The 109,929-nt window shown below is 73.6% G+C and carries 112 protein-coding genes and 1 pseudogene (2 of these 113 running past the window's edge); 57 read left to right on the top strand and 56 right to left on the bottom strand.

Annotation, left to right across the window (positions count from 1 at the left end):
* Nucleotides 1–242: the 5' portion of a redox-sensitive transcriptional activator SoxR gene (gene soxR, locus G011_RS0104145; RefSeq protein WP_019607376.1), read on the bottom strand. 226 nt of this gene lie to the left of the window's left edge; only the first 242 of its 468 coding nucleotides appear in the window; the start codon lies at nt 240–242; its stop codon lies off the left edge, out of view.
* A gap of 4 nt (nt 243–246) precedes the next feature.
* Nucleotides 247–951 (bottom strand): ABC transporter ATP-binding protein/permease, encoded by a 705-nt coding sequence (locus G011_RS0104140; RefSeq protein WP_019607375.1) that lies wholly within the window; start codon nt 949–951, stop codon nt 247–249.
* Between the two features lie 255 nt (nt 952–1,206).
* Between G011_RS0104140 and G011_RS0104135 the strand changes: the two genes are divergently transcribed.
* Nucleotides 1,207–2,193, top strand: a complete 987-nt coding sequence (locus G011_RS0104135; RefSeq protein ID WP_019607374.1) for a DUF2332 domain-containing protein — start codon at nt 1,207–1,209, stop codon at nt 2,191–2,193.
* 72 nt (nt 2,194–2,265) lie between these two features.
* Here G011_RS0104135 and G011_RS0104130 read toward each other — a convergent pair whose 3' ends face one another.
* Both G011_RS0104130 and G011_RS0104125 read right to left on the bottom strand, forming a co-directional pair.
* Nucleotides 2,266–3,255 (bottom strand): adenosine deaminase, encoded by a 990-nt coding sequence (locus G011_RS0104130; RefSeq protein WP_019607373.1) that lies wholly within the window; start codon nt 3,253–3,255, stop codon nt 2,266–2,268.
* A 150-nt stretch (nt 3,256–3,405) separates the two neighbouring features.
* On the bottom strand, nt 3,406–3,720 hold the full coding sequence (locus G011_RS0104125) for a hypothetical protein (protein ID WP_026338004.1): 315 nt from the start codon (nt 3,718–3,720) through the stop codon (nt 3,406–3,408).
* 132 nt (nt 3,721–3,852) lie between these two features.
* Between G011_RS0104125 and G011_RS0104120 the strand changes: the two genes are divergently transcribed.
* The 5 genes from G011_RS0104120 to G011_RS0104100 all read left to right on the top strand — a co-directional run bounded on the left by G011_RS0104120 (nt 3,853) and on the right by G011_RS0104100 (nt 8,842).
* The gene (locus tag G011_RS0104120; RefSeq protein WP_231391371.1) at nt 3,853–5,061 is read left to right on the top strand and encodes a sensor histidine kinase; all 1,209 of its coding nucleotides are present in this window, start codon (nt 3,853–3,855) and stop codon (nt 5,059–5,061) included.
* A complete protein-coding gene (locus G011_RS0104115) occupies nt 5,058–5,711 on the top strand; it encodes a response regulator transcription factor (protein WP_013153006.1) in 654 nt (217 codons plus the stop codon). The genes G011_RS0104120 and G011_RS0104115 overlap by 4 nt, the downstream gene beginning before the upstream one ends.
* A gap of 60 nt (nt 5,712–5,771) precedes the next feature.
* Nucleotides 5,772–6,938, top strand: a complete 1,167-nt coding sequence (locus G011_RS0104110; RefSeq protein WP_019607370.1) for an aminotransferase class V-fold PLP-dependent enzyme — start codon at nt 5,772–5,774, stop codon at nt 6,936–6,938.
* A 162-nt stretch (nt 6,939–7,100) separates the two neighbouring features.
* Entirely contained in the window at nt 7,101–7,943 is an 843-nt protein-coding gene (locus tag G011_RS0104105; RefSeq protein ID WP_026338003.1) for a MerR family transcriptional regulator, read from the top strand.
* A 5-nt stretch (nt 7,944–7,948) separates the two neighbouring features.
* Nucleotides 7,949–8,842 (top strand): transglutaminase domain-containing protein, encoded by an 894-nt coding sequence (locus G011_RS0104100; RefSeq protein WP_019607368.1) that lies wholly within the window; start codon nt 7,949–7,951, stop codon nt 8,840–8,842.
* Nucleotides 8,843–8,877: 35 nt separating this feature from the next.
* Here the strand turns inward: G011_RS0104100 and G011_RS0104095 are convergent, their stop codons facing one another.
* The 8 genes from G011_RS0104095 to G011_RS0104060 form a co-directional block, all read right to left on the bottom strand.
* Nucleotides 8,878–9,117 (bottom strand): hypothetical protein, encoded by a 240-nt coding sequence (locus tag G011_RS0104095; protein ID WP_019607367.1) that lies wholly within the window; start codon nt 9,115–9,117, stop codon nt 8,878–8,880.
* A 319-nt stretch (nt 9,118–9,436) separates the two neighbouring features.
* Complete coding sequence (locus tag G011_RS0104090; RefSeq protein WP_019607366.1) at nt 9,437–10,618, bottom strand: FAD-dependent oxidoreductase; 1,182 nt, start codon at nt 10,616–10,618, stop codon at nt 9,437–9,439.
* Entirely contained in the window at nt 10,615–11,187 is a 573-nt protein-coding gene (locus tag G011_RS0104085; RefSeq protein ID WP_019607365.1) for a TetR/AcrR family transcriptional regulator, read from the bottom strand. The genes G011_RS0104090 and G011_RS0104085 overlap by 4 nt, the downstream gene beginning before the upstream one ends.
* Before the next feature lie 172 nt (nt 11,188–11,359).
* Complete coding sequence (locus G011_RS0104080) at nt 11,360–11,749, bottom strand: Hsp20/alpha crystallin family protein (RefSeq protein WP_019607364.1); 390 nt, start codon at nt 11,747–11,749, stop codon at nt 11,360–11,362.
* 145 nt (nt 11,750–11,894) lie between these two features.
* Nucleotides 11,895–12,632, bottom strand: coding sequence for a trans-aconitate 2-methyltransferase (locus G011_RS0104075; RefSeq protein WP_019607363.1), 738 nt, complete (start codon nt 12,630–12,632; stop codon nt 11,895–11,897).
* A 238-nt stretch (nt 12,633–12,870) separates the two neighbouring features.
* A complete protein-coding gene (locus G011_RS0104070) occupies nt 12,871–13,908 on the bottom strand; it encodes an aminotransferase class V-fold PLP-dependent enzyme (RefSeq protein ID WP_019607362.1) in 1,038 nt (345 codons plus the stop codon).
* Between the two features lie 14 nt (nt 13,909–13,922).
* Nucleotides 13,923–14,897: a phosphotransferase family protein gene (locus G011_RS0104065; RefSeq protein ID WP_019607361.1), complete on the bottom strand. Its 975-nt coding sequence runs from the start codon at nt 14,895–14,897 to the stop codon at nt 13,923–13,925.
* A 184-nt stretch (nt 14,898–15,081) separates the two neighbouring features.
* Nucleotides 15,082–15,567: a MarR family winged helix-turn-helix transcriptional regulator gene (locus G011_RS0104060; RefSeq protein WP_019607360.1), complete on the bottom strand. Its 486-nt coding sequence runs from the start codon at nt 15,565–15,567 to the stop codon at nt 15,082–15,084.
* A 127-nt stretch (nt 15,568–15,694) separates the two neighbouring features.
* Here G011_RS0104060 and G011_RS0104055 point away from each other — a divergent pair, with 127 nt between their 5' ends.
* Nucleotides 15,695–17,353 carry an FUSC family protein gene (locus tag G011_RS0104055; protein WP_026338002.1) on the top strand — a complete coding sequence of 553 codons (1,659 nt, stop codon included), beginning with the start codon at nt 15,695–15,697 and terminating at the stop codon, nt 17,351–17,353.
* 131 nt (nt 17,354–17,484) lie between these two features.
* On the opposite strand, the gene G011_RS0104050 is transcribed toward G011_RS0104055, so the two are convergent.
* The gene (locus G011_RS0104050; RefSeq protein ID WP_019607358.1) at nt 17,485–18,192 is read right to left on the bottom strand and encodes a helix-turn-helix transcriptional regulator; all 708 of its coding nucleotides are present in this window, start codon (nt 18,190–18,192) and stop codon (nt 17,485–17,487) included.
* Nucleotides 18,193–18,442: 250 nt separating this feature from the next.
* On the opposite strand from G011_RS0104050, the gene G011_RS0104045 reads away from it, so the two are divergent.
* Complete coding sequence (locus G011_RS0104045) at nt 18,443–18,691, top strand: hypothetical protein (protein ID WP_019607357.1); 249 nt, start codon at nt 18,443–18,445, stop codon at nt 18,689–18,691.
* 65 nt (nt 18,692–18,756) lie between these two features.
* Here G011_RS0104045 and G011_RS0104040 read toward each other — a convergent pair whose 3' ends face one another.
* The 4 genes from G011_RS0104040 to G011_RS0104025 form a co-directional block, all read right to left on the bottom strand.
* Nucleotides 18,757–19,533: a putative protein N(5)-glutamine methyltransferase gene (locus tag G011_RS0104040; RefSeq protein WP_019607356.1), complete on the bottom strand. Its 777-nt coding sequence runs from the start codon at nt 19,531–19,533 to the stop codon at nt 18,757–18,759.
* A gap of 151 nt (nt 19,534–19,684) precedes the next feature.
* Entirely contained in the window at nt 19,685–20,614 is a 930-nt protein-coding gene (locus G011_RS0104035) for a ribonuclease Z (RefSeq protein WP_019607355.1), read from the bottom strand.
* A gap of 209 nt (nt 20,615–20,823) precedes the next feature.
* Nucleotides 20,824–21,867, bottom strand: coding sequence for a zinc-dependent alcohol dehydrogenase family protein (locus G011_RS0104030; protein ID WP_019607354.1), 1,044 nt, complete (start codon nt 21,865–21,867; stop codon nt 20,824–20,826).
* Between the two features lie 64 nt (nt 21,868–21,931).
* Nucleotides 21,932–23,167: an MFS transporter gene (locus G011_RS0104025; RefSeq protein WP_019607353.1), complete on the bottom strand. Its 1,236-nt coding sequence runs from the start codon at nt 23,165–23,167 to the stop codon at nt 21,932–21,934.
* A gap of 133 nt (nt 23,168–23,300) precedes the next feature.
* On the opposite strand from G011_RS0104025, the gene G011_RS0104020 reads away from it, so the two are divergent.
* Nucleotides 23,301–24,224 (top strand): helix-turn-helix transcriptional regulator, encoded by a 924-nt coding sequence (locus G011_RS0104020; RefSeq protein ID WP_019607352.1) that lies wholly within the window; start codon nt 23,301–23,303, stop codon nt 24,222–24,224.
* A gap of 378 nt (nt 24,225–24,602) precedes the next feature.
* On the opposite strand, the gene G011_RS0104015 is transcribed toward G011_RS0104020, so the two are convergent.
* Entirely contained in the window at nt 24,603–25,460 is an 858-nt protein-coding gene (locus G011_RS0104015) for an inositol monophosphatase family protein (RefSeq protein WP_026338001.1), read from the bottom strand.
* A gap of 508 nt (nt 25,461–25,968) precedes the next feature.
* Between G011_RS0104015 and G011_RS0104010 the strand changes: the two genes are divergently transcribed.
* Nucleotides 25,969–26,394, top strand: coding sequence for a Tn3 family transposase (locus G011_RS0104010; protein WP_019607350.1), 426 nt, complete (start codon nt 25,969–25,971; stop codon nt 26,392–26,394).
* A gap of 89 nt (nt 26,395–26,483) precedes the next feature.
* On the opposite strand, the gene G011_RS0104005 is transcribed toward G011_RS0104010, so the two are convergent.
* Complete coding sequence (locus tag G011_RS0104005; protein WP_026337999.1) at nt 26,484–28,025, bottom strand: MFS transporter; 1,542 nt, start codon at nt 28,023–28,025, stop codon at nt 26,484–26,486.
* Nucleotides 28,022–28,594 carry a TetR/AcrR family transcriptional regulator gene (locus tag G011_RS0104000; RefSeq protein WP_026337998.1) on the bottom strand — a complete coding sequence of 191 codons (573 nt, stop codon included), beginning with the start codon at nt 28,592–28,594 and terminating at the stop codon, nt 28,022–28,024. Before G011_RS0104000 ends, G011_RS0104005 begins: the two co-directional genes overlap by 4 nt.
* Nucleotides 28,595–28,738: 144 nt before the next feature.
* Here G011_RS0104000 and G011_RS0103995 point away from each other — a divergent pair, with 144 nt between their 5' ends.
* Both G011_RS0103995 and G011_RS31595 read left to right on the top strand, forming a co-directional pair.
* Nucleotides 28,739–29,941: an NAD(P)/FAD-dependent oxidoreductase gene (locus tag G011_RS0103995; protein WP_155979708.1), complete on the top strand. Its 1,203-nt coding sequence runs from the start codon at nt 28,739–28,741 to the stop codon at nt 29,939–29,941.
* A 481-nt stretch (nt 29,942–30,422) separates the two neighbouring features.
* Nucleotides 30,423–30,788: a hypothetical protein gene (locus tag G011_RS31595; protein ID WP_019607345.1), complete on the top strand. Its 366-nt coding sequence runs from the start codon at nt 30,423–30,425 to the stop codon at nt 30,786–30,788.
* Nucleotides 30,789–30,875: 87 nt separating this feature from the next.
* Here the strand turns inward: G011_RS31595 and G011_RS0103980 are convergent, their stop codons facing one another.
* The 3 genes from G011_RS0103980 to G011_RS0103970 all read right to left on the bottom strand — a co-directional run bounded on the left by G011_RS0103980 (nt 30,876) and on the right by G011_RS0103970 (nt 32,442).
* The gene (locus G011_RS0103980) at nt 30,876–31,130 is read right to left on the bottom strand and encodes a transposase (protein WP_019607344.1); all 255 of its coding nucleotides are present in this window, start codon (nt 31,128–31,130) and stop codon (nt 30,876–30,878) included.
* A gap of 36 nt (nt 31,131–31,166) precedes the next feature.
* A complete protein-coding gene (locus G011_RS0103975; RefSeq protein WP_019607343.1) occupies nt 31,167–31,376 on the bottom strand; it encodes a 4-oxalocrotonate tautomerase family protein in 210 nt (69 codons plus the stop codon).
* A 301-nt stretch (nt 31,377–31,677) separates the two neighbouring features.
* Entirely contained in the window at nt 31,678–32,442 is a 765-nt protein-coding gene (locus G011_RS0103970; RefSeq protein WP_026337997.1) for an SDR family oxidoreductase, read from the bottom strand.
* A gap of 87 nt (nt 32,443–32,529) precedes the next feature.
* Between G011_RS0103970 and G011_RS0103965 the strand changes: the two genes are divergently transcribed.
* Together G011_RS0103965 and G011_RS0103960 are read left to right on the top strand one after the other, a co-directional pair.
* Nucleotides 32,530–33,390, top strand: coding sequence for a helix-turn-helix transcriptional regulator (locus G011_RS0103965; protein ID WP_231391370.1), 861 nt, complete (start codon nt 32,530–32,532; stop codon nt 33,388–33,390).
* Between the two features lie 438 nt (nt 33,391–33,828).
* Entirely contained in the window at nt 33,829–34,734 is a 906-nt protein-coding gene (locus G011_RS0103960; RefSeq protein ID WP_019607340.1) for an aminoglycoside phosphotransferase family protein, read from the top strand.
* Nucleotides 34,735–34,806: 72 nt separating this feature from the next.
* On the opposite strand, the gene G011_RS0103955 is transcribed toward G011_RS0103960, so the two are convergent.
* Nucleotides 34,807–35,229, bottom strand: a complete 423-nt coding sequence (locus tag G011_RS0103955; protein ID WP_019607339.1) for a VOC family protein — start codon at nt 35,227–35,229, stop codon at nt 34,807–34,809.
* Between the two features lie 265 nt (nt 35,230–35,494).
* Between G011_RS0103955 and G011_RS0103950 the strand changes: the two genes are divergently transcribed.
* The 4 genes from G011_RS0103950 (at nt 35,495) to G011_RS0103935 (ending at nt 39,633) form a co-directional block, all read left to right on the top strand.
* Complete coding sequence (locus tag G011_RS0103950) at nt 35,495–36,502, top strand: YafY family protein (protein ID WP_019607338.1); 1,008 nt, start codon at nt 35,495–35,497, stop codon at nt 36,500–36,502.
* A gap of 152 nt (nt 36,503–36,654) precedes the next feature.
* Complete coding sequence (gene corA, locus G011_RS0103945) at nt 36,655–37,629, top strand: magnesium/cobalt transporter CorA (RefSeq protein WP_019607337.1); 975 nt, start codon at nt 36,655–36,657, stop codon at nt 37,627–37,629.
* Nucleotides 37,630–37,792: 163 nt separating this feature from the next.
* Nucleotides 37,793–38,362: a TetR/AcrR family transcriptional regulator gene (locus G011_RS0103940; protein ID WP_019607336.1), complete on the top strand. Its 570-nt coding sequence runs from the start codon at nt 37,793–37,795 to the stop codon at nt 38,360–38,362.
* A gap of 86 nt (nt 38,363–38,448) precedes the next feature.
* Nucleotides 38,449–39,633: a GDSL-type esterase/lipase family protein gene (locus tag G011_RS0103935; protein WP_019607335.1), complete on the top strand. Its 1,185-nt coding sequence runs from the start codon at nt 38,449–38,451 to the stop codon at nt 39,631–39,633.
* Nucleotides 39,634–39,665: 32 nt separating this feature from the next.
* Here the strand turns inward: G011_RS0103935 and G011_RS0103930 are convergent, their stop codons facing one another.
* The 3 genes from G011_RS0103930 to G011_RS0103920 all read right to left on the bottom strand — a co-directional run bounded on the left by G011_RS0103930 (nt 39,666) and on the right by G011_RS0103920 (nt 41,939).
* Nucleotides 39,666–40,391 (bottom strand): Mut7-C RNAse domain-containing protein, encoded by a 726-nt coding sequence (locus G011_RS0103930; RefSeq protein WP_019607334.1) that lies wholly within the window; start codon nt 40,389–40,391, stop codon nt 39,666–39,668.
* 104 nt (nt 40,392–40,495) lie between these two features.
* Entirely contained in the window at nt 40,496–41,362 is an 867-nt protein-coding gene (locus G011_RS0103925) for an LLM class flavin-dependent oxidoreductase (RefSeq protein WP_019607333.1), read from the bottom strand.
* 109 nt (nt 41,363–41,471) lie between these two features.
* Nucleotides 41,472–41,939: a hypothetical protein gene (locus G011_RS0103920; protein WP_019607332.1), complete on the bottom strand. Its 468-nt coding sequence runs from the start codon at nt 41,937–41,939 to the stop codon at nt 41,472–41,474.
* 236 nt (nt 41,940–42,175) lie between these two features.
* On the opposite strand from G011_RS0103920, the gene G011_RS0103915 reads away from it, so the two are divergent.
* The gene (locus tag G011_RS0103915) at nt 42,176–42,718 is read left to right on the top strand and encodes an MOSC domain-containing protein (RefSeq protein ID WP_019607331.1); all 543 of its coding nucleotides are present in this window, start codon (nt 42,176–42,178) and stop codon (nt 42,716–42,718) included.
* A gap of 18 nt (nt 42,719–42,736) precedes the next feature.
* Here G011_RS0103915 and G011_RS0103910 read toward each other — a convergent pair whose 3' ends face one another.
* Nucleotides 42,737–43,600 carry a sigma-70 family RNA polymerase sigma factor gene (locus G011_RS0103910; RefSeq protein WP_019607330.1) on the bottom strand — a complete coding sequence of 288 codons (864 nt, stop codon included), beginning with the start codon at nt 43,598–43,600 and terminating at the stop codon, nt 42,737–42,739.
* A 95-nt stretch (nt 43,601–43,695) separates the two neighbouring features.
* On the opposite strand from G011_RS0103910, the gene G011_RS0103905 reads away from it, so the two are divergent.
* Nucleotides 43,696–45,006 (top strand): FAD-binding oxidoreductase, encoded by a 1,311-nt coding sequence (locus tag G011_RS0103905; RefSeq protein WP_019607329.1) that lies wholly within the window; start codon nt 43,696–43,698, stop codon nt 45,004–45,006.
* A 47-nt stretch (nt 45,007–45,053) separates the two neighbouring features.
* Here G011_RS0103905 and G011_RS0103900 read toward each other — a convergent pair whose 3' ends face one another.
* The gene (locus G011_RS0103900) at nt 45,054–45,479 is read right to left on the bottom strand and encodes a hypothetical protein (RefSeq protein WP_013153039.1); all 426 of its coding nucleotides are present in this window, start codon (nt 45,477–45,479) and stop codon (nt 45,054–45,056) included.
* A 58-nt stretch (nt 45,480–45,537) separates the two neighbouring features.
* Entirely contained in the window at nt 45,538–46,290 is a 753-nt protein-coding gene (locus G011_RS0103895) for an SDR family oxidoreductase (RefSeq protein ID WP_019607328.1), read from the bottom strand.
* Nucleotides 46,291–46,505: 215 nt separating this feature from the next.
* Here G011_RS0103895 and G011_RS0103890 point away from each other — a divergent pair, with 215 nt between their 5' ends.
* On the top strand, nt 46,506–47,888 hold the full coding sequence (locus G011_RS0103890) for an FAD-binding oxidoreductase (protein ID WP_019607327.1): 1,383 nt from the start codon (nt 46,506–46,508) through the stop codon (nt 47,886–47,888).
* A gap of 134 nt (nt 47,889–48,022) precedes the next feature.
* Nucleotides 48,023–48,727: a hypothetical protein gene (locus G011_RS0103885; protein ID WP_026337995.1), complete on the top strand. Its 705-nt coding sequence runs from the start codon at nt 48,023–48,025 to the stop codon at nt 48,725–48,727.
* A gap of 7 nt (nt 48,728–48,734) precedes the next feature.
* Here the strand turns inward: G011_RS0103885 and G011_RS0103880 are convergent, their stop codons facing one another.
* Nucleotides 48,735–50,186, bottom strand: a complete 1,452-nt coding sequence (locus G011_RS0103880; RefSeq protein ID WP_026337994.1) for a PLP-dependent aminotransferase family protein — start codon at nt 50,184–50,186, stop codon at nt 48,735–48,737.
* A 40-nt stretch (nt 50,187–50,226) separates the two neighbouring features.
* Between G011_RS0103880 and G011_RS0103875 the strand changes: the two genes are divergently transcribed.
* Together G011_RS0103875 and G011_RS0103870 are read left to right on the top strand one after the other, a co-directional pair.
* Nucleotides 50,227–51,081: a DMT family transporter gene (locus tag G011_RS0103875; RefSeq protein WP_019607324.1), complete on the top strand. Its 855-nt coding sequence runs from the start codon at nt 50,227–50,229 to the stop codon at nt 51,079–51,081.
* A 207-nt stretch (nt 51,082–51,288) separates the two neighbouring features.
* On the top strand, nt 51,289–51,834 hold the full coding sequence (locus G011_RS0103870) for a type 1 glutamine amidotransferase domain-containing protein (RefSeq protein WP_019607323.1): 546 nt from the start codon (nt 51,289–51,291) through the stop codon (nt 51,832–51,834).
* A gap of 83 nt (nt 51,835–51,917) precedes the next feature.
* Here the strand turns inward: G011_RS0103870 and G011_RS30895 are convergent, their stop codons facing one another.
* The 3 genes from G011_RS30895 to G011_RS0103855 all read right to left on the bottom strand — a co-directional run bounded on the left by G011_RS30895 (nt 51,918) and on the right by G011_RS0103855 (nt 54,959).
* Nucleotides 51,918–52,031: a methionine/alanine import family NSS transporter small subunit gene (locus G011_RS30895; protein WP_019607322.1), complete on the bottom strand. Its 114-nt coding sequence runs from the start codon at nt 52,029–52,031 to the stop codon at nt 51,918–51,920.
* Nucleotides 52,031–53,575, bottom strand: coding sequence for a sodium-dependent transporter (locus tag G011_RS0103860; RefSeq protein WP_019607321.1), 1,545 nt, complete (start codon nt 53,573–53,575; stop codon nt 52,031–52,033). Before G011_RS0103860 ends, G011_RS30895 begins: the two co-directional genes overlap by 1 nt.
* Nucleotides 53,576–53,927: 352 nt before the next feature.
* Nucleotides 53,928–54,959: a pirin family protein gene (locus tag G011_RS0103855; RefSeq protein WP_019607320.1), complete on the bottom strand. Its 1,032-nt coding sequence runs from the start codon at nt 54,957–54,959 to the stop codon at nt 53,928–53,930.
* A gap of 336 nt (nt 54,960–55,295) precedes the next feature.
* Here G011_RS0103855 and G011_RS0103850 point away from each other — a divergent pair, with 336 nt between their 5' ends.
* From G011_RS0103850 to G011_RS32930, 8 genes and pseudogenes are all read left to right on the top strand, one after another.
* Nucleotides 55,296–56,450, top strand: coding sequence for a Gfo/Idh/MocA family protein (locus G011_RS0103850; protein WP_019607319.1), 1,155 nt, complete (start codon nt 55,296–55,298; stop codon nt 56,448–56,450).
* On the top strand, nt 56,447–57,607 hold the full coding sequence (locus G011_RS0103845) for a dihydrodipicolinate synthase family protein (protein ID WP_019607318.1): 1,161 nt from the start codon (nt 56,447–56,449) through the stop codon (nt 57,605–57,607). The genes G011_RS0103850 and G011_RS0103845 overlap by 4 nt, the downstream gene beginning before the upstream one ends.
* Nucleotides 57,604–58,563: a sugar phosphate isomerase/epimerase gene (locus G011_RS0103840; protein ID WP_019607317.1), complete on the top strand. Its 960-nt coding sequence runs from the start codon at nt 57,604–57,606 to the stop codon at nt 58,561–58,563. Before G011_RS0103845 ends, G011_RS0103840 begins: the two co-directional genes overlap by 4 nt.
* A gap of 53 nt (nt 58,564–58,616) precedes the next feature.
* Nucleotides 58,617–59,522 carry a 5-dehydro-4-deoxyglucarate dehydratase gene (locus G011_RS0103835; RefSeq protein WP_019607316.1) on the top strand — a complete coding sequence of 302 codons (906 nt, stop codon included), beginning with the start codon at nt 58,617–58,619 and terminating at the stop codon, nt 59,520–59,522.
* A 2-nt stretch (nt 59,523–59,524) separates the two neighbouring features.
* Nucleotides 59,525–60,613 carry a mandelate racemase/muconate lactonizing enzyme family protein gene (locus G011_RS0103830; protein WP_019607315.1) on the top strand — a complete coding sequence of 363 codons (1,089 nt, stop codon included), beginning with the start codon at nt 59,525–59,527 and terminating at the stop codon, nt 60,611–60,613.
* Nucleotides 60,614–60,871: 258 nt separating this feature from the next.
* The gene (locus G011_RS0103825) at nt 60,872–61,249 is read left to right on the top strand and encodes a DUF2784 domain-containing protein (protein ID WP_019607314.1); all 378 of its coding nucleotides are present in this window, start codon (nt 60,872–60,874) and stop codon (nt 61,247–61,249) included.
* 111 nt (nt 61,250–61,360) lie between these two features.
* A complete protein-coding gene (locus G011_RS0103820; protein WP_026337992.1) occupies nt 61,361–62,248 on the top strand; it encodes a DUF2268 domain-containing protein in 888 nt (295 codons plus the stop codon).
* 79 nt (nt 62,249–62,327) lie between these two features.
* Nucleotides 62,328–63,416 (top strand): annotated as a pseudogene (locus G011_RS32930) (OmpA family protein); the annotation flags it as partial.
* 588 nt (nt 63,417–64,004) lie between these two features.
* On the opposite strand, the gene G011_RS0103810 reads toward G011_RS32930, so the two are convergent.
* Together G011_RS0103810 and G011_RS0103805 are read right to left on the bottom strand one after the other, a co-directional pair.
* Nucleotides 64,005–64,667 carry a response regulator transcription factor gene (locus tag G011_RS0103810; RefSeq protein ID WP_019607311.1) on the bottom strand — a complete coding sequence of 221 codons (663 nt, stop codon included), beginning with the start codon at nt 64,665–64,667 and terminating at the stop codon, nt 64,005–64,007.
* Nucleotides 64,655–65,839: a sensor histidine kinase gene (locus G011_RS0103805; protein ID WP_019607310.1), complete on the bottom strand. Its 1,185-nt coding sequence runs from the start codon at nt 65,837–65,839 to the stop codon at nt 64,655–64,657. Before G011_RS0103805 ends, G011_RS0103810 begins: the two co-directional genes overlap by 13 nt.
* Nucleotides 65,840–66,148: 309 nt before the next feature.
* On the opposite strand from G011_RS0103805, the gene G011_RS0103800 reads away from it, so the two are divergent.
* Nucleotides 66,149–66,562, top strand: coding sequence for a DUF6069 family protein (locus G011_RS0103800; protein WP_019607309.1), 414 nt, complete (start codon nt 66,149–66,151; stop codon nt 66,560–66,562).
* A gap of 157 nt (nt 66,563–66,719) precedes the next feature.
* Here the strand turns inward: G011_RS0103800 and G011_RS0103795 are convergent, their stop codons facing one another.
* Entirely contained in the window at nt 66,720–67,316 is a 597-nt protein-coding gene (locus tag G011_RS0103795; protein ID WP_019607308.1) for a bifunctional 2-polyprenyl-6-hydroxyphenol methylase/3-demethylubiquinol 3-O-methyltransferase UbiG, read from the bottom strand.
* A gap of 127 nt (nt 67,317–67,443) precedes the next feature.
* Here G011_RS0103795 and G011_RS0103790 point away from each other — a divergent pair, with 127 nt between their 5' ends.
* Complete coding sequence (locus tag G011_RS0103790) at nt 67,444–68,028, top strand: helix-turn-helix domain-containing protein (protein WP_019607307.1); 585 nt, start codon at nt 67,444–67,446, stop codon at nt 68,026–68,028.
* Between the two features lie 66 nt (nt 68,029–68,094).
* Here the strand turns inward: G011_RS0103790 and G011_RS0103785 are convergent, their stop codons facing one another.
* The 5 genes from G011_RS0103785 to G011_RS0103765 all read right to left on the bottom strand — a co-directional run bounded on the left by G011_RS0103785 (nt 68,095) and on the right by G011_RS0103765 (nt 74,045).
* A complete protein-coding gene (locus G011_RS0103785; RefSeq protein WP_013153062.1) occupies nt 68,095–69,126 on the bottom strand; it encodes a LacI family DNA-binding transcriptional regulator in 1,032 nt (343 codons plus the stop codon).
* 67 nt (nt 69,127–69,193) lie between these two features.
* Nucleotides 69,194–70,141, bottom strand: coding sequence for an NAD(P)-dependent oxidoreductase (locus G011_RS0103780; protein WP_019607306.1), 948 nt, complete (start codon nt 70,139–70,141; stop codon nt 69,194–69,196).
* Between the two features lie 486 nt (nt 70,142–70,627).
* Nucleotides 70,628–71,569 carry a PmoA family protein gene (locus tag G011_RS0103775; protein ID WP_019607305.1) on the bottom strand — a complete coding sequence of 314 codons (942 nt, stop codon included), beginning with the start codon at nt 71,567–71,569 and terminating at the stop codon, nt 70,628–70,630.
* Nucleotides 71,566–72,738 carry a Gfo/Idh/MocA family protein gene (locus G011_RS0103770; RefSeq protein ID WP_019607304.1) on the bottom strand — a complete coding sequence of 391 codons (1,173 nt, stop codon included), beginning with the start codon at nt 72,736–72,738 and terminating at the stop codon, nt 71,566–71,568. Before G011_RS0103770 ends, G011_RS0103775 begins: the two co-directional genes overlap by 4 nt.
* On the bottom strand, nt 72,738–74,045 hold the full coding sequence (locus tag G011_RS0103765; protein WP_019607303.1) for a Gfo/Idh/MocA family protein: 1,308 nt from the start codon (nt 74,043–74,045) through the stop codon (nt 72,738–72,740). Before G011_RS0103765 ends, G011_RS0103770 begins: the two co-directional genes overlap by 1 nt.
* Nucleotides 74,046–74,478: 433 nt before the next feature.
* Between G011_RS0103765 and G011_RS0103760 the strand changes: the two genes are divergently transcribed.
* From G011_RS0103760 to G011_RS0103750, 3 genes are read left to right on the top strand one after another with little or no spacing between them, the layout of a single operon-like run.
* Nucleotides 74,479–75,450, top strand: coding sequence for a carbohydrate ABC transporter permease (locus tag G011_RS0103760; protein ID WP_019607302.1), 972 nt, complete (start codon nt 74,479–74,481; stop codon nt 75,448–75,450).
* Nucleotides 75,440–76,315 carry a carbohydrate ABC transporter permease gene (locus G011_RS0103755; protein ID WP_026337991.1) on the top strand — a complete coding sequence of 292 codons (876 nt, stop codon included), beginning with the start codon at nt 75,440–75,442 and terminating at the stop codon, nt 76,313–76,315. The genes G011_RS0103760 and G011_RS0103755 overlap by 11 nt, the downstream gene beginning before the upstream one ends.
* Nucleotides 76,316–76,333: 18 nt before the next feature.
* The gene (locus G011_RS0103750) at nt 76,334–77,653 is read left to right on the top strand and encodes an ABC transporter substrate-binding protein (RefSeq protein ID WP_026337990.1); all 1,320 of its coding nucleotides are present in this window, start codon (nt 76,334–76,336) and stop codon (nt 77,651–77,653) included.
* A 130-nt stretch (nt 77,654–77,783) separates the two neighbouring features.
* On the opposite strand, the gene G011_RS0103745 is transcribed toward G011_RS0103750, so the two are convergent.
* Complete coding sequence (locus tag G011_RS0103745; protein ID WP_019607299.1) at nt 77,784–78,743, bottom strand: DMT family transporter; 960 nt, start codon at nt 78,741–78,743, stop codon at nt 77,784–77,786.
* A 207-nt stretch (nt 78,744–78,950) separates the two neighbouring features.
* Nucleotides 78,951–79,478 carry a GNAT family N-acetyltransferase gene (locus G011_RS0103740; protein WP_019607298.1) on the bottom strand — a complete coding sequence of 176 codons (528 nt, stop codon included), beginning with the start codon at nt 79,476–79,478 and terminating at the stop codon, nt 78,951–78,953.
* Nucleotides 79,479–79,510: 32 nt separating this feature from the next.
* Between G011_RS0103740 and G011_RS0103735 the strand changes: the two genes are divergently transcribed.
* Nucleotides 79,511–80,074 (top strand): XRE family transcriptional regulator, encoded by a 564-nt coding sequence (locus G011_RS0103735; RefSeq protein ID WP_019607297.1) that lies wholly within the window; start codon nt 79,511–79,513, stop codon nt 80,072–80,074.
* Between the two features lie 33 nt (nt 80,075–80,107).
* Here G011_RS0103735 and G011_RS0103730 read toward each other — a convergent pair whose 3' ends face one another.
* On the bottom strand, nt 80,108–80,941 hold the full coding sequence (locus G011_RS0103730) for a phosphotransferase (protein ID WP_019607296.1): 834 nt from the start codon (nt 80,939–80,941) through the stop codon (nt 80,108–80,110).
* Nucleotides 80,942–81,059: 118 nt separating this feature from the next.
* Nucleotides 81,060–82,106, bottom strand: coding sequence for a Gfo/Idh/MocA family protein (locus G011_RS0103725; RefSeq protein WP_019607295.1), 1,047 nt, complete (start codon nt 82,104–82,106; stop codon nt 81,060–81,062).
* 456 nt (nt 82,107–82,562) lie between these two features.
* Here G011_RS0103725 and gdhA point away from each other — a divergent pair, with 456 nt between their 5' ends.
* Complete coding sequence (gdhA, locus tag G011_RS0103720; RefSeq protein WP_019607294.1) at nt 82,563–83,933, top strand: NADP-specific glutamate dehydrogenase; 1,371 nt, start codon at nt 82,563–82,565, stop codon at nt 83,931–83,933.
* Nucleotides 83,934–84,002: 69 nt separating this feature from the next.
* On the top strand, nt 84,003–84,740 hold the full coding sequence (locus G011_RS0103715) for an alpha/beta fold hydrolase (protein WP_019607293.1): 738 nt from the start codon (nt 84,003–84,005) through the stop codon (nt 84,738–84,740).
* Between the two features lie 111 nt (nt 84,741–84,851).
* Here G011_RS0103715 and G011_RS0103710 read toward each other — a convergent pair whose 3' ends face one another.
* Complete coding sequence (locus tag G011_RS0103710; RefSeq protein WP_019607292.1) at nt 84,852–85,829, bottom strand: aldo/keto reductase; 978 nt, start codon at nt 85,827–85,829, stop codon at nt 84,852–84,854.
* 114 nt (nt 85,830–85,943) lie between these two features.
* On the opposite strand from G011_RS0103710, the gene G011_RS0103705 reads away from it, so the two are divergent.
* From G011_RS0103705 to G011_RS29500, 4 genes are all read left to right on the top strand, one after another.
* Entirely contained in the window at nt 85,944–86,855 is a 912-nt protein-coding gene (locus G011_RS0103705; protein WP_019607291.1) for an alpha/beta fold hydrolase, read from the top strand.
* Between the two features lie 18 nt (nt 86,856–86,873).
* Nucleotides 86,874–87,671, top strand: a complete 798-nt coding sequence (locus tag G011_RS0103700; RefSeq protein ID WP_019607290.1) for a MerR family transcriptional regulator — start codon at nt 86,874–86,876, stop codon at nt 87,669–87,671.
* 400 nt (nt 87,672–88,071) lie between these two features.
* Nucleotides 88,072–89,340: a metallophosphoesterase family protein gene (locus G011_RS0103695; RefSeq protein WP_019607289.1), complete on the top strand. Its 1,269-nt coding sequence runs from the start codon at nt 88,072–88,074 to the stop codon at nt 89,338–89,340.
* Between the two features lie 123 nt (nt 89,341–89,463).
* Nucleotides 89,464–90,768: an MFS transporter gene (locus tag G011_RS29500; protein ID WP_019607288.1), complete on the top strand. Its 1,305-nt coding sequence runs from the start codon at nt 89,464–89,466 to the stop codon at nt 90,766–90,768.
* Nucleotides 90,769–90,906: 138 nt separating this feature from the next.
* Here the strand turns inward: G011_RS29500 and G011_RS0103685 are convergent, their stop codons facing one another.
* Both G011_RS0103685 and G011_RS0103680 read right to left on the bottom strand, forming a co-directional pair.
* On the bottom strand, nt 90,907–91,347 hold the full coding sequence (locus G011_RS0103685; RefSeq protein WP_026337987.1) for a VOC family protein: 441 nt from the start codon (nt 91,345–91,347) through the stop codon (nt 90,907–90,909).
* The gene (locus G011_RS0103680) at nt 91,340–92,374 is read right to left on the bottom strand and encodes a helix-turn-helix domain-containing protein (RefSeq protein ID WP_026337986.1); all 1,035 of its coding nucleotides are present in this window, start codon (nt 92,372–92,374) and stop codon (nt 91,340–91,342) included. The genes G011_RS0103685 and G011_RS0103680 overlap by 8 nt, the downstream gene beginning before the upstream one ends.
* Nucleotides 92,375–92,426: 52 nt before the next feature.
* Between G011_RS0103680 and G011_RS0103675 the strand changes: the two genes are divergently transcribed.
* Complete coding sequence (locus G011_RS0103675) at nt 92,427–92,831, top strand: cupin domain-containing protein (protein WP_013153085.1); 405 nt, start codon at nt 92,427–92,429, stop codon at nt 92,829–92,831.
* Nucleotides 92,832–93,030: 199 nt separating this feature from the next.
* Here G011_RS0103675 and G011_RS0103670 read toward each other — a convergent pair whose 3' ends face one another.
* Entirely contained in the window at nt 93,031–93,654 is a 624-nt protein-coding gene (locus G011_RS0103670) for a DUF1349 domain-containing protein (RefSeq protein WP_019607285.1), read from the bottom strand.
* A 204-nt stretch (nt 93,655–93,858) separates the two neighbouring features.
* Nucleotides 93,859–94,488, bottom strand: a complete 630-nt coding sequence (locus G011_RS0103665) for a TetR/AcrR family transcriptional regulator (protein ID WP_019607284.1) — start codon at nt 94,486–94,488, stop codon at nt 93,859–93,861.
* A gap of 96 nt (nt 94,489–94,584) precedes the next feature.
* On the opposite strand from G011_RS0103665, the gene G011_RS0103660 reads away from it, so the two are divergent.
* Nucleotides 94,585–95,799, top strand: coding sequence for an FAD-dependent monooxygenase (locus tag G011_RS0103660; protein ID WP_019607283.1), 1,215 nt, complete (start codon nt 94,585–94,587; stop codon nt 95,797–95,799).
* A 77-nt stretch (nt 95,800–95,876) separates the two neighbouring features.
* Here the strand turns inward: G011_RS0103660 and G011_RS0103655 are convergent, their stop codons facing one another.
* Together G011_RS0103655 and G011_RS0103650 are read right to left on the bottom strand one after the other, a co-directional pair.
* Nucleotides 95,877–96,332 carry a pyridoxamine 5'-phosphate oxidase family protein gene (locus G011_RS0103655; protein WP_019607282.1) on the bottom strand — a complete coding sequence of 152 codons (456 nt, stop codon included), beginning with the start codon at nt 96,330–96,332 and terminating at the stop codon, nt 95,877–95,879.
* A 306-nt stretch (nt 96,333–96,638) separates the two neighbouring features.
* Nucleotides 96,639–97,070 carry a hypothetical protein gene (locus tag G011_RS0103650; protein ID WP_019607281.1) on the bottom strand — a complete coding sequence of 144 codons (432 nt, stop codon included), beginning with the start codon at nt 97,068–97,070 and terminating at the stop codon, nt 96,639–96,641.
* A 185-nt stretch (nt 97,071–97,255) separates the two neighbouring features.
* Here G011_RS0103650 and G011_RS0103645 point away from each other — a divergent pair, with 185 nt between their 5' ends.
* Entirely contained in the window at nt 97,256–97,681 is a 426-nt protein-coding gene (locus G011_RS0103645) for a GNAT family N-acetyltransferase (protein ID WP_231391369.1), read from the top strand.
* Nucleotides 97,682–97,729: 48 nt separating this feature from the next.
* On the opposite strand, the gene G011_RS0103640 is transcribed toward G011_RS0103645, so the two are convergent.
* Nucleotides 97,730–98,686 carry a GlxA family transcriptional regulator gene (locus G011_RS0103640; protein ID WP_019607279.1) on the bottom strand — a complete coding sequence of 319 codons (957 nt, stop codon included), beginning with the start codon at nt 98,684–98,686 and terminating at the stop codon, nt 97,730–97,732.
* 72 nt (nt 98,687–98,758) lie between these two features.
* On the opposite strand from G011_RS0103640, the gene G011_RS0103635 reads away from it, so the two are divergent.
* From G011_RS0103635 to G011_RS0103620, 4 genes are all read left to right on the top strand, one after another.
* Complete coding sequence (locus G011_RS0103635) at nt 98,759–99,844, top strand: trans-acting enoyl reductase family protein (protein ID WP_051104321.1); 1,086 nt, start codon at nt 98,759–98,761, stop codon at nt 99,842–99,844.
* Nucleotides 99,845–99,875: 31 nt separating this feature from the next.
* Nucleotides 99,876–100,616 carry a trans-aconitate 2-methyltransferase gene (locus tag G011_RS0103630; RefSeq protein WP_019607277.1) on the top strand — a complete coding sequence of 247 codons (741 nt, stop codon included), beginning with the start codon at nt 99,876–99,878 and terminating at the stop codon, nt 100,614–100,616.
* 73 nt (nt 100,617–100,689) lie between these two features.
* A complete protein-coding gene (locus G011_RS0103625; RefSeq protein ID WP_210746184.1) occupies nt 100,690–100,992 on the top strand; it encodes a molecular chaperone GrpE in 303 nt (100 codons plus the stop codon).
* Nucleotides 100,992–101,312, top strand: coding sequence for a type II toxin-antitoxin system PemK/MazF family toxin (locus tag G011_RS0103620; RefSeq protein WP_019607276.1), 321 nt, complete (start codon nt 100,992–100,994; stop codon nt 101,310–101,312). Before G011_RS0103625 ends, G011_RS0103620 begins: the two co-directional genes overlap by 1 nt.
* 129 nt (nt 101,313–101,441) lie before the next feature.
* Here the strand turns inward: G011_RS0103620 and G011_RS0103615 are convergent, their stop codons facing one another.
* Nucleotides 101,442–102,242, bottom strand: coding sequence for a TetR/AcrR family transcriptional regulator (locus tag G011_RS0103615; protein ID WP_019607275.1), 801 nt, complete (start codon nt 102,240–102,242; stop codon nt 101,442–101,444).
* Nucleotides 102,243–102,315: 73 nt separating this feature from the next.
* On the opposite strand from G011_RS0103615, the gene G011_RS0103610 reads away from it, so the two are divergent.
* The 3 genes from G011_RS0103610 to G011_RS0103600 all read left to right on the top strand — a co-directional run bounded on the left by G011_RS0103610 (nt 102,316) and on the right by G011_RS0103600 (nt 107,035).
* Entirely contained in the window at nt 102,316–104,586 is a 2,271-nt protein-coding gene (locus tag G011_RS0103610; RefSeq protein ID WP_019607274.1) for an excinuclease ABC subunit UvrA, read from the top strand.
* 329 nt (nt 104,587–104,915) lie between these two features.
* A complete protein-coding gene (locus tag G011_RS0103605) occupies nt 104,916–105,533 on the top strand; it encodes an ABC transporter ATP-binding protein (RefSeq protein WP_019607273.1) in 618 nt (205 codons plus the stop codon).
* 56 nt (nt 105,534–105,589) lie between these two features.
* The gene (locus G011_RS0103600; RefSeq protein ID WP_019607272.1) at nt 105,590–107,035 is read left to right on the top strand and encodes a DUF6297 family protein; all 1,446 of its coding nucleotides are present in this window, start codon (nt 105,590–105,592) and stop codon (nt 107,033–107,035) included.
* Between the two features lie 362 nt (nt 107,036–107,397).
* Here G011_RS0103600 and G011_RS0103595 read toward each other — a convergent pair whose 3' ends face one another.
* On the bottom strand, nt 107,398–108,411 hold the full coding sequence (locus tag G011_RS0103595; protein ID WP_026337984.1) for a YafY family protein: 1,014 nt from the start codon (nt 108,409–108,411) through the stop codon (nt 107,398–107,400).
* A 62-nt stretch (nt 108,412–108,473) separates the two neighbouring features.
* Between G011_RS0103595 and G011_RS0103590 the strand changes: the two genes are divergently transcribed.
* From G011_RS0103590 to G011_RS0103580, 3 genes are all read left to right on the top strand, one after another.
* Nucleotides 108,474–109,061 (top strand): DinB family protein, encoded by a 588-nt coding sequence (locus G011_RS0103590; RefSeq protein ID WP_019607270.1) that lies wholly within the window; start codon nt 108,474–108,476, stop codon nt 109,059–109,061.
* Entirely contained in the window at nt 109,058–109,519 is a 462-nt protein-coding gene (locus tag G011_RS0103585; RefSeq protein ID WP_019607269.1) for a VOC family protein, read from the top strand. The genes G011_RS0103590 and G011_RS0103585 overlap by 4 nt, the downstream gene beginning before the upstream one ends.
* A gap of 265 nt (nt 109,520–109,784) precedes the next feature.
* On the top strand, nt 109,785–109,929 hold the 5' end (the start) of the coding sequence (locus tag G011_RS0103580) for a TetR/AcrR family transcriptional regulator (protein WP_019607268.1). The gene runs 497 nt beyond the window's last position; only the first 145 of its 642 coding nucleotides appear in the window; its start codon is at nt 109,785–109,787; its stop codon lies off the right edge, out of view.

Genomic DNA, 109,929 nt, shown 5'->3' with positions numbered 1-109,929 from the left:
GTGCGGTCGCCGGGCAGGGTGTCCAGGGCCTGGCGGATGCGTGCCAGGGGCATGCCCACGCGTTGGGAGATGCGGATGAAGGAGACCCGGCGCAGGGTGTCGCGGCGGTAGCGGCGCTGGTTGCCGGCGGTGCGGCGGCTGTGGATCAGGCCCTGGCGTTCGTAGAAGTGCAGGGCGGAGACGGCGACTCCGGCGCGTTCGGCGACCTGGCCGACGGTGAGTTCCTTGACGATGGGTGCCACGTGCTCATCCTAGGGCGTGGCCAGTGGTGCGGTGGGTGCCGGTGAGGGCGTACAGGCGTGCGTAGGCGCCGCCGCGGACCAGGAGTTGGTGGTGGGTGCCGGTTTCGGTGACGCGTCCCTTGTACAGGAGCAGGATGCGGTCGGCGGTGCGGGCCAGGGTGGGTTGGCGGGTGAGGGTGAGCAGGCCGGTGTCGGGGGTGGCGGGTGGGTGGTTGTGGGCGGGCGGGTCGGTGAGTACGAGCAGGCGGGTGTTGGTGCGTTGGGCGTAGAGGGCGCGGGCCTGGTGGACGCGGGGGAGCAGGGCGGGGGGCAGGGCGTCCAGGGGTGTGTGCAGGCGGTGCGGTTCCAGGCGGGTGTGGGCCAGGGCGTGGGCCAGGTGGGGGTCGTCGGTTTCGGGGGTGCTCTGGCCGGTGATGGTGTGGGCCAGGGTGGGGTGGGGGGTGAGGATGTGGGCGCGGGTGTGGGTGGCCAGGCGTCCGTGGGTGGGGGTGGTCTGGCCGGTGAGCAGGCGGGTCAGCGCGGTGGTGGCCTCGTGGGTCAGGCCCACCAGGGCCACGTGTTCGCCGGGGTGCAGGGTCAGGTCGAGGTGGTCCAGGTGGCGGGTGCGGTTGTGGGTGAGGGACACGTCGTGGAACTCCACCAGGGGTGGCAGGGGGGTGGTGCTGGGGTGGGTGGTGCGGCTGAGCTTGCCTCGGTGGGAGATCCTCACGGGTGTCCGTTCGTGTGGTGTGGTCGTCACCAGCCTGGGATTGGCCTGCGCGGGTGAGAGTTCTCGTGATCTGTTCGTGTCCTTGGTCTCGCTGGGTGGAACGGCTGGTGGGGCTGGTTGGTTCCCGGTGGTGGCAGGAAGGGCGGGGGTGTGAGGGCTGTCTTCGGCGTGTGGGTGAGCGCGGTCACGGGGCGGCGGGTGCGGGGGCGGGGTAGGAACACCGCATCTGTTCCCCCGAGGTGAAGGAGTGCGGCCGTGGAGCATGTCGCCGCTGTGGACGCGTCCGTGGACGGCATCGTGAGGCAGTACCGGGGTTTCGCGGACGGCTACGCCCAGGGTGCGGCTCCGGCGTACGCGCGTATCGCCCGGGGCCTGGCCGGGGACGAACACGTGTTGGGGTTGGTCGCCTCCCTGCCCGCGGGCAACAAGCGCCAGCCCAACCTGTTGCTGGGTGCGGTGCGGTTCCTGGGCGGGCCGGTGGGGGAGTGGGCGGATTTTCGGGCCTGGCTCCTGGAGCACTGGGAGCAGGTGCGGGCGGTGGTGCTGGAGCGCTACACCCAGACCAACGAGGTGCGCCGGTGCGCCACCCTGCTTCCTGTGCTGGCCGGTCTGGAGGGGCCGTTGGCGCTGGTGGAGGTGGGGGCGTCGGCGGGGTTGTGCCTGTACCCGGACCGGTACCGCTACTCCTTCGACGGCGGGGCGCCGATCGGTCCGGCCCGCAGCCCGGTGCTGCTTGAGTGTGCGACCTCGGGTCCGGTTCCGGTGCCCGGGCGGATGCCGCGGGTGGTGTGGCGGGCGGGGATCGATCTGAACCCGTTGGACGTGCGCCGCGAGGAGGACGTGCGGTGGTTGGAGGCGCTGATCTGGCCGGGGCCGTATGAGGCCGAGCGGCGGGAGCGGTTGCGGGCGGCGGCGCGGGTGGTGGCGGCCGAGCCGCCCCTGTTGGTGGCCGGTGACCTGGTGCGGGAGTTGGAGGCGGTGGCGGCGCGGGTGCCCGCGGGGGCGCGGTTGGTGGTGATGCACAGCGCGGTGCTGGCCTATCTGGACGAGGCGTCGCGGGATGCGTTCGTGGAGGCCGTGCGGGGGGTGGAGGGGCACTGGGTGTCGAACGAGGGTGCGTCGGTGCTGCCCGCGTTGGAGGGTCCGCGTCCGCCGGTGGGCACCGATTTCGCGTTGGCGTTGGACGGGCGTGTGGTGGCCTTCGCCGGTGAGCACGGGCAGCGGTTGACCTGGGCGGGTTGAGGCGGCGGTGCGGGCGGAGGAGTGCTGGCGGGTGGCCCCGCCCCCGGGAGTCCGGGGGCGGGGCCGCGGTGGTTACCAGGGGTGGGGGTGGGCGTCGACCTCGGCGATGAGCTGGGCCTTGCGCTGGGGGGTGAGGAAGGAGGCGGTGAAGGAGTTGCGGGCCAGTTGGCGCAGCTGCTCGGCGCCCAGGCCCAGGTGGGTGTGCAGGGCCTGGTAGTTGTCGTGGACGTAGCCGCCGAAGTAGGAGGGGTCGTCGGAGTTGACGGTCACCAGCAGTCCGGCCTCCATCAGGGCGGGCAGGGGGTGCTGGGCCAGGTCGGGCACGGCGCGCAGGCGCACGTTGGACAGCGGGCACACGGTCAGCGGGGTCTGGGTGGCGGCCAGGTGGGTGACCAGGTCGGTGTCCTCCAGGCAGCGGATGCCGTGGTCGATGCGTTCGGCGCCCAGGAGGTTGAGGGCCTGCCAGATGTAGGAGGCGGGGCCCTCCTCCCCGGCGTGGGCGACGCGGCGCAGGCCCAGGTCGCGTGCGGCGGCGAAGACCTCGGTGAACTTCTCGGGCGGGTGGCCGACCTCGGCCGAGTCCAGGCCGACGGCGCCGATGTGTTCCAGGTGGGGGCGGGCCTGGTGGAGGGTGTCCAGGGCTTCGGCGGCGGGGCGGTCGCGCAGGAAGCACAGGATCAGGCTGGTGCTGATGTTGTGGGTGTGTTCGCTGGTGTTCAGGGCGGCCATGAGGCCGTTGACGACCGTGTCCAGGCTGATGCCGCGGCCGGTGTGGGCCTGGGGGTCGAAGAAGATCTCGGCGTGGCGTACGCCCTGGGCGGCGGCGCGGTCGAGGTAGGCGGTGGCCAGGTCGGTGAAGTCGGCCTCGGTGCGCAGGACGTCCATGAGGGCGTAGTACAGGTCCAGGAAGGACTGCAGGTCGGTGAAGGAGTAGGCGCGGCGCAGGGAGTCGACGTCGGGGTGGGGCGGGGTCAGGCCGTTGCGTCGGGCCAGGGCGAAGGCCAGTTCGGGTTCCAGGGTGCCTTCGATGTGGACGTGGAGTTCGGCCTTGGGGATGGGCATGGTGGTGCTCGTGCCTTCGCGGTCGGGGTTGTGTGTTGGCCATTGTGGCTGATGGGTGGGGGTGCCCCGGCCGGATCGGTGTGGGTTGTGGAGCACATGTGAGGGCCCGGCCGTGCGGGGTGCGCGGCCGGGCCGGGTGGGCGTGCGGGGTTACCTGCGGCCGGGGCGGTCGTTGTGGCCGGGGGTCCAGTTCAGGGCGCTGGCGCGTTCCATGAACTCCTCCACGGTCAGGTCGCCGCGGGCGAAGCGGTCGGCCAGGGTGCGGCGGGCCTCCTCCTCGGGTGAGGCGGGGCGCGGCGCCCAGGGCGGTCGGTGGCCGCGTCGGGCCAGGGCGAAGGCCAGTGCGCCGAGCAGGAGGAGGGTGAGCAGAAGGAACATCAGGGCTCCGGGAAAGACGAAGGCGGGCGGTCCCTGCCCCCAGTGGGGGTGGGCGGCCAGGGCGGTCGCTGCGGTGATGGTGTTCATGGGTTCACTGTCCGCGGGGCGGGGGGTCGCGGTCATCCCCCCGCGGGCGGCACCTGTGCTGCGCCCGGGTGCGTAGGGCGCCTACGCCTGTGGTGCCACGACAGGTGGGGGCGGGCGGCCTAGGGTCGTGGTGTGAGTGGTGACAGGCGGGTGCGCCGGGTGGTCGTGGACCTGGCGCTGGGTGTGGTGTTGGGCGCGGTGGCGGTGGGGTTCGTGCGCGGCCAGGCGGTGTGGCAGCGGCGCGGCGGGGGCGGGCACGGTCCCTGGCGGGGCGGGCCTCCCCCGGGGTGGGACGTGGACTGGGGTGCGGTGGTGGTGCCCTGGTCGGTGTGGGTGGGTGTGGGGGTGTTGGTGTGCGCGGTGGCGGTGCGTCGTGTGTGGCCGGTGGCGGCGTTGGTGGTGGCCGCGGTGGGTGCGGCGGTGTTCGTGGGGGCGGGTCACCCGGTGGGTCCGGTGCTGGTGTTGCCCGCGCTGGTGGTGTTCTCGGCCGCGATCCGGCTGGGCGCGGGGGTGTTCTTGGCGTGGACGGCGCCGTTGGTGGTGGGGGTGGGGTTGCTCTCGCGGGTGCGTGAGCCCTGGTGGGGGTTGGTTGACGGGGGCGCGCTGGTGGGGGTGGTGTTCGCGGTGGGGGTGATGGCCTTTCCCGCGGGCGGTGGGGTGTTCGTGCGTGCGCGGCGTGAGGCGCGTCGGCGCGAGCGCCAGGAGGAGGTGGACCGTCACCGCTACGAGGAGCGGTTGCGTATCGCCCGGGAGGTGCACGATCTGGTGGGGCACAGTCTGTCGGTGATCAGCATGCAGGCGTCGGTGGCCCTGCACGTGGTGGATCGTCGGCCCGAGCAGGCGTCGGTGGCGCTGGCGGCGATCCGGGACAGCAGCCGGTCGGCCCTGGAGGAGTTGCGGGGCACGCTGGCGGTGTTTCGGGGCGGGGCCGAGGTGGCGGGTCGGGGTCCGTTGCCGGGGTTGGGGCGTGTGGAGGCGTTGGTGGGGGAGTTGCGCGGGGCGGGACGCCGGGTGGAGGTGGTGTGGGAGGGGGAGGCGGTGCGGGTGCCCGCGGCGGTGGACCACGCGGCGTTTCGGATCGTGCAGGAGGCGTTGACGAACGTGGTGCGCCATGGCGGTGAGGGCGCGTCGGCGCGGGTGCGGGTGGTGTACGGGGAGCAGGAGGTGCGGGTGTGGGTGAGCGATGAGGGAGTGGGTGTGGTGGGGCCGGTGCGTGAGGGGTCGGGGATCGCGGGGATGCGTGAGCGCGCGCGGGCTGTGGGCGGGTCGGTGACGGTGGGGGCCGGTGAGGGCGGCGGGTTCGTGGTGGGGGCGTTTTTGCCGTTGGGGGGTGAGCGGTGAGCGTGCGGGTGGTGGTGGCCGATGACCAGGCGCTGGTGCGGATGGGGTTGCGGGTGCTGCTGGAGGGGGAGGCGGACCTGGAGTTGGTGGGTGAGGCCGGTGATGGTGGGCAGGCGGTGGAGCTGGTGCGTCGGCTGCGTCCGGATGTGGTGTTGATGGACGTGCGGATGCCGGTGGTGGACGGGTTGGAGGCGCTGCGGCGGATCGCGGGTGAGGAGGCGTTGGCGCACACCCGGGTGGTGGTGTTGACGACGTTCGAACTGGACGAGTACGTGTTCGAGGCGTTGCGTGCGGGGGCGTCGGGGTTCTTGATCAAGGACAGCGACCCGCAGGAGATGTTGGCTGCGGTGCGTGCGGCGGCGCGGGGTGAGGCGTTGTTGTCGCCGTCGGTGACGCGGCGGGTGGTGGCGGCGTTCGTCTCGCGTGAGCCGGGCGGGGGTCGGGTGCCGCGGTTGGAGGTGTTGACCGAGCGGGAGCGTGAGGTGGTGGGGCTGGTGGGTGAGGGGTTGAGCAACGAGGAGATCGCGGCCCGGTTGGTGGTCTCCCCGGCGACGGCGCGCACGCACGTGAGCCGGGCGATGGTCAAGCTCGGGGCGCGGGACCGGGCGCAGCTGGTGGTGTTCGCTTTTCGGGCCGGGCTGGTGCGCTGAAGGGGTTGGCCGGGTAGGTTCGGCGGCGACGGTGTGGGGTGCGTGGGAGGGGCGGGCTGGATGGGCGTGGATGTGGCTGCGGTGCGGGCGGACACCTCTGGGGTTGGGCAGGCGGCGCATCTGGACAACGCGGGGTCGTCTTTGCCGCCGGATGTGGTGGTGGAGGCGGTGGTGGATCACCTGCGTCTGGAGGCGCGGGTGGGGGGTTACGCGGCGGCCGAGCTGGCGCAGGCGCGGGTGGAGGGGTTCTACACCGCCGTGGCGCGGTTGGTGGGTGCGCGCCCGCAGGAGATCGCGTTCACCGAGAGTGCGACGCGGGCGTGGGAGTTGGCGTTCGGGTCGGTGGTCTTCGCCGAGGGGGACCGGGTGCTGACCACGGCCAGTGAGTACCCCAGTAACGCGTTGGGGATGGTCAAGGCGGCCCGTGAGCGGGGTGTGCGGGTGCAGGTGGTGCCCGACGACGCCGACGGGGTGATGGACGTGGGGGCGCTGGAGCGGGAGTTGGCGCGGGGCGGGGTGCGGGTGGTGGCGATCAACCACATGCCCACGCACAACGGGCTGGTCAACCCGGCCGAGCGGATCGGGGCGCTGTGCCGCAGGTTCGGGGTGTTGTTCGTGTTGGACGCGTGCCAGTCGGCGGGCCAGTGGGATCTGGACGTGGAGCGGCTGGGGTGTGACGTGTTGGCGGTGACGGGGCGCAAGTTCCTGCGCGGGCCGCGGGGGACGGGGTTCGTGTACGTGCGGTCGGGGGCGGATCTGGGGGAGCCTCCGGTGGTGGACGTGACGTCGGCGCACTGGGAGGGGCGCGGGTACCGGGTGCGTGAGGACGCGCGCCGGTTGGAGAGTTTCGAGCGCAGCGTGGCCGGTCAGATCGGGTTGGGTGTGGCCGTGGACTACGCGTTGGCGGTGGGGATGGAGCCGATCCGGGATCGGGTGGGGGCGCTGGCCGAGCAGGCCCGGGACCGGTTGGGGCGTCTGGCGGGGGTGCGGGTGCTGGACCGGGGGAGGGTGCGGTCGGGGATCGTGACGTTCGCGGTGGAGGGTGTGGCGGCCGAGGGGGTGCGTGCGGCGTTGGGGGAGGCCGGGGTGCGGGTGAGCGTGTCGCGGTTGTGGAACCAGGTGTGGGAGCCCGGTGTGGGGGTGGACGAGGCGGTGCGTGCCTCGGTGCACTACTTCAACACCGAGGCCGAGGTGGAGGCGTTGGCGGACGCGGTCAAGGGGTTGTAGGCGCGCCGGGGTCGCGTGCCGACCGCGTCCGGGGCCGCGGTCTTCGCCGCGCGCGGGTCGGTGTGGCGGGCCGGGTGGCGGATGGTCCGGTCGTGGGCGCCGGGCGCTCGGGACGCGGTGGGTGTTGACGGTGCCCTTGGGGCAGGGGCCACACTCGCGTCCATGAGCACCCCACCGCCCCGCGAGGGGCTTTCCCGGGGGGAGTTCGCCCGTGCGAGCGGGCTCTCCCCCAAGGCGTTGCGGTTGTACGAGCGCTCGCGTCTGCTGGTCCCCCACCGGGTGGGTGCGGGCGGGCACCGCGTCTACCTCGCCGCCCAGGTGGAGCGGGCCCGGAGCATCCGCCTGCTGCGTCAGATGGACATGCCCCTGGCGGTGGTGGCCGAGGTGATGGCCCAGGAGGGCGGGCAGGCCCTGGAGCGTGCCGAGGCGTGGTGGCGGGCCCAGGAGGAGGCGCTGCGTTCGCGGCGCGCGGCCCTGGCCGAGCTGCGCCTGTCCTGGGGCGGGGCGGCCGAGCGGGCCCCGGAGCCGGTGTGGCGGGTGCGTGGTGAACGCGTGGCGGCGGCCAAGGTGGCGGCGGTCCGGGCCCGCACCGACCAGCAGAACCTGGTGGCGACCCTGCACGGGCGGGCGCAGGCGCTGCGCCGCCTGCTGGTGGGGCAGGGCGCGCGCCCCGGCCCCGGGTTCTGGGTTGTCTACCACGGTGCGGTGACCCCGGACGGTCCCGCGCCGATCGAGGTGGCGGTGCCCTTCACCGGGCACGCCGAACCCGAGGGGGAGACGGTGATCCGGGTGGAGGCCGCCCACGTGCGCGCGGTGTGCGAGGTCAGGCGCGGCGACTGCTTCTATCCGCGGATCATGGGCGCCTACCGGGCGGTGGAGCGGTGGATGCTCCAGCGCGGCGCGCACGCGGCGGGGCCGCTGCGTGAGGTGTATGAGGCCTCCTGGGACGAGGTGGACCAGGACGCGGTGTTCGCGCTGGTGGCGCGGCCCATGAGGGAGGGGTGACGCGGATGAGCGCGGTGGACGTGGACCGGTGGGCGGCGCACACCCCCTACAGCGACCCGGGCCGGCACGCCGGCGTGCTGGCGGGCCTGCCGGGGGACGTGGCGGGGCTGGGTCGGGTGCTGCGCGGGGTGGTGACCCACTACCGCGGCGGCGGGCAGGAGTTCACCGGGGCGCGGTTGGCCGAGATCGACCACCGGTGGGTGGAGGCGATGCTGGCCACCGACCAGGCCCGCTGCCCGGGCCCCTGGACGCGGCCCCGGGCTCGGCCGTTGGTGGGGTGCTGTCGTGACTTCGCGCTGGTGACGGTGGCGGCGCTGCGGGAGCGGGGGGTGGCGGCGCGCACCCGGGTGGGGTTCGCCTCCTACCTGAACGAGGGGTTCGGGACCGACCACGTGGTGAGCGAGTACTGGGACGGCGGTCGGTGGGTGTGGGCGGACACCCAGCTGGACCCGGCGGGTTCGTGGCCGGTGGATGTCCTGGACCTTCCGCGCGCGCCCGCCGCGCGGGGCGCGGTCTTCGCCAGCGCGGCGCAGGTGTGGCTGGCCCACCGGGCGGGGGAGGTGGACGCCGACCGCTACGGGGTGCACCCGGACCTGCCGTGGCGGGGTGCGGGGTTCGTGCGTGCCTACGTGCTGTTGGAGTTGGCGCACCGCCAGGGCGAGGAGGTGCTGCTGTGGGACACCTGGGAGGCCATGGAGGCTGAGGACGACGGGGTGTTCGATGAGGTGGCGCGATTGCTGGTGGCCGCGGACGGCGGGGACGGGGCCGCCGAGCGGGAGTTGGCGTGCCGGTACGCCCCTGGGGGGCGGTTGAACCCGGGAGGGCGGGTGCTGTGCGCGTCGCCGTCGGGGTTCGTGGGGTGGGTGGACCTGGAGCGGCGGGTGGTCGAGCCCGGGTGAGCGGGTGCGGGCCGCCGGGGCGGGGGCGGCGCGGTTCACACCGGCAGGAGGATCAGCAGGGTCGGCAGTGCCAGGACGAGCATGAGGCATCCCCCGGCCGCGGGGGTGGTGGCTCGGGGTGCGGTGGCCTCCATGTCCGCGATCATGTGCTGTTGGGCCGGGCAGCCCGGGGTCACGACGTCCTCACGGCTGAACACACGACAGGGCAGCCCCGTCATGAACTCGGCGTCGTACTGGCGCCCGCACAGGGAACAGCGGGGGTCGTTCGGCTTCACGGTCGTGGTCCCTCCCGTCGGAGTCCGGTCCGTGCCGCGCGGCCCTGGCGCCGGCCCCTGGGCCTGGCGCCGGCCCCTGGGCCTGGTGGCGGGGTCGTGGCCGACCGGTGCGGCCGCACGGCGCGGCTTCACGTTCCTCTCGGACAGGAGGGTGCCGGGGCGGCCCCGGCGGTTCGTGTGATCGCGGCCCTCGTCGTCGGTGCGGCGGGTCCTGCCGGTCGCTTCGGGCTGGCCGCGGTTCTCCCCGGCCGGGGGCGGGGTCCGTCGCCGCGTCAGGGGCCGCGGTGGACACGGGCGAACGCGTGCCACGGGGGGTGTTTCAGCCGTGGGCGGTCACGGGGGTGTGCTCGCGTACGGCGGGGGTGGGTTTGCCGGTGAGCGCCCCCGCCAGCAGGCGGCTCACCCCGGGCAGGCCGGTCAGGCGCAGGGCCAGGCGGCGCAGGAGCAGTTGGGCGCGGGTGGGGGGCAGGAACCAGCGAGCGGTGCGGCGGGCGGCGCGCTGGCGCTGTTCGACCTCGGGGCGCCACTGGTGCTCGTAGCGGCTCAGCCCCTCCTCGACGGTGGGGGCCGAGGCCAGGTGTTCGGCCAGGACGAACGCGCCGCCCACCGCCAGGGAGGCGCCCTGGCCCGCGAGCAGGGAGACCGCGCCGCAGGCGTCGCCGAGCAGGACGGTGCGTCCCCGGCTCCAGTGGGGCACCACGCTCTGGGAGACCTGGTCGTAGTAGACGTGTTCGGGGTCGGGGCAGTGCTGGAGGGCGCGGGGCACCAGCCAGCCCAGGTCGGCGTGGGTGCGGCGCAGTTCGGCGCGCGGGTCGGCGGGCCGGTCGGGGGTGGGGCTGCGGTGCACGGTGAAGGCGGCCACGCGGCCGTCGCGCAGCCCGTACAGGCCCATCTGGGCGCCGGTGGTGTCGGTGAGGTAGAAGCCGCCGTCGATCCGGGCGTGGATGTCGGGGTCGGTGAAGACGAAGGCGGCGGTGTGGAAGCCCAGGTAGCGCAGGTGGTCGGTCGCGGAGCCGAAGACCTGGGCGCGCACGGTGGAGTGGATGCCGTCGGCGCCCACGAGCAGGTCGCCGGTCAGGGTGTGGCCGTCTGTGAGGGTGACCTCGACGGTGTGGCCGTGGTCCTGGACACGGTCCAGGGCCGCGTCGTAGCGCACCAGCACGTCGGGGGGCAGGGTTTCGCGCAGGGCGCGTTCGAGGTCGGGGCGCATGAGGGAGACCACGCCCAGGTGGGAGAACTGTTGGATGCCCAGCGTGGCGCGGGGGGCGCCGTCGCGGTCGACGAAGGTGGCGTGGTCGATGTCGTAGCCGAGTTCGCGCAGGCGGGGCAGCAGGCCCATGAGTTCGGCGGCCCGGTAGCCGGGGCCGAAGAAGTCGATCATGTAGCCCTGGGTGCGGGGGCCGGGGGCCTGTTCGAGGACGGTGACCTGCCAGCCGTGGGTGTGCAGGCGGTGGGCCGCGGCCAGTCCGGCGATTCCGGCTCCGCAGACGATCGCTCTCATGGGTGTGCTCCTGGGGTGTGGTGGGTGAGCAGGCGGCGCAGGACGGGTTCGATCTCGGTGGAGGTCAGGTCCGGGGTGAGGGCGCGGTGCAGCAGGACGCCGTCCAGGGTCGCGGCCAGGACGGTGGCGGTCTGGCGGGGTTGGGGGACGTCGGCGTGGGTGAGCCAGTCGGTCAGGTGGCGGCGCATCAGGTCCAGGACGCCGGTGACGGCCTGGCGCAGGTGGGGGTCGCGGGTGGCGGCCAGGTAGGTCTCGGTGACCAGGTGGGAGGCGGGGTCGTCGCCGGGGTAGCGGTCCAGTTCGCGCAGGATCAGCGCGAGTCCCTGGTGGGGTGTGGTGGTGGGGCCCAGCAGGTGGACGGCCTCCTCGACGATGGCGGTGATGGCCTGGGTGGCGGCCTGGGTGAGCAGGGCCTGGAGGGAGGGGAAGTGGTAGTGGACCAGGCCGGGGCCCACGCCCGCGCGGTCGGCGAGTGTGCGGGTGCTGACCGCTGACCAGCCGCGTTCGCTGATGAGTTCGGCCGCTGCCCGGAGCAGGCGGCCTTTGACGTCCTCGCCGCGTGGTGCCATGTGCGTCCCGCTTCTTGGTCGATCGCCTTGGGCGAACGTATTGGTCACTCGCCCAATTTCGAGAATGGCACAGCGCCCGCCCCCGGGGCAAGCCGCGGGGACGGGCGCGCACGAAAAAAGGGGGGTGTGAGGTCCCCCGTGGTCCTCACACCCCCCTGTGGGTCCTGCCGGGTCAGGCGGTGGCGCCGCCCTGGCCCAGGAGGATCTTGCGCGGCTGGGCCTTGGTGGCGACCGGGACGCGCAGGGTCAGGACGCCGTCGGTGTGGTCGGCCTCGATGTGCTCGGTGTCCAGGTCCTGCCCCAGGCGCAGGCGGCGGGTGACGGCGCCGGTGGGGCGCTCGCCGACCAGGACGCGGCCCTCCTCGGTCCGCGCGGGGCGCTGGGCGCGGACGGTGAGCACCGAGCCCTCCACCTCCAGGTCGATGCCGTCGGCGGGCACGCCCGGCAGGTCGATCCGGACCATGAGGGCGTCCTGGGTGCGCACCGCGTCCATGGCGGCGTTGCGCGCGGCGGGAGCGGTGGAGGCGGTGACGTCGAAGGGGATGGTGCGGGTGAGAAGCATGGAAGAACCCCCGAAAAACCTCGGCTTGATGCTGATGGACTCAAGTTTATTGATGACTTTGGGCGCGTCAAGGTGGTGTGGGGCACTCCACACGACGACGCCCCAGGCCCCGTGTGCGTCGGGGTCTGGGGCGTGGAACGGATGGTCAGCGGGTTCGGGTCAGGATGATGATCTCGGGGCTGGACGCGGTCAGGGGTGAGCGGTCCCAGTTCCCGAACCGCTCGACGGCCCGCAGCCCGGACCGCTCCAGCAGCAGGTCCAGGTGGTCGGCCTCCACGAAGCGCAGGGTGCTCACGGTGCGCAAGGGGAGGGAGGAGTCGGAGCGGGTGGTAGTGCTGGTGAAGGTCACCAGTCCTTCGGGTGTGGGCGCGGCGGCGTCGTGGACGTCGCTCACGCGCACACCGTCGGCGGTGGTGACCTGGTGCGGGTGGGCGGGGGTCCACCTCTGCCAGGCGCGCGCGGCCGGGTTGCGGGTCTCGAAGGCCACCAGGCCGCCCGGGGCCAGGGCACGGCGCATCGCCCGCAACGCGGCGCCGGTCTCCTCGTCGGCGCGCAGTTCCTGGAAGGCGTGGCCGGTCATGGTGACCAGGTCGAACTCCTCGTTCCAGGTGTGGGCGGCCAGGTCACCGCGCACCCAGGAGACGGCGTCGGTGCGCCCGCGGGCCACCTCCAGCATGGCCCGCGCCGGGTCCAGACCCACCAGGTGTCCGGTGTGGCCGCGGGTACGGGCGCGGTGGAGCAGACGGCCGGTGCCGCACCCCGCGTCCAGCACGCGCGGGGCGGCCATGACCAGGTCCAGGTAGAAGTCGTCGCCGGGTCCCCACGGGCTGAGGACGTCGTAGAGGGCGGCGACGTCGGGGGAGTCGTAGGGGTTGTGGCTCATCGCGCCAGTGTGGCAGCGGGTCCGAAGGGCGACCACCGCTTTCCCGCCCGCCCCGACCGGCGCGGGATGCGGTCCCGGAAGGCCGGGGCGCCCACCGTGGCACGCGCGTGCACGCGCCTGTCCGCGTGTGCGCCCCGGCCCGTCGGGGAAAGCGGCGGACCGCGATGGGGCCCACCATGCCGGTGGGGCGCCGGGGTCCGTACTGGAAGCGGCGCGCGCCGGTGGAACGCCCCCCGCGCTAGGGCTGGAGCAGGGCCTTGGCGGCGCGCTCGGCGTCGTCGAGGGTGTTGTACAGGTGGAAGGACAGGCGGGTGCGGCCCCCGCGTTCGGTGGTCACCACCCCGGCGCGGGCCAGGCGCTCGGAGGCGCCGGGCAGGTCGACGCTGGTGATGGCCGAGTGGGCGGGCTCCTGCCCCAGCATGGCGCGGAAGTGGTCGGTCAGGGCGGTGTTGTGGGCGCGCACCCTCTCCAGGCCCGCCTCCAGCAGGACCCGGCTGGAGGCGGCGGCCGCCACGGCCGCGAACCAGTTGGGCGAGGTGTCGAAGGCGCGCGCGGTCGGCGCCGGGTCCATCCGGGCGGCGTACATGGCCGAGGCGGTGTCGCGGGCGGCGGCCGGACCGGCGTTGTTGGGGCGCAGCCACGCGCGCAGGCCGGGGGACAGGTAGGCCAGGGCCAGACCGCGCGGTGCCATGAGCCACTTGTAGGCCGAGGCGATCAGGGCGTCGAAGACGGTGGCGTCCAGGGGCGTCCACCCGGCGGCCTGGGTGGCGTCGGCCACGACCAGGGCGCCGTGGGCGCGGGCGGCCGCGACGATGTCGCCGGTGGGGGCCAGGCGTCCGTTCGCCGAGTGCACCGTGCTGAAGGCGACCAGGTGCGTGCGCGCGTCCACGGCCTGGGCCAGGCGGTCCAGGGGGACGGCCTCCACGGTGACGCCGCGGTCGGCCTGGGCCTGCCAGGGGAAGACGATCGAGGCGAAGTCCCCCTCGGGAACCAGGACGCGGGCGCCGTCGGGCAGGCTGGCGGCGATGGTCCCGGCGATCTGGGCGGTGCTGGCGCCCAGGGTGAGGTCGTCGGCGGGCGCGCCCACCAGGGCGGCCAGGTTGACGCGGGCCTGTTCGAGCTCGCGCCCCCAGGCCGCGGGGTTTCCGGTGGCGGTGTGCCAGGAGCGCACGGCGTCGGCCAGGGCCTGGTGGGCGGGCCGGGGCGGGATGCCGTACTGGGCGGTGTTGAGCCAGACGGTGTCGGTGCTCCACAGGTCGGTGATGGTCTCGTCCATGGGCACCGAGTGTGTCAGGCGGTGGTGGCCAGCGCGACGTGGAGGCTGTGCTCGACGATGCCGAGCATGAGGGCGCGGTCGGGGTAGCCGCCGTCGAGCAGGCGCAGGGGACCGGCGACCAGGGACAGGTGCAGGGCCAGGTCGTACAGGGCGGTGCGGGCCGGGTCCAGGGGGCGGGTGGCCAGGCGCGGGTGGTGCTCGCCGAAGCGCAGGCGCAGGAAGGCGTGCTCCCACTCCACGTCGAAGAACATCAGTCCCTCGATGTCGATCAGGACGGGGGCGCCCTGGGAGTCGACCAGGACGTGGTCGGGACCGAGTTCGCCGTGGACGAGCGCGTGTTCGCGGCGGGGTTCCACGCGCGCGGCCAGGGTGCGCAGGGTGGCAGTGAGGCGTTCGCGGCCCCGGCGCATGCGCGGGTCGCGGTGGGCGGCCTCGTCCAGGTCGGTCAGGGCCCGCTCCAGGACCAGCTGGTGGCAGGAGGGGGCGCCGGCGGCGCCGCCCGCGTCCAGGTGGGCGACCTTGCCGAAGGCGGTGTCGGTGCTCGCGTGCATGGTGCGCAGGTCGCGGCCCAGGCGGTCCAGGACCGGGCGTGCGGCGCGGGGGTCGTGGTGCAGGAGTTCTTCGAGGGTGGGGCCGGGGACGTCCTCCAGCACGGCTAGGCAGCCGGGGTGGTGGGCGCCGCTGGTGTCCAGGGCGTACAGGCGGGGGACGCGCACGCCCAGGTCGGTCAGGGCGCGGTGGGCGGCGGTGAACAGGTCGGCGCCCGAGGCGTGGGAGAAGGGGTCGGCCGGGTCGGCGCCGTGCGCGGTGGCGGGCCAGTAGTCCTCGCTGTCGTGCCACAGGTAGGCGATGACGGTGGTCTGGTCCAGGGCCAGGCGGTAGACGCCCTTCTTGGAGCCGCCGCGCAGGCGTTGGGCGGCGCGGGCGGGGCCGGGGTGCCCGAGCAGGTCGGGGACGGCGCGGGCGAGGTCGACGGCGGGCGCGCTCATGGCACTCCTGAGGGGTGTGGTGGGGTGGGCGGCCATCCTCGCACGGCCCCGGCGGGGTGCGCCCGTGGTTTTGGCGCCGACCACTCGCGGCGGGCCGGAGCCGCGGGTCCGGCTCAGTCGACGTGGGCCGTCCCGGTCGGCGGCGGGTGGGGCCGCGCGCCTCCGGCCCTCGTCGGCGCGGGGTTCAGGCGCGGTCGATGGGGGCCAGGACGCGGGAGAGCAGGTCGGCCAGTTGGGCGCGTTCGTCGCCGGTCAGGGGGCGCAGGAGGTCGGCCTCGCGGTCGAGCTGCCCGGCGAAGAGGGTGTCGGCCAGGGCCTGGCCGCGTTCGGTGAGGCGGACCTGGACCTCGCGGCGGTCGCGTTCGAGGGGGGTGCGGGTGATGAGCCCGGCGGCCTCCAGGCGGGTGAGGCGTTTGGTGGTGGCGGCGCCCGAGGAGATGGTCTCGCGGGTGAGCTGGCGGGGGCGCAGTCCGTGGGGGGAGCGGCGCAGGGCGGCCAGGACCTCGAACTCGGGGCGTGTGACCTCGGCGTCGGCGAGTCCGTCCTCGGTGACGTTGTTCATCAGGGCGGCCAGGCGAAGGACGCGGCCCATGGCGGCCATGCTGGTCAGGTCCAGGTCGGGGCGCAGGCGCGACCAGCTGTCGAGGAAGCGGGAGACGGCGTCGCTCATAGTGTCCTTCACGTGTGCGGCGGGGCCGGTCGCCGGGTGCGGGCGGGCGGGGTGTCGGGCGGAAGTGGGCGGTCTCTCCCCCTGCGGGGTTTGTCCGGCCCGCAGAACATCCTAAGATAATTTACTTGTGAATTACTTTTATCGTCTGTGGGGTGCGCTACGCCGCACCCTCACCACCCGCGGGGCCTTCGCACCCAGACCCGTGCGCGGCAACGTCGCCGTCACCGCGCTGCGCGCCGGAGTGTGCGTGGCCCTGCCCCTGCTGGCGCTGCACGCCGCGGGGCGCATCGACCTGGCCCCCTACGCCGCCATGGGCTGCTTCACCGCCCTGTACGCGCGCGACGACACCTACGCCCGCCGCGCCCGGCTCCTGGCCGTGGTCGGCGCGACCCTGACCCTGGCCGTGGCCCTGGGCGCGCTGGTCTCGGCCGCGCTCCCCCACCCCCTGGCCGCCATCACGGTCGTTGCCCTGGTCGCCGGAGGAGCCAAGTACCTCTCCGACGCCCTGGAGTTCGGCGCCCCGGCCGGGCTGATGTTCGTCTTCGCCGCCGGGGTGGCCGCCTACAACCCCCAGCCCCTGACCGCGCTGCCGGTGGTGGTGGCCACCACCGCGGCCGCGGCCGCCCTGTGCTGGACCCTGGCCCTGGTCGGCACCCTGGTCCACCCCACCGCCCCCGAACGCCTGGCGGTCGCCCGCGCCCTGCACGCGCTCGCCCGCCACCTGCGCCACCCCGCACCCGCCGCCCGCACCGGGGCCGAGACCGCCCTCCACCACGCCTGGCACGTCCTGCTGTCCTCCCCCGGCCACACCCCGACCCGCCAGGCACTGGAGATCCTCACCGCCCGCGCCGAAACCCTGCTCACCGGAACCGGAGACCGCCTCACCGACGCCCGCGCCGCCGCCGAGATGAGCGAACTGGCCCGACGCCTGCGCACCGAACGCGCCGTCGAACCCCTGGTCGGTACCGACGAGCACGCCGCCCTGTCCCGGGCCGCCGCACACCTGCGCCGCCACCACACACCCCCGCCCGGGGCGGGCGAGCGCCTGCGCGCCGCACTGCGCGCGCCCTCGCCCACCCCGGTGTCGGTGGTGCGCATCGTCCTGGCCTGCCTGCTGGCCGGGGCCCTGGCCTGGGCGCTGGGCATGGGACACGGCTACTGGGCGGCCGTCTCGGCCGGATCGGTCCTCCAAGCCGTCAACGTCACCACCACCTGGCACCGCACCCTGCAACGCGGCGCGGGCACGGTCGTGGGCGTGGCGCTGGCCGCCGCGCTCTTCAGCCTGGACTACTCCCCGCTGGGCGTCATCGCGCTGGTGGTGGCGTGCCAGATGGCGGCCGAACTGGTGGTGACCACCAACTACTCCTACGCCATCGTGTTCGTCACCCCCCTCACCCTGGCCCTGTCGGGCCTGGCCGACGCCGACCCGGGCGCGGACGGACTGGCGGCCGAGCGGCTGTGGGCCACCGTGCTGGGCGCCGCGGTCGGACTCCTGGTGTGCGCGGCGGTCGCCAACCGCCGCGCCGGGGACCACCTGCGCCAGGCCCTGGCCGCGTGCGAGCACGAACTCGCCCGGGCACGGGAGTGCGCGGGCGCCGACCCGGCCGCGCGCCGGCGCCTGGCGCGCAGCCTGGTGGCGCTGCGCGCCTCCCACGCCCTGGCCGCGGGGGAACCGTGGCTGGGCGGGGCGTGGGCGCGGGAGGTCCAGGACGTGGAACGCCGCGCCCGCGCCCTGCTGGACGGAGCCGCCCTGCCCGGCCGGGCGGTCGGCGCCCTTCCGGAGTGAGGCGCGGGACGGAACCCACGGCAGGGCGAGGCCACCGGCGGCTGCCAGCGCGGGCCGGGAACGCCGTCGACGAACGCCGTCGATCACCGCGGTCCGTGCCGCGGACGCGGGACCACACGAGGTCGCGGTGCTCAGCCGAGCGCGGCGGCCCGCACCCCCAGGAGTTCACGCCAGGCCCGCTCACCCAGCTCGGTGATCCGCAACGCCCTCCCCGAACCCACGCGCGCGCACCACCCGGCGTCCAGAGCGTGGCGGCACAGCGCCGCCCCGGCCGTTCCGGCCAGGTGCGGCAGGCGTTCGGTCCAGTCCAGGCACGAGCGCACCAGCGGGCGCTTTCCCCCGCGCGCCAGCGGTATCCGCTGCTCGGCGAACCAGGCCACCCCGGCCTCGGTGAGCGCGAACCCGGTGTCCTGGGTCAGCAGGCCCCGCTCCGTCATGGCCCGGGTGACGGCGCAGCCCAGCCCTCCGGCCAGGTGGTCGTAGCAGGTGCGCGCCCGCGCCAGGGCCCGGTCGGCGTGCACGGTGCGCAGGGTGCGCGGGCGCTGGTGGGCCGGGCCCGGGTCGGCGTGCGCGGCCAGGGCCTCCACCAGGTGCGCCACCGCCTCGTCGGCCAGGCGCACGTAGCGGTGGCGGCCCTGGCGTTCCTGGGCGAGCAGACCGCCCTCGACCAGCCGGGTCAGGTGCTCGCTGACGGTGGAGGCGCCCACCCCGGTGTGGCGGGCCAGCTCCCCGGCGGTCCAGGCGCGCCCGTCCAGCAGCGCCAGGCACACCCCGGCGCGGGTGGGGTCGGCCAGCAGGGCGGCCAGGGCGGCCAGGCGGGTGGCATCGGGAGCGTGCATACCTCCAGGATGCGCCGTACACGGTGCGGCGGTGACCGAAACGTGGCGCGCGGCCGGTCCGCACGAACCGGCAGGCCGGGAGAGGGGCGGCGCCCCCACCCGCGGGTAGGTAAGGGGGGAGAGGTTACGCCCATGGACACCGGGCCCACGGGAGCGGCACATCCGACCCGGCCCCGCGACGAAGCCTCAGGAGCGGCAGCGCACCGCCGTACCCGAACGCAGCGATCCCGTCGCCTTCAGGAGGAACTCCGTGGGCACCACCTCGATCACCACCACCGTCAAGCTCTCCACAAGCCAGCCCAACGCCGAGGACGTCCAGGTGTTCTGGCGCCGGGACCACCCCGACCTCCTGGCCCCGGCCCTGGTCGACGCGGCGCCCGGAGTGGCCCTGCACCTGCATGACGACAGCGGGGACCGCCCCTACCTGGACAAGCTGTTCCAGACCCTGACCCAGGTACGCGACCGGATGTCCGAGAGGTCCGACGACCAGGACGCCTGACCGCCGTGCCCGGACGGGGAGCGGCGACGGTCCACCCGGGCACGGCGTACACGGGGTCCGGACGGTCAGCGGGTGCCCGTCACCACGGTGGCCTCCCACTCCGGGCAGGAGACCACCTCACAGGCCAGACCGCCTCGGACGAAGGCCTCCCGCGCCGACAGAACCTGCTCCTGACCCACCTCCACCAGCACCCGGCCGCCCGGCGCCAGCCACCGACCGGCCCCGGCGGCCACACGGCGCAGCAGGTCCAGCCCGTCCGGGCCCCCGTCCAGGGCCCGCCGGTCCTCGTGCACGCGCGCCTCGGCGGGCAGCAGCGCGATCCGGTCGGTGGGGACGTAGGGCACGTTGGCGACCAGTACCTGGACGTGGCCGCGCAGGTCCGGAGGCAGGGCGTCGTACAGGTCGCCCTGGTGCACCCGGTGCCCGGGCAGGTTGCGCCGGGCGCAGGCCACGCTGGCGGCGTCGATGTCGGCGGCGTGCAGGGTGATGTCGGCGCGGGTGTGCGCCAGGACCGCGCCCAGGGCCCCCGAACCGCAGCACAGGTCCACGGCCACGGCGCCGGGGGTGAGCAGGGCGCGGGCCTGGCGGGCCAGGAACTCGGTGCGGGGGCGGGGCACGAACACGCCCTCGTCCACGTGCACGCGCAGCCCGCAGAACAGGGCCCAGCCCAGGACGTGTTCGAGGGGCAGGCCGGCGCAGCGGCGCCGGACCATCCGATCCTGTTCGCCGGGGGTGCGCGCGGCGGAGGCGATCAGGTCCGCCTCCTGTTCGGCGAAGACGCAGCCCGCCCCGCGCAGACGGGCGACGAGGGCAGGGGAGACCGGGGATGGCGAAGATGCCACGAGAGCCTTTCGACGAACTGTCGGGCGCTCCGGCTACGACGCGGGTGCGTGACCTCGCGGTGGGAACGCCCCTCCTGCGACAGCGGAGATCGTCCTCACCCCCTCGGTTGTGCGGTTCGGTGCCCCGGAACTCTACCCGACCGGGCCCGGCTCAGGAGTCGCGGGGCGGCACCGGCAGGCGTTGCAGGTCCTGGGCCAGCGTGAGGGGCCCGTCGAACTCGGCGGCGGCCTCGGCGAGGAAGCGGGCGTCGTCGCGGTCCTCGTAGCGTTCGGAGATGTGGGTGAGCACCAGGGTGCGCGCCCCGGCGCGCGCGGCCACGCGCCCGGCCTGGCGGGCGGTCAGGTGGCCGTAGGCGCGGGCCAGGTGCTCCTCGGTGTCCAGGTAGGTCGACTCGATCACCAGCATGTCGGCTCCGCGCGCGAGTTCGACCGCCTCCTCGCACTCGGCGGTGTCCATCACGAACGCCATGACCTGGCCCCGGCGCGGCCGCGCGCAGTCGGCCAGCTCCACGCGGCGCCCCTGGGCGGTGGTGACCGACCCCCGCCGCTGGAGTTCGCCGACCATGGGGCCGCGCACGCCGTGGGCGGCCAGCCGCTCGGGCAGCATCCGCCAGCCGTCCGGTTCGGCCAGCCGGTAGCCGTAGGCGGTGGTCGAGTGGCGCAGCGGTAGCGCGGTGACGCGCAGGTCCGGCTCGCCCAGCAGACAGGAACCGGTGCCGCCGACCGGCTGGGGGAGTACGACGTCGGTGTCGTGGAAGGCGGTGGCGTGGCGCAGCCGCCGCCAGTAGTCCTGGCCGTCGGCGGGGTAGGCCACGCGCACGGTGTGGGGCACCCGGTCGCGGGCGATGCGCTGGATGGTGCCGGGCAGGCCCAGGCAGTGGTCGCCGTGGAAGTGGGTGACGCAGATGCGGGTGATGTCGGTGGCGGCCAGGCCCGCCAGGCGCATCTGGCGCTGGGTTCCCTCACCGGGGTCGAACAGGACGCCGTGGGTGTCCCACCGCAGGAAGTAGCCGTTGTGGTTGCGGCGGCGGGTGGGCACCGCGCTGGAGGTGCCCAGGACCACGAGTTCGCGTACGGACATGGGAGGGATCCTGCCACAGCGCGGGGCAGGGCCCCGCCAGGAGGCGGTCGGGCCCGCGTGGACCCGCGAGCGGGCGCCGGTTCTCGCCTCCGCCTCCCTGGAGACGGACCAGCGGAGCAGTCGGCGCCCTCCGCCCGAAGCGGTGCGAGGGCGGTCAGGGGCCGGGTCCGCCCCCGCCACTGTCGTGGGCGGACCCGGTGAGCCGCGCGTCAGGGCCTGATGAGGACCTTCAGGCTCCTGCGGTCGTCCATGTCCCGGTAGCCGTCGGGCACACCGCCCAGGTCGGTGGTGGCGTCGAAGACCCTGCCCGGTTCGATGGTCCCGTCGAGGATGTCGGGCAGCAGCTCCTCGATGTAGGCGCGCACCGGGGCGGGCCCGCCCGCCAGGCGGATATTGTGCCGGAACAGGCTGGCGAAGCCGATCGGCGCCTCCTCGTACTGCGGAACGCCCACGCGGCTGATCACCCCGCCGGGGCGCACGACGCCGATGGCCTGCTCGTAGGCGGGCATGTGCCCGACCGCTTCGAGGACGGCGTGTGAGCCGTGGCCTCCGGTGAGCTCGCGGACCCTGGCGATGCCCTCCTGGCCGCGCTCGGCGACCACGTCGGTGGCGCCGAACTCCCGGCCCAGGTCGGTGCGGTCGGTGTGGCGGCCCATGAGGACGATCCGCTCGGCCCCCAGACGCCTGGCCGAGAGCACCGCCATCAGGCCCACCGCGCCGTCACCGATCACGGTGACGTGCTGGCCGGGGGCCACGCCCGCGGCCCTGGCGGCGTGGTAGCCGGTGCCCAGCACGTCGGCCAGCGTCAGCAGCGAGGGAATCAGCGCTGAGTCGGGCGCGACCGGCAGCTTGACCAGGGTGCCGTCGGCCAGCGGTACGCGGACCGCCTCGGCCTGGCCGCCCTCGTCGGGGATGCCGTCCCAGAAGTTCGCCTCGTGGTGGGAGCAGGAGGTGTGCAGGTTCTCGCGGCAGAACGCGCACGCGTTGTCGGAGACCGCGAACGGTGAGACGACCAGGTCGCCCTTCCTGAGCGTGGTGACCTCCGCCCCGGTCTCCTCGACGACGCCGATCAGTTCGTGCCCCATCCGGGCGGGGCCCTGGTCGGCGTTCATGGAGTGGTAGGGGTGCAGGTCGCTGCCGCAGACGCAGGACGCGGTGACGCGGACCAGGGCGTCGGTGGGGTGCTTGATCCGGGAGTCGGGCACGTTCTCCACGCGGACGTCTCCGGCCTTGTACATGAGTGTGGCGCGCATGGTGTGTCTCTCTTTCGGTGGTGTTCGTCGTCGGGGACCGCCGGGTGCGGCGAAGGTGTGCGGGTCAGGGCAGGGCGTTCGCGGCCTCGGGGCTCACCTCCCTGTCACGGCGGTGCTGGAGCAGGGCCAGCGCGGTCGCGGGGATCAGCGTCAGGGCGGCGATGGCCGTTCCCACGACGAGGGGGCCGGTGACGCCCAGGCCGGTGGCCAGGGCGGCGCCGCCGGTCCAGGAGGCGGCCGCGGTGCCGAAGTTGAAGGCCGCGACGCTGAGCGAGGACCCCAGGGTGGGCGCGTGGGCGGCGTAGCGCACCGCCAACGTGATCAGCACCGGGTTCGCGCCGAGGCCGAACAGCCCGAGCAGGGCGAGCAGGATCGTCGTGGGGACCGGCGCGCTGGAGGCGAAGCAGAGCGCCAACAGGATCAGGGCGGTCGCCAGCGGCGCCAGGATCGTCGCCGTGTGCGGGCGGGTGTCGCCGAGCCGGCCGCCCAGGACGGAACCGACGAGCGAGCCGGCGCCGAAACCGGCGAGCACCAGCGGAACGAGGTGGGAGGCGATACCCGTGTGCTCGGTGAGCAGCGGAGCGACGTAGGAGTAGGCGGCCAGCACCCCGCCGGTCGTGGCCGCGCAGGCCGCCAACGCCAACCACAGCCGCCCGGAGCGCAGCGCGGCCAGCTCCGAGCGGACCGACGGCGACCGGTGTCCGGGGCCGCCGCGGGGAACGTGGCGGGCGATCACGGGCACCGCGACGACCGCGAGCACCGCCAGCGCCCAGAACGTGCCGCGCCATCCGACGAGCTGCGCGGCGAGCGCGCCGAGCGGAACACCCAGGACGGTCGCGAGCATCCCTCCGGCGTTGACGACGCCCACGGCGCGCGAGCCCGCCCCCGGGTCCGCGACGCGGGTGGCGACCACCGCGGCCACGGCCCAGAACGCGCCGGTCGCCAGCGCGGTGAGGAACCGTGCGGCGAGCAGCACCCCGAGGTCGGAGCCGACGGCGACGATCACGTGCCCCAGGGCGAACACGCCCAGGGCGAGCATGAGCGTGACCCGCTGCGGCATCCGCAGGGTCAGCATCGCCATGAGCGGTGCGCCCACGATCATGCCGACCGCGAAGACCGTGATGAGCATCCCCGCCCGGGCGAGGTCCACCCCCACGTCGGCGGCGATGCCGGGCAGGATCCCGGCCACGACGAACTCCGTCGTGAGCATCAGGAACGTGCCCAGCGCCAGAACGTAGACGACGAAGGGAAGGCGGGACGAACGATCCTTCCGGGAGACCCGGGTGGCTTCGTCGTGCATGGCGGACCTCGTGTGGTGGTGCTTTCGGTGTCAGCCCCACTCCACCGTCCGCCGCCGCCACGGAGAAGGTCGCGTTCGTGGGGGTACAACCTCAACCCCCCTGGCGCGCTCACCTGCGCCTATCGTGGACGGCATGGACAACCGCGCGGACATCAGGGGCTTTCTCGCCAGCCGACGAGCCAAGCTGTCCCCGCAGCAGGTCGGGCTTCCCCCGGGAGCCCGCCGCCGGGTGCCCGGGCTGCGCCGTGAGGAGGTCGCCACCCTGGCCGGTGTGAGCGTCGAGTGGTACACCCGCCTGGAGAAGGGCCACATCGCGGGCGTGTCCGAAGAGGTGCTCGACGCGGTCGCCCACGCGCTGCGCCTGGACGAGGAGGAGCGCACACACCTGTTCGACCTGGCCCGCGCCGCCCGCCCGGCCCACCGCAGGACGACCCGCCGCCGGGAGGCCGCCCTGGCGCCGCCCGTGCAGTGGATGCTGGACTCCATCACGATGTCGGCGGCGTTCGTGCGCAACGGCCGCCTGGACGTGGTGGCGACCAACGCCCTGGCCGAGGCCCTGCACGCGCCGATGTTCGCCAGCCGGACCACCGCCGACCACGGGCGGGCCAACTTCGCCCGCTACCACTTCCTGGACCCGGCCTCACGTGACTTCTTCGTGGACTGGCAGGAGGGGGCCGCGATGACCGTGGCGCTGCTGCGCGCCGAGGCCGGGCGCGAACCCCACGACCGGGGACTGCGTGAACTCATCGGTGAGCTGTCCACCCTCAGCGACGACTTCCGCACCCTGTGGGCCTCGCACGACGTGCGCATCCACCACCACGGAGCCAAACGCCTCCACCACCCCCAGGTGGGAGGTCTGGAGCTGACCTACCGGTCCCTGGACCTGCCGACCCCGCCGCGGGCCGTGCACGAGCTGTCGCTCTACACCGCCGAGCCGGGGACCCCGCACGAGGAACGGCTCACGCTCCTGGCGAGCTGGTCCGCGCCCACCACGGCTCGCGGGCGGCAGGAGCAGGATCCGCTGACCGCTCCCGAGACCGGCCCGGGCAGGGAGTAGCGCCCACCCGCCACCGCGCCCTGTTGCGCCGGTGCCGACGGGGCCCGCGTTCTGTACGCGCTCGCCGCCGACCGGTGGAGGAAGCGCCCACCTCCTGGGGCAGTCCTCCTCGCCCGGGGGGGGAGGACTGCCCCTACTTGATCTGCGCGACGGGCAAGGTCCTGAACAGCGAGTTCAGCAGGTTGATGGAGAATCCAACTGCAAGGAGTCACAAACAACCTGTCCACTGTTCGCATTTCTCTCAGCTGACCTGCTCAGAGAACTGTGTCCGTACACGACTGCCACAGGCGTGGTCCGGATGGAGCATCAGCCCCTCGCTGATGTTGGCAGTAGCCAGAAAGGTGGTCACGAACGTGTTCCTGCCTGTGAGTGTTCGAGTCAACAAGCGGACGCGACGATGTCCAGGAGCTGTTGGTGGAGGCCGGATCTTGCGAACAGAGCGACACCCGTGTCAATGCGCTGCTGGCCAGCGAGGTCACTGAAGACGCCGCCAGCCTCTTGGACGATGGGTACCAGCGCGGCAATGTCCCACGGGCCTGCTCCCATCAGAAGGAAGGCATCCAATTGACCGGTCGCGACAAGAAGGCCGCCATGACAGGTGCCAGATCCGGCGGACGGTTTCCGGGGCGCAGGCGTGGTGGGACCGGCCGTGGACCACTCGAGCAAGGGCCGGGTATGTGCGACGTGTTCGGCGAGTGTCGCTGCGATGGTGCGTTGGGATTCGCTCATCCTGGTGGAGGGCGGCCAGATCCCGAGAGTGGCATCGTGCACGTCACCACCATCAGCGATGGACAGACGATGCGGGGGTGTCGGTGACTGGGAGGAATACGGCCCCTCCCATGAGCCGGTGCCTGGAACCGCCCACCAGCGGCGACCCAGCGCTGGTGCGGAGACCATGCCCAAAGTGATGTCGTCGCCTTCCTCAATGGCAATCAGCGTGCTCCACTCCGGCTCACCAGCGATGAAACTCGCGGTTCCGTCGATGCCGTCGATGATCCAGCGGCGGTGGGCGGTACCAAAGGCGTCGGACTCCTCGCCGAGGAGTGCGTCGTTGGAGTAGCGCTGGCGGATCTGGGACCACAGGGTTTGTTCGATCTCCCGGTCAACGTCGGTGACCGGACTTCCGTCTCCCTTGGTGCGGACAGTGAGGCCATCCGCGGCCAAGTGGTGCTGTGCGATGGCTCCTGCTCGGTCGGCCAGGTGGTGCGCCAGCACCAGAACTGCTGGGTCTGTCATAGCGCTCCTTCTCGTTGGTACCCCATGCGACCACGTTCCCTACGTAGCCCAGCAGATACAGAGCACGGGAGCACTTCGGATGAGAGAGCTGAGCGGAGTGAGCACGTCAACCGCGAAGGGAACTGCCTGGCTGCGCAGACCGTCTGCGAATCTCACCAGACCGGAGCACTCCGGGTGAGAGTGGAGTAGGTCGCGTACGCCGGGACACGAGGGCCTCGGGGTCACGCGACGGTAGTACAGCCCTCGCTGTATCCGTCGCGTTTTCGATCCCTGCTCAGCGGCCCCTGGCGGCGGCGCCAACGAAACTCCGGGCTCCCCCAGCCTCTTTGTAGCAACACATGTAGTAACACCTTATAAGGTTCACTTATCGGAGGTGAGAATGCGGGGGTGCCTGGGCCTTCATTGCGTGTGCATATTGGCTTTACGTTAACTAATAACGTAACCAACGAAACGTTATTAGATCCACCGGGGAGCCGACCTGCCAGGGCCCTGCGGTCAGGTGCTTCCAGTGGCCGTCGGTGACAGCTCCGACCTGGGGAACGGCGCCCTGGTCGGGGTCCGGGGCCGGGCCCGCTTCTCCGAGCTGGAGTGGCTGCGCACCGAAGCCGACCGCGTCTCCGAGTCCCGCCACGCCCTGGCCCGCAAGATCTGCTTCGGCAACCGCGGCGAACTCCGGCAGCGCTACCGCCAAGGGCTGGAGGACCGGCTCGGAGCCCCGGGGCTGGTGCTCAACGCCGTGGTGGGGTGGAACTCGCTCTACATCGACGCCGCCGTCACCCGGTTGCGCTCCGGCGGGTTTCCCGCCACGGAGGAGATGTGCGCCCGCCTGTCCCCGCTGGGGTTCGACCACATCAACTTCCTGGGCTCCTCTACCTTCCCCACCGACCCCGCCGTCGAGGTCCTGCGCCCCCTGCGGGTTCTACACGTGGAGTAGACCGCGGACTGTGCAGCTGAGGTGCCGTTCGGACCCAGGAGCGCGGACGGCCGCTGCCGCGCTCGTCGCGGCAGCGGCCGTCGCCGGGGTCAGTGCGCGTGTTTGGACAGGTCCAGCGAGCGCGGCACCAGAAGCGTGACGGCGACCGCGGCCACGGTCATCACGGCAAAGCCCACGAGCCCGGTCTGTGCGAGGGACTCCACGAAGGACTGGTTGGCCAAGGCGATCAGCTCCTGCGAGCCGGTCTGCGCGGCGATTCCAGCGGCGCCGCCCAAGGATTCGCGGGCCGCGTCGGCCTGGGCCCCGTCCAGGCCGAAGCCGCTCAGCGCGGTCGAGGCGAGTCCCGCGCTGTAGACGGCCGCGGCGACGCTGCCCAGGATCGCCACGCCCAGAACGCTGCCGAGTTCGTAGCTGGTCTCCTCCAGGGCCGCGGCGTTGCCGGCCTTGTCCTGGGGGGTGCCCGACATGATGATGGCCGAGCCCACGGCCAGGGAGCTGCCCCCCGCCCCGAGCAGCATCATGGCCAGGACCATCCACCCGTAGGTCAGCGGGGCGGGTGCCAGGAAGACGACGAGGAAACCCACCCCGGCCACGGCCAGGCCCCCGCCGAGCACGGCACGGGCCCCGATGCGGGCGGCCAGCGCCGGGGCCAGCGGAGAGGCCACGCCCACGGCCAGCACGGCGGGCAGCATGGCCACACCGGCCTCCAACGGTGAGGCGCCCTGCACCAGTTGCAGCCACTGCGCCGCCAGGAGCAGCAGCGCCGACATGGCGAACATGAACGTCAGCGCCGCCACGATGCCCGCCGTGAACGGGGCGCTGCGGAACAGGCGCAGGTCCAGCATGGGGTCGGTCTGCGTCAGGCAGCGCCGCACGAACCACGTCAGGACCACCGCGGCCACGGCGAACGCCGCCCAGGCCTCGGGGGCGGTGAACCCCTCGCCGGCGAACTTCTTGATCGACCACACCAGGGCGACCATGCCGCCGATGGAGGCCAGCGCCGCCAGGCTGTCCCAGCGCGGCGGGATGGTGCTGCGAAACTCCGGCAGCAGGAACAGGCCCGCGACCAGGGCGATCGCCATGAGGGGGACGTTGATCAGGAACGCGGACTGCCAGGCGCCGAGTTCGAGCAGCAGCCCGCCCACGACCGGGCCCACGGCCATGCCGACCGAGGAGACCGCCGCCCAGATGCCCAGGGCGGTGGCGCGCTCTTGGGGATCGGTGAAGACCACGCGGATCATCGACAGAGTGGTGGGCATGATCATCGCCCCGCCCACGCCGAGCAGCGCCCGGATCGCGATCACCAGGGCGGGTGTGGTCGCGGCCAGCACGAGCAGTGAGGCGAGCGCGAACACGGCGAAGCCGGTGAGCAGCATGCGCTTGCGCCCGAAGCGGTCCGCCAGGGCGCTCATGGGCACGAGCAGGCCCGCCAGGACGAGCGCGTAGATGTCGATGATCCACAGCTGCTGGGCCGCGGTCGGGGTCAGGTCCGCGGTGATGTGCGGCAGCGCCACGTTCAGGATCGTCATGTCGATGGAGATGACGACCAGGCTCGCCGACAGCACGGCCAGAGCCGCCCATCTGCGGGCCCGGCTCAGTGTTGCCGGTGGTGACTGGTGGTGGGTGGTCATGCTTCCTCGTCCCGGGGGCGCAGCAGGGCCGTGAGGCCGCGGGTCAGGGTGGTCAGGTCCAAGGGCTCGTCGGCCAGGGTCGCGTGCAGGGTGACCCCGTCGATGTAGACACCGATGTTGTGGGCGGTGACGGGGTCGGTCCACGCCGAGGCCATCTGGACGAACCCGTCGAACCAGCGCAGCGCCAGGTGGCGCAGGGCGGGATCCTGGGCGGCGTTGCTGTACAGGGCCGCGTCGGCGCGCACCTGGTCGGTGTTGCTGAGGTAGGCGTGCAACAGGCCGGCGAGCACCCGGGGGTCCCCGTCGGCCTCGGCCACCTGTTGCGCGATCACGGCGAGTTCGTCGTTGATCTCGTCCGCCAGCTGTTCCAGGGCGGCCGCGCGCAGATCGCCCAGCGAGGAGAAGTAGTAGGTGGTGGAGCCCAGGGGCACCTTCGCACGCGCCGCGACCTGGCGGTGGGTCAGGTCGCCGGACTCCAGGATCAGTTCGGCCGCCGCCCGCACGAGCGCCCGGCGGCGCGCCTCGGGATCACGGGGGCTGCGCGTGGCTGCGCCGTTCGTTGCACTCATCCGCACTCCTTCTTCTCAACCGACCCTATTAATGTACCATCGTACATGTACGACCGTACATGTACCTGCGTACATTTATTGTGTGGCGCTCTCATCTGGACGAACGCCGAGTACGGCCACACCTAACGAGCAAGGAGACATTCCGTGGGTCCAAGAGCAGATTCTGTGGCGGGCGGGCGCCGAGCCCTGGTGGTCGGCGGGGGTATCGCCGGGAGCGCGGCGGCCTGGTGGCTGCACCACACGGGATGGGACGTGGTCCTGGTCGACGCCAGCTCGACACCCCACGTCGGCGGCTTCGTGCTGGACCTGGACACCACCGCCCAAGAGATCCTGCGCGCGATGGACGCCGAGGACATCATCACGCGCACGAGCGCCACCAGCCCGGCGACGGCCTTCCGGCTCACCCGCGGGCCCCGCCCCTGCAAGGTCACCTTCGTCGGCGGGAAAGCCCGCCTGTCCCACCGGGTGAAGCTGATCGAGGAGCTGCTCCAGCACGTGCCCGAAGAGGTCGACGTGCGCCTGGGGGTGCGGCTGGAGACGCTGGAGCACCGCGCCGAGGACGTGCAGGCCCGCTTCGACGACGGCTCGGCGGAGCCCTTCGACATCGTCGTCGGCGCCGACGGCCTCCACTCCACCGTGCGCAACCTGGCGCTCTCCCCCCAGGAGACGAGCCTGTACCGCAACGGCCTGTCACTGCTGTGGACGACGGTGAACCGCCCCCTGCCCGGTGCTGACGGCCTGGTCGTGAGCCGCAATCGCACCGTGGTCTTCGCCTACCCCTACCCCGACACCGACAAGACGCAGATCATCGCCGCCCTGCCGACCCCCCGCCCCGTCACCGACACCCGGCCGCTCGCCGAGCAGGTCGCCGCGGTCCTGCACGAGATGGGGGGCGACCTCACCCCCATAGCCGAAGGCGTACTGGAGGCCGAGGACACGCTGCTCACCCGCTTCACCCAGGTTCGCGCCCCCCGCTGGTCCTCGGGCCGCGTCGTCCTGCTCGGCGACGCCGCCCACTGCATCGACCCGCTCTCCGGACTGGGGGCCCACGGCGCACTCCTGGGGGCGGTGACCCTGGCCAAAGCACTCCAAAGGCACGGCGAGGACACCACGGCCGCGTTCGCCTCCTACGAGGCGCACGTGCGCCCCTTCGTGCAGGCGAGCCAGCACACCACCGCGCGAGCCGTGGAGTACGCCACACGGCCGGAGTCCAAGAGCCGGTGGGCGACCCTCCTCGGTGGAGCCGGTGAACTGGTCCGGACCCTGCCCCAGGCGCTCTCCGCACCCGGCCGCAGGGCGCTGAACGGCACCGTGGACCTGTCCACCGTCCACCGGGTCCGCTCTTGAGCAGGGGCCAGGGGCAAGCAAGGCCCGCGAGATCGGCGCCGTGGACGGCGCCCCTCTCACCGACCCGGCCGCGCGGGACTGGCGTCGGCATCTGAAGAACACCCGCACCGGCCGGGGCGCCCGTCTGGGCGCGGCCGCCATCAACAACCGGCTCGCAGCCGTGGACGCCTTCTTCGCCCTGCGCGGCTCGGGCCGGCCTCCGGTGGTGCGCGAACACCTGCCCCGCCCCCTGCACCCCGCACCCTGGACCAGCGCACGCTGTTGCGATTCCTGCGCACCGTGGCCCGCGACGCAGGACCGCGGGACCGGGCCATCTGCCACCTGGCCTACAAGGGCCGCGCACCGGGGTCAGGCACCCGCGCAGGCGAAGGCGGCCGCGTGTTCCCGGGTCCACTTCTCGAACGAGGTGACGTCGAGCCCCAGGGCCCTGGCGTGTTCGGGGCGTCCCACCCGGGGGACCGCGTTCATCCAGTCGTGGCCGGTGCCCGCCGGGTGCAGGCCTGCGGAACTCGCCGACACCGCCGATGCACGAGAGGCCCTGACGCGGTGGCTGGAGGCGTTCACCGACTACGCGTCCTCGTCGTGGGGGATGGCCGAGGTCCTGGTGGCGGAGGGGCTCGTGGGCACCGACGACACGGAGGCGTGTTCGGCCAGGCTCACGGCCGCCGTCGCCCCGCTGCTGCACCGCGCCGTGCGGGACGGCGCAGCAGCACCGGGGGCGACCCCGGCTGACCTGGTGACCCTGGTGAGCGGGATCGCCCTGGCGACCGAGGGGCGCGCGGACGCCGCCGGGGAGGCGCGGCGGCTGCTGCGGCTGACCCTGGCGGGGGTCCAGGCCCCGGCCTGACCGGATTCCGGCTCTCCGGAACCCGTCCGTTCCAGGACCTGGACCTGGGGCATACCTTGGGATCGTCGAGCAGGGGGTCGAACGCCCTCATGCCCGTGGCCGCCACGCCCTCTGGACGGGCCCGGGAGCCCACGCCCCGTCGTCGGCCTCCCTCAGCGGCCGAGGTCCGCCGACCATCTCCGGTAGGGAGAAGGAGTGGCTGTCCGGCATGGCGCTGCGGCGGCAGGTGAACGGCGACAGCCGCTCCACGTCGGCCTCACACACGTCGAACCCCTCGCCGCGCAGCTTGTCCACCGCGGCGTCCATGTAACTGGTGTTGAACAGGACCACGGAGTCGAGCACCGGGCCCAGCGCGCCGAGCCCCGCACGGCAGGCAGGTCAGGCGTCTCCGTTGAGCATGGCGGCGGTCAGGACGCCGCCGGCGACGCCCCAGCCGCCGTCGGCGACCTCGTCGACCAGCACGACGGTGGTGGGTCGGGCCCGCTCACCGTAGATCTCCACGTACAGCTCGGTGGTGCGCTCGACGAGTTTCTTCTTGTCCTCGGGGGTGATGGTGCCCGCGGGGACCTTGAAGTTGGCGAAAGGCATGGGTGTTCCTCCTTGGATGGGTTCTCCCGTGATGCGGAAGCGTGTGTCCGAGAACGTGTGGCCACGGTGCCGTTCTCGGTTGGTGTAGGCGTCGGCAGGTGCCGACGCGGGGGTCAGCGGCTCGTCGGTGCCGAGCCGTTGGCGGGACCGCGCCCGGATCCGGGCGCACATGAGCGACTCCACCTCGCAGCCGTCGCGGCTGGGGCCGGTGCGTGCGTCAACGGTTGTCGGCAGGGGGGAAGCGGTCGGTGCCGCCCGGCCTGGCGCCGGGGACGACGGGGTGCGGCGTCCGACCGCGGCGTCACACCAGGCCCCCGTTGGCCCGAATGACCTGGCCGTTCACCCAGTGCCCTGCCGGGCTGGCGAGGAAGGCGACCACCTGGGCGATGTCCTGGGGGGTGCCCAGCCGCTCCAGGGGCGCCGCCTTGGCGAGCTGGTCGATCTGCTCGGGCGTCTTGCCTTCGAGGAACATGTCCGTGGCCGTGGGGCCCGGGGCGACGGTGTTCACGGTGATGTCCTGCCCGCGCAGCTCGCGGGCGAGGATCAGCGTGATCGACTCGACGGCCGCCTTGCTCGCCGCGTACGCGCCGTAGGCGGGGAAGCTGGTGCCGACCACGGAGGTCGAGAAGCCCACGAACGAGCCGCCCGCGCGCAGTCGTCGGGCGGCCTGCTGGGCGACGACGAAAGCGCCGCGGATGTTGGTGCGGTGTACGGCGTCGAGCACCGCCAGGTCGAGGTCGGCGATGGGCGACAGAGCGAGCCGGCCGGCGCAGTTCACCACGACGTCCACCTCGCCGAACACCTGCTCGGCCCGGTCGAACAGCTCGGCGACCGCGTGCTCGTCCGCCACGTCCGCCCGCACCGAGACCGCCCGCCCGCCGGCGGCGGTGATCGCCGCCACCACCTCCTCGGCGGCGGCCGCGTCGCGGGCGTAGTTCACCACGACGGCGAGGCCGTCCTGGGCGAGTCCGAGGGAGACCGCTCGGCCGATGCCGCGTGACCCGCCGGTAACGACGGCGACACGCGTGTCCGGCGAAGGGGTGCTTGTGGTGTGCTCCGTAGTCATGTCCTCCACGGTGCACGCCGTTGACCGGCGGAACCAGGGGATCCCATCCCCTGTGTCGCCGGCCCGGCCGGACGCAGAATAGACGGCATGGGTTCTGTGAGATACACCGAGCTGGGAGCTTTCCTGCGCTCTCGGCGTGAACGCATCCGTCCGGCCGATGTGGGACTTCCCCACGGGCTCCGCCGCCGGGTGCCCGGGCTGCGCCGCGAGGAGGTCGCCCAGCTCGCAGGCGCATCGGTGGACTACTACAACGAACTCGAACGCGGTGCCGGATCCCAGCCCTCCGAGCAGATGGTCGCCGCGTTGGCGAGGGCCCTGCGCCTGACCGCCGACGAGCGCGACTACCTCTACCACCTGGCCGACCGCCCGGTGCCCGCGCACGGCGGACCGGCCTCGCACGTCCACCCCGGCATGCTCGACCTGCTCATCCGTCTGACGTCGACACCCGCACAGGTCATCACCGACCTGCACGTCACCCTCGTGCAGAACCCGCTGGCGATAGCGCTGCTCGGGGACCACTCCGGCCTCCGCGGCGCTCGGGCCAGCTTCGTCCACCGGTGGTTCACCGAGCCCGGCGCCCGGCAGATGTACCCCGAAGCCGACCACGAGGGCCAGTCCCGGGCCTTCGTCGCCGACCTGCGGGCAGCCGCTGCCAGACGAGACGCCAAGGACACCGAAGTCCGCTCGATGATCAGCTCGCTGACCGACGCCTCCCCCGAATTCGCCGCCCTGTGGGCCGAACACGACGTGGCGTTCCGGCGCGACGACCGCAAACGCCTCGACCACCCCACGCTCGGCCTGATCGAGGTCAACTGCCTCCACCTGTTCAGCGAGGACGGCCGGCAGCGGCTGCTCTGGTTCACCCCCGCGGTCGGCACCGACAGCGCCGACCTCCTTGACCTGCTCGCCGTTCTCGGTACCCAGGAAGTCACCGGACCGGCGCTCTGAGGACCTCCCGACCACGATCCCGGGCCGTGTAGCGCCCCTCACCGTCCGGGTTGGAAACGGGGGGTGCGCGCCGGGCGGGCACACGGCTCGGCGCACACCCCTCCACGGAAGGTCAGCCGTTGTACGGGGCCGCCGCGTCCAGGACCCGGACCACACCGAAGCGGTCCTTGAGTGTCTCGTGCCGGATTCTTCAAGGGCCCGGGGCCGACGCGTCCGGGGCCGTGCTGGTGCGCAGCGACCGCGACACCTACCAGCCCACCACGCGGCGTGAGAACACATCGATCACGAACGCGGCGCAGACCAACCCGGCGGCCGTTGCCCCTTTCGGGCTTGCTTGGTCCGCCCCCGCTGGGCCCCGTCCGGAGGCGACGGGGCCCAGCGGGGCGTACACATGCCGGCAGCGAACGCGACTGGATCGGTGAACTACTGTTGCTTGCCATGGCGCATCCCCCGATCGGCCTCACCGCGGAGTTGGTCCGAGGTCTGCTGCTCGAACAGCACCCCGACCTCGCCGACCGCCCCCTGCACTCGGGGACGCGGGGCTGGGGCAACCAGATGTGGCGGCTGGGCGATGACCTCGCGGTCCGGCTGCCCTGGTCATCGCTGTCCACCGACGCGCTGATGCGCGCAGAGCTCCCCTGGCTGCCCACACTCGCCCCGCGCCTTCCCCTGCCGGTTCCGGTCCCGGTGCGACTGGGCGTGCCCAGCCCCCGGTTCGAGCGGCCCTGGATCGTCACCACCTGGGTACCGGGCACACCCGCCGACCTGGCCCCCGCCACGAACGCCGAACGAGCGGCCGAGGACCTGGCCGCCTTCCTGACCGCTCTGCACCAGCCCGCCCCCGACAACGCCCCCGCCGGCCGCAAGGGCGGACCCCTCGCCGCCTGCGCCGAGCAGTTCCGCGAACAGTTCGCCTCGGCCACCGCGATGGGGCTGGTCGAGGATCCGGACGCCGTCCGCGCGATCTGGAGGAACGCCGTCGCCGCACCCGCGTGGCGGGGCCCCGCGCTGTGGCTGCACGGCGACCTGCACCCGGCCAACGTCCTGACCGCGGACGGCACCTTCTGCGGGGTGGTCGACTTCGGCGACCTGTCCACGGGCGACCCGGCCTGCGACCTGGCCGCCGCCTGGATCCTGCTGCCGGACGGCGCCGTCAGGCGCTTCTACCGCGCCTACCGGCCGACCCCGGACCCCGCGACCCTGCGCCGGGCCCGCGGGTGGGCCGTGCTGTGCGCCCTGGGCGGCCTCCTCGTCGGTGAGGCCGGGGTCCGCGGACGCGCGGGCGGCCACGCCAGCTGGGGGGCGCCCGCCCGCGCCGCGCTACGGCGCCTCACCAAGGGCTGAACAGGGCTCCGGCAGGGAGAAAGGTGTGCACCGGGCGGGTGCTCGGCCCGGCGCACACCCCTCCGCGCGGGGTCAGCCGTTGTAGGGGGCCGCGACGTCCAGGACCCAGACGACGCCGAAGCGGTCCTTGAGCATCCCGTAGAGCGGTGCCCACTGGGAGGGCTCCAGTGGCTGCACGATGGTCGAGCCCACGGACAGCTTCTCCCAGAAGCCGGTGATCTCGTCGGCGCTGTCACCGCGCACGGAGACGAAGACGGCGTTCTCGCCCTGGTCCCACGGCATCGCCGAGGGCACGTCGTAGGCCATGACGCGGAACCCGTTGTCCGCGACCACCTGGCCCCAGACCACCCAGTCCGCCTCGTCGGGGTTGGTCACGTTGCCCGCGTCCTTGTAGGTGACGGCGACGACGTTCCCGCCGAAGACGGAGTGGTAGAAGTCGAGCGCCGCGCGGGCGTCGCCGCGCAGGTTCAGGTGGGTCGTGGTCGTGATGGACATGCTGGCTCCCTGGTCGTGTGGGTGTGGACATGCGCCGAGCGGGTCCGTGTCACGGGCGGGCGGTCCGGCGTGACCGCGGCGTCCGCCCGGCCCGAGGCCGGGCGGACGCCGCCGCTCCCCTTGGCGGCGGGTACCTGGTGCCCGCCGCCAAGGGGCCGTGACCTGCGATGACCGCGCCTGTGTCGGTCCCCGTCGGCGTCTGCGGTCTCACATTGGCAGGGGTAGGGGCCAGGGTGTGTCCTCTACTTCCAGCAGGATGGATCCCATGGTGATGAAGACTTCCGCCCGCCTGCTGGCGCTGCTCTCCGTGCTCCAGACCCGCCGGGACTGGTCGGGTCAGGACCTGGCCGACCGTCTGGACGTCAGTGCGCGCACGGTCCGCCGTGACGTGGACCGTCTGCGTGGACTCGGCTACCCGATCACGACCTTCAAGGGGCCCGACGGCGGGTACCGGCTCGACGCGGGGTCGCGGATGCCCCCGCTGCTGTTCGACGACGAGCAGGCCGTCGCGCTGGCCGTCGCGCTCCAGGCGGCCACGGCCACCGGCGCCGGGATCGGGGAGGCCGCGGCGCGCGCCCTCAACACCGTTCGACAGGTCATGCCCGCCCGCCTGCGCCAACGGATCAACGCGGTCCGGGTCGCCGTGGTCGCGCCGCCCGCCGCCCCGCAGGCGCGGGCCGACGGCGGGCTGCTCACGGCGATCAGCGCCGCCGTGCACGCCCGCGAGGAACTGCGCCTGGACTACGCCCCCGCCCTTCCGGCGGCCTCGTCCCGGGAGGAGGCCGCCGTGAGCCCGCGCCGGGTCCAGCCCCACCACCTGGTCACCTGGGCGGGGCGCTGGTACCTCCTGGCCTGGGACGTCGAGTGCGAGGACTGGCGGACCCTGCGGGTGGACCGCGTCGCGCTGCGCAGTCCCAACGGCCCCCGGTTCACCCCTCGGGAGGTGCCCGGGGGTGATGTGGCGGCCTTCCTCATCGGCGGGTTCCGGGGCGCGGACGGAACGGTCGACTGGCCCTGCCGCGGTGAGGTGATCCTCGACCTGCCCGCCCGCGCCGTCGCTCCCTTCGCGCACGACGGGCTGGTTGAGGAGGTGGGTCCCGAGCGCTGCCGCCTGGTCCTCGGCTCCTGGTCGTGGGTCGGCCTGGCCTCGGCCGTCGGCCGCTTCGACGCCGACTTCGAGGTCGTCGGACCGCCCGAGCTCGAGGACGCCTTCGCGCGGCTGGCCCGCCGTTACGCGGGCGGCGGCCGTCAGGCCCGCGCCCCCGAGCGCTGACCGCGCCGGAGAGCGGATCGCGGCACTCCGGGGTGCGGGCGGCCCCGGCCTCGGAAGGGTGAGACCGGCGGGGGTGCGAAGCCCCGGTCGGAGGCCGCCGGTGCGCGGGATCGGGCGTACAGAAGGGGATGTGGCGCCCATAATGGTGGTTCGTGATCATAGACAAGGCGATTTACCACGATGGCAGGCGCCAGGAGATCGAGGGCGACATCAGCGACGCCTTCGACGAGGCCCGCCGCGAGCAGGGCGACTGCTTCGTGTGGATCGGGCTCCACGAACCCACCGCGGAGGAGTTCGGCCTCATCGAGGAGGAGCTCACCCTCCACCCCCTGGCCGTGGAGGACGCGCTCACCGCCCACCAGCGCCCCAAGCTGGAACACTACGACGACACCCTGTTCGCCGTGGTCAAGACGCTCGCCTACCACGAGGAGACCTCCGACGTCGAGGTCGGCGAGGCGATGCTGTTCATCGGCGAGGACTTCGTGGTCAGTGTCCGCCACGGCGCCGCCAACCCGCTCGACCGCGTCCGCAGGCGTCTGGAGGCCGATCCCACCCTGCTGGCCATGGGCCCCGCCGCCGTGCTCTACGGGGTGTGCGACGAGATCGTCGACCACTACGGCACGGTGGTGCACAAGATCGAGTCCGACATCATCGAGCTGGAGCGCGCGGTCTTCCGTCCCCGCGGCTCGGACGTGACCGAGGACATCTACCACCTCAAACGCGAGGTGCTGGAGTTCCGCAGCGCGGAGAGCCCGCTCATCCCGGTGCTGGAGGAGATCGCCAAGGGGCGCATCCAGCGGTTCGAGGAGACCCGGGAGTACTTCCGCGACGTCCTGGACCACCTGCTGCGGGTGGACGACCAGGTCGACGACCACAACGAGCTGCTCACCAGCGCGCTCACCGCCCACCTGGCCCTGCTGGGCAAGCAGCAGAACGAGGACGTCCGCAAGATCTCCTCCTGGGCGGCCGTCATCGCGATCCCCACCATGATCGCCGGGTTCTACGGCATGAACTTCGACCACATGCCCGAACTGCACTGGCTGTTCGGATATCCCCTCATCATGGGCGTGATGGTCGGCGCCTCCGGCCTGGCCTACCACCGGCTGCGCAAGAACGGCTGGTTGTAGACGCCCCGGGCCGGGAGGGCGCGGCTTCCTCTCCGGTCCGGGCACGGTCCACGAACACGGATTCCCTCCCCGTGCCGCACAGGCTTCTCCCTGATACACACAACCCCTTGCCTAAAGCCCTTAGGGAAAAGTACAGTGGTTTCTGGCAGATGGGGGAGAGGTTATGGCACACGCGGGACTGACCACCGAACGCCTCACCGAGGCGGGAGCAGAGCTGGCAGACGAGGTCGGCTTCGAGCGGGTGACCGTCTCGGAGCTGGCCCGGCGCTTCGACGTCAGGGTCGCCAGCCTGTACTCACACCTGCGCAACTCCCAGGACCTGAGAACACAGATCGCCCTGCTCGCCCTGGAGGAACTCGCCGACCGGGCCGCCGACGCCCTGGCCGGGCGGGCGGGCAAGGACGCCCTGACCGCCCTGGCCAACGTCTACCGCGACTACGCCCGCGAGCATCCGGGCCGCTACGCCGCGGCCCAGCTCAGACTCGACCCGCAGACGGCCGCCGCCAGCGCCGGTGTCCGGCACGCACAGATGACGCGGGCGATCCTGCGCGGCTACGACCTGACCGAGCCGGACCAGACCCACGCGGTCCGCCTGCTGGGCAGCGTCTTCCACGGCTACGTGACCCTGGAGCTGGGCGGAGGGTTCAGCCACAGCGCCCCCGACACCCAGGAGACCTGGACACGGACCCTGGACGCCCTCGACGCCCTGCTGCGCAACTGGCCCGCGCCCTGACCGCGGCCCGCGCCCTCCCGCCGACGCCGAGCCGCGCCCGCCGACCCACCAGACTTCACGACGGCCCCGACCACCAGGTTGACACCATGAACACCCGGCACCACTGGACCACCACACCCCTCACCGCGGACCTCCTGCGCGGCGCCCTCGACCTGGAGCGCACCGAGCGCGGCGTGCTGCCGCACCGGCTGCCCGCGCGGGCCCGCGCCCAGTGCGGGGACCCGCAGCTGCTCATGGCCGAGTCCCAGCCCTCCGGGGTACGGCTGGCCCTGCGGACCCGGGCCACCGCCGTCGAACTCGACACACTGCCCACCAAGCGCGCCTACACGGGAGCCCCGCCCCGCCCGGACGGCGTGTACGACCTGCTCGTGGACGGTCGCCTCGTCGACCAGGCCACTGCGACCGGCGGCGACACCCTGACCGTCGACATGGCCACCGGCTCGGTCGAGCACCGGCCCGGACCGGTGGCCACCGTGCGCTTCACCGGCCTGCCCGACCGCGTCAAGGACGTCGAGATCTGGCTGCCGCACAACGAGACCACCGAACTCGTCGCCCTGCGCACCGACGCGGCCGTCGAACCCGCACCCGACCGGGGGCGCAGGGTGTGGCTGCACCACGGCAGCTCCATCAGCCACGGCTCCAACGCCGCCAGCCCCACCACCGTCTGGCCCGCGCTGGCCGCCTCCCTCGGCGGTGTGGAACTGGTCAACCTCGGTCTGGGCGGCAGCGCCCTGCTCGACCCGTTCACGGCCCGCGCCATGCGCGACGCCCCCGCCGACCTGATCAGCCTCAAGATCGGCATCAACCTGGTCAACGCCGACCTGATGCGCCTGCGCGCCTTCGGTCCCGCGGTGCACGGCTTCCTGGACACCCTCCGGGAGGGGCACCCCAGTACACCGCTGCTGGTCGTCTCGCCGATCCTGTGCCCCATCCACGAGGACACGCCCGGCCCGTGCGCCTTCGACCCGGGCTCCCTGCGCGCCGGGGAACTGCGGTTCCGGGCCACCGGCGACCCCGGCGAGCGGGCCGCCGGAAAGCTGACACTCACCGTCATCCGCGAGGAGCTGTCACGTGTCGTGCGCCAACGCGCGGCCGAGGACCCGAACCTGCACTACCTCGACGGCCGCGAACTCTACGGTGAGGCGGACAACGCCGAGCTGCCGCTGCCCGACGACCTGCACCCGGACGCCGCCACACACCGGCGCATCGGTGAGCGCTTCGCCGAACGCGCCTTCGGCGCGGGCGGCCCGTTCCACGGCCACAGACCCTGAGAGGCCCGACAGGCCCGCCCTTCCCTCGCGGGTCAGGCCGGGCCGGAGCGCGCGGACACCAGCTCCTGGGCCTCGCGCACGATCTGGGCAAGCCGGGAGTGGTGGGCGCCGGGCCAGTACACCCGCTCGCACCCGGAGCAGCGCGCGAACACGTCGTAGGTGGCGCGGGTGCCCGCCTCCAGGTCCTCGCGTACCTCCTCCTTGGCGGCGTGCACCAGTTCGCCGTTGCACGCCGGACAGCGGGTCCAGGGCCGCAGAGGCGGGGCGAAGCGCTCCAGCACCTCGCGCAGCTGCCCGGCGGGCCGCTGCTCGCGCACGTAGCCGCCTGCCCGCAGGCCGCTGCGGCTCAACAGTCCGCGGTCGCGGGTGAGCAGCACCCTGTCCTCGGCGTTGGCCTGGCGGAACAGGGAGGGGTCGTCGCGGTCGTTGTCGTAGGCGGTGTCCAGACCCAGCAGGCGCAGGCGCCGGGCCAGGGTGCCCAGGTGCACGTCGAGCAGGAACCGCGGCTCGGCGAAGGGCAGGCGCTGCGGGTACTGCACGGGCAGGACCTCCACGGCCTCGTCCGGGGCGGGGATGTGGGAGGCGGGGGTGGTGCGGCCGTCGACGCGCAGCGCGCCGACCTCGGTCAGGGGTACGCCCAACGACTGGACGACGTGTCCGAGGGTGGAGGTGGAGTCGCCCTCCAGACGCACGGTTCCGCTCCGGTGCCGTGAGGGCAGGAAGAACCGCAGTTCGGGCGCGAAGCTCAGGTCCAGCATCGGTTCTCTTCCTTCCAGCGGTCCGTTCCCGCCCGCGGACCATGGGGCCGATCGGTCGCGGCGGGCCGCGGTGCGGCAGGTACCCGGCGCGGTCGGTGCGCGGTTCAGGACAGGAGCGGGCGGACCCGTTCGGCGGTGAAGCGCACGAAGCCCTCGGGGTCGGGCTCGTCGGCCGTGGGCTGCAACACCACGGTGTCGGCTCCGGCCTCGGCCATGTGCCGCGCCGCCTCGGCGATGCGGTCGGCGTCTCCGGCCACGCCGGTCTGCGGTGTCAGGCCCTCGGCGCGCAGTTCGGCGGCCATGCGCCGGTCGGCGTCGGGGCCGGTGGCGGCGAGCAGGTAGACGGTCACGGGGTGGTGGCCGGGACGCCCTGCGGCCTCGCGTCCCTGGTCGACCAGTCTCCGTGCCCGTCGCACGCCGTCCACTCCCGCCGCGGCGTCCAGGATGGTGCCGTCGGCGGCCTGTCCGCTCAGGTGCAGGGTCCGCGGTCCGCGGGCACCGGCCAGTACGGGGACGGGAGCGGTGGGCGGGTAGTCCAGGGCGACGTCGTCCAAGGTGACGTAGCGGCCCCGGGAGGTGACCCGCTCCCCGGCCAGCAGGGCGCGCAGCGCGTCCAGGTGTTCGCGCAGGAGGGCGAGCGGGGAGTCGGGGCGCGCGCCGACCTGGGCCATCCAGTCCTGCACGCCGTGGCCCACGCCGATGCGCACGCGGCCGGGGAAGAGCCGGTGCAGGGTGGCGGTCTCCATCGCGGTCAGGGCGACGTTGCGCAGGGGGACGGGGAGCAGGCCCACGCCCACGGTGAGGTTCTCGGTCCAGGCCAGGGCTGCGGAGGCGGCGGCCACGCCGCTCTCCAGGAAGCAGTCCTCCCACAGCCAGAGCTGGTCGAGTCCGGCCTCGTCGGCCGCGCGGGCCACGGAGCGCAGGCGCTCGGGGGGCAGTTGGGGGCGGAAGACGGCTCCGAGTTCGGTCATGGTGCCGTTCTACCGGGCGGGGGTGGGCGGGGACAACGACTTTTGCCCTCCCCGCCCCCGGTGGTGCGGACCGGGTCCTCCATCGACGGGGGAGGGCCCGGGCGGTCGCTCAGGGCGCGAGGCGCACCACGCCGCCGGAGTCCGTCACGGCGACCAGGGTGATCTCGAAGCCGTTCATGACGAACACGCCCCCGGGCCCCTCCTCGTCCGGGGGCGGGAGGTGGCCCGACAGGGTGGTGCCGGGGCCGTAGCCGCTGACGTCCAGCCCGTCCTCGCCCACGGCGTCGACCACGAACCGGTCCACGCCGTGGGAACCGTCCATGGCGAACTCGTCGCCGCTCTCCACCAGCACCTCGCAGTCGGCGTCGGCGCAGGCCTGCAGGTCGGTGCCGTCGGCGGCCTCGGGCGGCGCCGGGGCGGTGGGAGAGGGGGAGGCGTCCCCGGGAGGGGAGGCGTCGGCGGCCGAGGGGTCGGGGGTCGCCGCGTCCTGCTCCTGCGCTCCGGCGCAGCCGCCGAGCAGGGCGGTCGCGGCCCCGGCGGCGGCCAGGACGCGGATCCGGTGGAGGGTGGTGGTCATGGTGCCCCGTCCATGGGTCGGGCCGCGCACGTCCGGGGGTGAGGGGAGGCCGCGCGGCGGTGGCCTCGTCGCCGACGTTTGTGCCCCGCCTCCGTGGTGTCCATACCCCAGCCGGTGTGGTGCGCGTCACTCCAGGGCGGGTCGCGCCGACGGCGCCTCCGGTCACGGGGACGGCCCCCCGGGGGGCGGGCTCGTTAGGCTGGGGCCCAGTGCACCCGAGCGAAAAGGCGGCGCCCATGGGCCCGGTGGTGGAGTCGGTCAGCTGCGGTTCCGGACACACCTTCAGCAAGGAGGTCCTGCCACGGATCCGCCTTCTGGCAGGGCTGGGCGTGGAGGGGGACGCCCACCTGGGCGCCACCGTTCAGCACCTGTCCCGGATCGCGGTGAATCCCGACCAGCCCAACCTGCGCCAGGTCCACCTGGTGGCCGCCGAACTCCTGGAGGAGGTCGGCGAGGCCGGGTTCGCGGTCGCCCCTGGACAACTAGGCGAGAACATCACCACCCGCGGCTTGGACCTGCTGTCCCTGTCCGCGGGCACCGTCCTGTCCTTCGGTGACGGGGCCAGTGTGCGGGTCACCGGCCTGCGCAATCCCTGTGCGCAGATCGACGGCTTCTCCCGGGGGCTGCTCAAACAGGTTCTGCGTCGCGGGGAGGACGGCACCGTGGTGCGCAGGGCCGGAGTCATGGGCGTCGTGCTGACCAGCGGCATCGTCGAACCCGGTATGGCTGTGCGCGTGTGGACACCCCAGGGTGCCCACACACCTCTCGAACGGGTCTGAGGAGAGGCCCCGGGCCCCTCACACCAGTGAGGCCAGCAGCTCGGGGTCGGCGTGCACGCGGATGCCGACGACGCGGTCGCCCTCGACGGTGAACGCGAGCGCCGCGTAGGGCCGCCCCTGCGACAGGGACACCAGCCCGGGAAGGCCGTCCACGGTCACCACACGCGCGGCCTGGGCCAGGCGTGAGAAGGCGATGGCCTGGCCCGCCACCGCCTCGGCTCCGCTGGTGGCCGTGGGCACGCCCCGCATCGTCGCGATCTCGTCGGCGCTGACGGTCACGTCGGGGGCCAGCACCGCCATCAGCCCTTCGAAGTCGCCGCCGCGCGCCGCGGCCATGAACGCCTCCACCACCCGGTACCGCCGGGCCGGGTCGGGCGTGCCGTCGGCGTCCGCGCCGCGCACACGGCGCCGCGCGCGGCTGGCCAGCTGCCGGACGGCCGCCGGGGTGCGTTCCAGGATGGACGCGATCTGGTCGAAGGGCAGCGCGAACAGGTCGTGCAGTACGAACGCCAGCCGTTCGGCCGGGGTGAGCGTGTCCAGGACCACCAGCAGCGCCGTCCCCACCGAGTCGGCCAGGAGCGTCTGCTGCTCGGGGTCGGTCTGCGGGGCGGCCAGGAAGGGTTCGGGCGTGTCCTCGCCCACCGGGTCCTCGCGGCGCGAGGCGCGCGAGCGCAGCATGTCCAGGCACACCCGGCCCACGACGGTGGTCAGCCATCCGGCCAGGTTGTCGATGCTCTGGGCGTCGGAGCGGCTCAGTCTCAGCCACGTCTCCTGCACCGCGTCCTCGGCCTCGCTCGCCGATCCGAGCATCCGGTGGGCGATCGAGCGCAGCAGCGTTCGGTGCTCCTCGAAGAGCGCGGCCCACATCTCGTCCGTGTTCATCTGTCACATTCCTTCGTCGGCGTCCGTCGTGGTTTCGATTCATCGGGCTGACGTCTGAATGCGGCCCGATGTGACCGGTTTCGACGAGGAGATCCATGAACACCTGGAACGAACTGCGTTCGCTGCTGCGCGGACCTGTGCTCACCGGCGGCGAGGAGGGGTTCGACACGGCCCGGCGTCCCTGGAGCCTGTCCGTGGACCAGCCCGTGGCGGCGGTGGTGGAGGCCGCCGACGCCGACGACGTGGCCGCCCTGGTCCGCCACGCCCACCGGGAGGGGCTGGCGGTGGCCGCGCAGCCCACCGGGCACGGCGCCTCCGGTGACGTCAAGGGCGCGGTGCTGCTGCGCACCAAGGCACTGGACGAGGTGAGTGTGGACCCTGAGCGAAGGGTGGCCCGTGTGGGCGCGGGTGTGCCCTGGGGGCGTGTGCAGGAGGCGGCCGCCGCGCACGGCCTGACCGGTCTGCCGGGCAGTTCCCCGGTGGTCGGCGTGGCCGGGTACACCCTGGGCGGGGGTCTGAGCTGGTTCGGCCGCCGCCACGGGTGGGCGGCCGACGGCGTCGTCGCCCTGGAGGTGGTCGACGCCCGGGGGGAGCGGGTGCGGGTGACGGCGGAGTCCGACCCCGACCTGTTCTGGGCGCTGCGCGGCGGCGGGGGCGACTTCGCGGTGGTCACCGCCCTGGAGTTGGCCCTGCATCCCGCGCCGCGGCTGTACGGCGGGCGCGTGGTGTGGGCCGCCGATCGGGCGGAGCGGGTGCTGGCGGCCTACACCGAGGTCACCGCGCACGCGCCTCGGGAGCTGACGGTGTGGTTGAACCTGCACCACGTCCCGGGTCAGGAACCGACGGTGTCGGTGGACGCGACCTTCCTGGGCGGGCCGGAGCGGGCGCGTGAGCTGCTGCGTCCGCTGGAGGCGGCCGGGCGGCCGCTGCGCGACACCCGCGGGGTGCTGCCGCTGACCGGACTGGGGTCGATCACCGCCGAACCCACCGACCCCTCGCCGGGCCTGGCGCGCGCCGCGCTGCTGGCCGACCTGGGTCCGGATGCGGTCGGGGCGCTGCTGGCCGAGCCGATCGCCCCGCTTCTGGGCGTGCAGGTACGCCACCTGGGCGGCGCGTTCGCCGACGCCTCCGACACCCCGTTCGGTCCGATGGACGAGCGCTACTACCTCTACGCGATGGGCGTGCCGTTCAGCCCGCGGATGGCTCCGCAGATCCGGGCGCGTATGGAGGGGCTGGTGGCGTCGCTGGGGTCGCAGGTCAGCGTCCGCAAACCGTTGACCTCGCTGGTGCCGGGGGAGTCGGTCGCCGACGTGTTCTCCGCGCGGGCGCTGGAGCGGTTGCGGCGGATCAAGGCCGAGCGCGACCCGCAGAATGTGGTGCGGTCCAACTACCCGGTGCTGGGCTGACGCGGGCCCGGTCCGGGCGGTGTGCCGCCCGGACCGGGCCCGGCTCCTCAGCTCTCGCCGCGCCGCAGGAGGCGGTCGTGGCGCTGACGGGCGGCCTGGGCCGAGCCCAGCCCGAGGCCGAAGGCGATCTCCTGCCAGGTCATGCCGCGTCCCTTGGACATCTGCAGCAGTCCGGCCTCCAGCTGGTCGAACTCGGCGCGCGCCCAGGGCACCAGGGTCAGGGCGGCGGTGAGGTCGTCCTGGTCCACGGCCGGAGCGTCGGGGTCGGGCTGGGCGCCGCCCGCGGCCAGGTCGGCGACGCGCCGCAGGGCGTCCAGGGGCGCCATGGGCATGCGCGCCTCGTCCCAGCGCGTGCGGTGCTCGCCGGTGGCGTGGCGTTCGGTGATGCGCAGCAGCGCCTCGTGGGTGCGCATGCGGCGGGCGCTTCGCGGGTCGGGTCGGGTGAAGGCGCTCTCGTGCTGTTCCTCGCTCATGCCTCCAGAATGGGGACGTAAACCCTCTGTTGTCAACTAATAATTTTCAACAAATTGTTCACTCGGGGTTCTGGTCGGCCAGGAACTCCGCGAAGGTCACCTTGCCCACCGCCCGGTCCGGGGCCAGGTGGCCTCCGGCTCGGTAGGCGGCGAAGACGGCGCCCGGCAGACGTACGGGCACCGTCCGCAGGCCCGTCCCCGCCCAGCGCTGGTAGGCCGCGGCCAGGTCGCGGAAGGACTCCACGCGCGGGCCGCCCATGTCCGCCACGCGCCCCGCCGGAGGGCGGTCGGCCAGGTGGGCCAGGCGGGAGGCGACCTCCTCGACCGCCACGGGCTGCACGTCCACGTCGGGGACGGGCATGAGGGGCAGGCGGGCCGCGCCCGCGCACAGCCTGCGCACCAGGTCGTGGAACTGGGTGGCGCGCAGCACCGTCCACCCCAGGCCGGAGGCCGCCAGAGCGCTCTCCACGGTGTGCTTGGTCCTGTAGTAGCCCAGCGGAACCCGGTCCACACCGACGATGGAGACGTAGACCAGGTGCGCCACGCCCGCCTCGCGGACCGCGCGGATCAGGTGGGTGGCCGCCTCGATGTCGCCGCCCGCGGGGGTGCTGGCGCAGTGCACGACGGTGTCCACGCCCTGGACCGCGTCGGACAGCCCGGTGCCCCGGCGCAGGTCCACGGCGAAGGACGCGGGGTCCTCCGGATCGGGGTGGCGGCTCAGGCTGCGCACCTGGTGCCCGGCCCGGCGCAGGCGTTCCACGACGGGCCGTCCCAGAGTGCCGGTGCCGCCGGTGACGAGGACTGTCTTCATGGGCGCTCCTTCGCTTCCCGGAGGACCCATGCTAGGTCTCGGGGGGCCGGGCGCGTCGGTCCCCGCTGGGACGCCTCCGGGCGTGTCCGCGGCGGGGCGCGCCGCCGACCGCCCTGACCAGGGGGGCGGTGGTGTCTTCGGCGCCCGGTGTCCGGTTAGAGTGCTGGCGGCGTCGGCGCAGCGGAGCGGCCGAGCGAGCGGTGAGGGAGTGTGCCATGTCCGGGATCGCCGGGAGACTGACGGCAGCGGTCGGCGCGGAGCAGGTGGTCACCGACCCCGCCGTCCTTGAGGGCTACTCCCACGACGAGGCCGAGTGGGCTCCCCACGGCAGCCCGGCCGCGCTCGTGCGCCCCCGCCACACCCAGGACGTGGCGGCCGCGGTGGCCGTGTGCGCGGAACTGGGCGTCCCCGTGGTCGGGCGCGGAGCCGGGACGGGGCTGTCGGGGGCGGCCAACGCCGTGGACGGCTGGGTCGTGGTCTCCTTCGAGCGGATGAACCGTGTCCTGGAGGTCGACCCCGTACAGCAGACCGCCACCGTGCAACCGGGCGTGGTCAACAACGACCTGCGCGAACGGGTGGCCCGGGACGGCCTGTGGTACCCGCCGGACCCGGCCTCCGCGCCCTGGTCGACCATCGGCGGCAACGTGGCCACCAACGCGGGCGGCCTGTGCTGCGTCAAGTACGGGGTCACCCGCGACTACGTGCTGGGCATGGAGGCGGTCGTGGGCTCGGGCGAGGTGGTGCGGCTGGGCCGGACCACCGCCAAGGGCGTGACCGGCTACGACCTGTGCGGGCTCATGGTGGGCTCGGAGGGGACGCTGGGCCTGGTCACCGAGGTGACGCTGCGGATGCGGCCGCTGCGCACCGGCACCGAGCACACCGTGGTGGGCTACTTCGACTCCCTGGTGGAGGCCGGCAGGGCCGTCGCGGCGGTCTCGGCGGCCGGGGTGGTGCCCTCGGCGATGGAGCTGATCGACCGGTTCTGCCTCCAGGCGGTGGACGAGTGGAAGAACATGGGCCTGTCCGCCGAGGGCGAGGTGCTGCTGCTGGCGCGCAGCGACCAGCCCGGGGCGGCGGGCGAGGAGGAGGCCGACCGCATCCTGGCGTGCTTCGAGGCGGAGGGCGCGGTCTACGCGGTGCGCTCCACCGATGAGGAGGAGGCCGAGGCACTGTTCGAGGCCCGCCGCCTGGCCTACCCGGCGCTGGAGCGGCTCGGCCCGCTGCTGACCGAGGACATGTGCCTGCCCAAGGTGAAGGTGCCGCTGATGCTGGAGCGCATCGAGGCGATCGGCAGGCGCTTCGACACCCGCATCGGCAACATCGCGCACGCCGGTGACGGCAACCTGCACCCGCTGTTCATCGTCCCGGCCGGTGACGAGGACGCCAAGAAGCGCGCGCAGGAGGCCTTCGAGGTGATCGTGGACGAGGCGATCGCCCTGGGCGGCACGGTCACCGGCGAGCACGGAGTGGGCCTGCTGAAGATGCGCGGCGCCGCCCGGGAGATGGGCCCGCACGTGCTCGCCATGCACCGGGCCGTCAAGGACGCCCTGGATCCGCGGGGCATCTTCAACCCGGGCAAGGTCTTCGCCGCGTCGTAGCCGACGGGGGCCGACCGCGTGGGGCCGGGCGGGCCGCGGACGGCGGGGTGCGGGGTCGTGAGAAGGGTGGAACCGGTCGGGGAGCGGGCGGCGTCTCAGTGGGCAGGAACCGCACCGCGCACGAGGAGACCCCCATGGAGACCACCACCGTCCTGGTTCTGGTGATCGCGGCCCTGGTGGTCGTCGGCGTGGTCGGAGCGGCGGTCGCGGGCTCGGCCTCCGAACGCCGCCGCTCCCGCGGCCTGACCCTGTGGGCCTCGCGTGAGGGGTGGCGCTACGACCGCGAGCGGCCCGAGCTGGTCGACCGGTTCGAGGGCGTCCCCTTCCTGGAACGGCGGTCCAACGCCCGGGCCAGGCACGTGCTGTGCGCCGAACTGCGCGGCCGCCGGGTCCTGGCCTACGAGTACGGTTACACCGCGCCCCATCCCCAGCAGCGCCACCGCACCGTCGCGCACGTGTACACCGTGGTGGCGGTGGCCCTGCCCGCGGGCGTGCCGCTGCTCCAGGTGGAGGAGGCGGACACCGGAGCCGGTGCGCCCCAGCCCCGTACCGGCGGCGCCCGCGCCTGGAGCACGGGTGAGGCCGCCTTCGACGAGCGGTTCGCCGTGGTGGCCGCTGACGGGGCCTTCGCGGCGACCGTCCTGGGGGAGCCGGTGCGGGAGTGGCTGCTGTCGCGGGAGGGCGTGTGCCCGTTCCGCTTCGGCGGCCGGTACCTGGTGGCCTGGGAGCGCGGAGCGCTGGAGACCGGCCGTGTCCGGGAGCGCGCCGACGCGGCGATCAGCCTGCTGGAGCGGGTTCCGGCCGGTGTCTGGGAGAGCGCGCAGGACACCCTGGGGTAGGCGTTCCTCACTCCTCGGGTGCGGTACCGGCGAACGCTGTGCGCAGGCGGCGCACCCCCTCGGTGATCTCGGCGGTCCCGGCCGCGCCTCCGTAACTGAGCCGCAGGTGCGGGGCGGTCGGCTCCGCCGGGAAGTAGGCCTGGCCTGCGGCCACCGCCACCCCGGCGCGCAGTGCCGCGGACACGAGCGCGGTCTCGTCGGTCTCACCGGGCAGCCGCAGCCACAGGTGGTGTCCGCCCGCGGGCAGGTGCGGCGCCGCCAGTTCCGGCAGTTCACGCGCCAGGGCCGCGGCCATGGCCGTGCGGCGCTCGCGCAGGCCCGCCGCCACCGCGCGCAGGTGGCGGCCCCACGCGGGCGAGCCGACCAGCTCCAGCACGGCCTCCTGCAGGGGGCGCGCCACGAAGAAGCTGTCCACCAGCTGGATCGCGCGCAGGCGCCGCGTCACCGGTCCCCGCGCGGCGATCGCACCCACGCGCAGGCTGGGCGAGGTCGCCTTGGTCAGCGATCGCACGTGCACCACGGTGCCGTCGGGGTCCTCGGCCGCCAGTGGGGGCGGCGGGGCTGCGGCGTCGGCGTGCGCCAGGTGGCGGGCGAAGTCGTCCTCCACCACGAAAGCGCCCGCGGCGCGCGCGATCCGCACCACCTCGCCCCGCCGGGCGGGGGCCAGGACCGTTCCGGTGGGGTTGTGGAAGAGCGGCTGGCACACCAGCACCCGGGCGCCGGTGGCCGCGAACGCCTCTTCCAACAGGTCGGTGCGGATCCCCTCGGCGTCCACCGGGACGGGGACGGGCCGCAGGCCCGCGGCACGCACGATGGCCAGCAGACCGGGGTAGGTGGGCGACTCCACCAGAACGGGCGCCCCCGGGTGGGCCAGGGCGCGCAGCGCGGTGGTCAGCGCGCTCTGCCCGCCCGCGGTGACCAGCACGTCGGCCGCGCCGACGGAGCCGCCGATCTGACGGGCGAACCAGCCGCGCAGCTCCTCCACTCCTTCCGCGGGCGGCCGCGCCCAGGCGCCCGGCCGCCGTCCCGCGCGGGCCAGTGCGGCGCCCATCGCCTGCTCGGGCTGGAGGTCGGGGTGCAGGTAGCCGCCGTTGAACACGACGACTCCCAGGTCGGGCGGGGTCAGGGTGGCCAGCACCCCGGAGGCGTCCACGGTGCGCGGGACCGGTTCGCCGGAGGCCGCCGCCGTCTCGGCGCTCAGCGCGACCTCCTGCCAGGAGGTGTCGCCGACCGCGCGCTCGGGGATGTTCCCGCCCGCCCGGAACGCCCCGGCGCCGGGCCGGGTGACCACCACACCCTCGGCGACCAGCGCCGCGACGGCCCTCGACACGGTCACCGGGCTCACGCCGTAGCGCTCCACCAGTGCCCGGCTCGACGGCAGCTTTTCTCCGGGGGAGTAGCGGTCGACCTCCCTGCGCAGAAAAGCGGTCAGTTCCCGCACACTGCTACGCTGTTTCATGAAGGTTAAAGATAGCGCTATCGCGCCGCGCGGAGTAGCGGTGCTCGGCGCGACACTGTGCGCCGCGCTCGGCGTCCTCGGGTTCTCGTTCACCCTTCCGGCCACCGCGTGGGCCCTGGAGGGCTTCGGTCCCTGGAGCGTGGCGGTGGTCCGGTGCGCGCTGGCCGCCGCGCTGGCGGGCTGCTGTCTCGCGGCGGTCCGCGCGCCGTTGCCCGACCGTGCCCACTGGCCGGGCATCGCCGTGGTCGCCCTGGGCTGCGTGGCGGCGTTCCCGCTGTTCAGCACGCTCGCCCTCCAGGTGTCCTCCACCTCCCACGCCGCTGTGGTGATCGGGCTGCTGCCGCTCACCACCGCCGTGTTCGCTCTGCGCCGCGGCCCGGTACGCCCCTCGCGCCGGTTCTGGGCGGCCGCGGTGTGCGGGGCCGCGGTCGTCGTCGCGTTCGCGCTGGTGCGCGGCGGCGGAACACCCGGCCCGGCCGACCTGTACCTCCTTGCGGCTCTGGTGCTGTGCGCCGCCGGGTACGCCGAGGGCGGTCGGCTGGCCGCGAGCATGCCGGGCTGGCAGGTGATCGCCTGGGCGCTGGTCGCCGCCGCGCCGCTGACCGTGCCCGCCGCTCTGTGGGCGCTGGCCGCCGAGCCGGTGGACGCCGCGCCGCGCGCGCTCGCGGGCATGGCCTACCTCGCCGCGGTGTCGCAGTTCGGCGCGTTCGTGGTCTGGTACCGGGGGATGGGTGTGATGGGGGTCGCCCGGGCCAGCCAACTCCAGCTCGCCCAACCGTTGTTGACCCTGGTGTGGGCGGTGCTGCTGGTGGGGGAGCCGCTGACCCCGGCCGCGCCCGCCACGGCCGTCGTCGTCCTCGTGTGCATCGCCGTCACCCAGAGATCGCGCGGCTGAGCACGCGGATGGGCGCCGGCCCGGCACGGCGTACGGCCTGGGGGGCTTCGCCGGTTCGACTCCGCGCGGACGGGTCCGGTTCGCGCGACCGATCCCCCGAACGTGGCGTGCGCCTCCCCGGCGGGGCGTGTGAGAGGACGGTCTGGGCGGGTAGGGGCGCCAACGCGGCACGCAGGGTGCCGGAAGAGTCCAGCTGAGGGGGCAGCCATGGCCGACACGCTCAACGGCCGTCGGGTCGCGATTCTGGCCGCGGACGGGGTCGAGCAGGTCGAACTCGTCACACCGCGCAAGGCGCTGAGCGAGGAGGGCGCCACCGTCGACCTGGTCTCGCTCAAGTCCGGGCGGATCCAGGCGATGAACGGCGACATCGAACCGGCGGACACCTTCGACGTGGACCGCGTGGTGTCCGAGGTCGGGGTGGACGACTACGACGCCCTGGTGGTCCCCGGCGGGACCGTCAACCCGGACAACCTGCGCTCGGACGAGAACGCGGTGGGGTTCGTGCGCGACTTCGTGGCCGCGGGCAAGCCCGTGGCCGCCATCTGCCACGGGCCGTGGATCCTGGTGGAGGCCGACGTGGTGCGGGGGCGCACGGTGACCTCCTACCCCAGCCTGCGCACCGACATCCGCAACGCGGGCGGGACCGTGGTGGAGGAGGAGGTGGTCACCGACCAGGGGATCACCACCAGCCGCAACCCCGACGACCTGCCCGCCTTCTGCGAGCGCATCGTCCGCGAGTTCGCCGCGAAGTAGGCGGCTGCCGCGAAGGCGGGAAAACGACGACGGGGCGGTGGGCGCCGGTCGGGCGCCCACCGCCCCGTCGTGTTCGGGCGCGGCTATCCCTCTTCGGGCTTCTCCGGGTGGCGGCGCAGGTGGACGATGGCCGCGATGAGCCCGCCCCACAACAGGATCATGGAAACGACCATCATGACGATCGCGCTGGTGGTCATCAGCGGTCCCCTTCCTTGGTCACGGCGTCCTCGGTGTCGGCGTCATCGCGGACCAGGGCGTCCGCGCGCTTCCAGGGGAAGAGCGAGACGACGATCCCGAAGACGATCACGCCGATGGCCAGGCCCCATCCGGCGGCCAGCAGGAACCCGGTCGAGTAGCCCCCGTAGTTCTCGGTCAGCTCCGTGCGCAGGCTGTCCCACATCATGAAGCCGAGCAGGATCGGGGTGACCACGCCCAGCGTGGCCTTCCACCACAGGCCGAGCCGGATCGAGGAGATCGCGTTGGTGTGCTCCTGGAACATCGGCAGCCTGCGCGCGATCCAGCCGAAGACCACGATCATGACGAGCCCGGCCAGCACGATGCCGTACTGGTTGATGAAGTGGTCGAACACGTCCAGGAAGTGCAGTCCCTCGGGCGTGGGGAAGAGCAGGATCGAGGCCAGCGCGGTGGCCCCGCCCACCAGCAGCACGGTCTGGACGCGGCCCAGGCCGGTGCGGTCCTGGACCGCGGAGATGATCACCTGGACGATGCTGATCAGCGAGGTCAGGCCCGCGATCACCAGGGAGCCGAAGAAGAGCACCCCGAACAGCGCGCCGCCGACGGGCAGGGTCGAGATGATCTGCGGGAAGGCGACGAAGGCCAGGCCGATGCCGTTGGCGGCGACGTCCTCGACCCCGGTGCCCGCGGCGGTGGCCATGAAGCCCAGGGCGGCGAACACGCCGATGCCCGCGAGCAGCTCGAAGGAGCTGTTGGCGAAGCCCGCCACCATCGCCGAGCCGGTCAGGTCGGCCTTGCGGCGCAGGTAGGAGGCGTAGGTGACCATGATGGCGAAGCCCACGGACAGGGAGAAGAAGATCTGCCCGTAGGCGGCGATCCAGACGCTGCCGTCGAGCATGGCGCCCCAGTCCGGCGTGAACAGGGCGTTCAGACCGGTCGCGGCCCCGTCCAGGGTGAGCGCCTGCACGACCAGGACCAGGAACAGCACCACCAGCAGCGGGATGAAGATCTTGTTGGCCTTCTCGATGCCGTTGCGCACGCCCAGCGCCAGGATGAGCAGGACCACGGCCCACACGCCCACGAGAGGCCAGGCCACACCCGCGACGTAGCCCGAGACCATGCCGGGCCCCTCGCTCGTCTGGAGGAAGTCCTCGAAGAAGAAGGCGTTGGGGTCGTCGCCCCACTGCTGTCCGATGGAGAACCACGCGAACCGGGCGGCCCAGGCCACGATCACGGCGTAGTAGACCGCGATGACGAAGCAGATGGCCACCTGCCACCAGCCGATGGCCTCGGCGGGCCGGGTGATGCGCCGGTAGGACAGCGGTGCGGAGGAGCGGTAGCGGTGCCCGATGCTGTACTCCAGGATCAGCAGCGGGATGCCAGCGGTGAGCAGGGCGATGAGGTAGGGCAGCATGAAGGCGCCGCCGCCGTTCTCGTAGGCGATGTAGGGGAATCGCCAGATGTTGCCCAGACCGATGGCGGAACCGATCGCCGCCATCAGGAAGCCCGCGCGCGATCCCCACTGCTCGCGAGTCTGTTGGACCATGTTCAGGTCTCCTAAATCATCCCGTAGTTCGCGATCCGCACGGTAGCAGGAGTTGGCCTGGTCAGCATTGTGGGGCGGGAAGCCTGGCCAGGGTGTCGCCTCACGGCGCTCCTTTCGTTTCCTTTTGTCCAGACTCGCACGATGGACGGAAACGACAAGGGGTGCTTACCGGAAACCTTCAGCCGCCCTTGCCCGCGCGCGTGGCGGCGACCACCGGGCGGAGCGCCCGTGACGGGGCCGACCGGTTTGCGGCGGGTGGGGGGCCGGGACCGCGACGATCGGCCGGGGTCCGCGGGTCGTGGCACGCGGACGCGCCCCGCCCCGGCGGACCCCGGCCGATCGTCGCGGGGTTCTACGCGCCGCGGTGGCGCGGGCGCGCGCGCAGGCGCGCGTTGGGCAGCTCGGGAGCCGGGAGGGGCGCTCCGTCGTCGGCCGCGATCGCGGCGAAGCGCCGTCCCTCCGCGTCGTCGGCGCCCTCCCGGTCGTCCTCCCAGGCGCGGCGGGCCCGCACGATCTCGTCGTGGTCGCGGCCGACGAAGTTCCACCACATGACCAGGTCCTCGGTGAAGGGCTCGCCGCCGATCACCAGCACGTGCGCGGTCTCCTCGGCCCGCAGTTCCACCTCCGTGCGCCCCTCGCCCGCGTAGAGCAGCGCACCGGCCTCGACGGTGTGGCCCAGGACCCGCACGGGCGCGTCCAGGGGCAGGACACCGTGTTCGAAGGACGCCTCCAGGGGCAGGCGCACCCGGGCCCCGGGTTCCAGCACGACCTCGGCGCCCATGAGCGGGGTGTGCACGCGGGCGGGGGAGCGGCGGCCGTCCACCTCTCCGGCGATCACCGTGACCCTGGCCCCCGGCGCGTCCGTGCCGGGCAGGTCGAAGGCGGGCAGGTCGGCGTGGTGTTCGAAGCGGGCCGGTCCCTCGCGGTCGTCCTCGGGCAGGGCGATCCACAGCTGGGCGCCGTGCAGCAGCGGCGGGGCGTCGGCGGGGGAGCGCTCGGAGTGGGCGATGCCGTGTCCGGCGGTCATGAGGTTGAGCTGGCCGGGGCGGACCAGCTGGTCCGAACCCAGGCCGTCCAGGTGGTGGACCGAGCCCCGGACCAGCCAGCTCACGGTCTGCAGGCCGATGTGGGGGTGCGGCGGCACCTGCATGCCGGGGCCGTCGGCGACGCCGGTGGGTCCGTAGACGTCGGCGAAGCACCACGCGCCGACCATGCGGCGGTTCTTCCCGGGCAGGGCTCGGCGGACCAGCATGGCGCGCGGGCCGCCGAGCGGGACCTCGCGCGGTTCGAGGAGTTCGGTGTCGCCGGAGGCGGCGGTGTCGGCGGGGGCGACCTCTCCGCCGCAGACGCGCTCTTCGGCGGGATGGGTGTCCAGATTGCTCACCCTGCCGAAGGTAGTCGAGGCGGCCCCGGTCCGGCACCTGTCGGGGAACGCGCACGGGGGCGTTTCGCGTCACCATCGCGGGTGGACGTGTTCGGCGGGGCGTGCGGATTCCCTGCGGAAAGGGCGGGCGCGCCCCCGTCGGGGCGGACCGCGCCGGTGCCGCTGCCGAAGAGCTGGTGGGTGTCGTCGGCGACGGCTCCGGGGCCCACGGTCCGCCTCGCGGGGACCGGTGTCGAAGCGCTTCGCGTCGTGGCAGGTCCGGGGCCCCTCTGGTGCGCGGGGGTGTTTTTGCCGTAGGCTGGAAAGCGCTTTCATACGGAAAGGTGGTAACAACCCATGGGTGATCACGTGCTGGGTGTCGCCATGAACGGCGTCACCGGACGCATGGGGTACAGGCAGCACCTGACCCGCTCTGTCCTGGCCATCCGGGAGGCGGGCGGCGTACGCCTGCCCGACGGCTCCCGGATCATTCCCGAGCCCGTCCTGGTCGGACGCTCCGAGCACAAGCTGCGCGAGATCGCCGAACGCCACGGAATCGAGCGCTGGTCCACCGACCTGGACGGTGTGCTCTCAGACGACGACATCACGGTCTACTTCGACTCGCAGATCACACACGCCCGCGAGGCCGCCGTGCGCGCGGCCATCGCCGCGGGCAAGCACGTCTACGTCGAGAAGCCCACCGCCAGCACGCTCAGCGCCGCCCTGGAGCTGGCCAAACTGGCCCGCGACGCGGGCGTGCGCAACGGCGTGGTCCAGGACAAGCTCTTCCTGCCCGGCCTGCTCAAACTGCGCAGACTGGTCGAGAGCGGCTTCTTCGGCCGGATCCTGTCGGTGCGCGGCGAGTTCGGCTACTGGGTCTTCGAGGGCGACTGGCAGCCCGCCCAGCGCCCCAGCTGGAACTACCGCGCCGAGGAGGGCGGCGGCATGGTGCTGGACATGTTCCCGCACTGGCACTACATCCTGGAGCACCTGTTCGGCCCGGTGCGCGCGGTCACCGCCAAGGTGGCCACCCACATCCCGCGCCGCTGGGACGAGGAGGGGCGGCCCTACGAGGCCACGGCCGACGACTCCGCCTACGGCATCTTCGACCTGGACGGCGGCGTCATCGCCCAGATCAACTCCTCCTGGAACGTGCGCGTGGCCCGCGACGAACTCGTGGAGTTCCAGGTCGACGGCACCCACGGCAGCGCCGTGGCGGGACTGCGCTCCTGCCGCGCCCAGCACCGCTCGGCCACGCCCAAGGCGGTCTGGAACCCCGACCTGGAGGACCTGGGGCGCTACCGGGAGCAGTGGGAGCCGGTGCCCGACAACACCGAGTTCCCCAACGGGTTCCGCGCCCAGTGGGAGGACTTCCTGCGCCACGTGGTCCTGGACACCCCCTTCCCGCACGACCTGCTCTCGGGCGCGCGCGGCCTCCAGATGGCCGAGGCCGGACTCCAGTCGGCGCGCACCGGCCGCACGATCGAACTGGACGAGGTCACCCTCGCATGAGCACACTCCTGCTACCCGCCGCCGACGGCACCGCCGCCCCCTACACCCTGAGCGGCACCCCCGTCGACGCCTCCCCGCTTCCCCCCGCCCGCTCGCGCAGGGCCTACGCGGCGGCCCACGTGGTCGCCGACCCCCTGGCGGCCAACGCCCCGGGCGCCCCGGCCCGCCTGGACTGGGAGGCCACCCTGGCCTTCCGCCACCACCTGTGGGACCAGGGCCTGGGCGTGGCCGACGCCATGGACACCGCCCAGCGCGGCATGGGCCTGGACTGGGCGGCCACCGCCGAGCTGATCCGCAGGTCGGGTGCGGAGGCCGCCGCGCGCGGCGCCGCCCTGGCCTGCGGGGTGGGCACCGACCAGCTCGACCTTTCGCAGGCCGATCTGGAAAGCGTTATCACCGCGTACGGTGAGCAGCTCGACGTCGTCCAGGGCGCCGGAGCCACCCCCATCCTCATGGCCTCGCGCGCCCTGGCCGCGGTCGCCTCGGGCCCCGACGACTACGCCAAGGTCTACGCCGACCTGCTGGGCCGGGCCGACCAGCCCGTCATCCTGCACTGGCTGGGCACTGCCTTCGACCCGGCCCTGGCCGGGTACTGGGGCTTCGCCGACCCGGCTGAGGCGATCGAGCCGGTGGCGGCCCTGATCGCCGAGCACGCGGCGAAGGTGGACGGCATCAAGGTCTCCCTGCTCGACGCCTCGCTGGAGGTGCGGCTGCGGCGGCTGCTGCCCGAGGGCGTGCGCCTGTACACAGGCGACGACTTCAACTACCCCGACCTCGTCCTGGGCGACGAGCAGGGCCACTCCGACGCCCTGCTGGGCGTCTTCGCCGCCATCGCCCCGGCCGCCGCCCGCGCGCTGGCCGCCCTGGACGAGGGCGACACCGCCCGGTACCGGGCCCTGATGGACCCCACGGTCCCGCTGGCCCGGCACCTGTTCACCGAGCCCACCTTCTACTACAAGACCGGCGTGGCCTTCCTGGCCTGGCTCAACGGCCACCAGAAGGGCTTCCACATGGTGGGCGGGCTGCACAGCGCCCGCGACCTGCCCCACCTGGCCCAGGCGGTGCGCCTGGCCGACGCCGCCGGGGCCCTGACCGACCCCGACCTGGCCGCGGCACGCATGCGGGCGCTCCTCCAGGTGTCAGGAGTCGACCAGTGAGCACCATCCCCGAGGGCGCCGCGGCGCCCCCCACGCCGACGGCCGCGCCCGCGGCCACCGTCGCGGCGGTCGTACCCGGAGCGGTGGACGTGCCCTCCGGGCAGCCCGCCGCGGTACCCACCCCCGAACCGGGCGACCCGCGCCTGGCACGGCTCTCGCTCAACCAGGCCACCGTCAAGTACTGGAACCTGACCCAGGCCGTGGACGGCTGCCTGCGCGCCGGACTGCCCGCCATCGGGACCTGGCGCGAGCCGGTCGCCGAGATGGGCCTGGCCAAGGCCGCCGCCCTGCTGCGCCGGGCCGGGCTGCGCGTGTCCTCGCACTGCCGAGGCGGCTTCCTCACCGGCCCGGACCGGGCCGCGGCGCTGGAGGACAACCGGCGCGCCGTCGACGAGGCCGCCGAACTCGGCGCACCCTGCCTGGTCATGGTCGTGGGCGGGATGCCCGACGGCGAGCGCGACCTGGTCGGCATCCGCGAACGGGTGGCGGACGGCATCGCCGAGCTGGCGCCCTACGCCCTGGAGCGGGGGGTACAGCTCGCGCTGGAGCCCCTGCACCCGATGTTCTGCGCCGACCGCGCCGTGCTCTCCACACTGGGACAGGCCCTGGACCTGGCCGAACGCTTCGACGCGGCCGCCGTCGGCGTGGTGGTGGACGCCTACCACGTGTGGTGGGACCCCCAGGTGTGGGAGCAGATCGCCCGCGCCGGGGCGGGCGGGCGCATCGCCTCCTTCCAGGCCTGCGACTGGGAGCTGCCCATCCCCGCCGACGCCCTGCTGGGGCGCGGCATGGTCGGCGACGGCCACGCCGACGTGCGCGCCCTGCGCCGCGCCGTGGACGCGGCCGGTTACGACGGCGACATCGAGGTGGAGATCTTCAACGAGCGGATCTGGTCGGCCGACGGCGACGACGTCATCGCCACCCTGGCCCGCCGCCACGTCCAGCACGTCCTGTGAGGCCCCCGGGGGCGCACGCGCGCCCCCGGTCCCCCCGAGCTCAAGGAGCAAGCATGAACTTCGACGGAATCCTCTTCTTCCCCCTGACCCCCTTCGACTCCGAAGGCGAAGTGAACGAGGGCGTGCTGGCCGAGCACGTCGCCTCGGGCGTGGAGCACGGCGCGGGCGGGGTGTTCGCGGCCTGCGGCACCGGTGAGGTGCACGCCCTGTCGGCCGCCGAGCACGCCGCGGTGGTGCGGCGGTCGGTGGAGGTCACCGCTGGCCGCGTACCGGTGGTGGCCGGTGCGGGCGGCAGCGTGGGCACCGCCATCGAGCAGGCCCGCGCTGCCCGCGAACTGGGCGCGGACGCGATCCTGCTGCTGCCGCCCTACCTGGTGGGCGCGCCGCAGTCGGGGCTGGTGGACTACGTGCGCACCGTGGTCGCGGCCTCCGACATCCCGGTCGTGGTCTACCAGCGCGGGTCGATGGTGTTCACCCCCCAGAGCGCGGCGGAGCTGGCCGCGATCCCGCAGGTGGTGGGGATCAAGGACGGGGTGGGCGACCTGGGCCGGATGCACCAGATCGTGATGGCGGTGCGCGACCTGCGCGGTGAGGAGTTCACCTTCTTCAACGGCCTGCCCACGGCGGAGCTGACCGTGGCGGCCTACCGGTCGGTGGGCGTGCCGCTGTACTCCTCGGCGGCGTTCGCGTTCGTGCCCGAGGTGGCCGACGCCTTCTACCGCGCCTTCCACTCCGGCGACGCGCTGGCCGACACCCTGATGCGCGAGTTCTTCGAGCCGCTGGTGCGGCTGCGCGACCGGACGCCGGGGTACGCGGTGTCGCTGGTCAAGGCGGGCGCGCGGCTGCGCGGGGTGGACATGGGCGGGGTGCGCGCGCCGTTCCGCGACCCCACCGCCGAGGAGGAGTCCGCGCTGGCCGAGCTGATCGAGACCGGCCTGTCCCTGGTCAAGGAGGGCTGAACGTGCGCGTCACCGAGGTCGGCGCCCGGGCCTTCCGGCTGCCGCTGCACCGCTCCTGGGACGGGGGCGTGGACCGCAACGACGTCGTGGTGGTGCGGGTGGCCACCGACGCCGGGCTGGTCGGCACGGGTTTCGCGTGGACCCCGCTGATCGGGGCCCGGGCGGTGGCCGCGCTGGTCAACGACGACCTGCGGCCCGCGCTGGTGGGCGCCGAGGCCCATCCGGCCCGGTGGGACGAGCTGCGCTGGCACCTGCGCGAGGCGGGCACCAGCGGGCTCACCCTGATGGCGCTGGCGGGGGTGGACATCGCCCTGTGGGACCTGCGCGCCCGCGCGGCGGAGTCGAGCCTGGTGGACCTGGTGGGTCGGCGCCGCGAGTCGGCGCCGGCCTACGGCAGCGGGGTGAACCTTGACTACTCCTTGCCCGACCTGGTGGAACAGGTGCGCGGCTGGGTGGAGGCCGGGCACGTCGCCGCCAAGGTCAAGGTCGGCTCACCCGATCCGGCGCGGGACGCCGAGCGGGTGGGCGCGGTGCGCGAGGTGCTGGGCCCGGACCGGCTGCTGATGGTGGACGCCAACCAGCGCTGGGACGTGCCCGGGGCGGTCCGGGCACTGGACGCGCTGGAGGAGTTCGGCCCGCACTTCGTGGAGGAGCCCCTCCCGGCCGAGGACCTGGAGGCGCACGCCCGTCTGCGCGAGCGCACGCGGGTGCCCTTCGCCGTGGGTGAGAACCTGCGCACGGCCGCCGAGTTCGAGCGGGCCGTGGAGCTGGGGGTGTGCGACGTCGCCCAGCCCAACGTGGTGCGGGTGGGCGGCATCACCCCGTTCCTGCGGATCGCGGAGTCGATGGCGCGCCGCGGCGTGCCGGTGGCTCCGCACCTGTTGCCCGAGCTGTCGGGGCAGCTGGCGCTGTGCCTGCCCCGGGTGGCCATGGTCGAGGACATCGACCGGGCCTCCTTCGCCGCGCTGGGAGCGTTGGCCCGCCCCAGCGGGGTGGAGTTCGACCGGGGCCGGGTGCGCGCCGACACCGGCCACGGCCACGGCCTGGTGTTCGCCGACACGCTCACACCGGTCGCGGACGCTTCCCCCTAGCACCGGGTCGCGACCGGAAGGGGGCCGGGACGCCCCGTGGCGGTGGCGTCCCGGCCCTTTCGCGCCCTCCCCGGCCGGGCGGGGCGACGGGAGGGCCGCGGGGCGACCCGTGGCGGGGCTCCGGCCTCGCGGCCGTCGGCGGGCGGTTGCGCGCCCTCCCGCTGTCGGGCGGCAGGGGAGGCACCAGAGTAGGGGTACTCAGGGGGACCGGGTGCGCGTACCGATGCAGGCGGGGCGGCCCGGTCCTAGGTTCGGGGCATGACCTCCCTCCTGGTGGGCCACGCCGCGGCGGCCCTGCACTTCGGTTTCCTCGCCTTCGTCGTGTTCGGCGGCGCGCTGGCCTGGCGCTGGCCCCGGATGTTCTGGCTGCACCTGGCGGTGGCGGCCTACGCCCTGGGCATCGTCATCGTCGACTGGCCGTGCTTCCTGACCGAGATCGAGAACTGGTCGCGGGCGCGCACCGGGCGGGCGGCGATGGAGAACGGCTTCATCGACTTCTACCTGACCGGGAACCTCTACCCGCCCGAGCACCTGCTCACCTCGCGCCTGGTCATGGCCGGGATCGTGGCGCTCACCTGGGCGGTCGCGGGGTGGCTGGTCCTGCGCCGCCGTGCGGCGCTACGGGCCGGGGTGTGAGCGGTCGGCGCCCGCGCCGGCATCGGCCATGCGGCGGCGGCCCGAACGGCCCGGAGCGGGTCCGACGGGAGCTTGACCCTGACGCCGCGTTAGCCCCTAGCGTTCGTGGACATGACGATCACCGTTCCCGACACCCTCTCCTCGATGCGGCGCGTCCTGCGGGCCCCGGCCGCCGACCGCCCCGACCTGCTGCGCTCGATGCTCGAACCCGTCCGGGGCATGTACCGCTACTTCCCCGGTGAGGTGGACCTGGCCGACATGCACCGGCACTCGTTCGGGTTCCCCCTGGACCGCGACGAAGAGCGCTGCCTCGACGCGCTGCAGACGCTGGCGGACGCCGGGGCCTGGGAGCGCCTGCGGCGCGCGCTCGACGAGGCGCTGTCCGCGCTTTTGGCGGCGGCCCCGGATCTGGAGGTCCCCGACATCACCGTGCTGTTCGTGCTCGGGGACCCCGGTGACGACCACTTCACGGGGCCCTGCCTCGGCGTGTCCGGCAACGGCGGGCTGTCGGGCTACATCGTGATCACCCTGTGGCCCTTCCCCGAGAACGTGGCGCGGCTGGAGGCCACCGCAGTGCACGAACTCCACCACAACCTGCGCTACGGGCCCGGCGGGGTGGTGTGGGACCCGGCGGCCGTCACGGTCGGCGAGCACGTGGTCTCCGAGGGGCTGGCGGACGCCTTCGCCCGCGAGCTGTACGGAGACGAACTCGGCCGCACCCGCATCGGTGTGCCGCACCTGTGCGACGACGCGGTCTTCGACAAGGTGGTGTCCGGGCTCGGCGTGACCGGCATGGAGAACTTCACGGCGTGGGTGCACGGCGACGCCAGCGCGCGGCGCTTCGGCGCCTCCCCGGTGGGGTTGCCGACCGGGGCGGGGTACGCCGTCGGCAACAGGCTGGCGGACGCCTACCTGGCCGCGACGGGCCGGAGCGCGGCGCAGGCCCTGAGGGTCGAGAGCTCTCGGGTCATCGCCACCGCGCTGGAGTACGGGTGCTGACGGCCGGGTTCCGGCTCTGAGCGGGTGGCGTTGTCGCACCGCCTTCGGGAGAACGAGACGGCGACTCCGGGTGTCCAACATGGCGTTGCGGAAATCGAGCAGAGAGCCCCCCATGCGACGTCACCCTGTTTTCCGGAAGCCGACGCGCGTCGGCGCCCTCCTCCTGGGAACCGCCCTCCTGGCCACCGCCTGCGCCCCCGGAGGCGGGGAGACCGGAGAGGAGCCCAGCGCCGCACCCTCCTCCACCGCGGTCGACTACCCCGACGGGCCCTTCGAACGCGAGGGCGCGCTCGGCACCAACCGTATGTCCGGTACGGACACCGTCGTCCGCGTGGACGAGGTCGTCAACCACTCCGACCGCACCGTCGTGCGCTTCACCGCGTTCCCCGGAGGTGAGGACGGGGACATGCACCACACCTCCGCCGCCTTCGGCGCCGGCCAGGTCGGCTCCCACAAGTACGCGCCCGTGGGCCTGCGCATGATCGACCCCGTGGGCCAACGGCTGTACTACCCGGCCCTGAACGGGGACGACTTCGTCGGTTCGGAGATCTCCCCCTACGTCGTCGCCGGCGCCTCCTACCGGATGGAGGCGCACTTCCCGCCCCTACCCGCCGACACCCGGCGGGTGAGCGTGTCCTTCCCCGGCACGCAGGGCCTCATGACCGGCCTGCCGGTGGACACCGCGGAAAGCGCGTGGAATCCCGATGAGGCTCCTACCGAGGAGGCGCCCAGCCACTGGAGCGTCCGGCCGGGCGACGAGATCGTCATGCCCGTGGCCGACGGCCCCGTCCCCGAGCAGGGCCATGACCTGTACAGCATCGTGGAGAGCGCCGAGAGGGTCCGGGAGACCTCCACCACCGAGCAGCGGGTGGACCTGGACGCGGACGTGCTGTTCGCCTTCGACGAGGCCGAGCTGACGCAGGAGGCCACCGCTGTCCTGGACGAGGTCGCGGCCGAGACACGGGAGAAGGCCGACCCCGAGCTGCCGCCGATCACCGTCGTCGGTCACACCGACGGCGTGGGCGGGGACGACTACAACCAGACCCTGTCGCAGGAGCGGGCCGAGGCCGTCCGAGATTACCTGGAGGCCGAGCTCGGAACGGACTACGAGTACGTGGCCGAGGGCCGAGGCTCCACCGAACCCGTGGCCGAGGAGGGTGGGGAGGACGACGAGGAGGCCCGAGCCCGCAACCGCCGCGTGGAGGTCTCCTACAACATCCTGCGGGTGGAGCAGGAGAGCCAGACCGGTGAGGAGGAGACGGTCAGCGCCCTGGTGGGCACCGGCAACACTGCCGCGCCCGCGTTCTTCGTGGCCGAGGAGCGCGAGCCCGTCGCCACCGCCACCGGAACCAACAGCCAGGGCTTCGACTACACGCTGGACGTGTTCTCCCTGCGCCGCGACGGCGCCTTCATCGTCGCCGCCGTCGCGCTGACCAACGACAGCGGCCGTTCGATCAACGGCGTCACCGGTGCGCACTTCTGGGAGCAGGGGGCCCACGGAGGCCGGTTCAGCTCCTTCGGCATCGTGGAGCCCGGTAGCGGCGACGTGTACCGGTCGGTGCGCATCGGTGAGCCCGAGGAGGACGGCGAAGCCCACTTCGTGGAGCCCGTCCGCTTCCCGTACCGGATCGAGTCCGGCCAGACCAACCAGTTCCATCTGTACTTCCCGGCACCGCCGCTGGGGGTGGACACCGTGAACATGGAGGCCGGAGCCTTCGGCACCCTGGAGGACCCGCCGCCGGAGCGGCGGCCGGGGTCAGGCGAGTCCGGCGTCGTGGGCCAGCAGCGCGATCTGGGTGCGGTTGTCCATGTCGAGCTTGGCCAGGACGCTGGAGACGTGGGCCTTGACCGTGGCCACGCTCATGTACAGCTGCGCGGCGATCTCCGCGTTGGTGCGGCCCCGGGCCACGGCCAGGGCCACCTCGTGCTCACGCGGACTGAGCCGGGCCAGCGCCGTGCGGGCCCGCTCGTGGGCCCCGGCCTGGACGGCGGTGCGGTCCATCAGGCGCCGGGTGACGCTCGCGGACAGGATGGGCTCGCCCTCGGCCACCCGCAGGACCGCGTCCACGATCCGCGCGGGCGGGGTGTCCTTGAGCAGGAAGCCGCTGGCCCCGGCGCGCAGCGCGTAGAGGATGTTCTCGTCGGTGTCGAAGGTGGTCAGCACCACGACCTCGGGCGGGGGCGTGCGCGCCCGCAGCCTGCGGGTGGCGGTGATGCCGTCCACCCGGGGCATGCGCAGGTCCATCAGGACCACGTCGGGCCGGTGGGCGTCGGCCGCGGCCAGCACCTCGTCCCCGTCGCGGGCCTCACCGACCACGGCGATGCCGTGGACCCCGTCGAGCATCATGGTCAGCCCGCCGCGGACGAGGGCGTCGTCGTCGACGATCAGGACACGCGGCGCACGGTTCACGTCGGCCATGGTAGCCAGGCGTGCAGGTGGAAGTCCTCGGGTGTGCGCTCGTGGTCCAGCCGCCCCCCGGCCAGGCGCACCCGCTCGGTCAGGCCGACCAGCCCGGTTCCGCTGCCCGGCACCGGAGGGGGCCCCTCCCCGGCCGGTGCGGCCCCGGCGGGCCCGGCCACGGGGTTGCGCAGGTCGATCACCAGGCCCTCGCCGGGAGCGCCCTCCACACGCACCCGCACCGGCTGGCCGGAGGCGTGCTTGCGGGCGTTGGTCAGGCCCTCCTGGACCAGGCGGTAGGCGGTACGGCCGGTGGAGGCGGGCAGACGGTCGGGGTCGGCCACCGCGTCGCGCAGCTCCACGCGCTCCCCGGCCCCGCGCGCCTCCTCCACCAGGCGGGGGACGTCGGACAGGACCGGCTGCGGGCGCCCGCACGCCTCGGGCTCCTCCTCGCGCAGCACGCCGATCACCTCGCGCAGCTCCTCCAGTGCCTGGTGGACCCCGGTGCGCACCACCCCGGCGGCGCGGGCGAGCTGCTCGGGCGGGGCGTCGGGCCGGTACTCCAGCGCCCCGGCGTAGGTGGCCAGCAGGGACAGCCGGTGGGCGAGCACGTCGTGCATCTCGCGGGCGATGCGTGTGCGCTCCAGCATCCGCGCCTCGGCCACCCGGCGGCCCTGTTCGGCCTCGGCCCGGCGGGCGCGCTCGCGCAGCGACATCACCAGCGCGCGGCGGGCCCGGGCCAGGGCGCCCCAGCCCACCAGAGCACCGGTGGCGATGGTGATCAGGGCCAGCCACCAGGCGTAGGAGATCTGGGCGCTGGGCTGGAACAGTCCCTGGACCGCGTGCGCGGCGACCGCGGCCGCGGCGACCGCGAGGGCCAGCGGCAGGGGGCGCCGGTGGGCGACCTGGAGCACGCCCAGCGCCGCCGCGGGGGTTGCGGCGGGGGAGAGGACGGCCAGGACGGCCGCGCCCAGCGCGCCGGTGACCGGCCACCGCAGCAGGACGGGGGAGAGCACGCAGACCACGAAGCCGACGGCCAGGTCCAGCTCCCGCGTCCAGGGCTGCGTGTGGCCCTCCCAGCGGGTCCAGACCGCTGCCGCGACCTGGAGGAAGACCAGGACGAGCACGGCGGCCAGGGCCCGCGGCGAGCTGCGGCGCGCGGGCCGGGTCTCGTCGTCGATCGGGCTCGGCACCAGGTCAGCGTAGCTCCGGGTGTTCCCGCCCCGACACCGACCAAAGTCGGATACGGCCCCGTCCGCGGTCGGCCCCGTCCGCGCCCCGGGACCGATGCGGCGGCGGTGCCGGTGCGGGGAGTGTGGGGCGCGGGACGTTCGGGGGCCGACACCGCACCGGTGCGGTCCCGGTGCCCCGGTGTCCCGGCGGCGCGATCCGGGCGGCCGGGACACCGGGACCGGCCGGGAGTTCGCCTCCGAGGGGACGTGGACGGACCTTCCGTCCAGCAGACCGTGCCGCACCACACGACGACGACGTTGGGAAAGACCATGGCCACCACGGAAACCGCCGCCCGCACCGCCTCAGCCGTCCCCCGGCGGCTACTCACCGCGGCCGCCGCGGTGCTCGCTCCGCTGGCCCTGTGGGCCCTGGCCGTGCCGCTGATGGGCGTGGACCTGACCGCCTTCCCGGGCGGGCAGGCCCGGCCGGTGGGGCCGGGGGCCGTGGCCTTCGCGGGTCTGCTCAGCGCCGCGGCGGCCTGGGGGCTGCTCGCGGTGCTGGAGCGCACGGCGCGGCGGCCCCGGCGGGCGTGGACGGTCACCGCCTGCGCGGTGCTCGCGCTCTCCCTGGCCGGACCCCTCACCAGCGGCGCCGCGCCGGTGGTCGTGCTGGTGCTGGAGGGAATGCACGTCCTGGTCGGGGCGGTGCTGATCCTGGGCCTGGGCCGCTCGGCCCGCGCCTGAGCCCGTGCCCCCGCACAAGGGGGCGTTCGCGGAGCGTCCCCGCCCGCTTCGGGCTCCCCGCCGGGACCGCAGCGGCGCGGGACGGCCGTGGGCGGGGTTGCGGAGTCCGCGCCGGGCCTGCCACCGCCCGGTGCGGGTCACCGGGCGGGGCGCGGCGTCATCCCGCCCGGCGGGCCCGCAGGACGGTGTCGTGGGTGTGGCGTGCGCCCTCGGGCGCGGGGGCGGGCCGCGCCCGGGTCTCGTCCACCAGGACGGTCCAGCCGTCGCCGAGGAGCCCGGCGACCTCGACGGGCTGGTAGAAGTCGCGCGGGTCGGGGCCGTCGTGGTGCGGCGGCAGGTCGGCGAGGTCGTGGCTGACGAAGAGCAGGGTCCCGCCGGGGGCGACGGCGGCCAGCAGGCCGCGCAGCGCGGCGTGGTCCGCTCGGCGGGGAAGGGGGAAGTAGTGGACGGACACCAGGTCGAACGAACCGCTGGGCGGCGGCACGGCGGTCAGGTCGGCGCGCGTCCACGCCACGCGGTCGGTGTCGGCACCCGTGCGTGCGGCACGGCGCAGCGCGGTCCAGGAGATGTCGACGGCGGTGACCAGCCATCCCCGCCGGGCCAGCCAGAGCGCGTCGGCTCCCTCGCCGCAGCCCACGTCGAGGGCCTGTCCCGGCGGCAGGTCGGCGGTCTCGGCGACGAGCACCCCGTTGGGCTCGCCGCTGAAGACCTGTTCGCGGCTGCCGTACATCTCTTCCCAGAACCGTGCGTCCATCGTCCTTCTCCTCACTGGTGGGCCCTGGTGCGCGGACCGTGGCCGTCTCGGGCACCACACTGTTCCCCGGAGGGAGGGATGACAAAGTTCTTTGCGGAAACCGCAAGGAAGCGGGCACAGTCGAGCCATGAACGACGAGTTCGACGCTGTCCTGAGCACGGTCGGCCCCCGGCTGCGCGCGCTGAGGCACCACCACGGGATCACCCTGACCGCACTGTCCGAGACCACCGGTATCGCGCTCAGCACCCTGTCGCGGCTGGAGTCGGGCCGGCGCAGGCCGGGCTTGGAACTGCTGCTGCCCCTGGCCAAGGCCTACAACGTGCCGCTCGACGAACTCGTCGGGGCTCCGGCCAACGGCGATCCACGGGTCTACCCGCGGCCGACCGTGCGCAACGGCATGACCGTCATCCCGCTGTCCCGCAACCCCGGCGGGCTCCAGGCGTTCAAGCAGGTCCTCCCGGCCGGTCCCGACGACCTGGAACCCGATCCCCGCTCGCACGAGGGCTACCACTGGCTGTACGTGCTCAGCGGACGGCTGCGCCTGGTGCTGGGAGACCAGGACATCGTCCTCACCGCGGGCGAGGTCGCCGAGTTCGACACCCACCTGCCGCACTGGTTCGGCAACGCCGAGCCCCGGCCGGTCGAGTTCCTGAGCATCCTCGGCCCGCAGGGCGAGCGTTTCCACATCAGGGCCCGCTACCAGCCCTCGTGAGGGGCGCCGGGCATGCTCGGGGAAGCGCACCGCACGCGTGGGGCGTGCGGGAGCCGCCCACGGGGCTCAGCGGGTGGGCGGCGCGGTGCTCTCGCGCTCGACGACCTCGCCGCGCACGGTGACCACGCGGGGCTGGTCGCTGGGATCGCCGTCCAGGGCGAGCACCGCGGCGCGTTCGCCCATCTCCTCCAGCGGCAGGCGCACCGTGGTCAGGGCGGGGGTGAGGTCGCGCAGGGTGGGGATGTCGTCGAACCCGGCCACGGACAGGTCGGTGGGCACCCGCAGGCCCAGGTCGCGCAGCGCGGCCATCGCCCCCGTGGCCATGACGTCGTTGACGGCGAACAGACACGTGGCGTCGGTGCCCACCGCCATCAGGCGGCGGGTGGACTCGTAGCCGCCGTCGCGGGTGAAGGCGCCGTGCACCACGTTGTGGTGGGCCAGTTCCAGGCCCGCGCCCGAGAGCGCGGAGTGGAAACCGTCCAGGCGTTCGCGGGCGGTCTGGAGGTCGGTGGGCCCGGCCAGGATGGCGAACTCCCGGTGCCCCTGGGCGATGAGGCGGCGGGCCAGGTCGGAGGCCCCGGTGTGGTTGTCGGGGGTGACCGTGTCCGCGGGCAGGCCCTCCTGGGACACGCACGCCACCCGCCCGCCCTGGCGGCGGAACATGCGGATCTCCTCGGACAGGCGCCGGTTGCTCTCCTCGTCGGTGGAGCGCGAGCCGACCAGCACCACCGCGCGGGCCCGGTGCGCGCGCAGCGTGGCCAGGATGCGGCCCTCCTTCTGCGCGGAGCGGTTGGTGGTGCCCAGCACCAGGACCAGTCCCTGTTCCTCGGTGTGGCGGGTGACCCCGGCGGCGATCGAGGAGAAGTAGGGGTCGGAGATGTCGTGGACGAGCAGGCCGACCAGGGCACTGCTGTTGCGGGCCAGGGTCTGGGCCGAGGCGTTGGCCAGGTAGCCGAGTTCGCGCGCGCTGGCGGTCACCTTGTCGCGCAGGCGCTGACTGACCTGGCGTGTGCTGCCGTTGATCACCCTGGACGCCGTGGCCAGGGACACCCCGGCGTGCTCGGCGACCTGTTCCAGCGTCACGTAACCGGACTCCACGCCGCTCCCTCTCCTGCCTCGGCCCATGGGAAAACTCTTTCCTACCCTAGCGGAGCCCTCGACCAGCTCACGGACGCTCTGATGCCCCACGGGCCCCGTCAGCCACGGAACCGGTCTCGGAAGCGCGGCTCTCCCCGGTGCGCAGTTGCGTGCGCCAGGTCCGGGAGGGGGCCCAGCCCAGCGCGGTACGGGCCGCCTGGGAGGAGAAGACCGCGCGGCCGTCGGCCAGGGCGGCGGCCACCGGGGCGGTGCCGGGGTGGTGCAGGGGCAGCAGGGCGTCGACGGGCACCTCGGACAGCGGGTCGGGGGCCATGGCGTTGAACACCTGGCCGCTGCTGACCTTGGCCGGGTTCTCGATGACCAGCGCGAACAGCTCGGCGGCGTCGCGGGCGTCGACGTAGTTGAACAGGGAGGTGGCGGCCAGGGCCGGGTCGGCCAGCCGCTCGGCCATGGTGTGCCCGAGCTGGGTGGGCGCGCCCTCCCACTCCTCGGGGGCCACGACGTAGCCCGGGCGCACGCACGACAGGACGCAGGTGGCGGAGGTGCGGGCCAGGGCCCGCACTGTGTCCTCGATGATCGCCTTGCTCAGCCCGTAGGCGTGCCAGGGCGTGACCGGGTGGGCCTCGTCCAGCGGCAGGTAGCGGGGCGCCCAGGAGGGGGTGTTGTACCCGTAGACGGTGGGACTGGAGGCGGCCACCGCCGAGTGGGCGCCGTGGGCGACGGCGGCGGAGAGCACCGCCCAGGCCAGGCCGGTGTTGACCTGGAGGGTCTCTACGTCGGGTCGGGCGAAGGGCACGGCGATCCCGGCCAGGTGGACGACGGCCTCGGGGCGGGCCCGGGTGAAGGCCGCCTCCAGCGCGGCCGGGTCCAGCAGGTCGGCGGTGACCGCGTCGACGCCCTCGGGCAGGTCGGCCGCGGCGGTGTCCACGGAGGTCACCTGGTGTCCGCGTGCGGCCAGGGTGGCCACGACGCTGCGGCCGAGCCGTCCGGAGCCGCCGGTGACGAGAACGCGCATGGGTGTTGTCTTCCTTCCCTCGCCCCCGGGTTCGGGGGGTTGTCCACAGGTCGTGCGGGGCACTGGTGCCGCCCCGCGCGGCGGGCCTAACGTTGATATCGGGGGGTCCCGGGCCCGCCCGCTTTCGTGCTGCGCTCCTCGTGCCCGGGCCGCCCGGCCCCTCCGGAGCGGGCCCCGGTCAGAACCGGCCAGGCCCGACCGGACCCGCCCCGCGGGATCCGTCCCCGCGAGGCGTACCTCAGACCGCGCCTCGCGGCCGGGACCCGAGGACCCGGACCCCACCGGCTCGGCCCGCGGCCCCACCTCGGTTCCGCTCCCGCCGCGGAGCCCCTTTCCCCGTCATCTCCCGGGCACGGACCCGGGGCGGTCGGCGGGCTGGCCGCCCCGGGGTCGGTGCGGCGGAAGGGGGCCAGCCCCGAACGGCACAGAAGAGCAAGAAGCGGTCCGGCGGCCCTTCGCGGTCACCGCACCGGGGCGGATTCCGGGCTAGGGCAGGTTCCGGGCGGCCTCGGCCAGGGCCGCCAGCTCCCCGGCCCCGTCGGCGCGCCCGTCGCGCACCGCCACGCGCAGCCGCCGCTCCAGGCGCCCGCCCTCGGGCAGGGGCAGCCGCGTGTCCCACGCCAGCGCGGGTCCCACCCCCGGGTAGTCCTCGGCCCGCAGGAACCACGGGTCGGTGTGCTCCCCGGGCTGGAGGAAGACCAGGGTCCACCCCCCGTCCACGGCCCCGGCCGCACCCGCGGCTCCGCCCGCGGTCGCGCCGCCGTCCCCGGCACCACGGCCTCCGGTGCCCTCTCCCGCAGCGGCCCCGGCGCCCTCACCGCCGACCAGGGCCAGCCACTCCGCACGCGAACCGTGCAGGGCCTTCTCTCCCTCCAGCCCGCCCGCGCCCACGACGGCGGGCGGGGCCGCGGCCACGGGCGCGCGCCAGAACAGGCCCCCGTACCCGGCACCGGGCCTGCCGTTGGTGGCGGGGCTGCCGATGCTCAGGTCGCGCCCCGAGGTGTTGCGCAGCTGTGTGCGCACGTCCAGCACCCAGGTGCGCCCGTCCAGGCCCGCGGCCCGCACGGTGCGCTCCTCGCTCAGTATCTCGGCCCCGTCCGGGCCGGTCCACGACAGCGCCTCCACACGGCGGTCCGCGGCCAGCTCCAGCCAGGACACGTGCCGCTGACGGCCGTGGTTGTCCAGCAGCACCGACCCCCGGTCGCGGGTGAAGGTGCGCCCGCCCCAGAAGCTCACCCCCGACACGTCGGGCACGGCCACGCCCACCCCGAAGTGGTGCAGGTGGTCGGCGGGCCGCTCCTCGGTGACCGGCACCCCGGCGAGGGTGCGCACCGGGTGCAGGTAGGGGCGCGGCGACAGGGTCGGCTCGATGTCGGTCCCGTCCCTGAGGACGGCCAGGACGCGGCCGTCCAGGGTCAGCGTGTTCACGGCGTGGCCTTCGCGTCGGTCGCTCCCGCCCGGGCCGCGGGGGACCAGGCGGGGTCGAGTTCGGAGAACAGCGCCAGGTGCTCGGCGCTGCGGTGGACGAGGGCGTCGATGCCGGGGATGATCCGGCGCACCCCCTCCTCGGTGCGGTACACGTGCTGCATGCCCGCGGGCAGCGCCACCGGGTCGGGCGCGGTGCGCACCGCTTCGAGCACGTGCATGAACGCCCGGGTGGCCTGGGGCGGCACCAGCAGCGGCTCGCCCCCGCGCACGTGCTCGACCAGGTTGGACAACAGGTGGGTGCGCGGGTGCGTGGTGGTGGCCGGGGGTCGGCCCGGCCGGTGCACGGTGACGCGGTCCAGCGTGTACTCGAACTCGATGCGCCCCAGGTCGCCGTGGACCACCAGGCGCGGCGGCAGGTGCTCGGGCGCGCACAGGGTCACCGCCAGGGTGATGGGCAGCCCCTCCGCGGTGCGCACGCGCACGCACGAGGTGTCGTCGGCCTCGATGGGGTGGGCGTGGAACATCTCCAGCTCCACGTCCCGCGGCGCCTCGGTCGCGGCTCCGGCCACGGCCAGCGCGGTGGCCAGGGCGTGGGCGAAGGGGTTGGTCAGCGCCCCGTCCACGACGTCGCGCCCCTGGAGGCGGCGGCGCCCCGCCCAGGGGGCGCGGTCGTAGTAGGCCGAGGTGCGCACCCACGTGCCCGCACCGCCGATGCCGCGCACGCGCCCCACCGCGCCCTCGCGCACCAGGGTGCGCACGGCCTCCACCGCGGCCGACCCCAGGCTCTGGAAGCCCACCTGGCAGGCCAGCCCGGAGGCGTCCACGGCCGCGGTGAGCTCCTCGAACTCGGCCAGGGTCGCGGTGGTGGGCTTCTCCAGCAGCAGGTGGGAGCCGTGTTCCAGCGCGGTGCGGGCCAGGGGCAGGTGGGTGTGGATGGGCGTGGCCAGGACGGTGATCCGCGCGCCGGTGCTCTCGATCGCCTCACCCAGGTCGGCGTGGCAGGGCAGCGCGCCGTGCCCCTCCAGGTCGTCGTCCGCGGCGACGGGGCGCTGGTCGCACACGCCCACGAGCCGGACCAGGCCGCTCTGCGCCAGCTCGCGCAGGGAGCGCAGGTGGGCGCGGCCGTGGCCGTGGACCCCGGCCAGCAGCACGGGCACGGGTTCGCCCATCAGCTGCCCCCGAGCAGGTCGGCGACGCGGACCGGGGCCCCCGAGGCGATGGAGGCGTTGGCCGCCAGCCCGGTGAGCAGGGCGTTGCCGCCGTCGGAGTGGTCGGGGCGGATGCCGTCGTCCTCGCCGCCGAACAGCGAGTCGAGCATGAGCTGGTCGCCGCCGCCGTGGGTGCCCTCGCCCACCGCCACGGGGATCTCCTCGGGGGGCTGCCAATGGCGGCGCAGCCACAGCCGCGCGCTGGTGTGCTCCTTGGGAGCGGGCATGCCGCGCACGGGCGTGGTCTCGTCCTGCTCGGGCGAGGTGTACTCGAACTCGGTCATGTCCAGCTCCAGGCGGCCCCGGCTGCCGGTGATCGCGATCCGGTAGCCCTCCCAGGGCGCGTAGGCGACCAGGTGGTAGGTCAGGCGCGCGCCGGTGTCGTAGCCGACCAGCACGGACATGTCGTCCTCGATGGTGATGCCGGGTCCGAAGACGTTGAGGTCGCGCCGGTAACCGTCCTCGTGCTCGGCGTCCAGGTACAGGGCCCTGAGGTCGGCGCTGTCGTCCATGTGCAGGGCGAAGGGGTCGCTCTGGGCGGCGTCCTCGCCGTGGCCGCGCTCGTAGTCGGCGGCCAGGCCGTGGCGGCGGCCGTTGTCGTCGCCGTAGAAGAACAGCCTCCCCGACGCGAACACGTCGGTGGGGCGGGCGCCGATCCACCAGTTGACCAGGTCGAAGTGGTGGCTGGCCTTGTGCACGAGCAGGCCGCCGGACTGGGTCTTGTCGCGGTGCCAGCGGCGGAAGTAGTCGGCGCCGTGGCGCAGGTCCAGCAGCCACTCGAAGTGCACCGAGCCGACCTCGCCGATCACTCCGGAGGCGATGAGGTCGCGCAGCTGGCGGTGGACGGGGTTGTAGCGGTAGTTGAAGCCGACGGTCACCCGCCCCCCGGTGCGCGCCTGGGCCTCGTTGATGCGCCGCAGCCCCTCCAGGTCGGCGGTCATGGGCTTCTCGGTGATGGCGTCGAGCCCGGCGTCCAGGGCCGCGACGACGTAGTCGGCGTGGGTGCGGTCGACGGTGCAGACGATGACCTCGTCGACCCTCTCCTCCTTGAGCATGCGGACGAAGTCGTCGGGGGAGTAGGTCGGCACGGCGTCGAGCCCGGCGTCGGTGACGATGCGGTTGTGCACGGCCATGCGGGTGCTGTTGGTGTCGCAGAGGGCGACCAGACGTCCCCGGTCCCGGTGGGTGCCGGTCAGGGCCCGGGTGTACATCCGGGCGCGGGATCCGGTGCCGACGATCGCGTACCTGCGTGGGGTGGTGTGGTTCACACAGGGCATGGTAAACGCTTTCCCATCCAGTCGACAAGGGTGTCGACCAAGACGTGTCCGAGCGTCCGCACTCCCGTGACGCATGGCGGAGAGTAGCGCATCCACTTCGGAGGGTGGGATTTCTCGTGCGAACGAGCGCGGGGGAGGAAAGCGCACGGCAAAATCCGCGCCTCCGGGGCCGCCGGAAGCGTAACGATATGGGGCTTGGATCACAGTTTTCGGGAAACCTGCCGTTGACACCCATGTAACCCGGTGCTAGAAACTGAACATCTTAGTACGTGGATAGCGCTTACCAGAACATGTTTCGGCAGTTCATCACGTGTTCTCGCCCACAGCGTACGCGTCTCCGAACGAGATTGGCAGTTTCCATGAATCCAGGACCGCACGCGCCCGCCAGCGCTCCGGCGGTGGCCCCACAGGAGGGTGGATCCCCGTGAGCGCCCTCCTGCAACGGCGGCCCGCCAAGGCCCCCGACGCCCCGGCCGGCGCCAAGCCGCGCCGCAGGGTCGGCAAGAGCCCGGCCCCTGGCAAGCAGCGGAACGAGAACCTCGCCGCCTACGGCTTCCTGGCCCCGTGGTTCGTCGGCCTGGTGCTCATCACCGCAGGCCCCCTCGTGGCCTCCCTGTACTTCTCCTTCACCGACTACAACCTCATCGGCGACTACGAGTGGGTCGGCCTGGAGAACTACCAGCGGATGTTCGACGACGAGCGCCTGCACAGCGCGCTCAGGGTCACGTTCGTCTACGTCTTCGTGTCGGTGCCGCTCCAGCTCGCCCTGGCCCTGGCCCTGGCGATGATCCTGGACCGCGGCGTGCGGGGGCTGCCCCTGTACCGGTCGGTGTACTACCTGCCCTCCCTGCTCGGCGGCAGCGTGGCCATCGCCATCCTGTGGCGCCAGGTCTTCGGCGCGGAGGGCCTGATCAACCAGGTGCTCGCCTTCTTCGGCATCCAGGGAGAGGGCTGGGTCTCCCACCCCGACTACGCGCTGGGCACCCTGATCGTGCTCAACGTGTGGACCTTCGGCGCGCCCATGGTGATCTTCCTGGCGGGTCTGCGCCAGATCCCCGCCATGTACTACGAGGCCGCCGCGGTGGACGGGGCGGGCCCCGTGCGCCGCTTCTGGAACATCACCGTGCCGATGCTCACCCCGATCATCTTCTTCAACATGGTGCTGCAGTTCATCAACGCCTTCCAGACCTTCACCCAGGCGTTCGTGGTCAGCGGCGGCACCGGCGGCCCCTCGGACTCCACGCTCTTCTACACGCTCTACCTCTACCTGCGCGGTTTCGGCTCCTTCGACATGGGCTACGCCTCGGCGATGGCCTGGCTGCTGCTGCTGATCATCGGCGGGTTCACCGCGGTGAACTTCATCGCCTCCAAGTACTGGGTCTTCTATGGCGACTAAGACGACGGCTCCCGTGACCTCGCAGAAGCGCACGCGGGCCGAACACACACGACGGCTGATCACGCACATCGGGCTCATCGCCTTCGGGCTGGTCATGCTCTACCCGCTGCTGTGGATGCTCTCCAGCTCGTTCAAGCCCACCGAGGAGATCTTCCGCGCCCCGGGCCTGATCCCCGAGACCTTCACCCCGGGCAACTACACCGAGGGGTGGAACGCCCTCCAGTTCCCCTTCCACCACTACCTGCTCAACTCGGCGATCGTGGTGGCCGGGGCGATCGTGGGCAACCTCATCGGCTGCTCGATGGCGGCCTACGCCTTCGCCCGGCTGGAGTTCCGCGGCAAGCGGCTGTTCTTCGCCATCATGATGGCCACGATCATGCTGCCGATCCACGTCGTGATCGTGCCGCAGTACATCCTCTTCGCCGAGCTGGACTGGATCAACACCTTCCTGCCGCTGATCGTGCCCAAGCTGCTGGCCACGGACGGGTTCTTCATCTTCCTCATGGTGCAGTTCATCCGCGGACTGCCCCGCGACCTGGACGAGGCGGCGCGCATCGACGGCTGCGGCCACGTGCGCATCTTCTTCCAGATCATCATGCCGCTGTCCCTGCCGGCCCTGGCCACCAGCGCGATCTTCACCTTCATCTGGACCTGGAACGACTTCTTCAGCCAGCTGATCTTCCTCACCGACCCGTCGATGTACACCGTCCCCGTCGCCCTGCGCACCTTCGTCGACTCGACCTCGCAGACCTCCTGGGGTCCGCTGTTCGCCATGTCGATCGTCGCCCTGGGCCCCGTCTTCGGTTTCTTCCTCGCGGGTCAGCGATACCTCGTCAAGGGCATCGCCACCACCGGAATCAAGTAGTCGAAGGGAACCGAACACATGCACGCACACCCTGGCAACGGGCGCCCCCAGGCCCGTCGCCGCAGTCCTTTCCTCTCCGTGGCCGCGGGAGTGGGCGCCGTCGTCATGGCGGCCACCGCCTGTGGCGGCTCCGAGCCCGACGACGGCACGGTCGAGCTGCGCTTCTCCTGGTGGGGCGCGGACGACCGCCACTCCACCACCCAGCAGGTCATCGACCTGTTCGAGGCCGAGAACCCGGGCATCACCATCGTCCCCGAGTACACCGACTGGGGCGGCTACTGGGACCGCCTGGCCACCAGCACCGCCGCCAACGACGCCCCCGACATCATCACGCAGGAGGAGCGCTACCTGCGCGAGTACGGCGACCGCGGCGCCCTGCTCGACCTCAACGAGGTCGAGTTGGACCTGTCGGGGATCGACCCCCTGGTGGCCGAGAGCGGCGACCTGGACGGGCAGACCTTCGGTGTGGCCACCGGTGTGAACGCCTACGCGATCCTTGCCGACCCGCAGGCCTTCGAGGAAGCGGGCGTGGAGATGCCCGACGACGAGACGTGGACCTGGGACGACTACGTCGAGATCTCGGCCCAGATCAGCGAGGCCACCGACGGCGAGATCGTGGGCACGCAGAGCATGTCCTACAACGAGACGGGCTTCCAGATCTTCGCCCGCCAGCGCGGGGAGAACCTCTACGCCGAGGACGGATCCCTCGGCTTCTCCCAGGAGACGCTGGAGGAGTGGTTCTCCGTCACCGAGCAGTTGACGGAGAACGGCGGCCAGCCCGGCGCGGCCGAGAGCGTGGAGATCGAGGCGGGCGGCCCCGACCAGTCGGTGCTCTCCACCAACCAGGGCGCGATGGCCCACTTCTGGACCAACCAGCTGGGCGGCATCTCGGCCTCCTCCGGCCGCGACATCGAACTGCTGCGCTACCCGGGCGAGAGCACCGAGGACCGCACCGGCATGTTCTTCAAGCCGGCCATGTTCTACTCCATCTCCGCGGGCACCGAGCACCCGGAGGAGGCGGCGCTGTTCGTGGACTTCCTGCTCAACAGCGAGGAGGCGGCCGAGCTGATCCTGGCCGACCGCGGTCTGCCCGCCAACGTGGACGTGCGCTCCCACATCATCGACTCTCTGCCCGAGGCCGACGCCCGCAGCGCGGTGTTCCTGTCCGAGATCGAGGGCACGATCGTGGACGGCAACCCGCCGCCGCCGATCGGCGCGGGGCAGGTCGTGGACATCACCAAGCGCGTCACCGAGGACCTGACCTTCGGCGAGCTGACCCCGGCCGAGGCCGCGGAGCAGTTCATGTCGGAGGTTGAGGCGGCCACCGGCGAGGCCTGATCCGAGCCGCGTACCCGGCACCACCGTACGGGCGGGCCCGGCGGGAGGAGATCCTCCCGCCGGGCCCGCCCGCGTGTGCGGCCCGCCCGGTGGGGCGTTCCGGCGGCGTCCGTGCGCGGTCGCCCGTTCCTCAGGGTGAGGCGGTGACAGGCGGTTGCTCGGGGTCGGACTCCGGCGGCGCGGGGGCCGGGGGCACGGCGGTCTGGGCGACGAGGGCGCCCGCGACGATGACGGCGGCGCCGACGGCCTGCACGGGGGTGAGCGCCTCACCCAGCAGCACCCAGGCCAGCACGATCGCGGTGACCACCTCCAGGTAGGCGACCGCCCCGGCGACCTGCGGGGACAGCCGCCGGACCGCCGAGATGCCGAGGAAGTAGGCGAGCGCGGTGCACACCAGGCCCAGCCACAGGGCGGCCGCCCAGCCGGGGAAGGAGAACCCGCCGAGCGCGACCGGGTCGGCGAGCATGTGCCAGGGCAGCGTCCAGGGCCGGGCCAGGACGCCCAGCAGCACCGCGGCGACCAGGGAGCCGAAGGCCACCACGGCCAGCGGGTGGGTGTCCTCGCCCATGCTGTCCGAGAGCAGGAAGAAGACGGCCTGCGCCGCGGCGGCGCCCAGCGCCAGCCCGACGCCGACCGCGTCCAGGCGCACGCCCGCCCACACCTCCAGCAGCAGGCCGAGCCCGGCCACGGCCAGGACCACGCCGACCACGGCGGCGGGGGAGACCCGGGTGCGGCGCACCACGCGCAGCCACAGCAGGACCAGGACCGGACCGAGGAACTCGATGAGCAGGGCGATGCCCACGGGGATGCGCGCGATGGAGGCGAAGTACAGGGCCTGGACCCCGGCCATCGGGAAGACGCCGTAGGCCAGGACCAGCAGCGGGCGGCGGCGGGCGGTGCGCCAGTGGGCCAGGGCCACGGGCAACAGCAGCAGCGCCGCACCGGCCACACGCAGCCAGGTGACGTGGAGGGAGTCCATCCCCGCGTCCAGCAGGGGGCGGGCGAAGACGCCCGAACCGCCGAAGGCGAGTGCCGAGGCGAGCGCGAAGGCCAGCCCCGAGCTCCGGTGGCGCGCGGGTGGGACGGACACGGCGGTGCTCCCGGGGGATGGTGGGGACATGGGACCGTTGACGAGCATACGGCCGGGGTCCGGGGGAGTCCTCGGGCGGCGTGCGCCCTTCGGCACCGGATGCTGTGCGCGGGGTGGGGACCACGGCCCTCGCCGACCGCGTCCTCGGCGTCCGGTGCGCGGGTACGGGCCGAGCGGGGAGCGCGCTCCCTACCGGTGGAACCGGCCTCAGCCCTGTGCGGGGGTGAGGTCGATCTGCGCCCAGGCGACGTCGTGCCAGGCGTCGAACTTGCGGCCCACCCGGCGCATGACGCCCACGTCCTCGAAACCCAGGGAGCGGTGCAGGCCCAGACTGGCCTCGTTGGGCAGGGTCATGCACGCGACGGCGGTGCGCATGCCGCGTCCGGCCAGGCGGGGCAGCAGCTCCCGGTACAGGGCACGGCCCGCGCCGGTGCGCCTGCGGCCCATCGCCAGGTAGACGCTGACCTCGCACGACCACCGGTAGGCGTCGCGGGCGCGGAAGGGCCCGCCGTAGGCGTAGCCGACGACCCCGTCGGCGTCCTCCAGCACGATCCAGGCGTGCCGCCGCTGGGCCGCGGCGATCCGCTCGGCCATCTGCTCGGCGGTGGGCGGCTCGTACTCGAAGGTGATCGCGGTGTCGGTCACGTAGGGGGAGTAGATCGCCGCGCACGCCGGGGCGTCCGCGGGGGTCGCGTCGCGGACGGTGAGGGTCGGCATCGAAGTCATGTCGACCATGTTATTCAGTTCTGCTCCCTATAGTGAACGCCATGAGCGACACACTGGGCACGGCCCTGGCTTCGACCCTGCGAGAGCTGCGCCGGGCCCGCGGGCTGAGCGGAGGGGCGCTGGCCGAGCTGTCCGGTGTCTCCCGGGGCATGATCAGCCGGATCGAGAACGGCGAGGCACAGCCCACCGCCTCCCTGCTGGGGCGGATCGCCGCCGCGCTCGGCATCACCCTGTCGGAGCTGATCGCCCGCGCGGAGCAGGGCGACCGCCGCCTGGTCCGCGCGCACGAGCAGCCCGTGTGGACCGACCCCGGGACGGGCTACCGGCGGCGCGCGGTCTCGCCCGCGTCCGGCGGCCCGATCGAACTGGTGGAGGTGGAGCTGCCGCCGGGTGCGCGGGTGGGCTTCCCCGCTCAGGCCTACGCCCTCACCCACCACCAGATCTGGGTGCTGGAGGGCACGCTGGCCTTCCGTGAGGGCGGTGTGGAGCACGTGCTGGAGCGGGGTGACTGCCTGCACCTGGGCCCGCCCGAGCCGTGCGAGTTCCACAACCCGACCGGTGCGGACTGCCGGTACCTGGTGGTCATCTCCCGGCGCGGGGCCTGAGGCGGCGGATGGGCCCGGGAACCACCGCCCGACTCAGGACACCAGCGCTCCGACGAACACCGCGCGCTGGTCGGCCAGCCAGGCCTGGCGGCGGTCCCAGCGCTCCCACCCGCCCGTCCGCTCCAGGTCGCGGGCGAACAGGCCGTCACCGTTCTCGACCCGCTCGGCCACGAAGACGCGGGCGACGGCCGTGTACTCCTCGACCGTCCCCGGCAGGGCGCGGCGGTCCTCGGGGGAGAGCCCGTAGGCGTCGGCGAGGAGGCGCAGCCGGTGCGCGACGTCGCTCCCCTCGTGCGGGGTCCCGGCGGCCGAGACCGGGTCGAGCGCGGGCACCAGGTAGTAGGCCAGTGCCGCCACGTCCCAGACGGGGCGGCCCGGCGCGGCCAGGTCGAAGTCGATCAGGGCCGTGGCCCGGCCGCGGCGGAAGACGGTGTTCTCCAGGCAGGGGTCGTTGTGGCACAGGATGGGACCGCCCTCGGGGTCGGCCATCCCGGTGGAGCCGGTGTTCCAGGCGGCCGAGGCGTCCACGGGCACGCGTGCGGCGGCGTCGTGGTAACGGCGCAGCAGTTCGGCGCACGAGCGCAGGGTGTGTTCGGTGAACGCCCAGTCGGGGAACGGCGGGAGGGCGACGTCCCCCTCCACGAAGGTCAGCTCCTCCCGGCCGTCGTCGCGCAGCCGCAGCGGCACCGGAGCGCCCCTGAATCCGCTCTCGCCCAAGGCGCGCAGGTGGGCGTGGATGGCGGGCGCGGCGGGTGTCGCGGTGCGCACGACGTGGCCGCCGTACCGGAACACCGTGGTCATCATGCCGCCGGCCAGCCGCTTCCCCCTGTTGTCGGTGCCGCTGTCGGTATCGGTCGGATGGGTCATCGCTCTCCTCGGCGTCGAGGACCTGCGGCGGCGGGTCCACTCCGAAACTAGTGCCAGAGACCGTCCCAGGGGAGGCCGCGCCGCGTCACAGGTCGCCCCGGAGCAGGAAAGAGTCCGATCACAGCGGCGGAACCGGGACCGGACACGACCCCCGGGCCAGCGACTCGGCCCCGGCCACCCCGACCAGGGAGGCCGCCACGGCCGCGCGCACCGGCACCAGCGGCTCGGCGCCGTACTCGACGGTGTCGCGGAAGCCCCGCAGCAGGCGCACCGTGCCCTCGGCCCCGCGTTCCACGGGCTCGCCGTCCAGCGACAGCGCGGGCGGGACGCGTTCCTCCTCGTGGGCGTCGCCGTCGGGGCGGGTCCACCCCTCGTGGCGCACGCGCACCGACCAGGCGCGCTCTCCCCGCGCCCGCACCGACTCGGCCAGCCCGCGGGTGCCGCGCACCGACACCCAGCTCCAGTGGCTGTCGGGTTCGCCCTGGAGGAAGCCGTTGCGGGTGACGGCCAGGGCGCCCGTGGACAGGCGCACCACCATGGTGCTGGCCTGGCGCGGTGCGGCCTCGTCCACGGTGAACGCGCTGACCTCCACCGGGTGCGCACCGGTGATCGCCAGGATCGGTGACAGGGAGTGGGTGCAGTAGGCGGTGGGGGCGATGCGCCCGCGCCAGTGGGCGGGGTCGCCGGTCAGCCCGGCGACGCCCTCGGGGGACATGCCGTGCAGGTAGTCGGCCTCGATGAGGCTGATCCGGCCCAGTTCGCCCGCCCGGACGGCCTCGCGGACGAGCAGCACGTGCGGGTGGAGGGTGTAGTTCTCGGCCAGGGAGTAGGTCGCCGACGAGCGGTCGGCCGCCGCGACCAGCGCCCTCGCCTCGGACTCGTCGGCGCACGCGGCGGTCTCGGAGAGCACGTGGACGCCGCGGTCCAGGAAGGCCAGAGCCAGGGGCGCGTGGGCGTCGAAGTCGTTGGCCAGGACCACCCCGTCCAGGTCCTGGTCGAGCAGGTCCCGCCAGCGGTCGGTGAGGGTCGCGCCGGGCAGCCGCTCGCGGGCGGCTGCGTGCAGGGCGGGGTCGCGGTCGCAGGCCGCCACCACGTCCATGCCCAGTCTGGCGGCCCACGCCGCCAGGTGCAGGCCCATCCCCAGTCCCACCACTCCCACGCGCATGGGGGCATCATCGTCCCCCGGGCGGTCGCGGGGCAAAGGGATTACACGGCCCGGGTCAGGGGAGCACCCGTCCCCGGAGGTCCCGGCGGGCACGGGAGCGGACGCGCCGGGGCCCGCGAGGCGGGACCCGCCCCCGGGCGGCGTCACGTACGCGCAACGCGACGGAAACACGCCTCGCGCGGCGGCCGGGGGTCCCCTCCCGGTGACGACTCCGTGCGAGCACGCGCTGACCTGTGGCGACACCGGTTCCCCGGAGGGGGCGGCCGACCGCGGCCACGGAGGATTTATGTTTACATCGAGGTAATACACTCCTCACACAGCCACGATCCGCAGGCGTGAGGACCTCAGGGCCTGGGATCACCACCATGTGTTGCGCCAGCGTGCGCTTGTTCGAGGTTCCCGACACAACGGCGTGTGGGGTGCCCGTTCCACCTGTGCTGAAAGGAACGTTCACCCATGCCCTTCGCCGACGAGGCAGGCCGTGACCACCACCCCGGAGTCCGATCCGCCTACGAGCACGTCGTGCGCCGCAACCCCGACGAGCCGGAGTTCCAGCAGGCGGTGCTGGAGGTCCTGGACGACCTCTCCCCGGCCCTGACCCGGCACCCCGAGTACGCCGAACAGCGCATCCTGGAGCGCCTGTGCGAGCCCGAGCGCCAGGTGGTCTTCCGGGTGCCCTGGCGCGACGACCAGGGCCGGGTGCACGTCAACCGGGGCTTCCGGGTGGAGTTCAACAGCGCGCTGGGCCCCTACAAGGGCGGGCTGCGCTTCCACCCCAGCGTCAACCTCGGCGTGATCAAGTTCCTGGGCTTCGAGCAGATCTTCAAGAACGCCCTGACCGGCATGAACATCGGCGGCGGCAAGGGCGGCAGCGACTTCGACCCCAAGGGCCGCTCCGAGGCGGAGATCGAGCGGTTCTGCCAGTCGTTCATGACCGAGCTGCACCGCCACCTGGGTGAGCACACCGACGTCCCGGCCGGGGACATCGGCGTGGGCGGCCGCGAGATCGGCTACCTGTTCGGCCAGTACCGGCGCCTGGCCAACCGCTGGGAGGCCGGGGTGATCACCGGCAAGGGCCTGGAGTGGGGCGGCTCGCGGGTGCGCACCGAGGCCACCGGGTACGGCAGCGTGCTCTTCACCCAGCGGATGCTGGAGCGGTCGGGCCGCGCTCTGGACGGCCAGCGCGTGGTGGTCTCCGGGTCGGGCAACGTGGCGATCTACTCGGTGGAGAAGGCCCAGCAGCTGGGCGCGAACGTGGTGGCCGTCTCCGACTCCGGCGGCTACGTGGTGGACGACAAGGGCTTGGACCTGGACCTGCTCAAGCAGGTCAAGGAGGTCGAGCGCGCCCGGATCAGCGTCTACGCCGAGCGTCGCGGCGGGGGCGCCCACTACGTCGAGGGCGGCAGCATCTGGGACGTGCCGTGCGACGTGGCGCTGCCCTCGGCCACCCAGAACGAGCTGGACGCCGACGCGGCGCGCACGCTGGTGCGCAACGGCGTGGTGGCGGTGGCGGAGGGCGCGAACATGCCCACCACGCCCGAGGCGGTCAAGGTGCTGCGCGAGGCCGGTGTGCTGTTCGCGCCGGGCAAGGCGGCCAACGCCGGCGGTGTGGCCACCAGCGTGCTGGAGATGCGCCAGAACGCGCGGCGCACGTCGTGGTCCTTCGAGCACGCCGAGGCCGAGCTGGCCGAGACGATGGCGGGCATCCACGACCGCTGCGAGGAGGCGGCCGAGCGCTACGGGGCGCCGGGCGACTACGTGCTGGGCGCCAACGTGGCCGGGTTCGAGCGGGTGGCGGGCGCGATGCTGGCCCAGGGCCTGATCTGACGGTGGGGCGGGGCCTCCCCGGAGGCCCCGCCCCGTCCGGGCCCGGGTGTCACCGACGGTTGGGAGGAAATGGGCGTGTACGTCCGTGAGACCGGCGACGCACACGCCTCTCCTGTCCTGCTGCTGCACGGCGGCGGCGTCTCGGGATGGATGTGGCGTCCGGTGCTGGAGCGGCTCGGGGGCACGGCCCGCGCGATCGTTCCCGACCTTCCCGGCCACGGACGCAGCGCGGACGAGGCGTACCGCTCACACGAGGAGACCGCCCGGGCCGTGGCGGAGGTCCTGGAGGAACGCGCGCCGCGCGGCGCGCTGGTCGCGGGGTTCTCCCTGGGGGCGCAGCTCACGACGCTCCTGGCCGCGACCCGGCCCGACCTCGTCACCGGAGCCGTCGTCGTGAGCGCCCAGGCCAGACCCCTCCGGTTCCCGGGTGCGACCCTGGGCCTGCTCGCCGCGACCGCGCCGCTCGCGCGACAGCGGTGGTTCGCCAGGCTCCAGGCGAAGGAGCTGTTCGTCCCGGGCGAACTCCTGGAGGACTACCTCCGCGACAGCGCCCGCATGAGCCGTGCGACCCTTCTCGCCAGCGTCGGCGAGAACATCCGCTTCACCCTTCCCCCCGGCTGGTCCGGTTTCGGGGGCCCGGCGCTGGTGATGGTCGGGGAACGGGAGCGCGGGCTGATGCGCGATTCCGCGCGCGGCATCCGTGACGCCCTCCCGGGCTGCCGGCTGGCCTCCGTGCCGGGATGCGGTCACGGCATACCCCTCCAACGCCCGGACCTGTTCGCCCGTGTCCTGGCCGCCAGGGTGTGAGCGGCCCGTCCGGGCACGGCTCCGGGGCCGGGGCGCGCATCGGCGCCCCGGCCCCGGAGCCGTCAGGCGGGGACACCCGGGCGTCGGGGCCCGGAGGCGGTCATACGTTCGTCACCACAGGTGGTGGACCTGGGGCCGGACGAGTTCGTCGTAGACCTCGGCCACCCGGGCGCGGACCTCGGGGTCGAGCGGGGCCAGCTCGGCGGCGGAGGCGTTGCCGCGCGCCTGGTCGGCGTTGCGGGCGCCGGGGATGACCACGCTGACCCCTTCCTGGTCCAGGATCCAACGCAGCGCGAACTGGGCCATGGTCACGCCCTCGGGCACCAGCGGGCGCAGGCGCTCCACCGCCTCCAGTCCGGTCGCGTAGTCGATGCCGGAGAAGGTCTCGCCCTTGTCGAAGGCCTGGCCCTCGCGGTTGAAGTTGCGGTGGTCGTCCTCGCCGAAGGCGGTGTCGGCGGTGAACCTGCCCGACAGCAGACCGCTGGCCAGGGGCACGCGGGCGATGATGCCGACCCCGGCCTCGCGGGCGGCGGGCAGCACCCTCTCCAGCGGCTTGTGGCGGAAGGCGTTGAGGATGATCTGCACCGTGGCCACGTTGGGCCGGGCGATCGCGGTCAGGGCCTCGTCCACAGTCTCCACCGACACGCCGTAGGCGCGCATGCGGCCCTCGGCGACCATGGCGTCCAGGTCGTCGAAGACGGCGTCGGTGGCGATGACCCGCGGGGGCGGGCAGTGCAGCTGGACGAGGTCGATCGTGTCCACGCCCAGGTTCTGGCGGGAGCGGTCGTTCCAGGCGCGGAAGTTGTCGGGGTTGTAGTTGTCGGGGGTCTGGTCGGCGCGGCGGCCCATCTTGGTGGCCACGGTGATGCCGGGGCGCTCCTTGAGCAGCTGGCCGACGAGCCGCTCGCTGCGGCCGTCGCCGTAGACGTCGGCGGTGTCGAAGAAGGTGACACCGGCGTCGGCGGCCGCGTGCAGGGCGGCCAGGGCGTCGGTCTCGCTGACCTCGCCCCAGGAGGCTCCGATCTGCCAGGCGCCGAAACCGATGACGCCCACGTTGTTGCCGGTGCGGCCGAGTACGCGTGTTTCCATGGGTGCGATCCTAGGCCCTTGGGAGCGTTCCCATCTGCGTGGACTCCCGCGATCCCGTTCCGCCCCGGCGGCGGGGTTGACCCTGACCCCGGGTCAACCCCGCACCATGGCGGCATGAACACCGAGAGCGCCACGACCAAGACAGACGGAGTCCACGAGCCGCACGGCGGGCGGGGCCGCGGTGAAGAACGAGGCGGACGGGGTGACGGGACGCCGCGGCGCTTCACGGTCCACCACGACGGTGTCACCATCCCGGTGACCCGGGGCGGCCGGGGACGGCCGCTGGTCCTGTGCCCCGGGCTGCACACGACACAGGCCGACCTGCGCGAGCTGGCCGGGCTGCTGCGGCGCGACCACGACGTGGTGACCTTCGACCTCAGGGGGCACGGCCTCGCCTCCGCCGCCGACCGGTACTCCTTCGAGGCCCTCCTCGGCGACCTCGGCGCCGTGCTGGCGGAAGTGGAACGGCTCGACCCGCCCGAGGCACCCGTGCTCGTGGGCTACTCGCTGGGCGCGGACCTGGCCGTGCACCACGCCTCCGAGCACCCCGGCGGCGTCGCCGAACTCGTGCTCCTCGACGGGGCCAACCCGGTGCCCGAACCGTTCGTCACCGAGGCCGACCTGCCGTTCTTCTGCGCGATGTGGCAGGAGCAGGCGGCACGGCAGGAAGCCCAGCGGGGTACCGCGCACCAGGTGCTGCTCACCGCCCAGGAGGTCATCGACCTGAACACGGAGATCGACGAGGTCCGGTCCACGATCCTCGACCGCTACGACAGGATCGACCTGCCCGTCAGCATGGTCGTGTCGACCGCGATGGCCGGTGACAGGGGCGGGGAACACGCGACACGGTTCAACCGGAACTGGCGTGCCGGTGTCGCGCGGCTCGTCCGCGCGCAGCCGCGCATCGCCGTGCACCGGCTCGACGCCGACCACCAGCTCGTCTTCACCCACGCCCCGGAGATCGCCCGTATCATCCGGGGCACACGGGGCACGGGCGGGCGAGCCGAACCCTCGCACACACCCTGACCAGGAGGGATCGGTGCCATGCTGACCATCGGCGAACTGGCGTCGTACGCGGGGGTGACGGTGCGCGCGGTGCGGCACTACCACGCCAAGGGATTGCTGCCCGAGCCCGAACGCGACCGCTCCGGCTACCGCAGGTACGGCGCCGACGCCGTGGTCGAGCTGATCAGGATCAGGACCCTCGCCGGGGCCGGAGTCCCGTTGGCGCGTGTGCGGGAGCTGCTACGGGCCGACGAGGAGGAGTTCGCCGCGGCGGTCGCGGACATCGACGCGCGGCTGCGCGCGGAGATCCGGCAGCGGCAGCGGCACCGCGAGCAGGTCGCCCGGCTCAGAGCGGGGGACGGCCTGGCGCTGCCGCCGGAGGTGGTCGACCACCTCGCCCGGCTGCGGGCGCTCGGGGTGCACGAGCGGATCGTCGGGGCCGAGCGCGAGGGCTGGATCCTGCTGGCCGCGCACTCACCCGAACGGGTCGCGGAGTGGACGGCGCGCAAGCGGGAGCAGCTCGCCGATCCGCGGTTCGTCGACTTCTACCTCGTGCTGGGCCGGGCGCTCGGCCGGAGCGGCGACGACCCGCGGTTGGCCGGGCTGGCCGACGAACTGGCCGACTACCTCACGCGGATGGCCGACGAACGGGGCGAGGACTACGTGGACGACACCGACGTCGAACCGGCGCTCGCCGAGCTGATGGACAGGCTGGTCTTCGACACGGTGCCCCCGGCCCGACGACTGATCGAGCTGCTGAAGGAGCGGGGCTGGTCCGGCTGGACCAGGCTCGAACGCGTGGGCCCCGCGCCGGACGCGGCGCCCCGGAGGGGATGAGACGGGAGGACACGGCAGAAGGGAGCCGCGGCCGCGGCGCTCCGGGGGAGCGCCGGGGCCGAAGGCCACCGGGTTCGGGGGCGACTGGTCCAGGGGCCTCCGGCACGGGCCCACGGGGTTCGGGAACCCCCGGCCTCAGGGGCCGACGACCCGGAGCGCCCGGTGGGACCACCGCCGCGGAGCCGACGGTCCGGAGTCCACGGTACGGGGCCATCGGTCCGAAGACCGCGGGCACGGAAGCCGTCGGTGACGGCGGCGGCCCGGTGTCCTGCGCCTGTAACAGCGGTCATGCCCGGCGTTCACCGTACCGCGACGGATCGTCCCCGGACGTTCACACCGCGTTGCGCGCGGGCGGCTACCTTCGCTGCGTCAGCGTTCCCCCGGCAGAAAGGCACCCCCCGTGTCCCGCTTCGCCGCCCGACCCGCCCTCGCTCTGCTCGGCACGACCCTGCTGGCCCTGACCCCGGTCGTCGCCAACGCACCCGCCGCGTCCGCGGCCACCGCGCCCGAACGCGTGATCCTCTCGCCCACGGCCGACCCCGCCACCTCCCAGACCCTCGCCTGGCGCTCGGACGGCTCCGGACCGCCGGTCATGCAGATCGCCCCCGCCGCCGACCCCGGCCGGGTCACCACGGTCGAGGGCGCCGACACCGGCTCGGCCAGCGGCACCTTCCACGCCGCCACCGCCACCGGTCTGACCCCCGACACCTCCTACCGCTACCGCGTCGGCGACGGCACCGCCTTCAGCCCCTGGCGCACCTTCACCACCGCGGCCTCCGGCGCCGAACCCTTCACCTTCCTGTACTTCGGCGACGTCCAGAACGGCATCTCCACCGGCGGTGCCACGGTGGTGCGGGCCGCCCTGGCCGCCGAACCCGACGCCGAGCTGGTCGTGCACTCCGGCGACCTGGTCGACTCGCCCAACAGCGAGTCGCAGTGGACCGAGTGGTTCGGCGCCTTCGGACCCGAGGCCACCGGTACCGTCAACCACCTCGCCGCCCCCGGCAACCACGAGTACTCGCTGCTCTCCCTGAGCCGGTACTGGAACCCGCAGTTCCCGGGCGCGGGCAACGGGCCCACCAGCGGACGCCACCTGCCCCAGACCGTCTACCACACCGACTACCAGGGCGTGCGCTTCGTCGTCCTCAACTCCAACTACCGCAACGCGGCGCCGCTGAGCGCCGACTCCTGGCTGGACACCCAGCAGCGCTGGCTGGAGGAGGCCCTGGCCACCAACCCCCACCCCTGGACGGTGGTCACCTTCCACCACCCGGTCTTCTCCAACAGCCCCAGCCGCGACAACGGCCCCCTGCGCGACTCCTGGCTCGACACCCTGGAGGAGCACGACGTGGACCTGGTCCTCCAGGGCCACGACCACTCCTACGGCCGGGGCAACCTGACCGCGAACCGCACCGACGACCCCGACGTGCAGACCGGCCCGGTCTACACCGTCGCGGTGACCGGCACCAAGATGTACGACGCCTCCGCCTCCAACTGGACCGACAACGGCGCCGAGGTGCGCGTGCAGCTGACCGACACCTCCACCTTCCAGGCCGTGGAGGTGGACGGCGCCCGTCTGCGCTACACCGCCCGCACCGCCGACGGCGCGGTCGTGGACTCCTTCACCATCGACAAGAGCGACGGCAAGCGCGTGACCGACACGCTCTGAGCCCCGGCGTGGTGCCCCCGGCCCCTCGCCGGGGGCGCCAGGCGTGACGAAGGACCCCGCGCGCCGGTGCGGCCTGGCGTTAGGGTGAGGGCCCGCCACCCCCCGGCCCACGAAGGAACCGCGTTGCCCTCCGCCCCCGTCTCCTCCTCGCCCCCGCCCCGGCTCAGCGTGGCCTTCCACCGCTTCTGGGCGGGCAGCGTGTCCAGCAACCTGGCCGACGGCGTCATGCTCACCGCCCTGCCCATGCTCGCGGCCGCGCTGACCAACGACCCCCTGGCCGTCGCGGGGCTGACGACGGCCCGCTACCTGCCCTGGCTGCTGTTCGGCCTGTTCGCCGGGGTCCTGGCCGACCGCGCGGACCGGGTGCGGATGATGGTCGCCGCCAACCTGGTCCGCGCCGCGGTGATCCTCGTCCTGGCGGTCCTCATCGCCACGGACCAGGCCACCGTCGTACTGCTGTACGCGGTCATGTTCGCGGTGATGACCTGCGAGATCTTCTACGACGTGGCGGCGCGCGTGGTGCTGCCGTCCCTGGCGCGGGGCGCGCTGGACCGGGCCAACGGACGCCTGGTGGGCGGGCGCGAGGTCGCCCAGGAGTTCGTGGGGGCGCCGCTGGGCGGGTTCCTGTTCGTGGTGGCCGCGTTCCTGCCGCTGGCGGTCAACGCCGGAGCCTGGGTCCTGGGAGCCCTGGTGCTGCTCGGCCTGCCCCTGACCGCCCGGGGGCCGGGAGCGGCGCGCTCCCCGGAGCCGTCCGTGCGCGGCGGGCGCGCGGCGGGAGTGCGGTCGGTGCTCTCCGACCTGCTCGAAGGGCTGCGCTTCGTGTGGGGCGATGTGCCGCTGCGGGCGCTGGTGCTGTTCGTCGCGCTGGCCAACCTGGGCGCCGGGGCGCTGGCCGGGGTGTTCGTGCTGGTGGTCCAGGACCACTTCGGGGTGCCCGGGTCCCTGTTCGGGGTGTTCCTGTCGGCGGCGGCGGTGGGGGCGATCGCGGGCGCCGCGCTGGCGGCGCGGGCCGGTGCGCGGTTCGGTCGCTTCCCGGTCCTGGTGGCCGGTTTCCTGGGGCAGGCGCTCCTGAGCCTGGCCTTCGCCTTCGCCCCGAACGCGTGGGTGGCGGCCGCGGCGTGGTCGGTCCTGGCCGGGGCGAGCACGCTGGCTGGTGTGCTGTCGGCGGGCGTGGTGCAGTTGGTGGTGCCCGAGCACCTGATGGGGCGGGTGCTGAGTGTGAAGAAGATGTTGTCCTTCTCGCTGCTCCCGGTGGGCACGCTGCTGGGCGGTGTGCTGGGCCGGGTGGACCTGCGGGCTCCGGCGGTGCTCGGGGCGGTGGTGGTCGCGGTGGCGACGGTGTGGGTGTGGGGCCGCATGCGCGCGCTGTCGGCCCGCGCGGACGAGGCCGAGCGGCTGGCGCGCCGGACCGACTCGGCGCAGGGGTGAGGGACTTCCCCCTCACCGGGGCGCCGCGCCCTCTCGAAGACCCCGCGCGCCGGCGCGGCCTGGCGTTAGGGTGAGGGCCCGCCGCGGCGGGGAACGGCGCCGGTACGGCGGGCGCCCGGAACGCCCTCGGAGCGGCCCTCAGCCGTCGAAGCCGGTCAGCGCGCCCCGGCCGTCGAACCTGGCCACCGACGCCCAGGCGATCTCCCAGCGGTTGCCCTCGGGGTCCGCGACGTACGCCGAGCGCCCTCCCCAGGGGCGCTCCACCGGTTCGGCCACGACCGTGGCACCGGCCCGCACCGCGGCCGCGAAGGCGCTGTCCACCTGCTCGGGGCCGTCCACGTTGCAGGCGAGCGTGATTCCCGACCAGCCGACGGGGCCGGGGGCGCCGTCCGCCGCCTCGGCGGCCAACTCCTCCACCGGGTACAGGGCCAACAGGACGCCGCCCAGGAGGAAGGCCGACCAGCCGTCACCGCTGGCCGGAACCTCCTCCCAGCCCAGGGCCCTGTAGAACCGGCGGAGCCGGGGCAGGTCCCGGGCTCCCAGCGTCACGACGGACAAACGCGCGGGTAGGTCAGACATGCCTGGAGGCTACGCGTTCGGTGCCGGGTGAGGGAAGGACCGGGCGGGCGGAGGCCCCGGCCAAGGGCCTCGGCCCGAAGCGCTCCCGGTAGGCGGAGGGGCTGACCCCGGTGTGGGCGCGCACGCTCGCGCGCAGGTTGGCGGTGCTGCCCAGGCCACTGGCGCGGGCGACCGTCTCCAGCCCCATCCCGCCCGCCTCGATCAGGCGGCAGGCCAGCAGCACCCGCTCGGCGCGCAGCCAGGCCAGCGGGGTCGTGCCCAGCTCGGCCCGGAAGCGACGATGCAGGGTCGCGGGGCTGACCGACGCCCGGGCGGCCAGGTCGGCGACGGTGAGAGGGGAGTCCAGGCGCTCGCGCGCCCAGTCCAGGAGCGGGGACAGGGAGGTGTCGGCTGCCTCGGGTATGGGCCTGGGCACGAACTGGCGCTGCCCGCCCTCGCGGTGGGCGGTGAACACCAGCCGTCTGCTGACGGTGTTGGCGACCCCCTCCCCGTGGTCGCGGCGGATCAGGTGCAACCCCAGGTCCAAGGCGGCGGCGCTGCCCGCCGCGGTGAGCACACGGCCCTCGTCCACGAACAGCACGTCCCGCTCCAGCCGGACGCGGGGGTAGGTCCGGGCGAACAGTTCCTCGAACCGCCAGTGCGTGGCGGCCCGGCGGCCGTCCAGGACCCCGGCCGCCGCCAGGGTGAACGCGCCGCTGCAGAAGCTCACCAGACGGGCGCCGCGCCGGTCCGCCGCGCGCACGGCCTCCACCACCTCCGGGGAGGGCGGCACCTCGGGGTCGGGGCGGTTGGGCACGATGACGGTGTCGGCCTTCGCGACCGCCTCCAGCCCGGCCAGGCCGCCGAGGGTGAACATGCCCCGGTGCACGCGCACCTCGGGCACGGCCGCGCACACCGTCAGGTCGTACCAGGGGCGGTCGATCTCGGGGCGGCGCAGCCCGAACAGCTCCGTGGCCACGCTCATCTCGAAGGGGTTGGAGCCCTCGTCCACGACGAGGGCCACGCGGTGCGAGGATCCTTGCGGCATGTGCGATTCCTAGCACTTCCCCGGGCGGTGCGCCATCGCCAGGATGGCCCTCATGAGCGAACAGCCGATCAGCCTGAACGACGCGCTGGACTCCTTCGAGCAGCTGTGGAGCCCGCGCATCGTCACCCGGGTCAACGACTACGACGTGCGCGTGGCCAAGGTCCGGGGCGAGTACGTGTGGCACGCCCACGACGACACCGACGAGTTCTTCCTGCTTCTGGACGGGGACCTGCGCATCCGGTTGCGCGAACGCGCCGGGGGAGCCGAGCGGGTGGTCACCCTGGAGAGGGGATCGGTCTTCGTGGTGCCGCGCGGGACCGAGCACCGGCCCGAGTCCGACGGCGGGGCCGCCATCCTGCTGTTCGAGCCGACGGGAACGCTGACGGTGGGCGACCGGCACGAGGAGGTGCCCGACCACGTGGACGCCACCACCGGGCACGCCCTGGACGCGGGCTGACGCGGGGGACCGGTCGCACCGGTTCGCACGCGGGGCGCCCCGTAGCGTCGGTCCCGTCCCTCTTCGCCCCGACCCGGGGGCTCCCTCCGGCCAGGAGCCGCCGTGGAGACCCTGTTCGTTCCCCCGGAGCGGGGCCCCGCGCTCCGGGGCGGAACGCGGAGCCGCCAGGAAGGGTCTCGTACCGCGGTCGCTCCGCGCCTCAGGAGCCGTCCCGCAGTTCGGCCAGACGCTCGCCGGTGAAGCGGATGCGGTCGAAGGCGACGGCGCAGCCGTCGCCGGTCGGCGACTGGGCCTCGAACCCGATCCGGGCGGACGCGGCGTCGTCGATGGCGAAGAACCGGATCATCCGCCAGGCCGTGCCGTCCAGGGAGGCGTGGTAGGCGAAGGTCCGGCCGATCCGCGAGACGCGCAGCCACACCGTCCGGCCTTCGACGGTGAAGCCGTTGGCGTCGTCCGAGACGCCCCGGGTGACCACGGAGACGACCATGGGTTCGCGGTCGGGGGAGTACTCGAAGCAGAGCTTGCCCCAGTGGCGGTCATCGATCCACAGGAGCAGCACTCCGGCGTCGAAGGCCGACGCGAAGTCGACGGTGACACGCGCGCTGAACTGGAAGTCGCCTTCCGGGGGGACGCCGAGCAGGGTCTCGGCGTCGAGCGTGGCCGCGGCCTCGACCCGGGGGTCGGTGTCCGGGGAGATGAAGATGTCGCTGCGGGCGGTCGCGGCGGCCGTCACCGCGCCGGTCTCCTTCTCGACCGCCCATGCTTCCTCGGAGGACGGGGAGAGGGCGAAGGGCAGTCCCGGTACGTTCCAGGCGAGGGTCATGACTGCTTCCTCCGGTGTCGTGGTGCCAGGGGGTGGAAGGCCCCAGGCCCCGCCGGACTGCGGGGTGGGGCGGGGTCTTTCGACAGCTGCCGCGGGGGAGCGGACCACGTAAGCCTAGAAGGGGCCGTGCACGCGGCACCACTGGTCGCCCCGCTACGAGGGGGAGCCCGGTTCGTCGGACCCGCCGGGCTCGCAGGGCTTCGCCTACGCCCCTTCTCCGGTGAGCGCTCCGCGCACCATCGCCTCCGCGAGGACGCCGACCCGCTCCCGGTCGAGCAGGTCCGCGGGGAGGGTGACCAGATTGAACAGGGCGCCGGAGTAGAGGTCGACGAGGACGGGAACCGCGTCCTCGGGCACGCCCGTGCCCATCTCGTCGTGCAGTCCGGTGGTGTCGGCGAGCGCGGTGGCGCTCAGCCGGGCCAGGACGGCGGCCAGCGCGGGGCGGCGCCGGGCCTCCAGCCGCAGCTCGAAGACCGCCAGGTACCGGTCGCGCAGTTCGGTCGCCGCGGTCCACAGCGAGTCGGTGAGGATCTGGGCCAGGTCGTGCGCGCTGGTCGTCCTGCACGGCGCCGGGCCCGTCCCCGGCGGTGCGCCCTCCGCCGGGTCGGCGGCGGTGGCGGCCGCCATGTCCGCGAGGTGGAGTTCGAGGACGCGTTCGGCGGCGGCGACGAGCAGGGCCTCGCGGTTGCGGGCGTAGTTCGTGGCGGTCCCGGCCGGGACCCCGGCGCGGGCCTCGACGGCCCGGTGGGTCAACCCGTGCGCCCCCTCCTCGGCGAGCAGGGCGATGGCCGCGTCGGCCAGGGCACGGCGTCGTCGCAGGTTGGCGGGAGGCATGGGGGTCAGTATAGGTCGGCGGCTCCTACCACTACCATCGTATTGAACGGCGGTCGGTCCTCTGCCGAACGCCCGGCGGCGAGGGAGCGGACTGCTATGAGGGAACCGGTGGCGACGGTGGTCGGCGGCGGCATCGCGGGGCTGGCGTCGGCGGTGGCGCTGGCCCGCGAGGGCTGGCGGACCACCGTGCTGGAGCGCCGGTCCGGCGAGGCCGAGGTCGGCGCCGGGGTCGCGATGCTCGGCAACGGCGTCGCCGCGCTGTACGCGCTCGGATTCGATGACGAGCGCGTCGCGCGGATCGGGTACGAGACCACCGCGACGGGCTTCCGGGACGCCCGGGGCCGCGGCCTCCTGCTCATCCCCGACCACCGCCCCGAGGTGCGCGCGGTGGTCACACTGCTGGGCCTGCACCGGCAGCGGCTGCACGCCGCCCTCCGCCGGGCGGCGCAGGAGGCCGGAGCGGAGGTGACCGCGAACGCGCGGGTCACCGGTGTGCGCCCCGGAACACCCGGCGGGGAGCGCGCGGAGGTGCGGTGGCGCGGAGGGGACACCGACCACCGCACGGAGGCCGACCTCGTGGTCGGCGCCGACGGGATGTGGAGCGCGGTACGCGCCGCACTCTTCCCCACGGCCCGCCCCCGCTACAGCGGGAGCACGAGCTGGCGGGCCGTCGTCCCCGACACCGCCCGCGACGGACGTCTCGTCGAGTACTGGGGGCCGGATGGGGAGTTCGGCTCGGTGCGGGTCAGCGCGTCGGAACTGTACTGGTACGGCTACGTCCGCGCCCCGGAAGGAGCCGTCGTCGGCGACGAGCGCGCGGTGGCGCGCGCCCGGTTCTCCCGCTGGGCCCCGCAGATCGGTGAACTCATCGCCGACACCGCTTCCGGTCAGCTCATGCGCCACGACGTCTACCACCTGCCGGGCGGACTGCCCAGCTACGTCCGCGGGCGGGTCGTGATGGTCGGCGACGCCGCTCACGCCGCGCTGCCCACGATGGGGCAGGGAGCGGCCACCGCCCTGGAGGACGGTGCCAGCCTCGGGCGCCTGGTCGGCGGGCGGGCGGCGCACGGCCACGACCTGGGACGGGCCCTGGCGGAGTTCGACGCGGTCCGGCGCCCGCGATGCCGCTCGATGGCCGCGCAGGCCGTCCTCATGGCGCGGTTCGGGGCGGACCTGGGCGGTGGGTGGCGCCAGACGGTGCGCAACTCCGCGCTGCGCCTGGTCCCCGGCGGTGCCGTCGTGCGCGCGGGCTCCTCGGTGGCGCGCTGGACGCCCCCGCCGGCCCCCGGCCCGGCTCCGGACCGCTCCTAGCCCGCTGACGGCGGCACCGCCTTCTGGAGCCGTGTCAACCGTCGTCAGCGGTCCGGCCAGGCGTTGCCGACCGCGGCTCAGGGTCGGGTCTTGGACAGGTCCTGGACGATGGTCCGTTCGGGGACGAAGCGGACGAGGCGTGCGTCGTCGTCAAAATCCTTCAGGTCGGCGGGCCAGGTGGACTCGTCGTCGCCGAGGTAGCGGCGGAGCTTGCGTCTGGAGCGTTCCTCGTCGTAGGGCACGACCTCGGCCTTGCCGCGCATGATGACCTGGAGGAACTCCAACCTCTCCAGGTCACAGGTGTCCACGACCAGCGCGACCCGGGGGTCCTTGGCCAGGAACCGCGACATCCGCGAGTAGGCGCCGGTGATCCACCAGACCGCGCCCTCCTCCCACAGGAACCACACCGGACGCACCGTGGGCGCGCCGGAGGAGTCGGAGACGGCCACTCTGGCGACCAGGGGCCGGGCCAGGAAGGCGTCGACGTCGAAGGGGTGCTCGTGCTGGCTGAAGGTGCTGGGGGTTTCGCTCACAACATCAGGCTAGGCGGCCCGGGGCGGCGGGAGAAGGAGCTTTTCTCAGCTGTGGACAACCCGTCGTGGGGGCGTGCGGTGGCGGATCGGACGGAGCTGCGGCCCGCCAACGGCTGCGGCATAGGCCGGGGTTCGTCGGGACGAGGCGGGTGAGCCGCCGCCTCTCATGAGACCCGGCGCCCCTGTGAGTAGGCGGCACCACCGCGCACGGTGGTGCCGCCCGTTCGCACGGTCGCACACGGTCGATCGGAGCTGCCGCGACCGCGAGAGCCCCCGCCGGACCCGGCTCCGCGCCCAGAGCCCTGATCAGGGGTGAGGGGACCGCCGCAGCTTGGCCAACTCCTCCTCGTCGAAGTCCTCGGAGAAGCCCGGGACGGCCGGGGCGGTCCCGACCTCGGGTGGGGCCAGTTCGGGGTCGTCGTTCTGGAGGGCGAACGCGGGTGCCCAGCGGGCCGCGTGGTCCAGCGCGTCCACCACGGAGTGGAAGTACAGGTGCTGCCCGAAACCGCCGTGGGCGATGTGCATGAAGAAGCTCGTGCCGTCGGCGCCGCTGAACAGCTGGGCGTAGGAGGACGAGCAGGGACCGCCGTACTCGGCGAACGGGCGCCGGTTGAACCCGGCACGGGCGACACAGTCCGTCCAGTCCTCCTCGACGGTCTGGGTGGCGCACGCTTCGTTGACGGGGTCGGGTCCCGGCGCCCACGCGCCGTCCCGGTAGTGCAGTGCGGTGGTGGTCATGGGGGTCATGCTCGCAGGTGGACCCGGTTCATGGGCGGAGTTGGCGGTATTGGCCGGGCCCGGACGACGACCCGACGCGAAGAAGCCCGGTGTGCCCTGTTCCGCCCCGTCCGCCAGGCCTGGAACCGGTGGGGGGCGACCGCTCTGCGCACTCCCTCGGTAGCGTGCGGAGGATGACCCCCCGCGTGACCACTCGCACGGTCCGGGCCGCCGACGCGGACGGGCTCGTACCGCTCTACACGGCGCTGTCGCACCCCGCGACGGCCGCGCAGATACGTAGTCGCCTCGAACGGCTGACCGGTGATCCCACCTACGAACTCTGGGTCGCTGAGGCCGCCGCGGGAGAGCTGCTGGGCTTCGCCGCCGGGCACCTGCTGTTCCCGGTGGAGGACGACACCCCGGCCGCACAGCTCATCGCGCTGGTCACCGCCGAAGGGGCACGAGGGAAGGGCGTGGGCACGGCGCTGTGCGCCGCGTTCGAGACCTGGGCCGTGGAGCGGGGCGCGGCCCGGGCCGTGCTGAACTCCTCGACCGGGCGGACCGGGGCCCACGCCTTCTACACGCGGCGCGGCTACACCGCGTCGGGAGTGCGGTTCTCGAAGCCCCTGTAGCGCCGGGCCCCGTAGTACCGGACACCCGGCCGCCCGGTCCGCAACGGTCTACCGGGGTGTCCGTGACGCGCGGAAGGCGGAGCGGTAGGCGAGCGGGCTCACGCCGACGGTCCGGTGGAAGTGACGCCGCAGTGTGGTGGCGGTACCCATGCCGCAGCGGGCGGCGATCTGCTCGACGGTGGCGTCGGTGCTCTCCAGGAGTTCCTGGGCCAGGTGGACGCGCTGGCGGTGCAGCCACACGAGCGGGGTCGTCCCGGTTTCGGCCCGCACGCGCCGGACGAGCTGACGGGAGCTCAGACCGGCCCGCCGGGCCAGGTCCTCCACGGTCAGGGGCCGGTCGAGGCGGGCGCGAGCCCACTCCAGGGCCTCTCCCAGGCTGTCGGGAGCGCGGGGGGCGGCCGGTGGGGCGATGAACTGGGCCTGTCCGCCCGGGCGGTGGGCCGGTGCGACGAGTCTGCGGGCGAGACCACTGGCCGCCGCGGCTCCGTGGTCGCCGCGCACCAGGTGCAGGCACAGGTCCAGCGCCGCTGTCTTCCCCGCCGAGGTGAGGACCCGCCCGGCGTCGGTGTAGAGGACGTCGGCACGCACGTCGACGAGCGGATGGCGCCGGGCCAGCGCGTCGGCGTGCATCCAGTGCGTGGTGGCGGCCCGGCCGTCGAGCAGGCCGGCGGCGGCGAGCACGAAGGCACCGGTGCACAGGGACGCGATCCGGCTTCCGGTGCGGTGGGCCTCGTGCAGGGTAGCCAGGAACGCGGGCTCGGGACGGGCCTCGGGGACGTGGGAGGCGGGCACGATCACGGTGTCGGCCCCGGGCAGGTCCTCGAACCGGTGCGCGGGGACTCCCGGCAGGAGGGGAGAGGCCGCGCCATCGGCGGTGTGCGCGGTCAGGCGGTACCAGTCGCCGCCGGGGGACAGGTCGGAGCGGTCGACTCCGAAGACCTCCGCGGCGATCGCGAGCTCGTAGGGCATCGTGTGTTCGTGTACGGCGATCGCGACCGTGTGCATGTCGCGAATTGTACGCAGGGCGTCGGATCGGACACTGGTCCGGTGCGGGTCCGCTGCACGAGGATGGCCGTCATGGAGCGAATCTCTTTGACGGGTCCGCGTGCGCGCGGACGTGTACTGGTCTACGGCGCCTACGGTCACACCGGGCGGTTCGTGGTCGCCGAACTGGTGCGCCGTGGTCTGGAGCCGGTGCTGTCGGGGAGGAACGCGCACGCCCTCGCCGCCGTGGGCCGCGGTTACCCCGGTCTGGAGGTGCGCCTGGCCGACGTCGGGGACCCGGCGGCGCTGGAGGATGCGGTCAGGGGCGTGGCGGCGGTGGTCAACTGCGCCGGGCCTTTCCTGGACACCGCGGGGCCGTTGGCTGCCGCCGCGGTCCGGGCCGGAGCCCACTACCTGGACGTGACCGCCGAACAGCCCTCGGTGCAGGCCACCTACCGCGCGCACGGCGAGGACGCAGCCGCGGCGGGTGTGGTGGTCCTGCCCGCGATGGCCTTCTACGGGGGCCTCGCCGACCTGTTGGCCTCCGCCGCGGTCGGCGGACGAGGGGGCGGGGTGGAGGAGGTCACGGTCGCCATGGGGCTGGACCGGTGGTGGCCCACCGAGGGGACGAGGCTCACCGGGAGCCGCAACACCGCTCCCCGCCTGGTGGTCGCCGACGGGAAGCTGGTGCCGGTCGGCGCGTCGGCGCCGCCGCGCGTCTGGGACTTCCCCGCTCCCCTGGGGCGGCAGAAGGTCGTGCGACTCCCGTTCTCGGAGGTCGTCACGATGCACCGTCACCTGGGCGCGGAGCGGATCGACTCCTATCTGAGCGAGGCGCCCCTGGCCGAGTTGCGCGATCCGGCCACCTCCGGACCCGAGGCCGTCGACGGGAGCGGGAGGTCCGCCCAGAGGTTCGCGGTGGACGTGCGGGTCCTGGCCGACGGGGTCGAGCACCGGGCCGTCGCCAGCGGCCGGGACATCTACGCGGTGACCGCGCCTCTGGTGGCGGAGGCGGTGACGTGTGTGCTGGACGGCCGTGTCCGCGCCACCGGGGCCCTCGCCCCCGGGCAGGCGTTCGACGCCGCGGACTTCCTGGATGCGCTGTCCCCCTGGGCGCTGACGGTGGAGCTGCCCGGGGACGCGCGGCGGGAGCCGGAGCGGGCGACGAAAACCCGGTGACGGCGGGGGAGCGGTCGGCCACAATGGCCCGATGGTCGACCGACACTTCTCCCAGCCGGACCTGGCCGAGCTCTACGACTACTTCAACCCCTGGCGGGGCTCGCCCCAGGACGACTTCTACCTCGACCTGGTCATGGACGCCCGCCGCGTCCTGGACGTGGGCTGCGGGACGGGCAAGCTCCAGCGGGTGGCGCGCGAGCGCGGCCACACCGGGCGCCTGGTCGGCCTGGACCCGGCCGACGCGATGCTGGAGGTCGGGCGGCGCGAGCGCGACGACGTCGAGTGGACCCTGGGCGAACTGCCCGCACAAGCCTTCGAGGGCGAGTTCGACCTGGTCGTCATGTCCGGCCACGCCTTCCAGGCGTTCCTCACCGACGACGAGGTGCGGGAGTTCCTGGCGGCGGTGCGCCGCGCCCTGACCGACGACGGACGGTTCGTGTTCGAGACCCGCAACCCGGCCGCGCGGGGCTGGGAGGCGTGGACCCCCGACCGTGTGCGCACCGTGGACGGCCCCGGAGGGCGCAGGGCCACCTGCGTCCACCGGCTGGAGAGCGTGGAGGGCGACCTGGTCACCTTCACCTCCGGCTACCGCGTCGAGGACTGGGGCGGGCCCCGGAGCAGTCGCAGCACGCTGCGCTTCCTGGACGCCGAGGCCCTGAACGGCTTCCTGGCCGAGGCCGGATTCGACGTGAGCGCGCAGTACGGCTACTGGGACCGCGGTCCGCTCACCGACGCGAGCGCGGAGATCATCACCTTCGCCCGGCCTCGGTGACCGGCGTCCGTCCGGGAAACCTCTGTCGCGAATCCCCGACACCTGAATCACTTTCTGCCGCATAATGTGAGTCATGGAAACCAGGAAGAGGAAGTCCGTGCCGGTGCGGGCGAACGCCGCCTGCATAGCTGAGCGGATCCAACACCCCGAGACTCCCGAGCGCCGCGCCGTCTCCGGTCTCGTCGGCGGACTGCCCGAAGGCGAACTGTCCGAGAGCGCGGCCCTGGCAGCTCTGCTGGAGGCCGGCCGGACCGCTGTCGCCCAGGAGGTCCTGGCCCAGGAGTACGCGGCCATGGCCCAGGAGGACACCAGAGAGGACAGGGAGGCCAGAGCGGCCATGCGCGGTCGTGTCAGCCGCCGCCAGCAGGCCGACTGATGGCGGCACTGGTTCCGGTGCGAGGCCGGGTCTACGCCGCCGACATCGGCTTCGGGCGCAAACCCTGGGTGGTGGTGTCCAACAACCACCGCAACCGGGCGTTGGGAGACTGCCTGGCAGTACGGCTGACCACGACACTGCGTACTCCCACCACCACGATCGTGGCGCTGGGGCCCGCCGACCGTCCCTTCGTCGGGCGGGTCATGTGTGACGACATCACCCTGCTGGACGGCGAGGACCTCATCGAGGACCAGGGAGCGCTCAGCTTCGCGACCATGACCTGTGTGGCGAACGGGCTCCGGGCAGCGCTGGGCCTGTGAGTCGCCCAACACGCCACAGCACCGCTCGTCCGGTGGCTGTGGCGGGTGGTGGCCGCCTCCCCGGTCGTGCTCTGACCCCGGCTGCGCCGGTCGCCCGTTTCCGGAGGACCGACGGGGCGACCGGCGGGCTCACCCGCGCGGGCCGAGGCTGGCCTGGAGCCCGTCCAGCAGGGCGTTGAGCCCGAAAAGGAAGGTCTCCCACGCCTCCTGTTCCAGGTAGGGCTCGTCCTGGTTATCGTTGCTGAACGCCCCCTGTTCCGACATCAGGGTCAGCACGGGGAAGCGCCGGTCGAAGTCCGGGGCGACCCGGTCCAGCTGCGCGGAGCGTTCGTACCACCAGGCGTCCTCGGCCACACCCGTGACCTCCGGGGCGCGGCGCGACTCCGAGGCGATCTGCACGGGTCCGCGCACGAGGGTGAACAGGTTGCCGTAGGCGCTGCGGATCTGCGTGGGGCCCAGCCCGGCGCGGTGCAGAACCACGGCCAGCGACTCGAACAGCCGGTACTCGTTGGGGCCCAGCACCGGCCGGGCCTGGGAGACCTCCAGGGTCCAGGGGTGGCTCAGGTAGAAGTCCCACAGCCGGGTGGCCCAGGATGTCGTAGCCGTGCGCCAGTCTGGTTCGGCGTCGGCCTCGGCGGCGTCGGCCAGTTCCGCGAAGACGTGGTCGTACATCAGCTCCACGAGTTCGTTCTTGCTGGCCACGTAGGTGTACAGCGACATGGCGGTGCGCCCCAGGCGCTGGCCCACCGCGCGCATGGACAGCGCCTGCATCCCCTCGGCGTCGGCGAGGGCGATGGCGGTCTCCACCACCAGGTCCACGCTGAGTTCGGGCTTGGGGCCGGGGGCCGTGCGGGCGCCGTCCCCGTCGCGCGACCTCCACAGCAGCTCCATGGTGCGACGGGCGTCACCCTGCCCGGCGTAGACCACCACTTGCATCTCCTTACGCCATAAACTAACGTTCTCCAGCCATCAGCTTACGCCATAAGGACTCCTGAGGAGCAGTGTGTCTTCCCACCCCACCACAGCGGACACCCACGACACCATCCAGGTCCGGGGAGCCCGGGAGAACAACCTCGCCGACGTTTCGGTGGACATCCCCAAACGGAGGCTGAGCGTCTTCACCGGCCTGTCCGGCTCGGGCAAGTCCTCCCTGGTCTTCGGAACGATCGCCGCCGAGTCCCAGCGCCTGATCAACGAGACCTACACGACCTTCGTCCAGTCGTTCATGCCCACGATGGGGCGGCCCGACGTGGACAGCCTGCGCAACCTCAGCGCGGCGATCATCGTGGACCAGGAGCGGATGGGCGCCAACTCCCGCTCCACCGTCGGCACCGCCACCGACGCCGCCGCCATGCTGCGGATCGTCTTCAGCCGGGTCGGCACCCCGCGTCTGGAACCCTCCAGCGCCTTCAGCTTCAACAACTCCGAGGGCATGTGCGGTGAGTGCGAGGGCCTGGGGCGCACCAACCAGATCGACGTGGACGAACTCGTCGACCGCGACCTGTCCCTGAACGAGGGCGCGATCACCGTCCCCGGCTACGGGGTGGGCAGCTGGTACTGGCAGGTGTTCGTCAACTCGGGCCTGCTGGACGCCGACAAGAAGGTGGCCGACTACACCGACCAGGAGCGCCACACCCTGCTGTACCTGCCCGTCACCAAGGTCAAGGTGGGCGCCAACTCCTTCTCCTACGAGGGGCTGGTCCCCAAGATCAGGCGCACCTACCTGGCCAAGGACCGCGAGAAGATGCAGACGGCCGTGCGCGCCTTCGCCGACCGCGCGGTCACCTTCTCCACCTGCCCCGAGTGCGAGGGCGCCCGCCTCAACGCCCGGGCCCGGGCGGTCAGGGTCGCCGGGCGCACCATCACCGAGTGCTCGGCCATGCAGGTGGATGAGCTGGCCGGGTTCGTGCGTTCCCTGGACGAGCCCTCGGTCAAGCCCCTGCTGGACAACCTCGGCCACACCCTGGAGTCCCTGGTGCAGGTGGGGCTGGGCTACCTGAGCCTGGACCGGGAGTCGGGCACGCTCTCGGGCGGCGAGGCGCAGCGGGTCAAGATGGTGCGCCACCTGGGCTCCAGCCTCAGCGACGTCACCTACGTCTTCGACGAGCCGACCACCGGCCTGCACCCGCACGACATCGAGCGGATGAACAACCTGCTGCTGAGCCTGCGCGACAAGGGCAACACGGTGCTGGTGGTCGAGCACAAACCCGAGACGATCGCCATCGCCGACCACGTGGTGGACCTGGGGCCCGGCGCCGGGCCCTCGGGAGGACGCGTCACCTACACCGGTGACGTGGCCGGACTGCGGGCCTCGGGCACGCTCACCGGCGACCACCTGGACCACCGGGCCACCCTGCGCGAGCGGGTGCGCACGCCCCGGGGGCACATCTCCATCACCGGCGCGAACTCGCACAATCTGAAGGACGTCAGCGTGGACATCCCGACCGGGGTGCTCACGGTGGTCACCGGCGTGGCGGGCTCGGGCAAGAGCTCGCTCATCCACGGCGCGCTGCCCGGGCGCGAGGACGTGGTGGTGGTCGACCAGTCGGCGATCAAGGGGTCGCGGCGCTCCAACCCGGCCACCTACACCGGGCTGCTGGACCCGATTCGCACCGCCTTCGCCCGCGCCAACAACGTCAAGGCCTCGCTGTTCAGCGCCAACTCCGAGGGCGCCTGCCCCGAGTGCAAGGGCGCCGGGGTCATCTACACCGACCTGGCGATGATGGCCGGGGTCTCCTCGCCGTGCGAGCACTGCGAGGGCAAGCGGTTCCGGGCCGAGGTGCTCACGCACAAGCTGCGCGGTAAGGACATCAGCGAGGTGCTGGCGATGTCGGTGGTGGAGGCGCGCGAGTTCTTCTCCGGCGGCAACGCCCGCACGATCCTGGACCGGCTGCACGACGTGGGCCTGGGCTACCTGGGCCTGGGCCAGCCGCTGACCACCCTGTCGGGCGGTGAGCGCCAGCGCCTGAAGCTGGCCATCAACATGGCCCGCGACGGGGCGGTGTACGTGATGGACGAGCCGACCACCGGCCTGCACCTGGCCGACGTGGACCGGCTGCTGGCGCTGCTGGACCGGTTGGTGGACGACGGCAACACGGTGGTGGTGATCGAGCACCACCAGGCGGTGATGGCGCACGCCGACCACGTCATCGACCTGGGGCCGGGTGCCGGGCACGACGGCGGCCGGATCGTGTTCGAGGGCAGCCCCGCCCAGCTGGTGAAGGAGGGCGACACCCTCACCGCCCGCCACCTGCGGGCCTACCTGGAGCGCTGACCGATGTTCTCCGGGAGGACCTGAGCGGCGGGTACGCGCGCCGAAGGCCCTCGCGTGCGGCGGGGACAGCCGGGCACTGCCCCCGTGTCCGTCCCGGCGCAGCCGGTGCCGGGACGGACGCACCGTGCCCCCCGACCGGCCGGCGGACTCGGTGGTCCCCGACAGGACCGGGCGACTCCAGTCCCCTCGGATCTCCGACCCGGAAACGGTCGCACCGGCGGGGGTGGCGCGGCCCGCGTCCGTGCCGCTCCCGCCTCGGGAACGGAGACGGCCTGGCAGCGGCCGGACGTGGTGGCCCGGCTCCGTCGCCCACGCCCTAGGCTGAGCCGGTGAGCGAACCGATCATCGTGGCCCGTGCCGTGGACGTGGAACTGGGCGGTGTCCCGGTCCTGCGCGGAGTCGACCTCACGGTCGCGCCCGGGGAGGTGGTCGCGGTGCTCGGCGCCAACGGCGTCGGCAAGACCACCCTGCTGCGTTGCCTCGCGGGGCTCCAGCGGACCGCGGGCGAGGTCAGCGTGCTGGGCCGACCCCCCGTGGACGAACCCGGGTTCTGGCGCGAGGTCGCCCTGGTCGGCGACGAACCCACCTGGTACCCGGGACTGACCGTGCGCGAGCACCTGGGGCTGACGAGGGCCGTACACGGCCCCGGACGGCTGGAGGTGGCGGCGGCCGTGGAGCTGTTCGAGCTGTCCGGCTGCGCGGACCGGGCCCCGTCCTCGCTGTCGACCGGGCAGCGCCAGCGGCTGTCCCTGGCCATGGCGCTGCTGCGGCCGAGCCGGTTGCTGCTGTTGGACGAACCCGAACGCGGACTCGACGCCGCCTTCCGCGGACGGCTCGCGGAACTGCTCACCGAGTACGCCGCGAACGGCGGCACGGTGGTGATGGTGACGCACGACCCGCGGTTCGCCGAGGACGCCCGCCACGTCGCCCTGGAGGCCGCCGCGTGAACGGGACCACGCGGACACAAGGGGCGCGGACGGGAGCGACACAGGTCCGGGCGTTCGTGCGGGCCCGCAACCGCCGACACCGCAGCTGGTCCGACCGCTACGTCATCCTGTTGGCCCTGGGGCTGCTGGTGGTGACGGTGTCCCCGGTGATCGGACGCGCGGTGGCGACCGTGCCCGACGCGATCGATCCGGCGCGTGCGGGCGCGGGCCTGGCGCTGGTCGCGCTGCTGCTGGCGGCCTCCCTGAGGCTGGCGCGCGCGGTCGGGCCGGTGGCGGTGTCGGCGGCGGACGCGGCGTGGCTGGTGCTCTCGCCGTTGCCGCGCCGCGGGGTGCTGGCCCCTGCCCTGCTGGTCCTGGCAGTGGTGTCCGCCGCGGTCGGCGCGGTGTTCGGCCTGGCGCTGCTGAGCGCACTCGGCGCCCCCGACGCCCTGGCGCTCCGGCTGCTGGCGTCCGTGGTCCTGGCCGTGTCGTGGACGGTGGGCGGGGCGGCGACGGCCGTGCTGGCGCAGGCGTCGCAGCCCTGGGACGACCGGCTGACCGCGCTGCTCGTCGCCCTCGTCGTCGCGGCGGCCGCCGCGACGGTGATGAGCGCGGGCCCGGGGCGCGGGGTGCTCGTGGGCATCGCGTCGGCTCCCGTGTCGGCGTGGGGCGCGGCGGCGTGCGCTTCGGCCGGGGCCGCCGCCGCGCTGGCGTGGCGGGCCTGGCGGGCCCTGGCGCGCATCCCGGCCCGCGCTGTCCTGGAGGCCTCGTCCAGGGCGGAACTCGCGGTCGGCGCGCTCCTGGTCATGGACCCGGGTTCGCTGTCCTGGATCGCCGAGGACGCGCACTGGCGCTCACGCGTGCTGCGCTCGCGCGCGTGGCCGTCGCGCCTGCGCGGAGCGGCGGCGGTGGCCTGGCTGGACTGGCGGCGGCTGGCGCGACGGCCGGGGCTCCTGGCGCTGGTGGCGGCGGCGACCGTCCTGCCCGTGCTGGCCGCGCGGGCGGGCGCCGGGGAGACGGGCGCGCTGGTCGTCCTCGCCGCGGGCGCTCTGGCGGTCGCGGCGACGGGCACCGCAGGGGCGCGCCGGGACGCCGGGGACGCGGCGCTGGCGCGGTTGCTGGGCACCGGTCCGCGCGCGCTCATGGCGGCGCGGGCGGTGCTGCCCGCCCTGCTCGGCGGCCTGTGGCTGACCCTCGCACTGGCCGGGCTGGGCCTCGCGGGCTCCGGGGGACTCTTGTGGCCGCTGGGGTTGCTGTGCGCTCCGGCGCTGGCGGCGGGGGCACTGAGATTGGCGCGGCGCCGACCCGTCGAGCACACGATGCCCATCGTGGACACGCCCCTGGGCCCGGTGCCGCTGGGGCCGGTGGTGTGGGCGCTGACCGGCGCCGACATCGCCGTGCTCGGGTGCCTGCCCGCGCTCCTGGCGTTCGCCACCGGGGTGACCGGGCCGCTGCTCGCGGCGCAGGCGGTGTGGGGCACGGCGGTGCTGGCGGCCTACTGCGCCGCCCCGAGGCGCGGGTAGACACGCGTACCGGAGAAGGCGGTCGGGTCCCGCTGAGGCGCAGTCCCCGGACGCGGGGGAGAGATGCGGGATCGGGGCACGCGCGGCCTGCCGCGCCGTCCAGAGACGTGCGTAGGGGCCAGTCCGCTGTGTACGCCTTTCGTCACCGGCCTCAGACGCGGATGGAGGCGCGAGAGCAAGACACAGGCCGCCTGCTGCGGATGCGGACGGGGCAGGGCCGGGCGCAGACCACCTTCTCGCCGCCCCAGGCTCGGAGGGGGACGCGGGACCGGGGCACGCGCGGCCTGCTGTGCCGCCCCGGGGCGCGCGGGGGAACGTGGTCGGGTCGTGGGAGCGGGGCCGTTCCCCTCGCGGTCGGCCGCTCAGGGTTCGGGTTCCTCGCCGTCCGGCTCGGCCGGGTCCGCCGCGCCGGCCGACAGCAGCCTTCGCGCCAGCACGCGGCAGCGTCCCGCCAGCTCCGGCGGGTCGAGCACCTCGAAGTCGTGGCCCAACAGGAGCACGTGCATGAGCACGAAGTCGAGGTCGTGGCCGCCGCTGACCACCTCGCAGCGCCCGTCGCCCCGGCCCCGCACGACCGCCGCCGACGCGGGGATCTGCGCGCGCACCGTCTCGGCCGACGCGTGTACGAGGAAGCGCGCCCGGCGCGGGTAGACCCGGCTGGCCACGCCCTCCTGCACGTACGCCGCCGCGTCGGGGGCCGCACGGGGGTGGAAGCGCCAGGTCCGCGCGACCACGGCGGTCATCCGGTCCACGCGGAAGTTGCGCCAGTCGTCGCGGTCCAGGTCGTAGGCGAGCAGGTACCAGCGCCGTTCGGAGGCGACCAGGCGGTGGGGCTCGACCCGCCGCCGTCGCACCCCGCTCCCGGACGGATAGTCGAAACCGGCCTCGACCTCGTCGCGGCAGGCCCGGGCCAGCGTCATGAGCACCTCGGGATCGACCGGCACGCGGCCCGGGCCGAAGGACTCCACCGAACCGGAGAGCGCGCGCACCTCGTCGCGCAACCGGGTGGGCAGCACCCGGTCGAGCTTGGTCAGCGCCCGCAGCGCGGCGTCGCCCGCGCCGCCTTCCGCACCGTCCGCGCCGCCCGCGCCGGCGAGCAGCGAGACCACGGTGGCGATCGCCTCCTCGTCGTCCAGCAGCAGCGGCGGCAGATCCTTGCCCGGACCGAGCTGGTAGCCCCCGCCGACCCCCTGACTGGCGTGTACCGGATAGCCGAGCGCGCGCAGGCGGTCGACGTCGCGCCGCACCGTGCGCGGCGTGACCCCGAGCCGGTCGGCGAGTTCGGGGCCGGTCCAGACCCGGCGCCGCTGCAACAGTCCGAGCAGCGTGAGCACCCGTTCCGTCGTACCGCGTTCGTCTGCGCCTGCCGTGTCCATGCGGTCCACACTGTCAGAGATAGCGGACCGATTCCGTCCGCCAGTGGTGCCAGAGTGGCCGCATGGACACCACAGAACCCGACTGGAACCAGACCCTGCGCGAGCAGTGGGAGTTCCACTGGAACCACCACATCCGGCCCCGCCTGGAGGGCCTCACCGACGACGAGTACTTCTGGTCACCGGTGCCGGACTGCTGGAGCGTGTGGCCGCGCGGCGGTTCGACGGCGCCCGTGCAGGCGGGTTCGGGGGACTTCACGATCGACTTCGCCTTCCCGGAGCCGGACCCCGCGCCCTTCACCACGATCGCCTGGCGGCTCGGCCACGTCATCGTCGGCGTGCTCGCCATGCGCAACGCGTCGCACTTCGGCGCACCGGCGGCCTCGTACGAGACGTGGGAGTACGCCGGAAACGCGTCCGACGCGCTCGACCAGCTCCAGACCCAGGTCGACGTGTGGCTCGCCGGGGTGCGCGGCCTGGACGCGGCCGCGCTGCGGACCCCGGTCGGCGCGAAGGAGCCCTACCCCGAGGCGCCCATGGCGGACCTGGTGCTGCACATCCACCGCGAGCTGATCCATCATCTGTCCGAGGTCTGCCTGCTGCGCGACCTCCACCTGCACACGGCGGCAGCCGCGAACGGAGCGAACCGATGAGCCTCGACGTCCAGATCACCTTCGACACACACGATCCCCGGGCGCTGTCGTCCTTCTGGCGCGACGTGCTGGGCTACGTCCACCCCGGGCCGCCCGGGGCCGACCTGCCCGAGGGCGCCGATCCGCTGGCCGCGTGGGACGCCTTCCTGGAGCAGGTGGGCGTGCCCGAGGACCAGCGCAACACGAGGTCGGCCATCGAGGACCCCGAGGGGCGCGGCCCCCGGCTGTTCTTCCAGCGGGTGCCGGAGGACAAGGTGGTCAAGAACCGCCTCCACCTCGACGTGCGCGTGGCGCCCGGGCTGCTGGGGGAGGAGCGGATGGCGGCGCTGGAGGCCGAGTGCGCGCGGCTTCTGGCGCTGGGGGCGACGCGGGTGCGCCGCCACGAGCCGGAGCCGCCCATGGAGACCGGCTTCATCGTGATGGCCGACCCCGAGGGCAACGAGTTCTGCCTGGACTGAGGCCCTCCGACCGTGGTGCCCGTGTCCCTACGGGGGCGCGGGCACCCTTGTGTGTCCCCGCGGTGTTATCCGCACGCCGCACGGGAGGCCACGGGGCTGACACCAGCGGGTGACGTGCCAGGCAGTGCCGTCCGTGGTGCGCTCGTCGCCGTGCACGCCCCGGAGGGGGGAACAGGGGCGGGCCCCGGAAGGGGTGGGTGGCGGTCCGGGGTCGGGTCAGGGACATCCCCGATAGCTTCCTGACCGTGCGTGCTAGATTCTGGCCATGCGGTCAAAAAACGAACCAGGCGGACAGAAGCGGTCCTTCATCGAGGAGGCCCGCAGAGCGCAGATCACCGCGGCGGCGGTCGAGACCATCGCCGAGGTGGGCTACCCCAACGCCTCCCTGGCGCGGATCGCGCGCACGGCCG

It is taken from the genome of Nocardiopsis sp. CNS-639, from assembly GCF_000381685.1.
GTDB classification, from domain to species: domain Bacteria; phylum Actinomycetota; class Actinomycetes; order Streptosporangiales; family Streptosporangiaceae; genus Nocardiopsis; species Nocardiopsis dassonvillei.
Note: the sequence above shows the minus strand (reverse complement) of the source record. Positions and strands in the feature narration are given on the sequence as shown.

Bases quoted from the DNA above. Each gene is read 5' to 3' on its own strand.
- G011_RS0104090 (WP_019607366.1), bottom strand. From the start codon at position 10,618: ATGAGAGCGATCGTCTGCGGAGCCGGAATCGCCGGACTGGCCGCGGCC.
- G011_RS0103940 (WP_019607336.1), top strand. From the start codon at position 37,793: ATGGCACACGCGGGACTGACCACCGAACGCCTCACCGAGGCGGGAGCA.
- G011_RS0104065 (WP_019607361.1), bottom strand. From the start codon at position 14,897: ATGAGCGCGCCCGCCGTCGACCTCGCCCGCGCCGTCCCCGACCTGCTC.
- G011_RS0103750 (WP_026337990.1), top strand. From the start codon at position 76,334: ATGCACGCACACCCTGGCAACGGGCGCCCCCAGGCCCGTCGCCGCAGT.
- G011_RS0103630 (WP_019607277.1), top strand. From the start codon at position 99,876: ATGGTCGACCGACACTTCTCCCAGCCGGACCTGGCCGAGCTCTACGAC.
- G011_RS0103930 (WP_019607334.1), bottom strand. From the start codon at position 40,391: ATGCTGGACCTGAGCTTCGCGCCCGAACTGCGGTTCTTCCTGCCCTCA.
- G011_RS0103715 (WP_019607293.1), top strand. From the start codon at position 84,003: ATGGGCGTGTACGTCCGTGAGACCGGCGACGCACACGCCTCTCCTGTC.
- G011_RS0103860 (WP_019607321.1), bottom strand. From the start codon at position 53,575: ATGGTCCAACAGACTCGCGAGCAGTGGGGATCGCGCGCGGGCTTCCTG.
- G011_RS0103780 (WP_019607306.1), bottom strand. From the start codon at position 70,141: ATGCGCGTTCTCGTCACCGGCGGCTCCGGACGGCTCGGCCGCAGCGTC.
- G011_RS0104085 (WP_019607365.1), bottom strand. From the start codon at position 11,187: ATGGCACCACGCGGCGAGGACGTCAAAGGCCGCCTGCTCCGGGCAGCG.
- G011_RS0103810 (WP_019607311.1), bottom strand. From the start codon at position 64,667: ATGGCCGACGTGAACCGTGCGCCGCGTGTCCTGATCGTCGACGACGAC.
- G011_RS0103685 (WP_026337987.1), bottom strand. From the start codon at position 91,347: ATGTCTGACCTACCCGCGCGTTTGTCCGTCGTGACGCTGGGAGCCCGG.
- G011_RS0104025 (WP_019607353.1), bottom strand. From the start codon at position 23,167: ATGCACGACGAAGCCACCCGGGTCTCCCGGAAGGATCGTTCGTCCCGC.
- G011_RS0103960 (WP_019607340.1), top strand. From the start codon at position 33,829: ATGGCGCATCCCCCGATCGGCCTCACCGCGGAGTTGGTCCGAGGTCTG.
- G011_RS0103670 (WP_019607285.1), bottom strand. From the start codon at position 93,654: ATGACCCTCGCCTGGAACGTACCGGGACTGCCCTTCGCCCTCTCCCCG.
- G011_RS0103770 (WP_019607304.1), bottom strand. From the start codon at position 72,738: ATGGGCGAACCCGTGCCCGTGCTGCTGGCCGGGGTCCACGGCCACGGC.
- G011_RS0103885 (WP_026337995.1), top strand. From the start codon at position 48,023: ATGGAGACCACCACCGTCCTGGTTCTGGTGATCGCGGCCCTGGTGGTC.
- G011_RS0103910 (WP_019607330.1), bottom strand. From the start codon at position 43,600: ATGAACACGGACGAGATGTGGGCCGCGCTCTTCGAGGAGCACCGAACG.
- G011_RS0103705 (WP_019607291.1), top strand. From the start codon at position 85,944: ATGAACACCGAGAGCGCCACGACCAAGACAGACGGAGTCCACGAGCCG.
- G011_RS0103935 (WP_019607335.1), top strand. From the start codon at position 38,449: ATGAACACCCGGCACCACTGGACCACCACACCCCTCACCGCGGACCTC.
- G011_RS0103795 (WP_019607308.1), bottom strand. From the start codon at position 67,316: ATGGACGCACGGTTCTGGGAAGAGATGTACGGCAGCCGCGAACAGGTC.
- G011_RS0103680 (WP_026337986.1), bottom strand. From the start codon at position 92,374: ATGCCGCAAGGATCCTCGCACCGCGTGGCCCTCGTCGTGGACGAGGGC.
- G011_RS0104035 (WP_019607355.1), bottom strand. From the start codon at position 20,614: ATGTCCGTACGCGAACTCGTGGTCCTGGGCACCTCCAGCGCGGTGCCC.
- G011_RS0104075 (WP_019607363.1), bottom strand. From the start codon at position 12,632: ATGAGCCACAACCCCTACGACTCCCCCGACGTCGCCGCCCTCTACGAC.
- G011_RS0104015 (WP_026338001.1), bottom strand. From the start codon at position 25,460: ATGACAGACCCAGCAGTTCTGGTGCTGGCGCACCACCTGGCCGACCGA.
- G011_RS0104100 (WP_019607368.1), top strand. From the start codon at position 7,949: ATGAGCGCGGTGGACGTGGACCGGTGGGCGGCGCACACCCCCTACAGC.
- G011_RS0103660 (WP_019607283.1), top strand. From the start codon at position 94,585: ATGAGGGAACCGGTGGCGACGGTGGTCGGCGGCGGCATCGCGGGGCTG.
- G011_RS0103920 (WP_019607332.1), bottom strand. From the start codon at position 41,939: ATGACCACCACCCTCCACCGGATCCGCGTCCTGGCCGCCGCCGGGGCC.
- G011_RS0103845 (WP_019607318.1), top strand. From the start codon at position 56,447: ATGAGCACACTCCTGCTACCCGCCGCCGACGGCACCGCCGCCCCCTAC.
- gdhA (WP_019607294.1), top strand. From the start codon at position 82,563: ATGCCCTTCGCCGACGAGGCAGGCCGTGACCACCACCCCGGAGTCCGA.
- G011_RS0103735 (WP_019607297.1), top strand. From the start codon at position 79,511: ATGAGCGACACACTGGGCACGGCCCTGGCTTCGACCCTGCGAGAGCTG.
- G011_RS0104000 (WP_026337998.1), bottom strand. From the start codon at position 28,594: ATGAGTGCAACGAACGGCGCAGCCACGCGCAGCCCCCGTGATCCCGAG.
- G011_RS0103725 (WP_019607295.1), bottom strand. From the start codon at position 82,106: ATGCGCGTGGGAGTGGTGGGACTGGGGATGGGCCTGCACCTGGCGGCG.
- G011_RS0104070 (WP_019607362.1), bottom strand. From the start codon at position 13,908: ATGGACGAGACCATCACCGACCTGTGGAGCACCGACACCGTCTGGCTC.
- G011_RS0103820 (WP_026337992.1), top strand. From the start codon at position 61,361: ATGACGATCACCGTTCCCGACACCCTCTCCTCGATGCGGCGCGTCCTG.
- G011_RS0103790 (WP_019607307.1), top strand. From the start codon at position 67,444: ATGAACGACGAGTTCGACGCTGTCCTGAGCACGGTCGGCCCCCGGCTG.
- G011_RS0104130 (WP_019607373.1), bottom strand. From the start codon at position 3,255: ATGCCCATCCCCAAGGCCGAACTCCACGTCCACATCGAAGGCACCCTG.
- G011_RS0103800 (WP_019607309.1), top strand. From the start codon at position 66,149: ATGGCCACCACGGAAACCGCCGCCCGCACCGCCTCAGCCGTCCCCCGG.
- G011_RS0103590 (WP_019607270.1), top strand. From the start codon at position 108,474: ATGGACACCACAGAACCCGACTGGAACCAGACCCTGCGCGAGCAGTGG.
- G011_RS0103950 (WP_019607338.1), top strand. From the start codon at position 35,495: ATGGTGATGAAGACTTCCGCCCGCCTGCTGGCGCTGCTCTCCGTGCTC.
- G011_RS0103970 (WP_026337997.1), bottom strand. From the start codon at position 32,442: ATGACTACGGAGCACACCACAAGCACCCCTTCGCCGGACACGCGTGTC.
- G011_RS0103620 (WP_019607276.1), top strand. From the start codon at position 100,992: ATGGCGGCACTGGTTCCGGTGCGAGGCCGGGTCTACGCCGCCGACATC.
- G011_RS0103905 (WP_019607329.1), top strand. From the start codon at position 43,696: ATGAACACCTGGAACGAACTGCGTTCGCTGCTGCGCGGACCTGTGCTC.
- G011_RS0103835 (WP_019607316.1), top strand. From the start codon at position 58,617: ATGAACTTCGACGGAATCCTCTTCTTCCCCCTGACCCCCTTCGACTCC.
- G011_RS0103585 (WP_019607269.1), top strand. From the start codon at position 109,058: ATGAGCCTCGACGTCCAGATCACCTTCGACACACACGATCCCCGGGCG.
- G011_RS0104105 (WP_026338003.1), top strand. From the start codon at position 7,101: ATGAGCACCCCACCGCCCCGCGAGGGGCTTTCCCGGGGGGAGTTCGCC.
- G011_RS0104110 (WP_019607370.1), top strand. From the start codon at position 5,772: ATGGGCGTGGATGTGGCTGCGGTGCGGGCGGACACCTCTGGGGTTGGG.
- G011_RS0103650 (WP_019607281.1), bottom strand. From the start codon at position 97,070: ATGACCACCACCGCACTGCACTACCGGGACGGCGCGTGGGCGCCGGGA.
- G011_RS0103825 (WP_019607314.1), top strand. From the start codon at position 60,872: ATGACCTCCCTCCTGGTGGGCCACGCCGCGGCGGCCCTGCACTTCGGT.
- G011_RS0104030 (WP_019607354.1), bottom strand. From the start codon at position 21,867: ATGCGCGCCACACTCATGTACAAGGCCGGAGACGTCCGCGTGGAGAAC.
- G011_RS0103640 (WP_019607279.1), bottom strand. From the start codon at position 98,686: ATGCACACGGTCGCGATCGCCGTACACGAACACACGATGCCCTACGAG.
- G011_RS0103700 (WP_019607290.1), top strand. From the start codon at position 86,874: ATGCTGACCATCGGCGAACTGGCGTCGTACGCGGGGGTGACGGTGCGC.
- G011_RS0103965 (WP_231391370.1), top strand. From the start codon at position 32,530: ATGGGTTCTGTGAGATACACCGAGCTGGGAGCTTTCCTGCGCTCTCGG.
- G011_RS0103870 (WP_019607323.1), top strand. From the start codon at position 51,289: ATGGCCGACACGCTCAACGGCCGTCGGGTCGCGATTCTGGCCGCGGAC.
- G011_RS0104020 (WP_019607352.1), top strand. From the start codon at position 23,301: ATGGACAACCGCGCGGACATCAGGGGCTTTCTCGCCAGCCGACGAGCC.
- G011_RS0103635 (WP_051104321.1), top strand. From the start codon at position 98,759: ATGGAGCGAATCTCTTTGACGGGTCCGCGTGCGCGCGGACGTGTACTG.
- G011_RS0104125 (WP_026338004.1), bottom strand. From the start codon at position 3,720: ATGAACACCATCACCGCAGCGACCGCCCTGGCCGCCCACCCCCACTGG.
- G011_RS0103895 (WP_019607328.1), bottom strand. From the start codon at position 46,290: ATGAAGACAGTCCTCGTCACCGGCGGCACCGGCACTCTGGGACGGCCC.
- G011_RS0103710 (WP_019607292.1), bottom strand. From the start codon at position 85,829: ATGGAAACACGCGTACTCGGCCGCACCGGCAACAACGTGGGCGTCATC.
- G011_RS0103730 (WP_019607296.1), bottom strand. From the start codon at position 80,941: ATGACCCATCCGACCGATACCGACAGCGGCACCGACAACAGGGGGAAG.
- G011_RS0103595 (WP_026337984.1), bottom strand. From the start codon at position 108,411: ATGGACACGGCAGGCGCAGACGAACGCGGTACGACGGAACGGGTGCTC.
- G011_RS0103915 (WP_019607331.1), top strand. From the start codon at position 42,176: ATGGGCCCGGTGGTGGAGTCGGTCAGCTGCGGTTCCGGACACACCTTC.
- G011_RS0103850 (WP_019607319.1), top strand. From the start codon at position 55,296: ATGGGTGATCACGTGCTGGGTGTCGCCATGAACGGCGTCACCGGACGC.
- G011_RS0103665 (WP_019607284.1), bottom strand. From the start codon at position 94,488: ATGCCTCCCGCCAACCTGCGACGACGCCGTGCCCTGGCCGACGCGGCC.
- G011_RS0103925 (WP_019607333.1), bottom strand. From the start codon at position 41,362: ATGACCGAACTCGGAGCCGTCTTCCGCCCCCAACTGCCCCCCGAGCGC.
- G011_RS0103975 (WP_019607343.1), bottom strand. From the start codon at position 31,376: ATGCCTTTCGCCAACTTCAAGGTCCCCGCGGGCACCATCACCCCCGAG.
- G011_RS30895 (WP_019607322.1), bottom strand. From the start codon at position 52,031: ATGACCACCAGCGCGATCGTCATGATGGTCGTTTCCATGATCCTGTTG.
- G011_RS0103755 (WP_026337991.1), top strand. From the start codon at position 75,440: ATGGCGACTAAGACGACGGCTCCCGTGACCTCGCAGAAGCGCACGCGG.
- G011_RS0103955 (WP_019607339.1), bottom strand. From the start codon at position 35,229: ATGTCCATCACGACCACGACCCACCTGAACCTGCGCGGCGACGCCCGC.
- G011_RS0104080 (WP_019607364.1), bottom strand. From the start codon at position 11,749: ATGCTTCTCACCCGCACCATCCCCTTCGACGTCACCGCCTCCACCGCT.
- G011_RS0104050 (WP_019607358.1), bottom strand. From the start codon at position 18,192: ATGCACGCTCCCGATGCCACCCGCCTGGCCGCCCTGGCCGCCCTGCTG.
- G011_RS0103880 (WP_026337994.1), bottom strand. From the start codon at position 50,186: ATGAAACAGCGTAGCAGTGTGCGGGAACTGACCGCTTTTCTGCGCAGG.
- G011_RS0103675 (WP_013153085.1), top strand. From the start codon at position 92,427: ATGAGCGAACAGCCGATCAGCCTGAACGACGCGCTGGACTCCTTCGAG.
- G011_RS0103900 (WP_013153039.1), bottom strand. From the start codon at position 45,479: ATGAGCGAGGAACAGCACGAGAGCGCCTTCACCCGACCCGACCCGCGA.
- G011_RS0104060 (WP_019607360.1), bottom strand. From the start codon at position 15,567: ATGAGCGACGCCGTCTCCCGCTTCCTCGACAGCTGGTCGCGCCTGCGC.
- G011_RS0103625 (WP_210746184.1), top strand. From the start codon at position 100,690: ATGGAAACCAGGAAGAGGAAGTCCGTGCCGGTGCGGGCGAACGCCGCC.
- G011_RS0103890 (WP_019607327.1), top strand. From the start codon at position 46,506: ATGTCCGGGATCGCCGGGAGACTGACGGCAGCGGTCGGCGCGGAGCAG.
- G011_RS0104005 (WP_026337999.1), bottom strand. From the start codon at position 28,025: ATGACCACCCACCACCAGTCACCACCGGCAACACTGAGCCGGGCCCGC.
- G011_RS0103740 (WP_019607298.1), bottom strand. From the start codon at position 79,478: ATGGTCGACATGACTTCGATGCCGACCCTCACCGTCCGCGACGCGACC.